At 40.6% G+C, this 115,343-nt stretch carries 102 protein-coding genes and 1 tRNA gene (1 of these 103 running past the window's edge); 38 read left to right on the top strand and 65 right to left on the bottom strand.

Annotated elements, in window-relative coordinates; genetic code table 11:
* Positions 1-683: 683 nt before the first annotated feature.
* A complete protein-coding gene (sds, locus tag IQ274_RS08215; RefSeq protein ID WP_163927907.1) occupies positions 684-1,655 on the top strand; it encodes a solanesyl diphosphate synthase in 972 nt (323 codons plus the stop codon).
* A gap of 291 nt (positions 1,656-1,946) precedes the next feature.
* On the opposite strand, the gene IQ274_RS08210 is transcribed toward sds, so the two are convergent.
* On the bottom strand, positions 1,947-2,420 hold the full coding sequence (locus IQ274_RS08210; RefSeq protein WP_194141937.1) for a hypothetical protein: 474 nt from the start codon (positions 2,418-2,420) through the stop codon (positions 1,947-1,949).
* A gap of 204 nt (positions 2,421-2,624) precedes the next feature.
* Here IQ274_RS08210 and hetZ point away from each other — a divergent pair, with 204 nt between their 5' ends.
* From hetZ to IQ274_RS08195, 3 genes are all read left to right on the top strand, one after another.
* Positions 2,625-3,830, top strand: coding sequence for a heterocyst differentiation protein HetZ (hetZ, locus tag IQ274_RS08205; protein ID WP_012408510.1), 1,206 nt, complete (start codon positions 2,625-2,627; stop codon positions 3,828-3,830).
* A complete protein-coding gene (locus tag IQ274_RS08200) occupies positions 3,823-4,800 on the top strand; it encodes a PatU (protein WP_194141936.1) in 978 nt (325 codons plus the stop codon). The genes hetZ and IQ274_RS08200 overlap by 8 nt, the downstream gene beginning before the upstream one ends.
* A 539-nt stretch (positions 4,801-5,339) precedes the next feature.
* Entirely contained in the window at positions 5,340-7,670 is a 2,331-nt protein-coding gene (locus tag IQ274_RS08195; protein WP_228058092.1) for a DUF3488 and transglutaminase-like domain-containing protein, read from the top strand.
* A 156-nt stretch (positions 7,671-7,826) separates the two neighbouring features.
* Here IQ274_RS08195 and IQ274_RS08190 read toward each other — a convergent pair whose 3' ends face one another.
* Together IQ274_RS08190 and IQ274_RS08185 are read right to left on the bottom strand one after the other, a co-directional pair.
* Positions 7,827-8,303, bottom strand: coding sequence for a hypothetical protein (locus IQ274_RS08190; RefSeq protein ID WP_163927901.1), 477 nt, complete (start codon positions 8,301-8,303; stop codon positions 7,827-7,829).
* An 85-nt stretch (positions 8,304-8,388) separates the two neighbouring features.
* Positions 8,389-9,663 (bottom strand): proton extrusion protein PcxA, encoded by a 1,275-nt coding sequence (locus tag IQ274_RS08185; protein WP_194141935.1) that lies wholly within the window; start codon positions 9,661-9,663, stop codon positions 8,389-8,391.
* Between the two features lie 799 nt (positions 9,664-10,462).
* Here IQ274_RS08185 and IQ274_RS08180 point away from each other — a divergent pair.
* Positions 10,463-15,886 carry an ATP-binding sensor histidine kinase gene (locus IQ274_RS08180; RefSeq protein ID WP_194141934.1) on the top strand — a complete coding sequence of 1,808 codons (5,424 nt, stop codon included), beginning with the start codon at positions 10,463-10,465 and terminating at the stop codon, positions 15,884-15,886.
* Between the two features lie 215 nt (positions 15,887-16,101).
* Here the strand turns inward: IQ274_RS08180 and IQ274_RS08175 are convergent, their stop codons facing one another.
* On the bottom strand, positions 16,102-17,775 hold the full coding sequence (locus IQ274_RS08175; RefSeq protein ID WP_194141933.1) for an alpha-amylase family glycosyl hydrolase: 1,674 nt from the start codon (positions 17,773-17,775) through the stop codon (positions 16,102-16,104).
* Between the two features lie 256 nt (positions 17,776-18,031).
* Here IQ274_RS08175 and IQ274_RS08170 point away from each other — a divergent pair, with 256 nt between their 5' ends.
* Positions 18,032-18,883 (top strand): SDR family oxidoreductase, encoded by an 852-nt coding sequence (locus IQ274_RS08170; protein WP_194141932.1) that lies wholly within the window; start codon positions 18,032-18,034, stop codon positions 18,881-18,883.
* A gap of 164 nt (positions 18,884-19,047) precedes the next feature.
* On the opposite strand, the gene IQ274_RS08165 is transcribed toward IQ274_RS08170, so the two are convergent.
* The 6 genes from IQ274_RS08165 to IQ274_RS08140 form a co-directional block, all read right to left on the bottom strand.
* Positions 19,048-19,770, bottom strand: a complete 723-nt coding sequence (locus tag IQ274_RS08165) for a carbonic anhydrase (protein ID WP_194141931.1) — start codon at positions 19,768-19,770, stop codon at positions 19,048-19,050.
* 913 nt (positions 19,771-20,683) lie between these two features.
* A complete protein-coding gene (locus IQ274_RS08160; RefSeq protein ID WP_175586565.1) occupies positions 20,684-21,382 on the bottom strand; it encodes a DUF305 domain-containing protein in 699 nt (232 codons plus the stop codon).
* 109 nt (positions 21,383-21,491) lie between these two features.
* Positions 21,492-23,714, bottom strand: coding sequence for a dynamin family protein (locus IQ274_RS08155; RefSeq protein ID WP_194141930.1), 2,223 nt, complete (start codon positions 23,712-23,714; stop codon positions 21,492-21,494).
* 555 nt (positions 23,715-24,269) lie between these two features.
* A complete protein-coding gene (locus IQ274_RS08150) occupies positions 24,270-26,351 on the bottom strand; it encodes a dynamin family protein (RefSeq protein WP_194141929.1) in 2,082 nt (693 codons plus the stop codon).
* 16 nt (positions 26,352-26,367) lie between these two features.
* Positions 26,368-26,694, bottom strand: a complete 327-nt coding sequence (locus tag IQ274_RS08145) for a DUF3040 domain-containing protein (RefSeq protein ID WP_163927883.1) — start codon at positions 26,692-26,694, stop codon at positions 26,368-26,370.
* 292 nt (positions 26,695-26,986) lie between these two features.
* On the bottom strand, positions 26,987-27,379 hold the full coding sequence (locus IQ274_RS08140) for a hypothetical protein (protein WP_194141928.1): 393 nt from the start codon (positions 27,377-27,379) through the stop codon (positions 26,987-26,989).
* A 539-nt stretch (positions 27,380-27,918) separates the two neighbouring features.
* On the opposite strand from IQ274_RS08140, the gene IQ274_RS08135 reads away from it, so the two are divergent.
* Entirely contained in the window at positions 27,919-28,107 is a 189-nt protein-coding gene (locus IQ274_RS08135; RefSeq protein WP_194141927.1) for a hypothetical protein, read from the top strand.
* On the opposite strand, the gene IQ274_RS08130 is transcribed toward IQ274_RS08135, so the two are convergent.
* Positions 28,076-29,380 carry an RNA-guided endonuclease InsQ/TnpB family protein gene (locus tag IQ274_RS08130; protein WP_194141926.1) on the bottom strand — a complete coding sequence of 435 codons (1,305 nt, stop codon included), beginning with the start codon at positions 29,378-29,380 and terminating at the stop codon, positions 28,076-28,078. The genes IQ274_RS08135 and IQ274_RS08130 overlap by 32 nt on opposite strands.
* Positions 29,381-29,415: 35 nt before the next feature.
* On the opposite strand from IQ274_RS08130, the gene IQ274_RS08125 reads away from it, so the two are divergent.
* The 6 genes from IQ274_RS08125 (at position 29,416) to IQ274_RS08100 (ending at position 31,344) form a co-directional block, all read left to right on the top strand.
* The gene (locus IQ274_RS08125) at positions 29,416-29,556 is read left to right on the top strand and encodes a ribbon-helix-helix protein, CopG family (protein ID WP_194141925.1); all 141 of its coding nucleotides are present in this window, start codon (positions 29,416-29,418) and stop codon (positions 29,554-29,556) included.
* Positions 29,557-29,694: 138 nt separating this feature from the next.
* A complete protein-coding gene (locus IQ274_RS08120; RefSeq protein ID WP_194141924.1) occupies positions 29,695-29,871 on the top strand; it encodes a hypothetical protein in 177 nt (58 codons plus the stop codon).
* 165 nt (positions 29,872-30,036) lie between these two features.
* Positions 30,037-30,309: a hypothetical protein gene (locus IQ274_RS08115; RefSeq protein ID WP_194141923.1), complete on the top strand. Its 273-nt coding sequence runs from the start codon at positions 30,037-30,039 to the stop codon at positions 30,307-30,309.
* A complete protein-coding gene (locus IQ274_RS08110) occupies positions 30,306-30,704 on the top strand; it encodes a type II toxin-antitoxin system VapC family toxin (protein ID WP_194141922.1) in 399 nt (132 codons plus the stop codon). Before IQ274_RS08115 ends, IQ274_RS08110 begins: the two co-directional genes overlap by 4 nt.
* A 120-nt stretch (positions 30,705-30,824) precedes the next feature.
* A complete protein-coding gene (locus IQ274_RS08105) occupies positions 30,825-31,073 on the top strand; it encodes a DUF433 domain-containing protein (protein ID WP_194141921.1) in 249 nt (82 codons plus the stop codon).
* Complete coding sequence (locus IQ274_RS08100; RefSeq protein WP_194141920.1) at positions 31,054-31,344, top strand: hypothetical protein; 291 nt, start codon at positions 31,054-31,056, stop codon at positions 31,342-31,344. Before IQ274_RS08105 ends, IQ274_RS08100 begins: the two co-directional genes overlap by 20 nt.
* 40 nt (positions 31,345-31,384) lie before the next feature.
* On the opposite strand, the gene IQ274_RS08095 is transcribed toward IQ274_RS08100, so the two are convergent.
* Entirely contained in the window at positions 31,385-31,579 is a 195-nt protein-coding gene (locus tag IQ274_RS08095; RefSeq protein WP_194141919.1) for a DUF433 domain-containing protein, read from the bottom strand.
* 250 nt (positions 31,580-31,829) lie between these two features.
* Between IQ274_RS08095 and IQ274_RS08090 the strand changes: the two genes are divergently transcribed.
* The 3 genes from IQ274_RS08090 to IQ274_RS08080 all read left to right on the top strand — a co-directional run bounded on the left by IQ274_RS08090 (position 31,830) and on the right by IQ274_RS08080 (position 34,295).
* On the top strand, positions 31,830-32,804 hold the full coding sequence (locus IQ274_RS08090; RefSeq protein ID WP_194141918.1) for a cysteine synthase A: 975 nt from the start codon (positions 31,830-31,832) through the stop codon (positions 32,802-32,804).
* 149 nt (positions 32,805-32,953) lie between these two features.
* Positions 32,954-33,280 carry a (2Fe-2S) ferredoxin domain-containing protein gene (locus IQ274_RS08085; RefSeq protein ID WP_194141917.1) on the top strand — a complete coding sequence of 109 codons (327 nt, stop codon included), beginning with the start codon at positions 32,954-32,956 and terminating at the stop codon, positions 33,278-33,280.
* A 55-nt stretch (positions 33,281-33,335) separates the two neighbouring features.
* Complete coding sequence (locus IQ274_RS08080) at positions 33,336-34,295, top strand: DUF5331 domain-containing protein (RefSeq protein ID WP_194141916.1); 960 nt, start codon at positions 33,336-33,338, stop codon at positions 34,293-34,295.
* A gap of 5 nt (positions 34,296-34,300) precedes the next feature.
* Here IQ274_RS08080 and IQ274_RS08075 read toward each other — a convergent pair whose 3' ends face one another.
* Both IQ274_RS08075 and IQ274_RS08070 read right to left on the bottom strand, forming a co-directional pair.
* Entirely contained in the window at positions 34,301-35,296 is a 996-nt protein-coding gene (locus IQ274_RS08075; RefSeq protein ID WP_163927866.1) for a YgfZ/GcvT domain-containing protein, read from the bottom strand.
* Positions 35,297-35,639: 343 nt separating this feature from the next.
* A complete protein-coding gene (locus IQ274_RS08070) occupies positions 35,640-37,160 on the bottom strand; it encodes a PLP-dependent aminotransferase family protein (RefSeq protein ID WP_228058091.1) in 1,521 nt (506 codons plus the stop codon).
* A 216-nt stretch (positions 37,161-37,376) separates the two neighbouring features.
* Here IQ274_RS08070 and IQ274_RS08065 point away from each other — a divergent pair, with 216 nt between their 5' ends.
* Complete coding sequence (locus tag IQ274_RS08065) at positions 37,377-37,592, top strand: hypothetical protein (RefSeq protein ID WP_163927862.1); 216 nt, start codon at positions 37,377-37,379, stop codon at positions 37,590-37,592.
* Positions 37,593-37,689: 97 nt separating this feature from the next.
* Here the strand turns inward: IQ274_RS08065 and IQ274_RS08060 are convergent, their stop codons facing one another.
* Positions 37,690-39,255: a hydantoinase B/oxoprolinase family protein gene (locus tag IQ274_RS08060; protein WP_194141914.1), complete on the bottom strand. Its 1,566-nt coding sequence runs from the start codon at positions 39,253-39,255 to the stop codon at positions 37,690-37,692.
* A gap of 16 nt (positions 39,256-39,271) precedes the next feature.
* Between IQ274_RS08060 and IQ274_RS08055 the strand changes: the two genes are divergently transcribed.
* Positions 39,272-39,793, top strand: coding sequence for a GNAT family N-acetyltransferase (locus tag IQ274_RS08055; protein ID WP_228058090.1), 522 nt, complete (start codon positions 39,272-39,274; stop codon positions 39,791-39,793).
* Positions 39,794-39,798: 5 nt separating this feature from the next.
* Here the strand turns inward: IQ274_RS08055 and IQ274_RS08050 are convergent, their stop codons facing one another.
* The 4 genes from IQ274_RS08050 to IQ274_RS08035 all read right to left on the bottom strand — a co-directional run bounded on the left by IQ274_RS08050 (position 39,799) and on the right by IQ274_RS08035 (position 48,460).
* Positions 39,799-41,889, bottom strand: coding sequence for a hydantoinase/oxoprolinase family protein (locus tag IQ274_RS08050; RefSeq protein WP_194141913.1), 2,091 nt, complete (start codon positions 41,887-41,889; stop codon positions 39,799-39,801).
* Positions 41,890-41,984: 95 nt separating this feature from the next.
* Positions 41,985-43,829 (bottom strand): ABC transporter substrate-binding protein, encoded by a 1,845-nt coding sequence (locus IQ274_RS08045; protein ID WP_194141912.1) that lies wholly within the window; start codon positions 43,827-43,829, stop codon positions 41,985-41,987.
* 92 nt (positions 43,830-43,921) lie between these two features.
* Positions 43,922-46,735 (bottom strand): ATP-binding protein, encoded by a 2,814-nt coding sequence (locus IQ274_RS08040; RefSeq protein ID WP_194141911.1) that lies wholly within the window; start codon positions 46,733-46,735, stop codon positions 43,922-43,924.
* Between the two features lie 156 nt (positions 46,736-46,891).
* Positions 46,892-48,460 carry a GMC oxidoreductase gene (locus IQ274_RS08035; protein WP_194141910.1) on the bottom strand — a complete coding sequence of 523 codons (1,569 nt, stop codon included), beginning with the start codon at positions 48,458-48,460 and terminating at the stop codon, positions 46,892-46,894.
* A gap of 325 nt (positions 48,461-48,785) precedes the next feature.
* Between IQ274_RS08035 and tmk the strand changes: the two genes are divergently transcribed.
* From tmk to IQ274_RS08020, 3 genes are all read left to right on the top strand, one after another.
* A complete protein-coding gene (gene tmk, locus IQ274_RS08030) occupies positions 48,786-49,421 on the top strand; it encodes a dTMP kinase (protein WP_163927848.1) in 636 nt (211 codons plus the stop codon).
* Between the two features lie 261 nt (positions 49,422-49,682).
* Positions 49,683-50,189 carry a hypothetical protein gene (locus tag IQ274_RS08025; protein ID WP_194141909.1) on the top strand — a complete coding sequence of 169 codons (507 nt, stop codon included), beginning with the start codon at positions 49,683-49,685 and terminating at the stop codon, positions 50,187-50,189.
* 5 nt (positions 50,190-50,194) lie between these two features.
* Positions 50,195-50,485, top strand: a complete 291-nt coding sequence (locus IQ274_RS08020) for a hypothetical protein (RefSeq protein ID WP_163927844.1) — start codon at positions 50,195-50,197, stop codon at positions 50,483-50,485.
* 184 nt (positions 50,486-50,669) lie between these two features.
* Here IQ274_RS08020 and IQ274_RS08015 read toward each other — a convergent pair whose 3' ends face one another.
* Positions 50,670-51,326, bottom strand: coding sequence for a DUF3386 domain-containing protein (locus IQ274_RS08015; RefSeq protein ID WP_194141908.1), 657 nt, complete (start codon positions 51,324-51,326; stop codon positions 50,670-50,672).
* A gap of 107 nt (positions 51,327-51,433) precedes the next feature.
* Here IQ274_RS08015 and IQ274_RS08010 point away from each other — a divergent pair, with 107 nt between their 5' ends.
* The 3 genes from IQ274_RS08010 (at position 51,434) to IQ274_RS08000 (ending at position 53,815) form a co-directional block, all read left to right on the top strand.
* Complete coding sequence (locus IQ274_RS08010; RefSeq protein WP_114085737.1) at positions 51,434-52,108, top strand: LuxR C-terminal-related transcriptional regulator; 675 nt, start codon at positions 51,434-51,436, stop codon at positions 52,106-52,108.
* Positions 52,109-52,660: 552 nt separating this feature from the next.
* Positions 52,661-53,026, top strand: coding sequence for a hypothetical protein (locus tag IQ274_RS08005; protein WP_194141907.1), 366 nt, complete (start codon positions 52,661-52,663; stop codon positions 53,024-53,026).
* A 96-nt stretch (positions 53,027-53,122) separates the two neighbouring features.
* Positions 53,123-53,815 carry a response regulator transcription factor gene (locus tag IQ274_RS08000; RefSeq protein ID WP_194141906.1) on the top strand — a complete coding sequence of 231 codons (693 nt, stop codon included), beginning with the start codon at positions 53,123-53,125 and terminating at the stop codon, positions 53,813-53,815.
* Between the two features lie 389 nt (positions 53,816-54,204).
* On the opposite strand, the gene IQ274_RS07995 is transcribed toward IQ274_RS08000, so the two are convergent.
* From IQ274_RS07995 to IQ274_RS07925, 15 genes are all read right to left on the bottom strand, one after another.
* The gene (locus tag IQ274_RS07995) at positions 54,205-54,789 is read right to left on the bottom strand and encodes a DUF3455 domain-containing protein (RefSeq protein ID WP_194141905.1); all 585 of its coding nucleotides are present in this window, start codon (positions 54,787-54,789) and stop codon (positions 54,205-54,207) included.
* Positions 54,790-54,815: 26 nt separating this feature from the next.
* Positions 54,816-57,743, bottom strand: a complete 2,928-nt coding sequence (locus IQ274_RS07990; RefSeq protein ID WP_194141904.1) for an NHLP bacteriocin export ABC transporter permease/ATPase subunit — start codon at positions 57,741-57,743, stop codon at positions 54,816-54,818.
* Positions 57,744-57,945: 202 nt separating this feature from the next.
* Positions 57,946-60,189, bottom strand: coding sequence for an NHLP family bacteriocin export ABC transporter peptidase/permease/ATPase subunit (locus IQ274_RS07985; protein WP_194141903.1), 2,244 nt, complete (start codon positions 60,187-60,189; stop codon positions 57,946-57,948).
* 2 nt (positions 60,190-60,191) lie between these two features.
* Positions 60,192-61,634 (bottom strand): NHLP bacteriocin system secretion protein, encoded by a 1,443-nt coding sequence (locus IQ274_RS07980; RefSeq protein WP_194141902.1) that lies wholly within the window; start codon positions 61,632-61,634, stop codon positions 60,192-60,194.
* Between the two features lie 190 nt (positions 61,635-61,824).
* Positions 61,825-62,922, bottom strand: a complete 1,098-nt coding sequence (locus IQ274_RS07975; RefSeq protein ID WP_194141901.1) for a cyclic nucleotide-binding domain-containing protein — start codon at positions 62,920-62,922, stop codon at positions 61,825-61,827.
* A gap of 187 nt (positions 62,923-63,109) precedes the next feature.
* Positions 63,110-63,343: a hypothetical protein gene (locus IQ274_RS07970; protein WP_163927827.1), complete on the bottom strand. Its 234-nt coding sequence runs from the start codon at positions 63,341-63,343 to the stop codon at positions 63,110-63,112.
* A 137-nt stretch (positions 63,344-63,480) separates the two neighbouring features.
* On the bottom strand, positions 63,481-63,852 hold the full coding sequence (locus IQ274_RS07965; protein ID WP_163927825.1) for a CTB family bacteriocin: 372 nt from the start codon (positions 63,850-63,852) through the stop codon (positions 63,481-63,483).
* A 50-nt stretch (positions 63,853-63,902) separates the two neighbouring features.
* Positions 63,903-64,142 carry a hypothetical protein gene (locus IQ274_RS07960; protein ID WP_163927823.1) on the bottom strand — a complete coding sequence of 80 codons (240 nt, stop codon included), beginning with the start codon at positions 64,140-64,142 and terminating at the stop codon, positions 63,903-63,905.
* A gap of 29 nt (positions 64,143-64,171) precedes the next feature.
* Complete coding sequence (locus tag IQ274_RS07955; protein WP_163927821.1) at positions 64,172-64,432, bottom strand: CTB family bacteriocin; 261 nt, start codon at positions 64,430-64,432, stop codon at positions 64,172-64,174.
* 64 nt (positions 64,433-64,496) lie between these two features.
* Positions 64,497-64,739: a CTB family bacteriocin gene (locus IQ274_RS07950; RefSeq protein ID WP_194141900.1), complete on the bottom strand. Its 243-nt coding sequence runs from the start codon at positions 64,737-64,739 to the stop codon at positions 64,497-64,499.
* A gap of 98 nt (positions 64,740-64,837) precedes the next feature.
* On the bottom strand, positions 64,838-65,077 hold the full coding sequence (locus IQ274_RS07945; protein ID WP_194141899.1) for a CTB family bacteriocin: 240 nt from the start codon (positions 65,075-65,077) through the stop codon (positions 64,838-64,840).
* Positions 65,078-65,129: 52 nt separating this feature from the next.
* Complete coding sequence (locus IQ274_RS07940) at positions 65,130-65,369, bottom strand: CTB family bacteriocin (protein WP_194141898.1); 240 nt, start codon at positions 65,367-65,369, stop codon at positions 65,130-65,132.
* A gap of 87 nt (positions 65,370-65,456) precedes the next feature.
* Positions 65,457-65,696: a CTB family bacteriocin gene (locus IQ274_RS07935; RefSeq protein ID WP_179072227.1), complete on the bottom strand. Its 240-nt coding sequence runs from the start codon at positions 65,694-65,696 to the stop codon at positions 65,457-65,459.
* Between the two features lie 94 nt (positions 65,697-65,790).
* The gene (locus tag IQ274_RS07930; RefSeq protein ID WP_194141897.1) at positions 65,791-66,030 is read right to left on the bottom strand and encodes a CTB family bacteriocin; all 240 of its coding nucleotides are present in this window, start codon (positions 66,028-66,030) and stop codon (positions 65,791-65,793) included.
* Positions 66,031-66,124: 94 nt separating this feature from the next.
* A complete protein-coding gene (locus tag IQ274_RS07925; RefSeq protein WP_194141897.1) occupies positions 66,125-66,364 on the bottom strand; it encodes a CTB family bacteriocin in 240 nt (79 codons plus the stop codon).
* 436 nt (positions 66,365-66,800) lie between these two features.
* Here IQ274_RS07925 and IQ274_RS07920 point away from each other — a divergent pair, with 436 nt between their 5' ends.
* A complete protein-coding gene (locus tag IQ274_RS07920; RefSeq protein WP_194141896.1) occupies positions 66,801-67,862 on the top strand; it encodes a c-type heme family protein in 1,062 nt (353 codons plus the stop codon).
* A 43-nt stretch (positions 67,863-67,905) separates the two neighbouring features.
* A complete protein-coding gene (locus IQ274_RS07915) occupies positions 67,906-68,700 on the top strand; it encodes a MinD/ParA family ATP-binding protein (RefSeq protein ID WP_194141895.1) in 795 nt (264 codons plus the stop codon).
* 188 nt (positions 68,701-68,888) lie between these two features.
* Here the strand turns inward: IQ274_RS07915 and IQ274_RS07910 are convergent, their stop codons facing one another.
* From IQ274_RS07910 to IQ274_RS07900, 3 genes are all read right to left on the bottom strand, one after another.
* Entirely contained in the window at positions 68,889-70,886 is a 1,998-nt protein-coding gene (locus IQ274_RS07910) for a chloride channel protein (protein WP_228058089.1), read from the bottom strand.
* A 183-nt stretch (positions 70,887-71,069) separates the two neighbouring features.
* Positions 71,070-71,654 carry a Uma2 family endonuclease gene (locus tag IQ274_RS07905; protein WP_194141894.1) on the bottom strand — a complete coding sequence of 195 codons (585 nt, stop codon included), beginning with the start codon at positions 71,652-71,654 and terminating at the stop codon, positions 71,070-71,072.
* A gap of 116 nt (positions 71,655-71,770) precedes the next feature.
* Complete coding sequence (locus IQ274_RS07900; RefSeq protein ID WP_100900226.1) at positions 71,771-72,409, bottom strand: peroxiredoxin; 639 nt, start codon at positions 72,407-72,409, stop codon at positions 71,771-71,773.
* 433 nt (positions 72,410-72,842) lie between these two features.
* Here IQ274_RS07900 and IQ274_RS07895 point away from each other — a divergent pair, with 433 nt between their 5' ends.
* Positions 72,843-73,556: a hypothetical protein gene (locus IQ274_RS07895; protein WP_194141893.1), complete on the top strand. Its 714-nt coding sequence runs from the start codon at positions 72,843-72,845 to the stop codon at positions 73,554-73,556.
* Here IQ274_RS07895 and hpsP read toward each other — a convergent pair.
* The 7 genes from hpsP to glmM form a co-directional block, all read right to left on the bottom strand.
* Complete coding sequence (gene hpsP, locus IQ274_RS07890; protein WP_194141968.1) at positions 73,553-74,722, bottom strand: hormogonium polysaccharide biosynthesis glycosyltransferase HpsP; 1,170 nt, start codon at positions 74,720-74,722, stop codon at positions 73,553-73,555. The genes IQ274_RS07895 and hpsP overlap by 4 nt on opposite strands.
* A gap of 56 nt (positions 74,723-74,778) precedes the next feature.
* A complete protein-coding gene (gene hpsO / locus IQ274_RS07885) occupies positions 74,779-75,954 on the bottom strand; it encodes a hormogonium polysaccharide biosynthesis glycosyltransferase HpsO (protein ID WP_194141892.1) in 1,176 nt (391 codons plus the stop codon).
* 51 nt (positions 75,955-76,005) lie between these two features.
* Positions 76,006-76,986, bottom strand: coding sequence for a hormogonium polysaccharide biosynthesis glycosyltransferase HpsN (gene hpsN, locus IQ274_RS07880; RefSeq protein WP_163933155.1), 981 nt, complete (start codon positions 76,984-76,986; stop codon positions 76,006-76,008).
* Between the two features lie 136 nt (positions 76,987-77,122).
* Positions 77,123-78,283 carry a glycosyltransferase family 4 protein gene (locus IQ274_RS07875; protein ID WP_163933158.1) on the bottom strand — a complete coding sequence of 387 codons (1,161 nt, stop codon included), beginning with the start codon at positions 78,281-78,283 and terminating at the stop codon, positions 77,123-77,125.
* Positions 78,284-78,294: 11 nt separating this feature from the next.
* A complete protein-coding gene (hpsL, locus tag IQ274_RS07870) occupies positions 78,295-79,950 on the bottom strand; it encodes a hormogonium polysaccharide biosynthesis protein HpsL (RefSeq protein WP_194141891.1) in 1,656 nt (551 codons plus the stop codon).
* A 36-nt stretch (positions 79,951-79,986) separates the two neighbouring features.
* On the bottom strand, positions 79,987-80,754 hold the full coding sequence (locus tag IQ274_RS07865; protein ID WP_194141890.1) for a glycosyltransferase family A protein: 768 nt from the start codon (positions 80,752-80,754) through the stop codon (positions 79,987-79,989).
* A gap of 327 nt (positions 80,755-81,081) precedes the next feature.
* Complete coding sequence (gene glmM, locus IQ274_RS07860) at positions 81,082-82,554, bottom strand: phosphoglucosamine mutase (RefSeq protein ID WP_194141889.1); 1,473 nt, start codon at positions 82,552-82,554, stop codon at positions 81,082-81,084.
* 572 nt (positions 82,555-83,126) lie between these two features.
* Here glmM and IQ274_RS07855 point away from each other — a divergent pair.
* The 3 genes from IQ274_RS07855 to IQ274_RS07845 all read left to right on the top strand — a co-directional run bounded on the left by IQ274_RS07855 (position 83,127) and on the right by IQ274_RS07845 (position 86,482).
* Complete coding sequence (locus tag IQ274_RS07855) at positions 83,127-83,843, top strand: heme oxygenase (biliverdin-producing) (protein ID WP_194141888.1); 717 nt, start codon at positions 83,127-83,129, stop codon at positions 83,841-83,843.
* On the top strand, positions 83,812-83,970 hold the full coding sequence (locus IQ274_RS07850) for a hypothetical protein (RefSeq protein ID WP_163933173.1): 159 nt from the start codon (positions 83,812-83,814) through the stop codon (positions 83,968-83,970). The genes IQ274_RS07855 and IQ274_RS07850 overlap by 32 nt, the downstream gene beginning before the upstream one ends.
* A 1,327-nt stretch (positions 83,971-85,297) precedes the next feature.
* Positions 85,298-86,482: an acyl-CoA dehydrogenase family protein gene (locus tag IQ274_RS07845; protein WP_194141887.1), complete on the top strand. Its 1,185-nt coding sequence runs from the start codon at positions 85,298-85,300 to the stop codon at positions 86,480-86,482.
* A gap of 66 nt (positions 86,483-86,548) precedes the next feature.
* Here IQ274_RS07845 and IQ274_RS07840 read toward each other — a convergent pair whose 3' ends face one another.
* Positions 86,549-87,784: a tetratricopeptide repeat protein gene (locus IQ274_RS07840; RefSeq protein WP_194141886.1), complete on the bottom strand. Its 1,236-nt coding sequence runs from the start codon at positions 87,782-87,784 to the stop codon at positions 86,549-86,551.
* 107 nt (positions 87,785-87,891) lie between these two features.
* Between IQ274_RS07840 and cobW the strand changes: the two genes are divergently transcribed.
* A complete protein-coding gene (gene cobW / locus IQ274_RS07835; protein WP_194141885.1) occupies positions 87,892-88,932 on the top strand; it encodes a cobalamin biosynthesis protein CobW in 1,041 nt (346 codons plus the stop codon).
* 96 nt (positions 88,933-89,028) lie between these two features.
* Positions 89,029-89,499, top strand: a complete 471-nt coding sequence (locus IQ274_RS07830; protein WP_194141884.1) for an ABA4-like family protein — start codon at positions 89,029-89,031, stop codon at positions 89,497-89,499.
* Between the two features lie 48 nt (positions 89,500-89,547).
* On the opposite strand, the gene IQ274_RS07825 is transcribed toward IQ274_RS07830, so the two are convergent.
* The 3 genes from IQ274_RS07825 to IQ274_RS07815 all read right to left on the bottom strand — a co-directional run bounded on the left by IQ274_RS07825 (position 89,548) and on the right by IQ274_RS07815 (position 90,729).
* Positions 89,548-89,763, bottom strand: coding sequence for an acetyltransferase (locus IQ274_RS07825; RefSeq protein ID WP_163933187.1), 216 nt, complete (start codon positions 89,761-89,763; stop codon positions 89,548-89,550).
* Between the two features lie 280 nt (positions 89,764-90,043).
* Positions 90,044-90,352 carry a DUF3181 family protein gene (locus IQ274_RS07820; RefSeq protein WP_194141883.1) on the bottom strand — a complete coding sequence of 103 codons (309 nt, stop codon included), beginning with the start codon at positions 90,350-90,352 and terminating at the stop codon, positions 90,044-90,046.
* A 119-nt stretch (positions 90,353-90,471) separates the two neighbouring features.
* Positions 90,472-90,729: a 2TM domain-containing protein gene (locus IQ274_RS07815; RefSeq protein ID WP_114082016.1), complete on the bottom strand. Its 258-nt coding sequence runs from the start codon at positions 90,727-90,729 to the stop codon at positions 90,472-90,474.
* 399 nt (positions 90,730-91,128) lie between these two features.
* Here IQ274_RS07815 and IQ274_RS07810 point away from each other — a divergent pair, with 399 nt between their 5' ends.
* The gene (locus IQ274_RS07810; RefSeq protein WP_114082018.1) at positions 91,129-91,326 is read left to right on the top strand and encodes a DUF2795 domain-containing protein; all 198 of its coding nucleotides are present in this window, start codon (positions 91,129-91,131) and stop codon (positions 91,324-91,326) included.
* On the opposite strand, the gene moaC is transcribed toward IQ274_RS07810, so the two are convergent.
* Entirely contained in the window at positions 91,307-91,837 is a 531-nt protein-coding gene (gene moaC / locus IQ274_RS07805) for a cyclic pyranopterin monophosphate synthase MoaC (protein ID WP_163939148.1), read from the bottom strand. The genes IQ274_RS07810 and moaC overlap by 20 nt on opposite strands.
* 33 nt (positions 91,838-91,870) lie before the next feature.
* On the opposite strand from moaC, the gene IQ274_RS07800 reads away from it, so the two are divergent.
* Positions 91,871-91,944 (top strand) — tRNA-Arg (locus IQ274_RS07800).
* 31 nt (positions 91,945-91,975) lie between these two features.
* On the opposite strand, the gene IQ274_RS07795 is transcribed toward IQ274_RS07800, so the two are convergent.
* The 3 genes from IQ274_RS07795 to IQ274_RS07785 all read right to left on the bottom strand — a co-directional run bounded on the left by IQ274_RS07795 (position 91,976) and on the right by IQ274_RS07785 (position 95,088).
* Positions 91,976-93,250, bottom strand: a complete 1,275-nt coding sequence (locus IQ274_RS07795) for an MFS transporter (protein WP_194141882.1) — start codon at positions 93,248-93,250, stop codon at positions 91,976-91,978.
* 105 nt (positions 93,251-93,355) lie between these two features.
* Positions 93,356-94,369: a glycosyltransferase family 2 protein gene (locus IQ274_RS07790; protein ID WP_194141881.1), complete on the bottom strand. Its 1,014-nt coding sequence runs from the start codon at positions 94,367-94,369 to the stop codon at positions 93,356-93,358.
* 14 nt (positions 94,370-94,383) lie between these two features.
* Complete coding sequence (locus IQ274_RS07785; protein WP_194141880.1) at positions 94,384-95,088, bottom strand: C40 family peptidase; 705 nt, start codon at positions 95,086-95,088, stop codon at positions 94,384-94,386.
* A gap of 9 nt (positions 95,089-95,097) precedes the next feature.
* On the opposite strand from IQ274_RS07785, the gene IQ274_RS07780 reads away from it, so the two are divergent.
* The gene (locus IQ274_RS07780; protein WP_194141879.1) at positions 95,098-96,030 is read left to right on the top strand and encodes a serine hydrolase; all 933 of its coding nucleotides are present in this window, start codon (positions 95,098-95,100) and stop codon (positions 96,028-96,030) included.
* Positions 96,031-96,251: 221 nt separating this feature from the next.
* On the opposite strand, the gene IQ274_RS07775 is transcribed toward IQ274_RS07780, so the two are convergent.
* The 10 genes from IQ274_RS07775 to IQ274_RS07730 all read right to left on the bottom strand — a co-directional run bounded on the left by IQ274_RS07775 (position 96,252) and on the right by IQ274_RS07730 (position 106,669).
* Positions 96,252-97,892: a purple acid phosphatase family protein gene (locus tag IQ274_RS07775; RefSeq protein WP_228058088.1), complete on the bottom strand. Its 1,641-nt coding sequence runs from the start codon at positions 97,890-97,892 to the stop codon at positions 96,252-96,254.
* 206 nt (positions 97,893-98,098) lie between these two features.
* Complete coding sequence (locus tag IQ274_RS07770; RefSeq protein ID WP_194141967.1) at positions 98,099-99,358, bottom strand: glycoside hydrolase family 10 protein; 1,260 nt, start codon at positions 99,356-99,358, stop codon at positions 98,099-98,101.
* A gap of 106 nt (positions 99,359-99,464) precedes the next feature.
* Complete coding sequence (locus IQ274_RS07765) at positions 99,465-100,607, bottom strand: hypothetical protein (RefSeq protein ID WP_194141877.1); 1,143 nt, start codon at positions 100,605-100,607, stop codon at positions 99,465-99,467.
* A 654-nt stretch (positions 100,608-101,261) separates the two neighbouring features.
* Complete coding sequence (locus tag IQ274_RS07760) at positions 101,262-101,765, bottom strand: hypothetical protein (protein ID WP_194141876.1); 504 nt, start codon at positions 101,763-101,765, stop codon at positions 101,262-101,264.
* A 624-nt stretch (positions 101,766-102,389) separates the two neighbouring features.
* The gene (locus IQ274_RS07755; protein WP_228058087.1) at positions 102,390-103,184 is read right to left on the bottom strand and encodes a tetratricopeptide repeat protein; all 795 of its coding nucleotides are present in this window, start codon (positions 103,182-103,184) and stop codon (positions 102,390-102,392) included.
* A gap of 63 nt (positions 103,185-103,247) precedes the next feature.
* Entirely contained in the window at positions 103,248-103,478 is a 231-nt protein-coding gene (locus IQ274_RS07750) for a toll/interleukin-1 receptor domain-containing protein (RefSeq protein WP_194141875.1), read from the bottom strand.
* 31 nt (positions 103,479-103,509) lie between these two features.
* Positions 103,510-104,253 carry a toll/interleukin-1 receptor domain-containing protein gene (locus tag IQ274_RS07745; protein ID WP_194141874.1) on the bottom strand — a complete coding sequence of 248 codons (744 nt, stop codon included), beginning with the start codon at positions 104,251-104,253 and terminating at the stop codon, positions 103,510-103,512.
* 263 nt (positions 104,254-104,516) lie between these two features.
* Entirely contained in the window at positions 104,517-105,419 is a 903-nt protein-coding gene (locus tag IQ274_RS07740; RefSeq protein ID WP_194141873.1) for an ROK family protein, read from the bottom strand.
* Positions 105,420-105,487: 68 nt separating this feature from the next.
* A complete protein-coding gene (locus IQ274_RS07735; protein ID WP_194141872.1) occupies positions 105,488-105,697 on the bottom strand; it encodes a hypothetical protein in 210 nt (69 codons plus the stop codon).
* A gap of 75 nt (positions 105,698-105,772) precedes the next feature.
* Entirely contained in the window at positions 105,773-106,669 is an 897-nt protein-coding gene (locus IQ274_RS07730) for an ABC transporter permease (RefSeq protein ID WP_194141965.1), read from the bottom strand.
* 130 nt (positions 106,670-106,799) lie between these two features.
* Here IQ274_RS07730 and IQ274_RS07725 point away from each other — a divergent pair, with 130 nt between their 5' ends.
* Positions 106,800-107,201, top strand: a complete 402-nt coding sequence (locus IQ274_RS07725) for a four helix bundle protein (RefSeq protein WP_163929957.1) — start codon at positions 106,800-106,802, stop codon at positions 107,199-107,201.
* Positions 107,202-107,304: 103 nt separating this feature from the next.
* Here IQ274_RS07725 and trxB read toward each other — a convergent pair whose 3' ends face one another.
* A complete protein-coding gene (gene trxB, locus IQ274_RS07720; protein WP_228058086.1) occupies positions 107,305-108,693 on the bottom strand; it encodes a thioredoxin-disulfide reductase in 1,389 nt (462 codons plus the stop codon).
* A 330-nt stretch (positions 108,694-109,023) separates the two neighbouring features.
* Between trxB and IQ274_RS07715 the strand changes: the two genes are divergently transcribed.
* Together IQ274_RS07715 and IQ274_RS07710 are read left to right on the top strand one after the other, a co-directional pair.
* Positions 109,024-109,581 (top strand): type IV pilin-like G/H family protein, encoded by a 558-nt coding sequence (locus IQ274_RS07715; protein ID WP_163929961.1) that lies wholly within the window; start codon positions 109,024-109,026, stop codon positions 109,579-109,581.
* Between the two features lie 191 nt (positions 109,582-109,772).
* A complete protein-coding gene (locus IQ274_RS07710; RefSeq protein ID WP_163929963.1) occupies positions 109,773-111,992 on the top strand; it encodes a tetratricopeptide repeat protein in 2,220 nt (739 codons plus the stop codon).
* A 290-nt stretch (positions 111,993-112,282) separates the two neighbouring features.
* Here the strand turns inward: IQ274_RS07710 and IQ274_RS07705 are convergent, their stop codons facing one another.
* Positions 112,283-115,343, bottom strand: partial view of a glycosyltransferase gene (locus IQ274_RS07705; protein ID WP_194141871.1) — the 3' portion only. 1,022 nt of this gene lie beyond the right edge of the window; the window shows 3,061 of its 4,083 coding nt (coding positions 1,023-4,083); its start codon lies beyond the right edge, outside the window; it ends in the stop codon at positions 112,283-112,285.

Below are 115,343 nucleotides of genomic sequence, written 5' to 3'. Positions count from 1 at the left end.
AAAAGAGCAATGCTTGCGCTCAACGTGCGCTGAAGACGTGTAGCGGCTTCCCATAGGGATATAGCATAGCTCCAAACCAGGAGTTTTGCATATCGTAGGAAAAATTAAAGGGATTATTCCCTTAATCTAGGCTACGACTAATTATTTTAGACTCACATCACCGAGCCAGTAAAATCACTTAGTAAGTGAACTACCTTGGGGTGTGAACATCTTAAAAATTTAAAATTCCTATATTTTAGCGTAACACAACGACCCTGAATTTGAAGCCCATTCCACTGCTAAATTTCAAATTTTTTGAATAGCTACACTTCAGTTCTGAAGAAATTTAGTTTTATCTATTGGCAACTCAATTTAAATTATATCCATTTTGTCAATAAGTAATATTGCTTAAACTTTGCTTTGATCTGTGGCGGTAAACTTGTACTTGCAAACTACTTAATAGAATTACAACTGGTGTTTGTCTTCGTGTACTGAAAAGTCATGTTTTCAGTTAGTTTAAAATATGATTCTTTCGAAAATTAAGCATAATTACTTATTGACAAAATTACTGGCAACCTTAGTTATCACCGATAGACTCATGAAAATGGGATTGTCTTATGAAAACTTTGCGCTGGCACAGGGTTATCTTAAAATGAGTGTAGGATATGTAAACTTTCGTAACCTAAGTCAGAGTCCGCCCATCCATGACCCCAGCCACCTCCCTGTTTACCCCTGTGGAAGCAGACCTGCGACTACTAGCAGATAACCTAAAACAGCTAGTTGGAAATCGCCACCCCATTTTGTTTGCAGCAGCCGAACATTTATTCGGAGCTGGGGGAAAGCGTATCAGACCAGCAATTGTCCTGCTAATATCGCGGGCAACAATGTTAGAGCAAGATATTACACCGCGTCATCGCCGCCTAGCTGAGATTACAGAAATGATTCACACAGCAAGCTTGGTACATGACGATGTGGTAGATGAATCAGACGTGCGGCGAGGCGTTCCTACCGTTCATAGTTTGTTCGGTAATCGCATTGCCATATTAGCAGGAGATTTTCTTTTTGCCCAATCGTCCTGGTATTTAGCAAACTTGGACAATTTGGAGGTTGTTAAACTCCTCTCAGAAGTCATTATGGATCTGGCTACTGGGGAGATCCAGCAGGGACTAAATCGTTTTGATGCTGGTATCTCTATTGAAACTTACCTCCAGAAGAGTTATTACAAAACAGCTTCGTTAATCGCCAACAGTTCTAAAGCTGCTGGGTTACTTAGTGAAGTCTCGCGGGAAACTGTTGAGCATCTGTATAGCTACGGTCGTCATTTTGGTATAGCATTTCAAATCGTTGACGACATTCTAGATTTCACCAGTACGACAGATACCTTGGGTAAACCAGTGGGGTCTGATCTCAAAAGTGGTAATCTGACTGCGCCCGTTTTATTTGCTTTAGCGGAAAAATCATCCTTGGAAGTGCTAATTGACCGAGAGTTTGCTCAAGATGGAGATTTAGAGCAAGCACTAGCACTAATTCAAGATAGTCAAGGCATACACCAGGCGCGGGAGTTAGCTGCTCACCATGCTAAGTTAGCAATTGAACATCTTGCAGTTCTCCCACCCTCAGAATCTCACCAGGCATTAATTAACATAGCTGAGTACACACTGAGTCGCCTCTATTAACTCAGTTATTTAGTTATTAGGTACAAAATGGGGTTTTAGATGCCAAGTTAAACCTACCAGATGTTCTAAGGTGGGGAAATTTGGCTCAGTTGTCAGTTCAATTTTGAAAAATGTTCACTGATAACTGTTTGTTCAGCAATTTTAGATTAAGCCGATGCCTGGTTCTTTAAAGAACTAAAAGGGTAGTAATTGGCATTAATTTCTTTTCATCAAAAACTTTTTCAAATAAATTTGAGCTTTAAAATTTGGGATGTGGGATTGTATCTAAAAAATCCCACATCCCAAATTTTTCTATGCAATATCAGGGGGTACCTGTTTAGGCGATCGCTGCTGCCGCAACCTTTGTTGCATGAGTTTTTCTAGATCAGTTCGCCGAATTTCAACGGTATGAGTGGTCTTACCCGGCGTTTCCAAAAAAAGGATACTATCTACGGGTTCCAATGCCACCAATTGGAACAAAATATGGGTGACAGGAACAATTTTAGCTAGCATTTGAGGGTCAAGCCCAGCAGGGGAAATTAGAGAGACATCCTGTATGGTAGGGAAAGCGTAAATAACGCGCTTTTCCAATCCTGGATTAGCACGATTGCTCAAGGTAGTTAAAACCCAGCTTGACTCCGAATTTTGGAGAATATAGTACTGGGAGTGACGTAATTTTTGAGCGATCGCTCTAAGGGCAGGAGCAATTGCTGCAATCAGATTTGGTGTTATACCATCGCGGGGTGCATTGTCAATCAGCAATTGAATTTGTGCTTCTAAATCCATAATGACTTGTATACGGCTCCTGGGTAATGGCAATAACATCTATCAAAGTGTGAACAATCCCATCCAAGTTGGGAATAATAAAATCAGCCATATCCTGAATGTAGGATTGGTCTGCGTTTAGCTTATACGTAAAACCAAAAAAGCCAATACCCACAGTCGTACAGGTTGTATTTAAATACTTAAGGTCTTTTGAAAACTGAGACTATGAATTCAGCCGCAACCGCAACAATTCCATCTGCAAATATTCTGGGAGAAAATTCTAAAGGCGTGGAGGTGATCTTTCAACTCCTATCCAAGGAGTTTCAACAATCGACCAAAGCTTCGGAACAGAATTGCCATGATGTAGCAACACGTATTACCACCGAAGTATATCGGATTTGCCATGAGAGCAAACGTATTCAAGCTTCTGGAACTGTAGAAAGCTCGGCGATGACCCTGGCTCGGCATCGACTACAACAGTGTCTCAGGTACTATCAGTTGGGTTCAAATCGGGGCAGAGTAGAATTACACAGTACTCTGAGTGCAATTATTTATCGATACATTAATCCGCCTCAGAAGCAATTGAGTTATCAAGGGCGACTGACTATAATCGAAGATTTTTTACAAAGTTTTTATCTGGAAGCATTAAACGCTTTCCGCCGAGAAAATCAACTTGGTGCTACTTATCGCCCTCAGACGCTTCTAGAATTGTCTGAGTACATGGCATTTACCGAGCGCTACGGCAAACGACGCATTCCCTTACCAGGCCGTCAGCAGCAGCTAATTATCCTGCGGGCACAAACTTTTTCTCAACAGCAGCCCCCAGAAACCAGCGTAGATATAGAACAAGCCGCAGAAGGTAGCAATAACGAAGGCGATGGTTCTTGGGAAGAACCCGCAGTGCATCAATTGCGCTCCACAATGGCAACGCAAGCCGAACCCGAACCTGAAGAAGATACCTTGCGTTCGGTTGTGGTTACAGAATTAATGAATTATCTCGAACAACGACAACAATCTGACTGTGCTGATTACTTTTCCCTCCGCCTCCAGGATCTCTCAGCACAAGAGATAGAATCGATTTTAGGTTTAACCCCTCGTCAGAGAGATTACTTACAGCAGCGCTTCAAGTATCATTTAATTCGGTTTGCTTTATTACACCGTTGGGAATTAGTTCACGAGTGGCTGGAAGCTTCTTTGCACACCAATTTGGGCTTAACTCCCCAGCAATGGCAAGTATACACAGCACAGCTGGACAATAAGCAAAGGTCTTTATTAGAGTTGAAGCAGCAAGGACAAGCCGATGAAAAAATCGCCAAAACTTTAGGGCTGTCAATGGCACAACTTCAAAAACGGTGGTTTAAGATTCTTGAGCAAGCTTGGGAAATTCGTAACTCATTAGTGTCCGGATCAGGTGCATCTACTCATGAATAGTGACTCAGAATCCTCACAATACCAGTATCTCGGTTGGTTATTGACAGATGATGTCAAAAATAACGAGCAATCGGTAGAATCTGAGGAAAATGACGGGGTAAAAAAACTCATCAATGAAGCCACTGCTTCAAAAAGCAGTGAGCCAAAATTGGGAGGAACGCCCCAGACCCTTCAATTGGGAGAAATTCCTACTGTGCAAGATCGTTTTCAAGCCGTCATTAAACATCGGTTACAAATCCAAGCTCAAGACCACCCACCTTTGTTTCCCTGGGAAACACAATTAATCGACTATCCCGATTTTGTTGATGAGCCGTCAATGACGCTCGTTCCTACCTGGGGATGGATGGTACAACAGTCGAAACTGAAACTGCCTTGCCCCTTGCCGGAGAGAGTTTTCCAGCAATTGCTAGAACAGTGTCAGGCATTGGTGACATCTTCAGTTCCTCTAGGGGCAAAATTAGTTCAAGTGGTGGAGAACTTTTTTCCCAACGAGTCTCAAGCATTAAATGATATAGCTGGATTGGTGCTAAGAAGTACCTATCGCTCTGTCGGTACTCTAGAGACAATGCCCAATATTCAGAGCGATTACTCAGATTTACAGCCGCGTCAACAGATGGCTTTGTCGTTGCTGGCAGCTAAACAACTGCTGGAAAATTTGACTCTACCACTTTCAGCAACCAGTCCAGTGGTAGAAAGACAATGGCTAACCACTGTCGGTAATTTGAACATCAGAGTAGAGTATCAGTCTGAAGGTAAACTTACGAAGTTACTTGTTCAAGCTGAGTTACCTGTTAAAGGAACTTTGATACTTCGTGGAAGTGGCACTTTAGCAATGGCAACATCTTCGACTTCGGGATACTTAAGTGTAGAGTTAGGTTGTGAGCAACTTAACCCAACTTATACTCTGGAAGTTGAGTTTCCCGAAATAGACCAACAGCCGCTTTTGTTTGTCATTAATCCCACTGTGTAATCTTAATTACCACGGCTAGTACGTAATGCCGCATATCTTAAGGTAACTATTCCCTAGCTGTTGCCTTGGGGGTTTTTCAGTCTCTAGATACTACTAGCAACAGGGTGCTTACTTATACTTAGGCGTGGTTACATTTAACCAGTGGTGTAGACTCACCCTCCATCCCATAAATTGAATGTTCGTTAATACTCGTCAGTCCATTCGGTTACTAGCAAAGCCTGGGGAACGAGTTAATTTGTTGTGCTGATTTCGCCTCTATTTTACCAAGCAACCAATTTTTCACAACGAATTTATTCGATTGTGCTTTTTTATATGAAACTATGTTCACTCTTGGCACAATGAAACCCTACGACAGGAGAAGGGAAGCAAAGGTTGAAAACTCTGTTTTCAACCTTTTTATTTTGTAAAAATAGGCGCTAAACCTTGATAGATGAATGAAGGCAGGATAATAAAACTTCTTCTAGCGGGAATACTTTAAAGTAGGGCGAATAGTTTCGTCCTTAACATTGTTTGCGTGGCATCTATAACTTAGACTCGAAATGCTCAACTTATCCAGGATGAATCGGTTTTGGCGTGTCCCTGTGGTTAATTTCTGGCGGCAAAATTTGCAGCGATCGCCTTTGACAGAAGTGGAAGATTCAAGTTCCTTGCGGATGCTGGTGCTAGCATTGGTTATTTTGGGAATTGGGGCGACAGATATCGCCGCCGAGACTTCATTCAGTTTTTGGGCGTTACCCCTAAGTGTATTGGGTGCAGCTTGGAGTTACTATCGTCGCCGTGATGCCAATGTTGCAGTTCAGTTTTGCATCGCTATCGGAATGTTAGTAGCCCTAGGTGCTTTCTTTGGGCGGTTAGTGGGAGAGTTGAATGATACGCGGTTGGGTTTGGCGGAGTTATTGATTCAACTCCAGGTGTTACATAGCTTTGATACACCCCGCCGGAAAAATTTGGGCTATTCGATTGTTATAGGACTGATTTTATTAGGTGTGGCGGCAACGCTAAGTCAGACTTTAGCATTTGCACCTGTGTTGCTGTTATTTTTAGCGATCGCTCTGCCAACTTTAGTGCTAGATTATCGCTCACGCTTGGGTTTGCAGCCATTAAAAACTCAAAAGGAAAAATTCAACCCAAAGAATTCTTCAACTCTTAATTTTAAATTTTTAACTCTGACTTTTTTACTAATTGTCTGTCTGGGACTGGCAATTTTTGCTGTTTTACCAAGATTTCCCGGTTATCAATTACGGAATTTTCCTGTAAGTTCTACTATTCAAGTAAAAAGTAATTTCACAGGTCGTAGTATCATTAATCCCGGTTATGTCCGCCAAGGTAAAGGTGATAATCAAGGCAGTGGTAGCGGTGGTACAGGACAAAATAAAACTGGTCAACCAGGTAAGGTAGATAATAATTTTTATTACGGTTTTAATAGCCAAATTAATCAAAATCTGCGCGGTGAGATGAAACCTAAAGTTGTGATGCGGGTGCGATCGCAAGCTGAGGGTTTTTGGCGAGTATTAGGATTTGACCGCTATACGGGTAAAGGATGGGAAGTTTCGCGTAATGAAGATGTTACGACCATCAAGCGATCGCCTTGGTCTTACCAAATTTTCCTGAATCCACCTCTGACTACTGCTAAAACCCAAGAAATAGTACAAACTTATACAGTAGTAGCAGACTTGCCTAACCTAATTCCGGCGATGGCTTATCCCAAAGAGATTTACTTTCCAACACCAATGGTTGCGGTTGATAAAGAAGATGGATTGCGATCGCCTGTGGAATTATCAGAAGGACTCACCTACACAGTAATTTCGGAAGTACCATACCGCGATCGCACTAAATTAGGTCAAGCTTCTACTAATTATCCGCGACAGATTAAGAAGTATTATCTGCAAATTCCTCCCGAAATTGCTGAAAAAGTCCGACAGCGCACCGAAGAAATCCTTGCTAACTACAGTCAAGAAGGTGTCACAAAGTCTTCTAAAAGCCTAGATTCAGCCTATGAAAAGGCTCTCTACTTAGCTCAATATTTAAAACAACGTTACTCTCTTCCCCAAAATCCCTTAGATTTGCCTTATTTGGGAGAAAAAGATGATTTAGTAGAAGCTTTTTTATTCAAATATAAAGGCGGTTATCCAGACCATTTCTCCACAGTTCTCACGGTGATGCTACGTTCCATTGGTATCCCAGCGCGGTTAGTGGCAGGGTTTAATTCAGGAGAATTTAATCCATTTACAGGGCTATATGTTGTCCGTAATACAGACGCTTATGCGATGACAGAAGTATATTTTCCCAAATATGGCTGGTTTGCCTTTGACCCGATTCCCAATCATCCCCTCATACCTCCATCAATAGAAGATACTCAGACTTTTAGTGTATTGCGCCAGTTATGGCACTGGGTTGCCGGATGGCTACCTTCTCCAGTAACAGGTTTACTGAATAATGTATTTGAGACAATATTTAGGTGGGTAATTAGAGCGATCGCTTGGTTTTTAGCTTTATTTTCTCAAGGTTGGTTTGGTATATTAACTGGCTTAATTTTGGCAACTACAGCGGCTTTTTTTGGTTGGCTGGGTTGGGGTCAGTGGCGAGAGTGGCGCAACCGCCGATGGTTAAAGAAATTGCCAGCAATGGAAAGCCTTTATCAACAAATGCTGCAATGGACAACCCAAAAAGGTTTAGGTAAACATCCAGCACAAACACCTTTAGAGTATGCCAGAGGATCATACCAGCATCATCCCCCAGCAACTGCTGAGGTAATAGATGAGATTAGCCAAGCTTACGTTGGCTGGCGTTATGGTGGTCATCCGCCTAACTTGAAGCGACTGCGGCAAAGGTGGCAAGGGATCAAAAAGGCTGGTAAGGCTAATAAGTAACTTCAGTTGTGGGTTATCAACTTACGTGTGTTTGCTAACCCTCAATTCATACGATGTTTTGTGTAAGGCCTATAGAAGAAACTCTAAATGCAATAAATCCTAAAATACCAAATATAGCTGTAGCTACACCTGTCTTTCAACCTGCCTCCTTAAGAATTATTTCCGTCGTTTCGGCATAGGACGCATTGCTTCCCGACCCAACATAAACATCCCTGCAACACCCAAACTAACAAACCAAACATATTGATACCAGTATTGCCGAATCTGCTCACCAGTGCTGAGTTCTGGATGCAAGGTGTTCAAGTACAGTAGTAGCACTAATATCATCAGTGCCCCAAAACCAACAAAGCTTAAGCCAACACGAATTCGTACAGGTCGCAGTTCAAAATCACTAATAGTGTCTAGGTCAATTTCTGCCAATTCCTTAAAGGAGTCATCTGCCAAAGATGAGGTTGCTTGGACTTTATTGCTCAGTTTTGGTGGCAAAATCGGCGACAGTATTGCTACAGTTGGGCGGCGTAGTAAAGCCTCGGTATCTCGCAGCAATTGCAATGGCTTACGGTTAGTAGTTTGTTGAGCAAACTCTATATTGTCTGTGGAAGTTGGGGCATTGGCTTTACTTTCAAAATCCATAGTACGCTTCAGAAAAACTAGGATATACATAGCCTAGCGAATCATTAGAAAAATGCATCAAAATAATATAATTATGAATTATAAATTACTCATCCATCTCTTTTAATGTTGCTAATGCCGACGGAGATAAGCGACTTAGATAGCGGAATATCCAGTACTTAAAGATAGTGTTTAAAATTACAGGGAATGTCGCAATAAATAAAAATATTGCATTTCTACTGGCTGGCAAACCTAAATGTTCTGCAAATCCTTCCAGAAGAACCTCCCACCCATCTGGAGAGTGGAATCCTACGAATATATCTGTAAATAGAATAATTATAAAAGCCTTAGCACTATCGCTCAATCCATAAACTATAGTATCTATGAAAGACTTGACAATCACAATTTCTCTTTTGCTAGAAACGATAATTATACTAAAAGAAACCAATGATATCAAATCAGCAAAAACATTACTAACAGCACTATTAGTTTTTAGATTAAATTCCCTAGCTATCTCAATTGCTTTATCCTTTATTTTTTCTTGAATTACCTCAGAAGAAAGGGCTGGTGCATTATTTAATAAAGATTCAAATTTCAAGTTCTTTTGAAAATTATATAATTCATGGAGAGCTTCTTTTTCCATGTCAGAATTGATGAAAATTTGAGATGTGTTTTCGCTCCTAGTACTTTCTAATATAGGAATTACTAAAAATTGTTTAGATAAAATCTGAGTCAAAAGTGGAACAATAATTAAAGTGAGTATAAATCTTAGACCAATTCTTGTTCTATTTTTAGAAATTCGGTAATTTCTGACAAATTCTTCTTCTCCCTGTGGTGAAAAATCTCCTTTAATTTTATTAATAGTTCTGCCAATAGACCCAGGCAAAGCTCTAGCTTTTTGATTTGGAGACAGACGTTTAATATTAGATAATTCTGGTTGCTTATTGATTTGACTCTGATTAACTTTTAGTGGTTCATAATTTGACAATAACTCACTGTTACTAATCAGCTCATCTTTGATAGCATATTTCTCTACAACTTCATCAATCACCTTCAGGTTTTCTAATAAAACAGAATTAGAGATATTGACAATTCCCCGACTAAGTTGGAATTCTGCCAGCCTGAACTTGATAATAGTTAGGTTTTTATCAAGGTAGACTTGCCAATAAGACATCGCGGTTTCAGTATATTTTCCTGATTCTGGAGATATTTTTTTACCTTCAAAATGTTCTATTTCGATGTTTTTAATTCTCTGAGCGGCTTGTTGAGCTTCTAAGAGTGCCCTTTCTGGTGTATCGAAAAACCAATTGTTAAGCGATCGCAAATACTTTTGCAAATTTTGGCGAAGCAATTCTGCTGTTTTGGTAAATGGATTTTTCATTATATATATAAATATTTATACCATGTGTATTATAGTTATATAAATATGAAAATTAAGTAATACCTAGTTTAAAATATTATTAACTATTAAGGCAGGTAAGCTGTTAAGCATTTAATTTGCCCATTGAGATCGCAGGGGGGCAGGGAGCAAGGGAGAGGGTTTGCAGCTTTTATTACCATGAAAATGATGCAATTTAAATGACGATTAGCTTATTAATAGACTCAGTATTCAACTTTATGGGAAGCAAGCCTTAGAGGATGTTTTAAAAGTCCTTTCGTCGGTAGCAAAACGTTATCGATCCCCCCAACCTTGCGCCACCTTGTGCCAGTCGAGGAATTGCTCGCTTTGAGTTGGGAGACAAGAAGCGGATTAATCCTAACTTGGCTCCCGCTTACACTGGTCGAGGGGTTGCCCGTTATACATTGGGAGATAAATAGGGTGCGATCGCGGATTTACAGAAAGCTGTTGATCTCAATTTAGAACCTGACTTCTCACGGCATCTGGAAAACTTCACTTCTATTTCTCTTTCCTAAAATGAAAAGTGTTTCACTGTGACTTCCATTACCGCTCTGTCAATTCGCCTTGATGCTGCGGTACAAGAATTATAGGTAAATGCTAAATTGATTAATCTTTAGAATTTTCAACAGTTTTATCGACTTTTAAAACACGCCCTAATTAAAACATCCGAGAGATTTCTTTATTATTCCTTGAAGTAAATGTCATTAATTCTACCAATGCAGTCAGAGTTTAAATGATTGATATTAGAGGAGCCATAAAAATCTCAAAGGATGAGCCCAGTATGTTTAGCAGCCAAGTCAATATTCCCGGTTATCAAGTTAGCAAAGAACTTTATAACGGCTCTAGAACCCTAGTTTATCAGGGATATCGGGAAACTGACCAACAACCAGTAGTGATTAAACTGCTAAAAAATCTTTATCCTACATTTAGCGAACTCGTACAATTTCGTAACCAGTACACCATTACCAAAAATCTCAACTATCCAGAAATCATCCAAACCTATACTTTGGAACCATACCAGAATGTTTATATATTGGTGATGGAAGACTTTGGGGGAATTTCCCTTAAGGATTATTTCGCCAATAATCATAATGTTGCATCTCTAAATGAATTTTTACAAATCGCAATATCTTTGTGTGATGCCTTAGATATACTTTCCCGTCATCGAATTATTCATAAAGATATAAAACCCGCCAATATATTAATTAACCCTGAAACTAAGCAAATAAAGCTAATTGACTTTAGTATTGCCTCTTTATTACCACGGGAAACCCAAACGCTCATCAGCCCTAATGTATTAGAAGGTACGCTGGCTTATATTTCCCCAGAACAAACAGGCAGGATGAATCGGGGAATTGACTACCGGGCTGACTTTTATTCTTTAGGTATTACTTTTTATGAATTACTTACAAGAAAGTTACCCTTTGAATCAAACGATGTGATGGAGTTAGTGCATTGTCATATTGCGAAACAACCTCCGCTTTTAGGAAATAGCGAAGAAATTCCCCAAGTTCTTTGTGACATCGTGACCAAATTAATGGCAAAAAATGCCGAAGACCGTTATCAAAGCGCATTAGGGCTGAAATTCGATTTAGAAATTTGTTTACATCAGCTAAACGAAATTGGCAGAATTGAGAGTTTTCCAATTGCTCAAAGAGATGTGTGCGATCGCTTCATTATTCCTGACAAACTCTATGGAAGAGAAACTGAAGTAGAAACCCTACTCCAAGCATTTGAGCGCATCAGCATGGGTGCAACTGAAATGATGCTAGTAGCGGGTTTTTCTGGGATTGGTAAAACTGCGGTTGTTAATGAAGTTCATAAACCGATTGTTCGTCAACGCGGTTATTTTATTAAAGGTAAATACGACCAATTTAATCGCAACATTCCCTTCAGTGCTTTTGTGCAGGCTTTCCGAGATTTAATGGCACAGTTGTTAACAGAAAGCGATCTTCAAATTCAGCAATGGAAAACTAAGATTTTAGAAGCGGTTGGTGAGAACGGACAGGTAATTATTGAAGTTATCCCCGAATTATCAAGAATTATTGGTCAACAACCACCTACTACAGAATTATCAGGAACTGCGGCCCAAAATCGATTTAATTTATTATTCCAGAAATTCACCAAAGTCTTTACGAGTGATGCACATCCATTAGTGATGTTTTTAGATGATTTGCAATGGGCTGATTCAGCATCACTGATGTTAATGCAGTTATTAATGGCTGATACAAAGCATTTTTTATTAATTGGTGCCTATCGTGATAACGAAGTCAACCCAGCACACCAGTTAATGTTGACTTTGAATGATATCCAAAAAACAGCAGCCACGATTAATACGATTACTTTAGCACCACTGAGTCAAGGGCAGGTAAATCAATTAGTTGCTGACACTCTTCAATGCTCAGAAAATTTGGCATGGGCTCTTTCTCGCTTAGTAGCTCAAAAAACTCAAGGTAATCCATTTTTTGCTACACAGTTTCTTAAAGCATTACATCAAGATGGAGTAATTGAATTTAACTTAGAGTTGGGATGTTGGCAATGTGATATCACGCAAATAAATCAGCGATCGCTCACAAATGATATCGTTGAATTCATGGCATTGCAATTACAAAAGTTGCCAGAATCAACTCAAGGTATTTTAAAATTAGCTGCCTGTATCGGCAATCAGTTTGATTTAGAAACATTAGCGATTGTTTCTAAACAATCAAAAATAGAAACGGCTGTTTGTTTGTGGAATGCCTTACAGGAAGGCTTGATTTTACCTCAAAGTGAGGTTTACAAGTTTTTTGTAGGCTCAGAAAATCAAGCTGTTACTCAAGAAAATTCCGAAATTATTGGATATAAATTTCTCCACGATCGCATCCAACAAGCAGCTTATTCTTTAATTCCGTCAGATCAAAAACAAAAAACACATTTGATGATTGGTCAATTGTTATTGCAAGGGTTATCCGAGCAGGAGCAACAAGAACGGATTTTTGACCTAGTAAACCAACTGAATTTGGGACAAGGTGCGATCGCTGAAGATGATTCTCTTTCGAGCATTGCTACCCATGAGCAGAAAAAACAACTGGCTCGCTTAAACCTGCAAGCAGGACAAAAGGCAAAACTGTCGGCTGCTTATCAAGCATCTCAGAGCTATTGTACTACTGGGATTGATTTATTACCCGTAACCGCTTGGCAGACTGACTATGAATTAATGTACAGCTTGCATCGTGAGGGTTCAGAAGCAACTTATCTGTGCAGTAATTTTGACCAAGCCGAAGCCCTTTATGGGGAAGCACTGAGCCATGCTCAAACACCCCTGGACAAAGCAGTGATTTATCGCGTGCAGATGACTCAATATCAGCTTCAAGGACGCAATGCGGAAGCGATCGCGATGCAAGGCCAAAGTTTACAACTACTTGACTGGGAAATGCCTACAGAACAAGAGTTGATTCAAGCAAGTCTGGACAAAGAAATTGCCATAGTTAATAAATTTTTAGAGCAGCAGACTGTTGAATCCATTCTCAATCTTCCCAAAATGTCAGATGCCAGTATTGCAGAAATGTTGCGAATTTTACAAATTCTCTTCTATGCTGCATGGCTTAATGGTCAATCGACTTTAGGATTGCTGGTACTCGCCAAGATGACCACTTTATCTTTGCAGTATGGTAACAGCGATATGTCTCCCTTTAGCTATGCCGGCTATGCCTTAATTGCCAATGCCATCCTCAAGGACTTGGGAACAGCTTATCAGTTTGGAGAAATGGCGGTGCAGCTTTGCGAACAGTTTGATAATGCAGATGTCCGGGGAATGACTAATTTTCTCTTTGCTGCGGATATCCATAGCTGGAGTCATCCAATTAGAGAAGCTGATACATACTATGACAACGCCTACAAGTATGGTATGGAAGCAGGGAACTGGCTGACCGTTGGCTTTATGATCATGCAAAGTGGTTCCGATCGCCTCACTTATGGTAAAAATTTAGATGAACTATATGCGATCGCTCAAGCCCATGCAGATTTTCTCCGTCGTATCAAAAGTTTAGAGAACCTAGATGCTTTAATCGTCGGAGTTATTCAACCAATTCGCAATCTTCTTGGTTTAACAAAAAACCCCTTCAGCTTTGATGACGATAGTTTCAGTGAAGCTGAGTATTTACAAAAATATAGCAATACCCCTTATCATCTGGCTTGGTTATATTCTGTCAAAATCCGTCATGCTTATTTATTTGACCACAAAGCCGCATACCCAGATTTAATTCCCCAACTGAGCATAATTGAAAACACCATTTCCAGTCATGCCAAAGTCCCTTCTAGCGTGTTTTATGTAGCATTAATGCATCTGTCTCTAGCTGAAATTGCTAGCGACGAGCAAGAGCGTCAGTTCCATTGGCAAGCGCTAATTCCCCTAGAGGAACGCTTAAACAGTTGGGCAAAAGCCTGTCCAGAAAATATTCTCCACAAGTGTCTGCTAATACTTGCAGAAAAAGCACGCTTAAAGGGACAAAAAGCAGAAGCACTCGATTTTTACGAACAAGCCATTGCTCAAGCTCAACGTCAAGGTTATGGCTATGAAGAAGCCCTCGCCAACGAACTTGCAGCTAAATTTTTCCTTAATTGGGGCAAAGAAAAAGCTGCCTCAGATTATATACATGAAGCCTACTATTGCTATAGTCGTTGGGGTGCAAAAGCCAAAATCTCGAACTTAGAAAAACGCTATCCTCAACTTCTCAAACCCATCTTAGAACAGCAACGATTTACCCTCAACCCCCTAGAAACTATTAGCTTGCGTGGGACTTCCTCATCTAGTTGCACAAATAGTACTGGCAGTACTGCTATTTCTGATGATCTGGATTTTACCTCTGTCCTCAAAGCAGCTATTGCTATTTCCAGTTCTCTGGAATTAGAGCAACTTATTGCCAGCCTCACTCGCATTATCATAGAAAACTCTGGCGCGAAAAAAGCTGTACTGCTGCTTCCCAAAGAAGACACTTGGCAAGTTCGAGCAATTACTTTTATTGAGCATAAAGAAATGCAAACTATACTTGAACCTCAATCACTAGATAATTGTCGAGATATTCCTTTAAATATTATCTATTATGTCAAAAATACCCACCAAACAGTTGTGATTGACAATTGTAAAACAAATATCCCTGGTTTAATTGGAGAATATGTACTGCAACATCAACCCAAAAGTATATTTTGTACTCCGATTATTAATCAAGGGCATTTAGTGGGAATTCTCTACCTAGAAAATAAACTGACTCAAGGAGTATTTTCTAGCGCTCGTCTCAGAGTCATTCACTTATTGTCTTCTCAAGCAGCAATATCCCTAGAAAATGCTCGACTTTATCAACAAGCAGGAATTGCATTACAAGATTTGCAACAAGCACAACTGCAAATTGTCCAAAGTGAAAAAATGTCTGCGCTAGGTAATTTAGTTGCTGGAGTAGGACATGAAATGAATAATCCATTAGGCTTTATTTTTGCTACTCTTCAACAAGCTAAACCTACTCTGAATGATATTGTTAAACACTTAAAGCTATATCAAAACACCTTGACCAACAAGAGTGATGAAATCAAAGACCATGCCGAAGAGATTGACTTAGATTATGTCTTGGAAGACTTACCCAAAATGATAGATGCAATGGCGGTAGCTTGCGACAGGTTGACAAATATTAGTACTAGTCTCCGTACTTTTTCCCGTGCTGACAAAGATTATAAAGTGCCATTTAATATACATGAAGGAATTAATAGTACAATATTAATCCTCAAACATCGCTTAAAAGCAAATGAAGAACATCCCGCCATTGAAGTAATTACTAACTATGGAGACTTACCCTTAGTTAATTGTTTTCCCGGCCAATTAAATCAGGTATTTATGAATATTATAGCTAATGCAATTGATGCGTTTGAAGAAGCAAATCTTGGACAGACCTTTGCTGAGATTCAAGCTAATTTTAACCGGATTACAATTACAACATTAAAGGTAGATAAATATGTAAAAATATCAATTGCTGATAATGGTAAAGGGATTAATGAAGTAGTCAAACAAAAGATTTTCGATCATTTATTTACTACCAAAGAGGTAGGTAAAGGAACAGGTTTAGGATTAGCGATCGCTAAGTCTATTGTGGTAGAAAAACATAACGGGAGTTTGGATGTGAATTCTACACCAGGTAAAGGAACTGAATTTGTTATCACCTTACCGATTCTCGCTTGATTTAACCTGAATATGACGGAAGAAAAAGTCTGAAAACTCTACTACATGCAATTTAGGTATTTCAGCCATGTTTAGCAGCCAGCGATCGCTCAATGGCAAAGTTTCTCTTATCTACCCTATCTATGGCAATACTTGCCGGGTTTTGGGGGAAAGGGAAAAAACGAGCCTTCCACTCCTTTTCCCTTTAACCGAGCAGTATTGCCACCTATGATTGCTCATGTTTGCAAAATAAATATCTTAGCTGTATAGCTTGGCAAGTCAGTGACTAAACCATCTTCTCCAGATTTCACTTCCCGATTACTAACCCAATCCCACCAATTTTCAGTAGTTGGAAAATTGGAAATTTTATATTGATTTAGACTCCGATTGGAGAAATTTACCACAACGACGACATGAGAATTTTGCTCATCCCAACGGCTGTAAGCCAGCACTTTATCATCTGCATTCTCGTAGAAAAACTTAACATTGTCACTTTGCAAAGCTGGAGTTTGCTGGCGTAGAGCAATCAGCTTTTGATAATACTCAAATAAATCATAATTTTGGTCGTCTAACAACAAAGACCAAGTAATCTTCTGCGGCTTAGTCACATCTTCACTTTTTTGCTGGTATTCGCCAAACTCTTCTCCCATCCACAGCATTGGTACACCCATCGCCGTCATTAACAAAACAGCTGCTAACTTGGCTCGTTCGAATGCCGCAGCGTCAAAGATGCCACAATTGCCTAATTCTCGTAATAGACGTTCGCGATCGTGGGTTGCCAAATAATTTATCACATTGGTAGCGATCGCATAACCCTGCTGTTTGGGGTCTAAAATCTGCTTGAGTTGTTCTAATTCAAATGATTTTCCACAAATATATGGAACTAAAAAGTAGCGAAAGCTCTCATGCCAACAAGCATCTAATGGCCCATCCGGCTTGACTACAGTCTTTGTATCGGGAATGTGTTCAGCAATGTTGTAAAACTGCTTAGGTGCAGCATAGCTTTTTGCTTGCTTAGTCAGCCAGTTGAGAAATTCAAAGTTAGCCAATTGCCGCACTGCATCAAAGCGAATTCCATCAATGTGATACTCCTGAATCCAAAACTTTATCACATCGCCGATGTATTCCCATGCAGGCTGAATATTTAAGTTTTTGTCGTAATTATCATAGTTAAATTCCGGCCCCCAGTAATTATCTGGGTCTTCAGGATAATGTTTGTGTTCGTAGTACCAGTAATTGCGGTCAATTAGTATTAAGGGGCATTCTTCATCTGTGTGGTTATAAATTCCATCCATAAAGACGCGAATACCTCTACCATGACACTCGTCAATCAATCGCTTTAAATCTTCTGTTGAACCATAACTAGATTCTGTAGCAAAGAAGTGACGAACTTTATAGCCCCAGTTATAATCACCAGGGTACTCATTAACTGGCATTAATTCAATTGCATTAATTCCCAATTCGCAAAGGTAATCTAACTTAGCAATTATCCCTAGATATTTGCCTCGCTCGTGAGAATCAACTTCATCACCAGTAAAATCAGCAACGTGCATTTCATATATGACTAATTCCCGGTTATCAGGTAACGGCATTTCATCGTTTTGCCAAAGGTAAGTATCAACAACGCGTTGCCCATCTTGAATACGGACTATGCCGTATTTTTCGGTTTCATTAACTTCTGTTGCTTTAGGATCAATGACATCGATCCATTCATCAGGTGCAAAATTTAGACTTTTGGTTTGAATGCAAAATTTATATTGATAAACGCCATCTTCCAGTTGGATTTTAGTGCGAAAATAACCATCTTCACTTTTTGACATTGGAATTTCTTTCCAATCCAAAAAAGACCCAATTAAAGCAGCTCCTTTGTTGCGAGGAGCAAACAATGTAAATTCAATTAAATTTGCCATTTTCACACTTTTAGCTCTTTCTCTAGGTACAGTAAATAAAAATATTATCTAATAAAAAATAATTTGTGGCTTCTTTCTTAAGTGTGAATAAAACACGGGAGTCAGAGCTGCTATTTGCATTCCTGACTCCCCACCCTCTACAATAATTATTATTAGCAAGTACTCATTCAATACTTTTCGGATAAGCATAAACGGCTTTCTTTCAAAAAATATTAATTATAGCGGTGTTCTTAATAAGTAACAGTAATAGCTGATTATGCTGAAAATTTTAGTGACAGGTGCAACTGGAAACGTCGGACAAGAAGTTCTTCGCTTACTGCAATCCCACGATTGTAATGTCTGTGCCGCAGTTAGAAATTCAAACAGCGCTAAACACCTCTTAGGCAACAATATCCAAACCATCCCCTTCGACTTTACCAATCCTGACACCTTTGATTGTGCTTTTTTTCAAGTCAGTAAACTTTTTTTAGTGCGTCCGCCTGCCCTTGCTAATATTCGTCTTCAAATTGCCCCAGCCCTAAATGCTGCAAAACTTGCAGGCGTTGAGCATATCGTATTTCTTTCAATACTCGGAGCCGAACGCAACCCTTTTGTGCCACACTCCCAAATTGAACGCTATATAAACCAATTGGGTATTAAAGCCACCTTTTTACGGTGCAGCTTTTTTATGCAAAATCTTAATACCACACACAGAGAAGACATCAAAGTTCGTGGTGAATTGCTTCTTCCGGCTGGTAACGGGAAAACAAGTTTCATTGATGTGCGGGATATTGCTGCCGTTGCAGTTCGTACTTTACTCGAAGATGGGCATCAGGGAAAAGCATATCCGCTTACGGGTGCAGAAGCCTTAAGCTATTATGAAGTAGCAGATATTTTCACATCGATTTTAGGTAAACCGATACGCTATAATCCTTCTCTGCTAAAGTTTATTCGACAAATGCGCTCATCGGGGTTGTCAATAGACTTTATTTTAGTAATGGTATTAATCTACACTACAGCTCGGTTAGGATTGGCAGGCAACATCACATCTGATACTGAGCAATTGCTCAATCGTTCACCTCTGACCATACGGCAGTATATCGAAGACTATCGACAGTTTTGGTTATAGGTTTATTCTGCTCCTCGTCAGCAGTTATAATTTCATTATTTCTAAAATTTAACCTCCAATTTTCCACTTTTGGCACGGTAATGCCTACGCATAAAAATATTTGATAAATAATTTTTTATAACATTATTAAGCTCAGAATAGTACGCCTAAAAGGTATTATGTATTCAAGTAATTATATTGACTTTACCAGTGTCAATATCGTAACAAGCACCAACAATTTTTAGTTTACCCTCACTGAGCAATTTAGCTAAAATTGTTGAGCTTTCCTGCAATTTTTCAGTCTGATATTGAATGTTGGCAATAACTGCATTTTGCATATTATCACCCGTTCTTAACTTTACCCTTTCAATAGATGGTTTGATGCCCTCAATAATCAAACCAATTCTTCCAGGAAGTGGTTCGTTTTTGATTGCTTCTGCCACTGCACCGCATCTTTTATGACCTAAAACCACAATCAACTGCGAGCCCAATACTGTTGTAGAGTATTCTAGACTACCTATAACTGTGTCACTGACCACATTACCAGCAACTCGCACGACAAATAAATCTCCAAGTCCTTGATCGAAAACGATTTCCGCAGGGACTCTGGAATCTGCACAGCCCAATATGGCGGCAAAAGGATATTGAGCTTTAGCGACTAATCGCAGGTGTTCTAATGATTGATCGGGATATTGGCGTTTTTGATTGATAAATCTTTGATTCCCATCTAGTAAGCGTTTGATAGCTTCATTAGGACTCACTGGATTAGAGCTAACTGGGTGAATATCAGCAATAGCAGTTTGCTCTCTATTCCAAAAGCTATCACCAAAAGCAGTAGCCGCAATACCTACCACGCTGGCAAATTTTAAGAAGTCACGTCGCCCTACAAATCCATTAATTCGACTCATTAATCTAGCTGATAACAACAAAGCTGTTCTCAGGAAGATATCACTTCAAGCAAGATGCAAGAGTACCATCGTACACCATTTAAGAGTCATTTAATCTTCATGTGCGATCGCTACGGCTACTTCATCTATCTAGCTTTTACAAACACAAGAGTTGTATTAGACATCTCCAGAAATTAAATATGCCTTATCTATAACCTTTGTAGAAGCATAGCAATGCTACGTTTCTATATTTTTTATCAGATATTTGTTGACACTAATGCATAATTGTGAAACTCCTGAGATTGTAGTTTTAATGGATGAAAAAGAAAGTAGGTTGCTAGTCATTTGAACATTAGACTTATCCAGAAATGGGAAATGCTTGCAGTGAGAGAGTTTGAGGGAGAATTGTTAGAAGGCGATCGCTGGACGAGCAAAAACGAAAGAATGAGGGTTCAAGGGGTTAAATCATACTAAATTAGTAGTTTATAAAGAAATTAATTCATGCTCAGAGAGATTTTGTTGAAGATAAAGAAGTTTTTCGCTATCTCCTGCTAATTCTTCGCCCTTCCCGACGCGGGAAGGGGAAAAATTCAAAGTCTCTCTCCTAAAAGGCTACGGTGTACACACAAGTCTTATAAAGTTGTCTAACAGTGTTTCGATCCCCCCTAACCCCCCTTAAAAAGGGGGGAAATTTCTTCAAGTCCCCCTTTTTAAGGGGGATTTAGGGGGATCAGATGATTTGTGTGTACACCGTAGCCTAAAAGGAGAGAGTTTTTCCAGATACCGTGAAAAGTCAGATTGTATACATCGCTCCTGAAATAACCAAACACTTACCTGAAATTCCCAACCGCAAATACATATTGGTTACTTGCAGATTTACACAGATACTTATAGAATTTCCGCAAAAACCATATTACGAATTACGAATTACGAACTACTTGTTGTACCAAGCTTTTCGCCACTGTTGCATTTCTTTAATTTCTATCTCTTGGGCTTTAACAATTTCTTGGGCTAATTTCTTGATTTCAGGGCGCTTAGACTTACTTAAGGCATCTTGCGCCATTATTACAGCCCCTTCGTGGTGAGGAATCATCGCATTGATAAAGCGCAAATCAAACTCAGCATCGGCTGCACCTAAATCTTGACTCATCATCATAGTTTTCATTTGGTCAGATGACATTTCCATCATGTGGCCCATTTGACTATTGTAAGCCATTGGTTTATCTCCCGCCTTGGGATACCAAGCTTGTCGCCACTGCTTCATCTGAGTGATTTCTTGGTTTTGCGATTTGATGATATTGTCTGCTAGCTTTTTGATTTCAGGACGTTTTGATTTCACCTGCGCTTCTTTAGCCATTTCCACCGCCCCTTGATGGTGGGGTATCATAGCGTCGATAAATCGTAAATCAAAATTAGCATCGGCTGGACCTAAATCCATTCCCATGCTGTGATTCATCATGCCACCACCGTGATTCATCATCTGCTTGTCATTAGCATTGGTGGTAGTTGCCTTTGTTGCTTGGCTTTGGTTCTGAGAAGCAGTACTAGTACAACCTGTCATTAACGCACTGGCTGAAGCGATCGCAGTAAAAGTTAACGCCAAAAGGCCATTCCTCAAAGATAGCAGTTGCATAAGTCTCACCTCATAGTTTCCTAATTCTATATTTACTTATTTAGCTTGGCAGCCAGAAATGAAATTAGGATGAAATCTAACTTATTAAATAAGTCCAGTATCTTGTTGTTTATTTATCACTCAAAATTGTGTAAGCATCATTAACTAAGTGCATTTTTTCTTGTGCTTGTTTGAGCAGTTGTGGCTGATTCACAAACAAATCTGGATGCCATTTTTTTACTAAAGTTCGATAAGCCTGCTTTACCTCAGCCTGAGAAGCATTTGTTTGCAATCCTAAAATGTCGTAGGCGCGAGTAATCTTATCTTTTTCCGTTTGGGTTTTGGGTTGGTTGGGTGCTTTATTGCTTTGAGTTGAATTTTGCTGTTTGCTAGTTTGAGAACCAGGCGATTGCATCTCTGCTTTCATCCGCGCTATTTCCTCATTGAGTTCCCAATCACGAAATTTCGCCTCCACTTCTTCTGGACGCGGAGACGGAGAAGCTTTTGGCGATGGTGGTGGAGAAACAAATTCTACCCTTGTGCCACTATTTTTAGCAGTCTTTTCCTGTTGTTGCTTAATAACAGGATCTTTCTCAGGGGAAAGTTTAACTCTTTCTGGCTGTGGTGAATATTTTCTATTGGTAGTTGTGTATTTTGGTATTTCTTTATAAGGTTGATGATTTGATAGTATTTTGACTTTCTCTAACTCTAGTAGCAACCGATTAAAACCATTTTGTAATTGCTGCAAATTTTCACGTTTATTCGTAATTTCTCCTGGTTCTTGGCTGAATTGAAAGCAAATTACTTTTTCAGATTGCCGTTCATATTCAGCCAAAATGGATAAACCTTGGCTGCTAAAACTAGAAAAATAATCTTCAATTGCAGTTATACAAAGTTTAGCAACTTCCTGATGATAAGATTCTTTTGCTAATTGTTCGTCTTGTTTTTGGATATTCTTGTTTAATAAATAAGAAATACTTCCAACAACAGCAGCGCCAACTGGGCCACCTAACAACCAACCAATACCACCACCAACAGCGATGGAACCAGGTTCACTCAAATCATCATTATTGTTTGGCTTTGGGGGTAGTATTACTTGTGGTTCGCTAGGAAAGGGAATTATTAAATCTTGTGGTCGTTCTTCTTGGAAAAACTCGTAAGCTTGATAAAGCCATTTCACAGCAGCTAATTGTAATTGATTCAGGTCTTTTTTAAGAATATTTGTTTGCCAATCTTTAAACTTATTTTCCGCCAATGCAACTGCCGCATCAGCTTGATACTTTGTGAGTAGCTTGGGTAATTCTAGCCAATCGCGTAATTCTTCGATGCTGGTAGCGAAACCTTTATAAATTAAGTTAGCTGCTTTTTGTTTAATTTCAATTTTACTATTTTGTTTATCATCAAAAGATTTTATTTCAATAGAAATTGGGTCAATTTTAGCTTTTAATGATAGTTGGATTTGAGAAGCGATCGCTTGCACTCTTGGCAAACGCACGCTACCACGATCTGGTTGCAAAATCTCTACAATATTTTGCAACGCTGTTTCAAAAGCCGCTAACCCGCTACTATTGGCAGCCGCAACATCGCCTTTTAATCTAGCTCTTAAAGCAGGTAAAGCATCAACGCGATATAAATTACTAAAACCTGGAGGTAATTCGGCTCGAAAGCTTTCTGCGACAAACAGCAAGCGATTTTGGACTTGTTTTTGCTCGTCGGGTTCGAGTAAGTTCAGAAAATTAGCAACAAATATAACTGTTTTAATACCGCGATCTAATAGCCAATCTCGCAAATTTTCTCGTTCACCTAAAGTCATTAACTTACGTGCATCTAATAATTGAATAACTAAATCTGCACCTAAAAGTTGTTCTCTGACTAAATTATCTTGTTCATCTCTATCATTAGTTCCCGGTAAATCAAGAAATTCTACTCCCGTTTCCAAGAAGAGATGCGGGCAAAAAACTTCCACAGATGCTACATCTTTCCGCATCTGCCTATTGCCATCAAGAACTGCAAATTGCTGTAAAATTTCTGTACCACTGCGATAGATTTCTGTGCCATCTAGCAACATGATGCGAGTTCGCACATCGGAGCCATACTTGACAGTAATCGATGCGCCTGTAGTGGGGATTAAATCAATTGGTAAGGTGCGATTCCCTAGCATGGCATTCAGTAAGGTAGACTTGCCATGATTAAAAGGGCCAAATACCGCAATGCGAAAACTAGGATTAACTAGATGATTGCAAATGGTAATTATATCTTGATGCAATTGTGATTTGCGTTCTAAATTAAGTAAACCAGATGCAGATTTGAGAGAATCTGCTAAATCCTTATAACCTTCATACTGTTGTTGCATAGTTCTCGTTTTCAGCTTCTGGCTAGTCATCCATATCGTTGAGGCTAACATCTCACATTATTATGTTTATGCTAGGCATAATTAAACATATAATAAAATTTTAGTTCGTAGTGAGCAATTTATCGTTTATAGGCTAATACGGTTCAGTTAAGGCTAAAACTCTTTATCAAGGTGAAATTTTTAACGAACCGCAGAGGCACAGAGGGAACAGAGAGAAGAAAAAAATGCTTAACTGAACCGTATTGGTTTATAGGCAAACTTATTAAGACTAAACTTATGACACCATTATTTTTTGTTAGGTTGTGCCAAAGTTTCTTTCTTTCTTTTTTTCTTTATTTCTTTATTTCTTTCTTTCTTTGTGTCCTTTGCAGCCTTTGCAGTTCGTTCCTAATTGCCAAAGTCAATTATTTTAACGAACCGCAAAGGACGCAAAGAACGCGAAGAAAAGAAACATTTAAATGAATCGTATTGACTTATAGTTATGGGAGGCATAGTTCAGAGCCTCCCTATAAACATTTCTAGCTTCTATCTAAGAATGAGAGTAATAAACTATTATTAGCTATAGTAAGCTAATAAATTGCTATACGCTGCCTCTATTTTTTGCAACTGAGCTATTACATCTTCCTGTAAGTTTTTTAAACGATTGAACTCACTCTCACGATTGATTTCGCGGGTTTGTTTCTGTTTGACTAAATTATCTAATTCAGATTTGCGAGAGACAATATCATCGTTGATCCGCTTACTCACTTCTCTTTCGTAAGAATCAAAACACTCTTTTACAGCACTGTATACAACCTGAGATTGCTCGTGTGCTACTTGAGGTAGATGTTTAACTAATTCTTTCTTCGCCGTTTTAACTAACTCCCTACGTGCTTGATCTGCTTGCAAAAAGCCTACTCCTAAGCCTAGCAATGCAAACCCGATTGGGCCAAGCAAAATACCCGTCACTGCTGTAATTATCCCGCCAATACCAATTACAGTGAAGTAGTTTAACAAGATATTTTTCCAATCAAATCCGGCCCCAGCTAGTGCGAAACCAGCAAGATTTCCTTTAGACAGTGATAACAATCCCATTGCCCATTTTGCCCAGCCGGGAGAGTTATCTTCTTCAGCAGCAGTAGTAGTATGTACCTTTACGTCTTTTCCGGTGAGCTTTTCCGTAATTTGGTCTGTGATTTGATTGTAAGATGCACCATATTGTGATGCACTGCGAGAAAGTTCTTTAAAAGCTGTGTTAATATCTTTTTCAGCAGTTAATGTCCAAGCCGCAGATTTGTCGGTAATATATTGCTCAAAGGCTTTTTGCAGTGCAGTGTTAAATGCTTCTCGTTTCCCACTACTGAGAAAATCAAACAGATTTAATTCTGGCTGATAGCGTAAGAAGTCGTTTTCAAAGGTATTACCTAAGTTTAAAACGTAACTGCGGAAAGATTCAGAAATCGTTCTTGCTTGAGTGTCTCTGGTATTGATAATTTCTTTTTGGAATTCATCTCGGATACCTGTAAGTTTGTTAAACTCAGGTTCTACTGAATCAATCCGTTTTTTTAATTCATTTACATCTTGGTCAAGTAATGGTATGCGTCTAGCAACTGCTTCGCGGGTATGATTGCAAGCTTGTCTAGCTAAGGTTCTGACCTGACGGAGTTCTGCGATCGCACGTTCTCTGGTAAGAAAAGTATTAAGCGCTTCCATAAACTTCGGAAAGCCAGTCCCATCTAAATCAGCTTGAGGGTTCTTCAACCGTCGTCTGAGCGCTTGAATTGACGAAAGCTCAAACACTCGTTCGTCATAAATATTCTGACCTTCTACAGTACAATATTCTGCTAAATTCGCGTTAAATACTTGCCGCAATCTATTCTCCGATGCTTGTAATTCTTCAACATCATCAGGATCAATCAATGATTCCCGCACCTGATCCCAAGCGTTAACTAAAAAGAAAACTGTCAATCCCCGACCTTTGATATAATTTTCTAGGTAGCGACGCTCACCCAAGGTACAAGGTTGAGAAGCTCTCATCACAAACAAAATTGCATGGCAGTTATTTACATAACCCAAAGATAATTCGTTTCGCGCTTCTGTATCATTCAATCCTGGGCTATCGACAATTTCAATTCCCTTTTCTAGTAGCGTTAAGGGATACTCAACTACTGCATAATCGACATCAGGAAAGGCTTGTTTTTTCTCCTGCTCTAGTTTTTTAGCTTCAGCCGGGTCAATGGTATATTTATATTTAAAGTTCTGAAAATCTAGCTGTTGTGGACTTTTTCCATCATTAAAATGAATGGTGACTTTTTTTTCTGGCCCATAACGTAAAACTGTTAACACTGCTGTACAAGGGTTAACATCGCTTGGTAATAAGTTTTCACCAATTAAGGCGTTAAGAAAAGTACTTTTTCCCCGCTTCATATCGCCTAATACTAAAAGACGAAATACACCTTGACGAAGGTTTTTACTAGCTACTGTAATATCTTCAATATCTCGTTCTAAACTGAGCTTTCCTGATGAAGAATCTCCAGCTAACTCAGCTTGATTAATTGTTTCAGCCAGTTTACTCAAACATACAGACATCTCCGATCGCACTTGAGCAACCCGCTCTAAATCTTGGATAAATCTGTCAGTTGCTACCTGATTTATCATAAAAATTACACCTTTATTAAAGATTGGTTTTTTTAGATTCCAAAAATAATTTGTAAGATATCCATCCCAACGCCCCAACAATAATAAACCCAGCCAATACTGAGGCTATTCTGACTGCAACTAGCGCTACCACACCAAGAGCAAAAAGCTTTCCACCCAGAATCACTTTTTTCATCCAAGGTTTCTGGGTATTTTCTGGCTGATGCTTTACAGTTTGATGAAAAGCCGCATCGGTAGTATGGATGTTAGTTTCCATTTCCCGGAGTCGCAATTCAACTTCTCGTTCCCGTAATAAACGTTCCCGGTGTTCAAGTTCTTTTTGGCGATCGCTCTCAGATGTCATCAATATCCGCTCCGTCTAAGACCAAGAAAAGATGTCAGCATTTACTCACTAATAATGCTGTATCGTAACTCACCTAAATATTTAAAAACCCCAGTAAAATTACTATTTAAATTTTCATTACCTATTAAATTTATAGAGTTAGTTACCACAAAATGCACCTGCTTTCCAGAATCAAGGCGAAGTGCCTAACTACTAAGGTGCGATCGCATGATCGTATTAGACATCTCCAGAAATTAAATATGCGTTACCCAGAACCCATGTATAGACGTAGCATTGCTACGTCTATACATGGTTACGCCGTCTGTTTAGAAGTTGCTTTTAAGTCTGCGGTCGATTTTAACCGGGTGATGGTGGCTTTACGAATGCGATCGCTCTTGCGTACCCCGCCTGTCATCTCGTATTCCCGGCTATCTTTGCCATACTTCGACACCACACCACTAACTAAGCGTTCTGAGGTTTCGCAAATGCTCTTTTCAAGGGTTTCTATTTTTGCCTTTGCCGAATCAAGGGCAGTTAGCATCATATTATACTGGTCGATCTGGCTGCGGAGTTGTCCGGTTAACTGGATTAAATTGTTTAAACTGATAGAATCACCAAAGTCAAGGCTGGAATCAATCGATTTAAATCCGATTACTCGCTTTTCGGTTTTTTCTAGCACGGAAGAGCTTTTTTGTTTGCGTGGCATCAATTTATGCTTTTTACTAAACTTTATCTTTCTAGAGTGTCTCAATGGGACAATGTAGCGGTTCAGTAAAGCTTGCAAAAAGAGGTGTTTTTTTAAATAAGATTGGATTGCTAGCTCAGTAATTGCACGATGCTAGACAAGAAATCTTTGAGAATAGACTTGTGTTCTGACAGAATAGACTTGTGTTTTGACAGAAGGGACTTGTGTTCTAACAGAATGGACTTGTGTTCTGACAGAATGAACTTGTTTTCTGACAGAATGAATTTGTTTTCTGACAGAATAGACTTGTGTTCTGACAGAATGGACTTGTGTTTTGACAGAATGGACTTGTGTTCTGAACAAATATAACAATCAATACAGCCACATCCTTAACAACACCACAGATTTGCCCCCATCTATCCTGATTTTATAGTTGAACTGCGATCGCATCAATGCAGTATTTTCGCCAGTGACGCGATTAGTACCAGCTTATCGCCGATAATTTCGGGAAAAAGGTGATAATACGGTGAAGGTTACTCTGGAAACTCCTGCTGTCAGCCATGCCCCTAAACTTCACCTTCGCCCTCAGTCAACAGCAAACTTTTGAACTGCGCTGTGATTATGGCTCACGTCGCCTGGATAAAACGGAGTTGGCAGCGCTGATTGATTTGTGTGAGCAAAATTACTATGCTCAACAAAGAGATCATCTACCTTATCTCACCCAGTTGGGACGGCAACTTTATCAGTGACAACTCTCGCCGCTACACCGCTTGCGGTGTAGCGGGAGCATCTCAAATTCACATAAGAGACTTTCTGCTTCATAGGCTGACTACTGTCTAAGCCTCCACAGACAGGAATCGGTAGTCCAACCGACCCACGCTTTAAAAGATTCAATGCGCTGTTCCAGTCGCGGTCAATGACCAATCCACAAGAACAAGTATGAACACGGATTGCAAGGGTTTTTTCTACCCTCTCACCACAACTCGAACAATTAATACTTGTCCCTCTGGGGTCAACTCTTACTGTATGTTTGCCGCGTCTTACCGCTACTGCTTCCATAATTTGGAGGAATGCCGACCATGCAACATCTAGTATTGATTTAGCTAATAGTGTTCTTGCTAAACCTCTAATGTTCAAGTTTTCAAAAACAATTAAGTCATAGGATTTGACCAACCAATGAGCAACTTGATAATGAAACTCTTTTCTTTGTCTTGCAACGTGCAAATGATTCCTTGCAACCTTTTTGGCTTGTTTCTTGTAGTTCTTAGACCCATTAATTTTACGTGCAAGCTTGCGCTGCTGACGGGCTAATACAGACTGTGCCTTACGGTAATACTGCGGCACTTCAATACTTTGTCCATCAGCAGTAGTTAAAAACTTCTCTAACCCAACGTCTATGCCAGTAGCAGTTTTTATCTCATCAATCGGCAGCAATTCAGGTACAGTTTTATCCTCAAGAGAAAAACTGCAATACCACCCATCAGCTTTACTTAAAATTGTTGCTTGCTTAATCTCAAATTCTTCTGGAATTGGTCGATGCAAGATAACTTCAATCTCACCAATCTTGGACAGATTGAGAGTATTACCTACCAGATGTGCGCCAGCCTTGGGTGAATTAACACGAGGGAAAGTAAATGAACTTATATCGCCACGCTTTTTAAAACGTGGTTTACCTCCTGTTTTACCTTTCTTGTCAGGTATTAGCCACCGCTTCCACGCCTTGTCCAACCGCATTAAATTTTGTTGTTGGCAATCGGCATAAATGTTTTTGTAGTCAGGAAATAGCTCTTTGGTTCGCTTAAGGTCACTCGCTTGTGTATAGTAATCAGGTTTGTCTGGTATCCTCCCAATTGGCTCATAAACTAAGCTGCATCGGTCAATCTCCGACCTTGTACACCTTAGCCAGTCCAATCTTTCCCCTAGCGCGTAGTTCCAATGACGACGCAGCAACTCGCCCCAAGTCTCAAGAATGACAACTTGTTCGGAAGTAGGGTTGAGTTTGAACTGATAAGTTAGTAGCATATTAAGTATTGTACAGCATTATTCCGTACTTTTGTATGACTACTCGCATAGATATCAGACTTCCAGAACAAGAGCTAGAAATATTAAAAACCTACTGCCAAGAACAAGATAGAACCCAAACTGAGGTAATCCGTGAATTCATTCGTAGTCTTAGAAAGAAAATCAAAAACCAATGATTTGGCTTTTCCTTGGGTATCGAACCCAAGGAAAATCCCTCCTATCCCCCATCACCGCCAAGACGCTCGCAGACTCGCTAACGCTTCGCTATCGGAGTACCGATGTGGCGGGAGTACCCCGGAGGTTTAGATGGCTAGATGGGCGATGAACTAGAAGCTTTGCTAGGAACAACGGCGATTTTATTTTGCAAGCACCAAGGTGGAGGTTATCCCCAATTAGAAGAACTCCAAGAACGTAGTTTCAAGATGATATTAGGTGCGGCGGGTGTCCAAGGAATAGAGACGCAAGAAGCTTTTGATACTTGGCTTGTCTAGCAACGGCTAAACGATCCAGAATATTTCCTCCCGCGACTCAATCAACGTCTAGAGGAGATTGTCGGCGAAGGGTGGTTGTTTGACCGTAGTCAATTTGAGGTGGAGGAATAAGGAGAAATGCGATCGCGTTACTCTTAAATTAATTGACGACAATATAATCAGTTTATGCAATCCCTAAATATCACACTGCCAGATGCGATCGCTAATGCTCTCAGTGCTTACATCGGCGATCAAGAAGTTTCCTTACCTGCTAACGCTATTGTAGAAAATGCCCTCGAAGAATTCCTCAGCCAACGTGGTTATTTACCTCCACAAAAGCAAGGTTTACGCCTTACTCCTGCACCCAAGGGAAGCGGATTTAAAGATACGTCAGTAAATCACGATAAAATTCTAGCTGAACAAACGTTTTTGCAGTCATTGCCACCAAACACACCTTGAGAGCCGTAATTGCTGACACTGGGCCTTTATATGCTGCTGTAGATATAGACGACCAATATCATGAGCGCTCCCAAGCCGAACTACAACGTATAAATACAGAAAATTTAATAATCCTAGTTCCCTTTCCTGTTTACCTGGAAACATATAATCTTTTGCTATATCGTCTCGGAACTGAACAAGCGATTAGCTTTGCTAAACAATGTATAGGAGCAGTTCATTTCGTCAATCCTTCACAGGAACAATATATGGCAGCAGTTGAAAAAGCTGCAAGTTTTCCAGATCAACGGATTACCGTCTGCGATGCTGTCACTGCCGTTTTGTCAGAAGAAATGAAGCTACCAGTGTGGACGTATGACTTTCATTTTGATCTGATGCTGGCTCAGGTATGGCGGTAAACAACTATGATTATTGTTGGATTGCTCAGAGACAAAATGCGATCGCGTTAATCTTAAATTAGTTGCTGGCAATATAACCAGCTTAATGAAATCCTTAAATATCACACTGCCAGATGCGATATGGAACCTCAACTAATACAGAGTTCTCCTGAAATTCTTTCTGGTACACCCGTTTTCTATGGAACTCGCGTACCAGTACAAACATTGATTGATTATCTCAAAGCAGGCGAGAGTGCTTCGCATACGCTTCGCGATCGCCTTGATGACTTTCTAGAAGATTTTTCCACTGTGAGCCGCGCACAGGCAACAGCGTTTCTCAAGCTAGCCCTGAAAAAGGTATTATCTTCTTATGAAAGTGCTGCTTTATGAATGCCTGCCTAAGAAATTAAAGCGAGAAATCACAGGTCATGAGGTTGTGACTGTACCAGAGCAAGGATGGGCAAGTAAAAAGAATGGTGAGTTACTGGGATTAGCGAAGACGAAGTTTGATGTATTCATCACCATTGACCAAAATTTAACTGCCCAACAAAATTTGAATAATATTGACCTAGCTATTATCGTTCTCGCATCTCCCAGCAATCGTTTAGAAGTTCTGAAACCTCTGATGCCTAAAGTTCAAGAAGCTTTAGCAACGATTTAAGCAGGTGATGTGGTTACTATTACACTGTAAATTCCAAAAATTACTCTGCTGTAAAAACAAATACCGCCCTTAATACTTCTAAGGTAAGAGTCGAATAGTTTTCTAGCACTTGTTGTTCTGTCCATCCCGCAGCAAACAAACCCAATAAGAACTCTACAGGTAAACGAGTTCCTTTGACAGTCGGTTTACCCAGCAGAATTTTAGGATCTGAATGAATGTACTGTTGCCAGTCCATAGTTTTTACTCCGACTAAGCTACAGCTATTGTTGCACAGTATGATTTTTGTCGGCTTGCTCAGTGGATAAATGCGATCGCGTTAATCTTAAATTAATTGCTGACAATATAATCAGTTTATGCAATCCCTAAATATCACACTGCCAGATGCGATCGCTTAGGTAACTATGATTATTATTAGATTGCCGAGTGGGGAAATGCGATCGCTATAAGCCAAAATTTTTATAGATACTCACACAGGTATAGTCAAAATGGATATTAAAAATGGCTTCGTCGGCGCTGTTGGCAACACACCCCTGATTCGCTTAAACAGCTTCAGTGAAGAAACAGGGTGTGAAATCCTTGCAAAAGCTGAATTTCTCAATCCTGGCGGTTCCGTCAAAGACCGCGCCGCACTTTACATCATCGAAGATGCAGAAAAAAAAGGTTTACTCAAACCTGGTGGTACTGTTGTAGAAGGAACTGCTGGTAATACTGGCATTGGATTGGCGCATATTTGCAACGCCAAAGGCTACAAATGCCTAATTATTATTCCCGATACCCAATCACAAGAAAAAATAGACGCACTAATCGCATTAGGCGCAGAAGTCCGTCGTGTTCCTGCCGTACCCTATAAAGACCCAAATAACTACGTCAAGCTATCTGGCAGAGTCGCCACTGAGTTGGAAAATGCTATTTGGGCGAATCAGTTTGATAACCTAGCCAATCGCCACGCCCACTACGAAACCACAGGGCCGGAAATTTGGAAACAGACAGATGGTAAAATAGATGCATGGACAGCTTCAACTGGTACTGGCGGTACTTATGCTGGTGTGGCGTTGTACTTAAAAGAACAAAATCCAGCAGTTAAATGCGTTGTTGCCGATCCACTGGGTAGCGCACTTTATAGCTATGTGAAAACCGGCGAAATCAATATAGAAGGAAATTCCATCACCGAAGGTATCGGAAATGGTCGTGTCACAGCCAATATGGAAGGCGCACCTGCTGATGATGCCATCCAAATTGATGACAAAGAAGCTTTACGAGTAGTTTACCAACTGCTGAGGAAAGATGGGCTGTTAATGGGCGGCTCAACGGGGATTAATGTTGGCGCAGCTGTTGCTCTAGCGAAGCAGTTGGGGCCAGGACATACCATTGTCACCATCTTGTGTGATAGTGGTTCCCGGTATCAGTCGCGGATATTCAACCCTGAATGGCTAGCCTCCAAAGGACTTTCAATAGATTAGTCATTAGTCATTAGTCATTGGTCATTAGTCATTGGTCATTAGTTATTGGTCATTAGCAAAGGACAACTGACAAAGGACAACTGACAAAGGACGAATGACAAATGACATAGACGCGCCAGCGGCTTCCCGTAGGGTAGGACAAAGGACAAATGACAACTCAACCATCAAACTTCCCGACAATAGACCAACCCTCTTCTTCTAAATGTGTGCGGGTTTGTCAAAATCGCACCTGCAAAAAGCAAGGTGCAGCCAAGGTTTTTGCAGCTTTTACAGCTTTGCCGATTCCTGATGTAACGATAACGGCTAGCAGCTGTTTGGGGCAATGTGGCAATGGGCCAATGGTGCTAGTATTACCCGATATGGTCTGGTATAGCGGCGTTAAACCCCATGAAGTATCTCTACTGATAGAAAATCATTTGCTAGGTGGTCAAAGAGTCAAACAGATGCTCTATTATCGGTTTCATCCCCAGAAATAAAGCTAAATTTTCAATATCAGGGTCTGTAATCTTGTTGACTGAAGCGAGGCATCCAATGAATATCCAACAGCTGCGTCAATCCTTAAAACAAAACTGGCTGATTTACTACGAGCAAAATATTACCTGGCTAGTCAAAATGCGAATTTGGGGCACTTACGATGGTCTGCGCCGTCCTTTGTCCGGTTTTATTTTGGCAACACTGTCTGTTTTAGAACCCCAGTTTGATGAAATACTTGCTTTTATGCTGGATCTGAATAACGATCCAGATAAAATAGTTGCCGCTTTAGGTCTTAACTTCAATCCTGATGAAGAGTTACGTTTAATAAAATCAGAGCATTCTATGGCTATATGCCAAGCTGAAATCGAGTCGCCAGACGAGAAGCATTCTGAGGATAAACATCTGTCATCGGTTGTAACTGCTAGCAAAATTGTGCCTAGTTCTCTTGCCAAGACTTTAGACTCCAACTTGTCACGCGCCGATCGCCTTGCGCCATTATTTACGGCTACCACAGAGGTAGATCGCACCCGTAAACCTGAGTTAGTAGTTGCATTTGCTACTAAAATTGCTCCAGATACTCCGGTGAAAACGCCATCATCGGATTTCTTGAACGAATATCAATCAGTACGTAGCGACTTTGCAGCTTCTCGTCAGACATCGCCCCTTGAACGTTTTCCTTCAGGAACATCGCTGACAATGATTGCTGAAGCCAACAGCAAAGCCAAAACTATGCCATCTGTGGCGTTAGCTAGCGAGGTTAAAAGCAACGCGCCATCTGTCCGAATCCCTGTAGGGGCATTGCTGGCAATTACCACTGAGATTAACAGTAATGGTAAACCAGTGCGATCGCTAGCAATTACTACTGAGGTTAAAAGTAACGGCAAACAAGCGAATATTCAACCACAAAATGTTAAAAGCAAAGTGAATTTACCAACCACTAATGCCCGTAGTTTAGCTTCTTGGGTAGATGAATTTTGTTACGGCGCTAGAAATAAAGAAGAAGATATTTTGACTTGAATTACTTATGGGTACTCGTGAGAAACAAAGGGGATTTCTATGACTTCACCCTCAGTTTCTCCCACTTTAACTTTTAAGCCTACGCCACCAGCTTTGGTGCGAATATAACCTAGTCCAAAATAACCATCAGCCGTTTCTGTGTAACTGGTAAGTTTGCCGACCTTTTCATCTCCCACTGCGATCGCACTTCCAACTGACGCAGGGGCACTGAGGCGGATACCCAAAAGGTGTTGTTTTACACCTTTATATGTATTTAACCGAGCAATGGTTTCTTGCCCAATATAGCAACCTTTAGTAAAAGAAATTGTTTGCCACAAACCAACTTCCAGAGGATTGTAATCATCTGTGAGTTCAGCATCTGGGGCGGGGCGGCCTTGTAAGATTCGCAAAGCATCCCAGGCGCGATCGCTCATCTCTACCGCCCCAGCTTCTAACAATTTGTTCCATACCGTTACTTTGTCAGTATAAGGGAAAGTTAAGGTGTATCCGGGAGCCGCTAACCCACTACCCACAGCAATCCGTACTCCCTCAGCCGGAGCGATCGTGTATACTTGGTGATTACCGTAAGGTTGCCCAATGAGTTCGCCAATACCCAATTTTTCTAAAACAGCGTCGCTTCCTGGGCCAATGAGGCTAAAGGTGTTGGTGTATTCTGTGATATCAGATAATTCCACCTTGTCGGCATAGAAAATATATTTATCCAGCCATTCCATGAGATATTGGCGGCGGTTAGGTGAAACTAGCAGGATTACCGCATCTTCTCTAACGTAGGCGGTTGCTAAATCAATTGTTCTGGCTGTAGAAGTGACGAAAACCGTATCACAACCTTGTCCTGGCTTGAGTATTTGGAAATTGTTAGTACTTTGGTTGTGTAAGAAATTGAGGCGATCGTCGCCAGATACTTTGATCCGTCCCCAGGCGGTGCGATCGCATATTGCAACCCCAACTCTGGCGGCTTGGATTGCTGCTGCGTCTTTATCGTCAATTGTAGATGTTGGCATGGTGATGATAAGTTGCCCTGTTTTAATGTTGTCGCACTGGAAATCTTAACAAATAAGCGTTTCCGGCTTCAATGGCGAAGGGATGAAAGGAATTATGCTGATAGCGATCGCTTAAATTACGGAAAGTACGTCTTCAGGCATTTATTCATCTGTTGCCGAAGTTAATTGATGCTGCTCCAATACAGTTCGGATAAGCATTTTTTACTTTCCTTGTGGTCTGGGTAAAGGTTAAGGGTTAAAGAGGAAAGGATGTATTCAAAACATGAGTCCCTTTCCCCTTTCCCCTTTAACCGAACCGTATTGAATGCTGCTCCAGAATAGACAAGAATTATCCATGCGTAACCTATGAACTGTAAACCAGAGGTTGATAATTAGATATACGGTGTTTGACAACAAGCTGTTCTGTACCTACGCATCCTCTAGAAATATACTTTTTCAGCAACTTACCCACAATCGAAATACCTTGCTCAATTTCCTCTGGCGAGAGACAAAAAGTTAGACGCATCGCCGGATAACCTTGCTTATCGGGGAAAAATGCCGAACCGCACGCCAGGTAGACATTTTCTGCAAAAGCTTCGTTACGAATTGTCCCAATCGGAATATCATCTGGTAACTGTACCCAGAGAAATAATCCTCCCGTGGGAACTGTCCACCGGATCTCTTCAGGGAAATAACGCTCCAAAGCTTGCAGCATGATATTACGACTTTGCAGATTATCTGTGCGAAGTCGGCTGAGGTGACGACGGTAATGTCCTGAAGCAAGATATTCGCTAACTATTGTTTGCGAAATACTGGATGTGTGCAAGTCATGGAGCAACTTCCGCTCAATCATGGCTTGATAATGCTTACCTGTAACGACCATATAGCCTACTCGTAAACCAGGCATTAAAGTTTTAGAAAAAGTGCTTAAATAAGTGACCAAATTATTTTTATCTAAAGCTTTAATAGGTGCTGGCACAGCATCAAAATTTATTCCTTCATAAGCATTATCTTCCAAAATATGGCACTCATATTTTTCTGCTAATGCTAGTAATTGTTGACGATGATTTTGTGTTGTCGTCAATCCTGTTGGATTGTGAAAAGTACTAATCGTATAAATTAATTTCGGGCGGTGGCTATGTAGATATTGCTCTAATAAATCTAAATTCATTCCCTCCGCAGTCATGGGAATACCAATAATCTTGGCTCCTAAGTTTTCTAAAATAGAAATTGCACCATAATAAGTGGGAGCTTCCACAATCACCCAATCACCAGATTGTACATAATAATTCATCGCTAATGACAACCCTTGCTGAGAGCCATTAGTAATAATTAAATCTTCTGGAAAAACCTCTAATCCTTGATGTACTAACATCTGAGCAATTTGTTTGCACAGAGTTAGTTGTCCTTGAGGCATCTCATGGGGAAAGAAAATCTCAGCATCGTCTTGTCTTAATGCTCGTCTGGCAATGAGGTTAATATCTTTTGGTGGACGAGGATAACCGTAGCCAAAATTAATTATTCCTGGCTGTGTTTGTGCTTGCACCAGTGGAGTGTACATATCATAAAAAGAACACTTTCCTGGTTTTGTAATTATGACATTTTGGGCTGGAGCAAATTTAGATTCTAGGTTAGTGCTTTTAAGAGGAATGCTACTGACAAAATATCCTGAACCTTGACGAGCAGAAACAATCCCATCTGCTTCTAAAACGTTATATGCTTCAATAACCGTGAGTTTATTAACTTGTAAACTTTCTGCCAGAGAGCGAATAGAAGGGAGGCGATCGCCACTTTTGAGTGCGCCAGATTTAATCAGATGACTGATGCGATTGTGTATCTGTAAATAAATCGGTTTAGATGATTGCCGTTCTAATAAAATGTTCATTTTGGCGCACTCGTCAATGACTAAATAATCATCAATACTGGCAATATAAACTATTTTTACCAACTTTACCTAGTACAGTTGAGGTTTTTTTTACTATACCAGTTGTAATGCGCCTTAACTGTACTAGATCAAATTGTCCAAAACTGTACCTTCTCAGTTGAAAAGTATTACGTGAAAGTAAAAGTAATAGTTCACTGTTTATTAGGTGCTTTCACTATGAATAAATTTAATGTTTTGTTAAATTTACAAAAATATTGGCAACATTTTGTCATTTGGATGGCTAGTGGATCTGACCTCCAAGTGTGGCACGAATCAGACTGGCGTGGTCATATTTCTTCTTGGCACGCCTACGATCCGATGACAGGACGCTCTGCCTGTTTTGGTTCTGAAGAAGAAATGCGAATTTGGATTGATAAATGTTATTACAGATAAAATCTTTTGCCAATCAATCTTATACTTTGCGTCCTTTGCGTCCTTTGCGTCCTTTGCGGTTCGTTCTCTTATCCCTCAAAATTAATGGGACAGACTACTAGGAGACTTTACCAAAACCGCCTCCTCCAGGAGTTTCTATCACAAAAACATCCCCAGGTTTCATCTCTACTGTTGCTGTGCTGTCTAAATTTTCTTCAATTCCATTTTGACGTTGTATCCAGTTGCGTCCAACAATTCCGGCTTGTCCACCATTTAATCCAAAAGGAGGAATAACTCGATGTCCAGAAAGAATATTAGCTGTCATGGGTTCTAAAAAACGGATGCGGCGGACAACTCCATTACCACCTGAATATTTTCCTTTACCACCGCTATCAGGACGGAGGCTAAAGCTTTCTAAAAGAACAGGATAGCGGGTTTCTAAAACTTCTGGATCGGTCAAACGGGAGTTCGTCATGTGAGAATGAACACCATCAGTTCCATCAAAATCAATTCCTGCTCCAGAGCCGCCGCAAATGGTTTCATAATATTGATATTGCTCATTACCAAAAGTAAAATTATTCATCGTTCCTTGAGAAGCAGCCATCACACCCAAAGCGCCATATAAAGCATCAACAATTGTTTGAGAAGTTTCTACATTACCCGCTACCACTGCTGCTGGATAGGTTGGATTCAGCATACAGCCGACTGGGATAATAATTTCTAGAGGGTTAAGACACCCAGCATTCAAAGGAATATTATCATCAACCAAAGTCCGAAAGACATACAATACTGCTGCTTGAGTTACAGCTTTCGGAGCATTGAAATTACTATTTAGTTGCTTAGAAGTTCCAGTAAAATCAATAGTAGCACTACGGCTTTCTTGATGAATTGTCACTTTTACTTGAATTCTTGCCCCATTATCCATCTCATAACTAAATGAGCCATCTTTGAGAAGGTTGATAGCCTTTCTGACTGACTCCTCAGCATTAGCTTGTACAAACTTCATATAAGCTTGAACAGTTTCAATTCCATATTGTAAAACCATTTTATAAAGTTCTTGTCCTCCTCGTTCATTTGCAGCAATTTGTGCCTTAAAATCAGCAATATTTTGGTCAGGGTTACGAGCAGGATAAATATGATTTGAAATATGCTGTCTTACTGCGGCTTCTCGGAAACTGCCATCTTCAACCAACAGAAAATTATCAAAAAGAATTCCTTCTTCTTCTACTGTGGTGCTGTGAGGAGGCATTGAACCGGGGGTAATTCCACCGATATCTGCTTGATGCCCACGAGAAGCAACAAAAAATAGGGGAGTGGCGAATGAAGTATTTTCACAATTCTCTAGAAAAACAGGGGTAATTGCAGTGACATCAGGAAGGTGGGTTCCGCCGTTATAAGGGTTATTAGATAGATAGACATTTCCTGGTTTTAGGGTGTCACCTTTATCGTTAATTAAACTGCGAACACTTTCACTCATAGAACCTAAATGTACGGGAATATGGGGAGCATTTGCCACTAACAATCCCGATGAGTCAAAAATAGCGCAGGAGAAATCTAGCCTTTCTTTGATATTCACAGATGTTGCTGTATTTTGGAGAACAATTCCCATTTGTTCGGCGATAAATTGATAGAGATTTTTGAATATTTCTAAGCGGACGGGATCTGGTTGCGTTGTTGTGTACATGTTTTATTCCTATTTTTTGCTAAAATTATCTACTAAAGTGATTAAAAGTAGTTCAATGAAGATTCGGTCTGCTACACCTGATGACATATTACTAATTTTTTCCTTTATCCAAAAAAAGTCTGAATTTGATAGAAACATTGGTGCTTATTCTGGTGTACTTCAAGTTACTGAGGAGAAAATACGAAAAACAATTTTTGGAACAGTACCTTTCTCTTACGTTTTATTTGCAGAAACCTCAAAGTGTGTGGTTGGGTTTGCTTTATATGGATTCAGATACTCATCTTTTGTAGGTCAACCGAGTATCTGGCTTGATGATTTGTATGTGGACAAAGGTATGAGAAGTCAGGGAGCAGGAACCGCGTTAATGAGTTATTTAGCTCAAGTTGCAAAGGACAATGACTGCACCCATCTTGCCTGGAATGCTGATGTTCGCAACAATCGCGGACTTAGTTTTTATGATAGGCTAGGTGCAAAAGTTACGGAGCAGAAAAGTAATCGCTGTTTTTTAACCTGGACACCACAAATACTTGCTGTATAAGCAGTTTATAGGCGCTGTAAAATTAGATGATTATATTCAGTTAATATTGCTTGCCAATGAGGTTCCACTACAATTGTGCTAATTTTTTCTACGATAATCGCAGGCCCATTAATACTATCTTCTGGTTGTAAATCTTCTCGTCGGTAAACAGGCGTATCATGCCATTTATCAGCAGTAAACATCCTTACTATCTCAACTGCTTCGGGGGCTTCAAATAGAGAACGTGTACGAGTAATTAAGGGTTCTTCAGGAGTATCCATTTTCTGAATTACTTCTACTGAGGTTGATTCAACAATTAAAGTTTTCTCTAATTGAATGAAACCATAACGTGATTTATGTTCATTCTCAAATTCTTGCCGCATCAATAGCACATCATCGGCAAAGTTAACGGTTAAATTAGAGTTAGTTCCTTCATATTTTAAGTTAACTTTTTGGACTATTTCTGTTTGAACATTACCTTCATTTATTTCATTGTTAGCTTGAGTTTCTAAATATTGCATTAACTGGTGTAATTTAGGAATTAATGCTTGAGTTAAAGGCTGTTCTACTCCCCCTTCTCTAATCGCCCGGACATCAGCTAATCCCATTCCATAAGCAGAAAGAACACCAGCATAAGGGTGAAGAAATATCTTTTGCATTCCCAAAGTATCGGCAATTAAACAAGCAACTTGCCCGCCTGCGCCGCCAAAACAACAAAGCACATATTGGGTGACATCATAACCTCGTTGTAGACTGATTTTTTTAATTGCGTTTGCCATATTTTCTACTGCGATCGCAATAAATCCAGCCGCTACCTGTTCGGGAGTACAATGATTTAATGTAGCGGCTTGAATATCTTGGGCTAATTGGGTAAATTGCTGAATGACAGTATCTTTATCTAAAGGTAAATTGCCATCAATTCCAAAAACCGAAGGAAAATATTGCGGGTGAATTTTGCCTAACATCACATTGGCATCAGTAACCGCTAATGGCCCGCCGCGTCGGTAACAAGCAGGGCCAGGATTTGAGCCAGCAGATTTAGGGCCAACACGATAACTAGAACCATCAAAAGAGAGAATTGAACCGCCTCCAGCCGCAATGGTATTAATTGCTAATACAGGAACTCGCATCCGCGCCCCAGCAATTTCTGAATCTAGTTGTCGTTCATACTCTCCTTTAAAGTGGGCGACATCTGTACTTGTCCCTCCCATATCAAAGGTGATAACTAACTCAAAACCTGCTCTTTTACTAGTTTGTACTGCACCGACAATACCGCCAGCCGGGCCACTCAAAATACTATCTTTGCCTTGAAATTGTTCGGCTGCAACTAAACCGCCGTCAGATTTCATAAACATCAATTTTACTCCAGGTAACTGACTCGCTATTTGGTTGACATAGCGACGTAGAATAGGAGTTAAATAAGCATCAACTACTGTTGTATCTCCTCGGCTGACTAATTTCATTAACGGACTAACTTGATGAGATACAGATATTTGTGTAAAGCCGATTTTTTGTGCGATTTGGGCTATTTGTTGTTCGTGTTCAGGATAGCGATCGCTGTGCATAAAAACAATAGCACAACTCTGAATTCCTGTGTTGTAAACTACTTGTAATTCGTTTTTGGCTTGTTCAATATTTATCGAGATTAATTCATTTCCATGAGCATCATAACGTTCGTTAATCTCAATCACCTGCTCATAAAGCATGGTTGGTAAAACGATATGACGAGCAAAGATGTTAGGACGGTTTTGGTAGGCAATACGCAGTGCATCTTTAAACCCTTTGGTAATGAGAAGAACAACTCTGTCTCCTTTCCGTTCTAAAAGTGCATTTGTTGCTACTGTTGTCCCCATTTTTATCACTTCTATCGCTTCAGTAGGAATGGGTTCGTTGCCAGAAATACCCATAATATCCCGTATACCTTGGATGGCTGCATCTTGATATTGTTCGGGATTTTCTGAAAGAAGTTTATAAACTATAATCCATTGGCCTTTAGGTAGGGAAACAATTAAAAAACGTTCAGGATACCTTGATAGTCTGTCTATAATTGCCTGATTATTAGTAACGGCAACAATATCTGTGAATGTACCACCGCGATCGGCAAAAACCTTTAACATAATTATGTTTACTCAACGCTATACAGGAAGCATAACAATAGGTTATAAAGTCTTTCTACTTCAGGTGTGGAATATTTTTCTACAGATGTAGAATCTTAGATTGTCCACTGCCATTTATGCTGTTTTTTATTCCATTTTACAGCTACTATTTCTGCTGGAGGATTGATGCGATCGCCATTTTTTTCAAATTGGATAATTCCTGTAACTCCTTTCACTTGTTTTTTGTCTTCTTTGAAATATTTGTTCATCTGTATCAATAAAGATTGGCTATCTATAATATGAAATTGCTCTAACATTCTCAGAATGATTAATACTGAATCGAAAGCTGTTGCACTACGCCATGTTAAGTTTTCTTCTCCCCATAATTGAGTGCCTAATTGACAAAATTTTTGCCCTAGTTGATTTTTGCTATTGCACCCATTTGTCTCACTTTGCCAATGCCAAGGAACACAAGCTATTGTTTGACACTCATTTTGATTCACCAAATTATACTGACTTTGCTCATGAATCCAATGAAGAACATTTTCATGGTAAAAAGTTGCTGAACCAGCTATTAAACAGTTATTGATTTTTAATCTACTAATCAATCCAGCATTATCAAGAGAATTAGGTTCAATTCCTCCATCAGGGATTATGATAATAATATCAACATCATTCTGTTTAATATCTTCTAGATAAGCTTGAATCTGATAATAGTTTTCGCTGATATAACTGCATTCTTTTAAGAAAGTAAGTTGTTCACTATATTGCTCTAGAGATTTCTTAATAGTATTTCTGTATGAAGTGCTATAGCTACTATTTTTGTTATAGATAATAGCTACTTTTTGATGAGTTTTACCAGACAATATTTCTGTCAAATAATGGGCTAATTGTGTGGCATTTATGCTATCTTGAGTAGTCAGTCTAAAAAAGGATAAACTTTCACCTCCAGATAAATGAGAAAGTTCATTAGAGGTACTACTAGAATTTACTAAAATTAGTCCATTTTGAGAATATAACTGTAGTGCCTTTTTAGTCATTTCACTTGAATAGTGACCAATGATAGAAATTAAGTTTAATTGTGGCGCTAAATTTGCTAAATTCTCTGCTGTTTGGCTATATGGCGCATATAAATTATTAGGATCATTGACAATTAAAATCCTCAAAGCTATCCGATTATCTGTATTATTTAGAGTAAAAATTTTTTCGGGTTTTATTTCATCTAAATCTATATCCTTTTCTAGCGAAATTCTCTCAAAGCTTTGAAGATTTACTTGGAGTTGAATTTGAGCGATTCCTCGTAAAATTTCAGCCGCAACATGACCTTGATTATGATAAAATGGCACAACTACAGCCAAATTATAAATATTAATTTTTTTCTCTTGTAAAAAAGATTGCTTGTATTCGATTAAACAGTTATTGATATAAATCAGGACTTCTGGATTACCTTGATCATAAACTTCTTTTTCTTTTTTCCAAGCCCAAATGAGGCACTTTAATGCTTGATAATAAAGTCCTTGTTGATAAAATTTATTACCTTGAATCTGTAACTCAACAATATCTTGATTTGGGGGAGAAAGAAAAATTTGTCTGCCAAAACTACCTTGAAAGTTATCATTGTTTAATTGAGGAGCAGTCTGCAATTTATATCCGTTATTGGGATGAAGTAATAAATTAAGAAGCTTAACCCACTTACCAGCTATCTGCTCTTGGTCAATTTGCATTAGTTCTGCTATTCTGGGATAAATATTATTACTCAGTCTGTCTCTAATTTGTTGGTCAGATAAATTGAAGATTTTAGCTATATCTTGTCGAGAATGTCCCAATAGAGATTGACAAATGATTTCCTTGTCAAGTTCACTGATTTGTCTTTTGTTTGAAGCTGTCTCTAATTTCTGAAAGAAAAGATCAATATTAATATTTAGCTGTTGTATAACCTGTTGACAGTTTGAACACACCATAATTATCTATCACCCTTTTTTCAAAATGATAGTCTAATTCCTAACTTAGATGATCCGATGGGTGTCGAACTAATTTCTATTTATGTTGACAATTAGGTAGCTTGCTGATTTAGCGGAATTACAACTACAAATTCTGTACCCTGTCCAGGAGTAGAAATACATTGTAATTGTCCCAGATGTTTTTGGGTGATAATCTGGTAACTAATAGATAAGCCTAATCCTGTGCCTTTGCCAACTGGTTTAGTGGTAAAGAATGGTTCAAATAAGTGTTTTTGGATGTTTTCTGGAATGCCTATACCATTATCCGCAATGCTAATAACTACCTGATTTTCACTATTAAGCTGAGTATGAATTTTAATTTTGGGAGTAGATATTGTTGCTTTCTTTACTTTCCACTCACCATTCTCCACAGCTTCTTCTAAAGCATCGATCGCATTTGCTAGAAGATTCATAAATACCTGATTCAGTTGTCCTGCATAACATTCTACTAATGGCAGATCGCCGTACTCTTTGATAATGTCAATTGTTAGAGAGTTAGATTTAGCCTTAAGTCGATGTTCTAGAATGAGCAATGTATTATCTATACCCTCATGGATATTTACAGCTTTCATCTCTGTTTCATCTAACCGAGAAAAGTTTCGCAGAGATAGGACAATTTCTGTGATTCTTTCGGCACCGACGGTCATAGAAGTTAACAACTTTGGCAAGTCTGCCATCAAGAAATCTAGGTCGATGGCTTCTGTTTCTTTTTGAATTTCCGTTACTGGATTAGGATAGTTTTGCTGATATAATTGCAGTAGTCTCAATAAATCTTGGATATATTGATTGGCATAGCTGACATTGCCATAAATAAAATTGATTGGGTTGTTGATTTCATGCGCTACACCTGCTACCAACTGCCCCAAACTGGACATTTTTTCGCTATGTATGAGTTGAGATGCTAACTGCTTTGCCTCTTGGCGCAATTGTGCTTCTGAGTATCGCAATATCTGCTCTGCTTGTTTGCGCTGGGTAATGTCGTGGAGAATGACGACATACTCCTGAAAATCCTGATGTGGCCTGTCTGAGATAGAAACTTCTAGGATTTTGTTTTTGGCATTGCGGAGTAAGGTTTGTTCGCTGCGTTTTGTCCACTCGTCTGGATAGTAGACTAATGCGGTTAGCCATTTGTTGAGGTGATTTCCCTCTAACTCAGATGGGTTGACACCAAAGAAAGATTCAGTGGCTGGATTCGCCTGCTGGATAATACCTTGATCGTCCACAACTAAAATACCATCTTGGGCAACAGTAAATAGGTGTTCGGCAGCTTCACGGGCTTCTGCGATCGCAACCACTTGCGGTAAACTTGTCCAACAAGCGATCGCTACTCCCACAAATGCCACCGTCATCAGCAGCACCACAAATAGGTTTTCACCCCCCGCACTTGTCACTTTATTAAGTTTTTCACCAAACAACCAGCCAACAGCCACTGCGCTGCATAGTAAAAAAATCAGGATGATCACCTGGAGAACTACCGAGTCCTTAATAATTACCTGAGAGCGTGTGCGATATCGCCGCATCCACCAACTGGGATGAAATGGAGGGAATTTCACCCGGCGAATAACTGCATCTATTCCCATAACGCCAATGGGAAATAATAGCCCAATTAGCAAGTTGAGCCAACCCCAGGCAAGTCCGCCCACCACTAGCACCACAACTTCTAACAGCAGAATCACCAGAGATATGCGAGGGAAAAAAACTTCCGAGCGATCGCGCCGCAGCCAAAGCCCCAAATGCAATAACATAAAGGAGACAAACCAGCCAACATTACCAACGGCTACGATTCGCGCGACATCTCCCCAAATCAAATAAATCAGGCACAACACCAGTGTTAATGTTAGTGCTGGCGCAAACACACCCCGACGTGAAACAACGGAAAATACAGGTGAGATGTGTTTGTCTAAAGCCAACTGATACAAAATCCGAGGGCAATTAGAAACAACCGTTGCCGAACCTAAAAGACAAGCAGCTACTAGCAAAAAGGAAACACTTATAGCTGCTGATTTTCCCCAGAAAGGTTGGGAAGCCGCCACAAGATTCATAAAAGCATTGTCTTTGAGGCTTGGATCGGTTGCTAACCGCATCATTACCCAAGATCCCCCCAAAAAGATCGGTGGCATCATCCAAGCCGCAACATCTAGAAAACGTAGCGTCTGGGTGGGTTGGCGGCTATCGGCGACAAAAGAAGAAGCCGTTTCACAACTGTAGGTGGCATAAGTGACGAAAAAGAACCACTTTGCCCAATCGACAAAACCCAGAGATGACCAATTGCTAGGAAAAAACCCAGGACTATCACCAGAGAAAGCTAACCAGCCAAGACCCTGTACACAGAAAGTGATTAGCAATCCAAAGGCTGGAATTACAAAAAATAAATGTAAAATACTTAGGGCGCGAGTTCCGCTAAACGCGACTATAAACGGCAACAGTGTAAAGCCAATATCTAAAAGTATTTCTGGACAGGCAATACCCAGCGCCTCCAAATTTACCTTAATTAAATCTTTGAGGACGATGGTATTAACTGACAGATAGGAAACCCAGTTGAGGAAGTATCCAATTGCTGCATAGCAAGCTATTCCTGGATAGTTTTGCAGCAACTTAGTAGCATAGTTAGGCGTTCCTCCAGCCACATTTATAAAATGCATACCCAAGCGTTTTACCTGGTAGTTGAGCAGCATTCCGAAAATCACCGCAGGTATCCAGACAAAAATAGCTTGGGGACCGAGAGCAGCATGAATTGCTGGAACCAATGCTGTCCAGGAAATATGAGCTGTTAAACCGAAGCCCCAACTTTCAACAGCACTTAAGCTTCTAGTCAAGCCAGGGTAAGAAGATTGGCCCAAAGTGGGATGAGCAGGATGGGACATCATTGGCTGTGTTGGGTGGGATACTGTAATTAAACTTATTAGCTAGAGTTCCCATCTTCTAAATGTTGTGAACAGAGACTTTTTGCTCGAAATCATAACATATTCACAACACCAGCATTTCTTTACACCATAATTTAGTCTTCCAGGTGTAGCTTATCTTTACTCCCACTCCATGCTTTCAGGAAGCTTCTTATTGAGAAAGCGATCCATGCACCGCTCCGCTAAAGCCGCGATGGTTAGCGATGGGTTAGTACAGGCAGTCGAACCAGGAATCAGAGAACCATCTACAACAAACAAATTAGAATAGCCGTGGACTTTACCATAAGTGTTGCATACAGCACCCATAGTTGCACCACCAAGGGGATGCGCTGTCGCACTAAAGTCAAGTGGTGCGCCAAAAGTTGTACCATTCGCTTGATTTAGCCGTTGGTAAGTATACTGATTAGCCTGGGTAATTTTCTGATTATTGGCTGAGTCTTTCGGCCAGAATAGATTAGCTGATTGCGTAGAAGTATTGTAAGTCAGATAGCCCTCTGGCTTGGCGATCGCTAGGCTAATAGGAGCTAAGACACCTTGGGGAACTATGGGAAAAGGAAGCTGCTCAATGACTAATGGCGCGATGGGATTGTCCAAGTCTTCAATTACTACCGATGCTGGCCCGCCTAGTGTGGCATTAGTTTGACCAGAGGTAACGATCGCACTCACCGCATCACCGTTAGTTCCCCACAATTTTCCGACTTGATTGTTCAGGCGACCCAATGTCCCATTATGCTTGGCACGTAAAAGCAATTCGGTGGTGCCAATGGAACCGGCTGCTAAAAACAGATAACGACAAATAAAAGATTTTTTAGACAGTACAACTCCCCGCTCATCGATTTGATTGCAGGTAACACGGTAACGCCCAGCATGGTATTCCTCGATCGTGTTGACTACGTGTAGGGGTCGAATTTCCACCTTTTTAGTAGCTTCTGCCCTGCTCAGATAATTTCGATCTAAGCTATTTTTCGCACCACTGTTAAGACCATAGTAAACTTGACCTGCGATCGCAGAAGGAACCTTCTTACCCGCAATTTCTTGGCGAACGATATCCCAATCAACAGCTACATCAAGTTTGCGGGCTTTTAAACCAGCTTTGGCTGCTTGCTCTAATAAAATACGGCTTGCTAAATAGTAGTCAGTTTTTAGAATATCATCCGGTATGGGAGATGGTTTGAGGACGGAACGCACCCTTGGATAGTAAACTTTATCCAGTTCCTCATATTTGATACTGCGTGGAAAGACTTGATAAAAAAGTTCTTTAGTTGGCTGATAACTGACAGCATTGTAAACTAGCGAACCGCCTCCCACCCCTGCTCCACGATAGGCAATGATGCCATCGCCTACCTTAACATCAAGAACACCAGTGTATACATCAATTGAAACCTCGTTGAATATAACTGTTTTCGGACTTAACCAAGTAGACCGACCATCTGGATTCTGATATGTGGAGAAAGTATTACCTGCGGCGGTGATTGGCCATCGTCGTCCCCGCTCCAATACTATGGTTTTAATTCCAGCTTCCCCAAGGCGCAATGCTGCAACTGCTCCACCAAAACCACTACCAATCACTAGCGCTTCTACACATTCTTCACCACGATAGGTTGCAGAAGCAATCTTAGACACGCCTATGCTTGCAGTTGCTGCCAGTGTTGCTCGAATAAATTGACGACGTTTAATTACGCCTGACATACTTGATTTCCTGTACGAATTAATTATGCACCGACACTTTGACATACCAGTTGAAATAACTAGCTGTAATTGATGTCTTTAAGGAATTACAGAAGTAACTTAAAAATCTCGACCACCTGGTTATGGCAACTTCTGTTACATTCGTTGCACAATCCCAAAAATATCAGTATCAAAAATAGTTGATCTGCCAAATTGCCAAAAACTTCTTTTTGTGTATTTAGAGACTGGTGAATTGCTGGGTAGTTGTCTCACCCGCCTGTAACACTTCACGCTATTCTTGATCAAACGTCAGCGAATAAGTTTATTGCAGCGAACTTTAAAAAGCATGGGTGGCAAATTAATTGTATTTGAAGGGGTGGAAGGCTGCGGCAAAACCAGCCAAATGCAGCTTTGTTCTCAGTGGTTGGAAAGTTTGGGTGTTTCTGTGGTGGTAACTCGTGAACCAGGGGGAACAGAGTTAGGCTTACATCTTCGCCGCTTACTACTAGAGAAGGCAGAGGATAAACCAGTTGCAGAAGTGACAGAACTTTTATTGTATGCTGCTGACCGATCGCAACACGTGGAACAAGAACTTAAACCAAATCTCGCAGCAGGGAAATATATTTTATGCGATCGCTACACTGACTCTACCATTGCCTACCAAGGATATGGTCGCGGTTTGAATATGAGTTTAATCAATCAGCTTAACTATATTGCCACTGCTGGCCTAGAGAGTGACTTAACTATTTGGCTAGATATCGATGTCGAAGTTGGACTAGCCCGCAAACGGGGAGATGGAGCCGGATTAGACCGCATTGAACAAGAAACAATCGCTTTTCATCGACGCGTTCAGCAAGGATACGCAGAGTTAGCAGCATCTTATCCTTCAAGAATTGTGCGGGTAGATGGCAGCTTGAGTAAAGAAGCTGTGCAACAAGTAATTCAAGGAATTCTATGTGTACACTTGAAGGGGTTGCCATAGGTATCGTCTCAAATTTTGAAGTGTTTACTTAACTGTCTTAACTGTCCTTGCATCCTTGCTTTAAGCCTGAGAATATAAAAGACGTGGCATTTTCCGATTCCACACCTGAATTTAAGACCATTGCATTGCTCACAAAAGCGTTGGCGCAGACAGCCGCAGGCATCGTTATCTTTAGGGGTCTAACAAACCCACTACACTGAAACAAAGCTTAATTTGCCATTTTTTATATATTTCAATAAAACCTTGGGAGGAAGAGTTTGTATGAAATTTAAGTCTGTTTCCATAGGTATTGGTTTAAGCATTCTCAGTTTTTCAGTTAGTTCATTCCCACGGACTATATTCAATTCACCACGAGTCCTTGCCCAAGAAGTTAGTTCTTCATGTCCTTTGCCATCTGACATTGCCGTTACCTTCCTAAATTCTAAATGTGAAGAAGTCAAACTAGAGGAGCCTAAGACTTTTTATCGTTACTATAGTAGCAGCGAGAATAGATATGGTAGGTATTTAACAACTGATAAATACGAAACAAATGTAGAAGTAATTAGGAATTTAGCTCTCAATCAATCATGGGGCAATAAAGCGACTATGATTCAACCAGTTACTTTGCCGGCAGGAACGACAGTTTATCAAGGCATTGTTGCCCCTCAAACCCCCACTCAATGCTATCCTGGCGGTGGTCAACAGACTTTTATTAAAGATACAAGAGATCCAAACATTAAGTGGTCTGAGGGACAAAATATCATCGAAAAAGATTTTAGTTGTCCGTAAAAATCATGGAAAACAAGACAGAAGAATTCATCAAATTGCTCGATAAAGCTCTTGAGATTGCCGAACAGATTCGTAGAGATAAACAACCAGAATTTAAACATTCAGAGCGTTTAAACAATCTGATCGGTGCCCTAGAATCTATTAAAAGTAAGACGCTGCTTGGTAAACTTGAAGCATCAGGAGGAATCTCAACCCTTGGGCTGGCCCGTGAAGTGGCTGATTGGATTGAGCCGTTAGATTCGCCATTATTAAAAGCTGTAGGTACGATAGAGGAATATTACCAAAAAAACCTCTAAACACTACAGGTTTATTAAGTAAAGCGGATCGCCCTTTAGCCCAATGTTAACTCAGCTATCGATATTCTTCATATCAAGCTCTCTTTTTAAAACCTCATATTCATCAATCAGAATGTAAAAAAAAGCGATCGCATCCTTAAACTAAGAAGAAGCGATCGCTAATTTTTTAACTACAAAATAGAGATTAAGCAGCCACAGGTTCTAACAATTTGATGTCAGAGAAGATAAATTCCTGAATAGATGTTTCTCCTGCTGTCTCGGTACGAATCTCCCGACGATTTAGGATAAAATAATCACCAACTTTTTCATATTCATCGACAAATTCGCTTCTACCGCCCTTTTGTTCCCCAGTTTTGGGGTCATGGTAAACAGAGTCATAGCGGTGGGACAAGTAGCCTTCTCCGGTGTCGTGGCTGCTGAAGGTGTCAATTGTCACGAAAGTACCGTGGATGAGACGGTGAACATGACACACTTCATTATTGCGGACTTTGTATTTATCGCCCTCAGCCTTACCACCCATTAAAAGCTCAACCGCACCAGTTTCGTCAGTTTTGCCATAGCTAAAGGTATTGGCGCTGTGAGTGTCTTCAAAGCTGCGGCGGACGCGGTGAATTGCTATCTCCCATGCTTGACCATGAATTGCTTTCTGGGCTGGTTCGTCATCTACACCCAAAACTTCGGCTTTCAGATTGGCAGTAATGATAACCTTGCCTGTAAAAACTTTATCATCTTGCTTAAAGGTAATATTTGCGGTATAACCGGGAAAATTCTTGTCCCAAGTATAGCGGTTCTCATAAGCAGCCCGGAAAAGTTCCTGAGCAGAGAGTTGTGTAACTGTCATGTGCTTCTCCTAGTCGCTACTGTAAATTAGCGTTTTAGTTTCGTTGGTATTAGCATAGAAGTAATTGTTGAGGCTTGGATAGTCCCCAACTGGGTACACTTATGCTTATGGTTAATTCTCTCCACGCCATATTTCATGCGATCGCCAATGTCCGAAATGAGCAAGAATTAAGGCTAGCTCTCACGGATAAAATTGGTGAGCATTTTGGTGTGCAAAATTGGGGTATTTATCTCCTAGATGATCGGCCAACAGCCCAAATCGATGTTCAGGGCATTCCAGCAGTATGCTTAGAAAGCAATCCAGTCGGGCGCTACGTGGTTGAGCGTCACGCTCCCGCCCATGAGCAGTTATTATTATCACCAGGAGACTGGAAGCATTTTTGCTCGCGTTCCGATCACGAACACGTAATGACTGGGCCAATTGTTTGCGATGGTCGTCTTGTAGGAACACTTAACTTGGCTCGTGATAAGGGAAATCCTGCTTTTAATGGCAACGATCTGGCTGATCTGAGTGCATTATGCATCCATTTATCAGCAAAAATGGCGACTCTACGGACGACAAAACCACAAATATCCAATTCCCTTTTAGTAAGTCCTCTAACAGCGCGTGAGTTAGAAATTGCCGAGTTAGTAGCGCAGGGGTTAACAAACTCAGAAATTGGGGAAAAACTTTGGATTACGCAAAATTCTGTCAAACAAGCTTTGAAGAGGATGTTTCGTAAATTGAAGGTTTCGGCGCGTGCAGAAATGGTGGCAAAACTGCAAGATATCAAAGTTTCTTAGAGGATGTTTGAAAAGTCTTCTTGTCGGTATCAAATAGTTTTAGATCCCCTAAATCCCTCTTAAAAAGGGGGACTTTGATTCTGTTTCTCCCCTTTTAAGCTACGGTGTACACATAAGCAGGAAATAGTAGTCTGTCAAGGAATAATTGAGGAGTACATTCTCTCTCAGAACGGCGATTTATAGCGTCTCTACATGAGGGCTTTCTGGTTTATCCCAAGCGTATTGGGATAAAACTAAAACTTGATCTGACTTGTGTGTACACCGTAGCCTTTTTAAAAGGGGGTTAGGGCTAGGCTGTTGACTCTGTACCCTTTAGCCAACAAGACTTCATGCAGAAATTGTGTTTTTTATTTTGGCGTAAAGATGGCTGTTGCGGGCGCTTTCACACAAGCAAAAACCAGCACAAATAATTTTTCGGTAATTCCCCAAAAAATAGCCAAAGTCAACAGCCTAGGTTAGGGCTGACAGGTGTAGGTTTTTTACAAGAGTGTGAGTATTCATTCACAAAGTCAGAAAATAAAAGCAGACTCAAAGAGTGAAACAGAGGCTCAAATGCTAAAAAATGAGTACCTCAAACAGTGGACAAGAATAGTGTCAGAGAAAATGCTAAATCTGTCGATACCGCAAGTGGTAGGACTGGCAACATGGAGTTTTGGCATGGTGATGACGAAATCAAGTAGCTTGAGCAAAGTGTCAAAATTCATTGCTAAGTTGAACTCAGAAAAGGCAAATACAGTCCGTCAACGATTAAAAGAATGGTATCAGGAAGCAAAAGCCAAAAAAGGTGAGTTGCGTCGCGCGTTGGATGTGAGCAGTTGTTTTGCAGCGTTGCTGTCATGGGTGATAAGTTTGCTGCCTGCTGAGAGCAAACGCATTGCCCTAGCCCTGGATGCCCCATGCCCAATGCCCAATTGTTAAATGTTGTAACGTTTCTACAAGGGTTTCAGGTAATCCTTCATTAATTTTTGGAGATATCTATTGATCGTTCATCAAAACCAGAAAGAGATAATTACCATGAAAAATGATAAATCCTCTCCTATTCGCCTGTTAATCGTTGACGATCAGAGCCTCATTCGTCAGGGACTGAAAGCAATGCTAGAACAGGAACCTGATTTGGAAGTGGTCGGTGATGCTGAGAATGGTAAAGTTGCTCTAGAGCTTGTTGCAGAACTTCAGCCCGATGTGGTGCTAATGGATATTCGGATGCCTGAAATGGATGGACGAACTGCAACAAAACTGATTATGCAAAGCTTTCCTAATATCAAAGTTCTCGTCTTGAGTACATTTGATGATGATTCTTATCTAACAGGGGCAATGCGTGCAGGTGCAAAAGGATATTTACTTAAAGATATGCCTTCAAGTGAGCTAGCAGATGCAATTCGCTTTGGGCATTCTGGCTATACTCAATTTGGGCCGGGGTTATTTGATAAATTATTGGTTACGGAAGCAGCTTCAGCTAACCAAAATTCCGCTTCATCAAAGCCATCGGAAATTACCGCACGAGAACAAGAGGTTTTATGTTTGATTGGTGTTGGTGCAACGAACCGCGAAATTGCCCAACAACTTTATATTACCGAAGGAACGGTAAAAACTCATGTGACGAGTATCTTAAACCGCCTCAATCTCAAAAATCGATCGCAACTGGCAATCTATGCAAATTCTGTTCTCAATCAAGAAAAGAAACTAGCCGGGAAACTACCAGAATAAACCAGAGGGCGATAAAACAATTCTAGGAATAGCCCTTTCAAAGTGGGTAAAAATTTTGGTCAAAAAATTCCTCTTCAATCTCTTGACTCTGTGTTCTCTGCGCGGCAGTCGCTCATGGGGGAAACCCCCTTCTCTACGAGACGCTCCGCGAAGGCGCTAGCCTCTCCCTTTGGGAGAAGACCGCGCTGCCTTGTCTCTGTGGTTAAATAAATTATTTTTAAACCGCAGAGGCACAGAGAAGCCAGTGCGTTGGGCGGGTTCCCCGACTTGTAGCAACTGGCGCAGCGCAGAGAGAAAAAAGAGATTTTACGAGTCACCTTGAAAGGGCTAGTTCAAAATTCTTATATAAAACATCTCAACAAGTGGATTTTTATCTTTTTTATTAATATTTATTGCTTAATTTTATAAAAGAGGTAATCAGCCGTATAATTTACACTAATTTCTCGATTTTCGGATGATTTCTCACACCCTTGAACAGGGGCTTTTCCACCAACTGTATTGATCCGTTGAATCCAATTTACTTGGCGGAAGATACCATTTCCTTCATGAGATTGTGCCTCTAATAATAGCCAGGGAATGGCATCGTCTTGTGGTGCATTTACCTTAGATTTCAATTTCCCTAAAACTTTGCTACCGTCTTTGGCTTCCCAAGTCGGGCCTGCATAATGCTTGCCCAAATCTTGCCCTTGCTCATTCAACAACACGGCATCGGGAGCCTTAAGCGTCCACTCATACTGCTCAGGAGATTCTGATTTCGGTTTGCAGATATAGATTTGTGAACCCTTGGCAGATGCTTTTAGAAGAAGTTGCTCACCATTTGGGACTTTTATAGTATCAGGGATCGGAGCTACATCCGCTATGCGTTGGGCAGGCTCCATAGTTCCGGCAATCGAAACACCCCACCCATTCAACATCAGTAGCGAAACAACGAGGCTGCAATTTATCTGAATAATTTTACAAAAAGTAGGTGACATAGTATACATCTCCTTCACTTATGATTTTAAAGCTTTTGTCGCGCCATCAGTTGGGCAAACAATCCTGGTTGATTGGCGAGTTGATCAAAACTACCTTCTTGGACTACACGACCACTCTCGAATACATAGATGCGATCGGCGTTGCGAATGGTACTTAGACGGTGAGCGATCGCAATTCGTGTCACCTTCAAACGCTCTAAACTTTGACTGACGATCGCTTGAGTGCGGTTATCTAAGGCACTGGTGGCTTCATCAAATAACAAGATTTTGGGTTTTAATACTAGCGATCGGGCAATCAATAATCGCTGGCGTTGCCCTCCAGAAATATTAGTTCCTCCTTCACTAATTACCGTGTGCATTCCCATTGGCATCGATTCGACATCTTCAGCAAAGCCAGCCATCCGCGCCGCTTCCCACGCTTCATCCATCGAGATCATTGCTCCACTGGCGATATTCTCAAAGATCGATGCAGATGTCAATCGGCTATTTTGCATCACAACTCCTAGTTGCCGACGTACTGCATGAATATCTAACCCGGTTAAATCTTGTCCGTCGTAATAAATCGTGCCAGATTCCGGGACATCAAACCCCAGTAATAATCGGAACAGGGTTGATTTTCCACTCCCCGAAGCTCCGACAAAAGCGATAAATTCCCCAGCTTCCGCATGAATGCTAACATCATCCAATGTCAAAGGCCCGTCATCTCGATACCGGAAAATTACATGATCCACAACCAATCGTCCAGAAAGCCGACCTGGATCGGTTTTTTCCGAGTCAACTTCCGGTTTGGATTCCAGAATCGGCTGCGCTCGTTCCCACAAAGGAACCACTTGCAAAACATCTATAATTGTGCTGCTGAGACTGGTAGCTCCACCGATAAATGTGCCAAATGCCGCATTAAATGCTAAAAATACACCTGTAGATAAACCACCTTCTGGGGAATTGGCTTGCTGAAGTAAACTGCTGGCGAACCAGAAGAGGATTGCTGTAGTCAATACAGGCAAGATTTTATTAATCACAGCCAGAGCATCTTCAATGCCTTGGGTACTCAGCATCCATTTGATTTGCTGACTATACTGTTTTCCCCAAAAAGCAAAGGCGCGAGCTTCTGCTCCTGCAACTCGCAATTTGCTAACGCCGTTGATTAACTGCACCATCACCCCTGAGAGTTGTCCTTGTAACTCTAGTAAGGGACGAACCTTCCGCAGAGTGTAAATTCCCGAAACCAGAGTAATAGTAATGTTGACAAAAGCAACAAGAGTGGCAATTAACGCTAGCGAACCGTTGTAGTAAAAAAGCAGTCCTAAATTCAGAAACGCAAACAAACTGGTGAAAATACTTCTAAGAACAGTGCTACTAAGCTTTTGGCGGATTTGGCTAATGGCGCTGACCCGTGAGTTCAAGTCTCCAGTTGAGTACTGACGGAAGAATGATGCTTTTAGATTCAATAACCGATCCCAGACTGCTGCTTGGGTGGAAGCATCGGCAAAGGTTTCCACGCGCATGATTGCAAAGCCTTGGGCAAGTTGAAACAAGGTGCTACCAAATGCAGTTGCTAGCAGCGCTAAGGCAATTTGCACTAATAAACCGCGATTGGCATCAGGAATGGCACTGTCAATCAAGATGGCCATAGCTTGGGGGACAATCATTCCTAATAAACTCGTCGCCATACCCGCAGCCAAGACAATCAACAATTCCTTGTAGTGTCCTTGGAGAGCAAATTTCAGTAAATCGATGGTGGTGAGGACTTTATCAGGTAATGGGCGATAGAAAGTATATCCCGTTAGCGCCAGTTTAATCGCACTTTTAGCATTAACTGGAGTGCGCGATCGCTTAATTGGATCAAAAATTTCATAGCGGGTATCAGACACAGGTAACAGCGCCACAGGATTGTTATCTTCTAGCGTGTAAGCCAGCATTGCACCGCAATCCTTCTTCCACCATTGACCTTGTAAAGCGATCGTTCGAGTTCGTAAACGAGAAGCACGAGCGATCGCTTGTAGCGGATCTTGAACTCGTTTTAGGTCTTCAGACTTGGCTGGCGGTCGAATCGTCACACCCAAAGTCCGCCCCACAGCACCCGCAGCGATGAGCAAAGCTTGGTCAAAATCATTGGCTTCAATTTGAGCAGAAGCGCCAATTTGCGGAGATTGCAGCAACGAGGACAACTCGCCCAGCGTCTCCTTCATCACGCGATCGTTGAGGTGTTGTCGTTCTTGAAATCGGTTTAATTCTACCGCTTTTTCCTCCTGTTCCAGAAGAAAAAGGCTCTGAAGAAAGTAGACTTGAATTTGGAAAATCCCCCTCAACAGAGTATTCCCATCCTCAATCTCAGACGTAGTTAGAATTTCTAGCTCGGTTGTATCTTCAGCTTGAAACCACATATCTGCACTCAAGGGCAACAATCCTGATTGAGGCATAACTAACAGTTGCTCAAACCCCATCCAAACTGCGTAACCACGCTGAATTTGTACCCAGGATACCAGCTCTCGCTGTGGTTGGAAAATCTGACCATTGCTGAGTGAGAAATAGCGAACCCCTTCTTCTTGAAACGGCAGTCCAGGTGGAGTAATAGAAGACAGCGCCAATCCTAGTTGCTCAATCCATCCCTCTATTAAAGTTACGGCTTCGCCATTGCGATCGGCAATAAATTCCCGAAAATCTTTCCTTGAAACTTTCATAAGTTCCGTTTCTTCAATCGACACCGCCAGAAGTTGATAGGGTATCGGCTGAGAATCACTAATGATGCCAAACATTGCCTGTTTAGTTCGGGTGGTAAATAAATAGCGGCGACTTCCCTCAGCAATTCCCTCTTTCACCGGAATCGCAAACACCGCCAATGAACCCGATTTTACGATCCAAATCGTCTTCGGGTCATTGAGAATAATTGGCTCATTGCCTTTGAAGTGATAGTACTCTCCCGGCAGGGTAGCGCTGCGAATTTGATCTAACATATATATTCCTGCTCCATAAAATTAATATAAAATCTAATAATTTTTGGCATTTAACGTGTATACTTACCTCTTGCCTCATCCGAGATAGGCTAAAAATTTCAGACAAATATTAATCAACACCAACTCTCTAAAATGAAAACAACAGATTTAACTCTGAGCTTTCCGCAATTTTTAATTTTTAATTTTTAATTTTTAATTGCAATCACTCCTCCTGAGCCGCTTCCCCTTCACTGCGAATCAACTGCAAATACTTACCTTCAACTTTCTGCAATTCCTCATGGCTACCGCGTTGCACCACCTTGCCGCGATCGAAGACAATAATTTCGTCACAATCGCGAATTGTGCTTAACCGATGCGCCACAATTACACAAGTACAGCCACGCTCCCGGAGTCTCTGATCGATCATTTTTTCTGCCTCGGAATCGAGCGCACTGGTCGCTTCATCCATCACCAAAATTGCCGGATTATTCACTAAAGTGCGGGCAATTTCTAATCTTTGTCGCTGCCCACCACTCAAATTAGATGCCCCTTCTGCGAGGTCAGCGTTGTAGCCTCCAGGCATGGAAAGCACTACATCCTGAATAGCAGCATCTTTACAAGCACGAACCAAGTTACTAAAAGGCACAGTCGAATCCCAAAGCGTAAGATTGTCGCGCACAGTGCCCGCAAATAGCGAAATATCTTGCTCAACTAGGGCAATTGAATTAGTCAGAATCGATCGCGGAATATGTTTTCTGGGTTTACCATCAAATAAAATCTCTCCCGCCCACTGTTCGTATAATCCACACACCAGCTTGGCAACGGTTGACTTACCCGAACCACTACCACCCACTAAAGCAACTCGTTGACCAGGTTTAAGTGAAAGACTGAAATTTTCAATTAAGGGAGGTGCAGAGCGGTTATAGCCAAAGGTGATGTTACGAAGTTCAATATAACCCTGAAGCCGAACATTTGCAGCAGGTAGTTGAGTTGGCGATATACTAAAGTCTCGCTCTACAGCAGGGTCAATCGGATTGCGTAACACATCATCTAACCGACCTAAATTGCCTTCCATTTCCTGGAGTTCACCCGCTAAACTCACCAGATTATTTACAGGCTCTAGAAATCTTTGCATCAAGGCTTGAAAGGCAATGAGCATCCCAATGCTGAGTACGCCATCCATTACCCGTAGCCCTCCTACCGCCAGCAAAAGCATGGATGTAATGGAGGTGAGAAATGACGGCAACACACCCAGGTTTTGATTAGTCGTATCCATTTCTTGGCGGGCATTAATTGCTTTAGCGTAATAACCTGCCCACCGCGAAAAAAATTCTGACTCTAGCCCCGATGCTTTGAGCGTTTCCATACTTTGCAGTCCAGAAATCGCTACCCCACTGACCTTGCCTTGTTCTTGCATTAATCGCAAGTTGGCATCGACTCGCTGCCGTGAAACCCATCGCCACACGCTGACATTCACGATTACAAAGGCAATGCCGATCGCAGTGAGAACGACATCATATTGCAACATGACTGCGGCATAAAAGATAACGGTAAAGGCTGAGATTACTGTCGTCGCTAATCTTCCTGAAAGCAGATTCGCCAAGCTATCGTTGAGGCGGACACGGCTGCTAATTTCACCGGCAAATCGTTGATCGTAAAAACTCACTGGTAGCCGCAGAATATGCCACAAAAATCGGCTAGACATCCCCACAGCTAGCTTAATTTTCATGCGTCGCAGAAATTGCAACTGAAGCAATGTTAAAAAACCATTCAATATGGCTGTGAGGATCATCCCTAAAATTAATGGTCGCAACCAATCACTTCTGCCTTCAATCAAGACATTATCAACAAAGGCTTGGGAGAACGCAGGGATGGCTAATCCGGGAATCACTAACAGTAAGCCGGCGATCACACAATAAACCAACGCTCCCAGAGAACTCTGCAATCGATCCCATAAGGATAATGTCAGGCTCGGTTTCCGTCCTCCTGGCTGGAATTCTGCACTCGGTTCACCAACTAGCACTACCCCGGTAAAAGACCGATCGAATTCTGGGAGTGAAACTGTGCGGGGCCCGGTGGCAGGATCGTTAAGATAAACTTTGTCTTTGGCAAATCCTTCGACGATTAGAAAATGGTTGAAATTCCAAAAGACAATATAAGGACATTGCAGTTTGCGTAACCCAGCCAAATCGACCTTAAAGCCTTTCGCCTGCAATCCGTAGCTGCGAGCCGCATTGAGAATATTAGATGCTTTACTACCATCTCGGGAAACACCACAAGCTTGACGGAGTTCTGCAAGGGGGACAATGCGATTATAGTATCCTAAAATAATTCCCAGTGCGGCTGCACCGCATTCTACTGCCTCCATTTGTAAGAGGGTGGGAGTCCGACGACGGCGATCGGGACGGCTGATGAGTCGTTGAAATTTTTTAAATCTAAGCCCAATTTGTGATTGAATTTGCCGCATAATCAATACATTCCACTCCACGATCGCAGAATCGGAAACACAAAGGAAATCGGGGATTGTTCATCCACTTTCACGCGCACTGAGGTGGTGGTTCCCGGTGTAATTTGGCTATTTGGCCCTTTAGAGGATGACCACCGAAAACGGCTTTTAGTCGAAGGATCTGGCTCAAGTTCCGCAAAAACTTGAATTTGTGCGCCTTCTGTGGTTAACCCTTGTAAAACTTCAAGACCACCGACAACACTTGATGCGCTTTCCTTACTAACCGGAAATGCAGAAATACTTGTGACTTTCCCGATAATACCACCAAAGCGTTCTCGTTTAACGGTCGAAGGAGTGACTTGCAACTCCATACCTTTTTGAATCTTTTTGCCTTCGCTGACTGGGAAGAATGCCACCCCAACTAACTTATTCCCAGAGTCTCTAGCTTCGATTGTGCCAATGCGAGCGCCCTTTTCCAGGGTTTGTCCAGGAACAGCAGAAAGTTCGAGAATTCGTCCATTGAAATTACTAGTTACCTGGCTGTTTGCTTTGATTTCTAATTTTAATTCTGCGATCGCTCGCTGGGTGTCTTGAATTTCTTTTCTGCGATTAGTAGAAATAGCTAAATCTTGTTCTGCTTGCCCAGCAAACTTACTATCTAGTACTGCTAACTGTGCTTGCAGTTCTTTAGTTGAATTGATATTTGCTAAGAATTCTCGTTCTGCATCCGCTTCTTTAACATTAAGTTGTTTTAGTTGCGATTCGATTTCATTGATTTTGGTTTTACTATTGAGAAATTCTTGTTGCGCTTGAAGAACGGTATCACTCGAAACTGCTCCTTCTTCACGTAACTTTTGGCGAATGTCAAATCTTTCCTTGAACGTGGGCATCAAATCTCGCGTTGTCTGCAACTGTTCCTGTAAGTTCTGACGCTCTTGCCGAATCGACTCCAGACCTTTACTTCTGAGAATTGGTGTTAGTGATTGGGTTGTCTTGAGAGTTTGCAGGAGTGCTTGACGTTGTTGCCCAATTGCACCCTTATCTAAAACCGTTCGCTGAAGTTGCAGAGTATTGGCATTTTGGTCTTGTTCCTGAAGTTGAGCAAGCTTGACTCGTGCAAGTTTCAACTTATCTTGAAGTTCAGTTTGGTCGATTGTCGCTAGTACCTGTCCTTTCTTCACCTCATCGCCTGTACGAACAAAAAGCATGAGAATCTGCCCGGAACTAGGAGACTGGAATCCAACGACTTTGCTAGGAAAAACGACTACGCCTTGTCCAGCTACAGTAATGGGAATGCGACCAAAAACACTCCAAACAAGTCCAACAACAATTAGAGATCCCATCGCAGTTAACGGAATCCACTTCTTTGGTTGAACCACCTGCATGAGTTGATCGAGCCGCTCCGGTGAGGATAAACGATCAAGTGCTTCTTTGCGGAATAGATTGCTTTTGTTGGTCGTTACCATACTGACTCCATTCAAGTTGTAGAAATTTGTATATTAGGGAATTGGGAATTGGGAATGGGGAATTGGGAATTGGATACTTTAAAATTAAAAGCTAAAGACAACAGAGATAGAGATTAGAGATAGAGATAAAGAGTAAATTTTTCCTAATACCCAATCCCCAATCCCTAGTCACCAGTCCCCAGTCCCCAGTTCAATTCCCGCGAATCTGCTTCAACATCCAATCAAATCGAGTCCCCGCCAGTGTCACTTGAGCCAAAAAGCTAGAACTCAGTTCATCTTCATAAGTCAAGCGTTCATCTAAAGATTTACCTGAGCTATAGTTAATCCTGCCGTAACCCAGACTATTGATAATTCCTTGCTGTTTATCTGCTAACAAAATCGCTAAGACTCGATAAAATCGGGCAGCAAAACCCACATCGTGTAGCAATTTGGCAGAAAGTCGCCATCTGGGAATCGATAACACAGTCGCATCCTCAACCGCCCGAATTGTCATCGCAGGTGGACTGGCTTCGACAAAGGGCGTTTCGCCAACTATGTCACCCCGCGATAATTGAGCAAACTCCCGTTCGATATGATCTGTCTGTTCTAAAGTTGAAAAGGCGCGGGTGAGAGGATTGCTTGTATCTTCAGCAATGGAAGCCACCATCTTGCCATCTAATAAAATATAGAGAGCATCAACGGGCCTTCCAGCTTGAAACAACACCGTTCCTGCAGGAAGTCTCATGGCATTGCCTGCAACAATCATCCAACCAATATCGCTATCATTTAATTCTGCAAATGTAAATAATATTTCTCGAATTTGGGGCTGAAAAAGCACGACTGTGCTTTGGCCAATTTGGCCCATCATCTGCTCTAATCGGTGAGAAAGTAGAACTGCGATCGCTCGATAAAAATGGGCTGCAAACGTCACATCTTCTTGCAATTTTTGAATCAACTGCTGCTGAGGAATCATCAACACTAGGGACTTTCTAGCAGCTTTGACTGTAGTTGAAGATTGGTAGGAGGCTAAAAAGGGCATTTCTCCTACAACTTCACCATTTGCCAGCAGTGCAACCTCTCGTCCAGATAGTTCGCCACCTTCAAGGGCGGCAAATGCCCGACCAATGGGATTATCGTCAGCCTGAGCGACAGAAACGCTTAATGCGCCATCAAGCAAAATATAGAGGGCATCAACAGGTGTTCCTTGGCGGATGAGGATCGTACCAGCAGTAATTTCTTCTCTTTGACCCGTTGCCAAGATCCAGTCAATATCGCTATTTGTCAGTTCCTTAAGTAGAACTTCTGTCATAATTTAACTTCCTTGTGTTCTGCTAACGGGAGAGAAATGGAGAGGGGTAATTCGTAATTCGTAATTTAATTTATGGTTCAGATATAGAAAAGCCTTAACTTAGACTTTCCGCAATTTTGAATTTTGAATTGTTCAACTCCCCATTGCGCGATTAACTAGGTTGATGAGTTGCTACAGGTTTTTAGCATCAATCACCGCGACCTTCATTCGGCTCAACGCTTATTGGTTTATTGTCATTCCAATAAGGAAGCTTTATATTCTCAAGCTTGTTTGCGATCGCTTCAGACAGATTGTTATATTTCTCGTCCGTAGGATACTCACCTGGATAATGCTCACCTACGGCAATACCACCCGAAATATTTGCGAGTTCTTGAGGCGATAGCTCTTGTGATTCATTTTGCTTTTTGTTTTCCATTGCCATTTTTTCCTTGTCATTTCATTTATTAATAAATTGACCTAAGTTTATGAAAGTGAAATTATTAATCACACAAGAATAATTTCAGAAAGCAGTTGGACAAGTTTTGCTCAACTGCAATTGATTGATTTGAGAAACTCCGTTTATGTAGAACCTTCGATCGCAGATATATCTCCAAACAATTCACCAAGAACCTTTAGATCCTCTGTTGTCGCGTCGGTGATGGAGAGGTGGAACACAGAAGAGTCTGTTGTCTCTGCATGAAAAGCCGACCGTTTTGAGTGAAACCCTCGTCCTCGTGATATTTGTTGGCTAAATCCCCTTGTCGATCTGTGAAATCGTGTAGATGTAAACTGCAAATTAAAACCACCAGCTACATCGTCTAACTCTTCATCTGATAGTTCGATCGCTTCATCATTCGGAGTAATTTCGTCACCTGACATAGAAGCTCCTTGACCCCACGTGTTAAAGTTAAATAAGGCGGAGGGAGTTAACCGATTGGCTGCTAGGCTCATGGTTAACAACCCCTCCTGCTCCCGAAATTCGTCAAACTGAGAAATCCAGCTCAAGCTTCAGGGCTAGAAATACCCGCTTCCTTAAACTCTCTAAGGTCTTGCTCAGAGAAAACGCTCACTTGAAAGGTAACGCTCTTAATGCCGCCTTCTTTAGGAATTTCCACAAAACCAAACTGAGAATCTATGGCATTTGCGTTTGTTCCAAAGACATCGCTAGTTGCGCCACCGGCAATATAATCAAGTTCTTGATTGGATAGTTCCAGTATTTCATTAGGCTGCACATTTTCCATGATCGTTGTCCTTCTCCTTATGGTGTTGATTATGAGCCTAGAAATAAATTACTAGGAATTCCGCTAGGAAATTCTTCTCCAGTGAATTTGATTTCGTGCAAATCTTGTTTAGATATAGTAGTTTCCTGACTGTTGAAGGATGCAATGCCGCCATCAGCACCGATAATCACTGCACTACTTTGCTTATCCGAAAAGTTGAAGTTGTGAGCATCGACAAAGCTAAAAGCACCACCAGCAACGTTATCTAGTTCTTCAGAAGATAATTCTACGGGCTTAATGTTATCAGACATGATGTTTTGTCCTTAATTTATGATGTGTATTGTTTATCAAGCAGAACGCTTTATTAAGTTCTGGTTAGTAACTTTCAAGAGTGGGAGGAATGACACCAGTTGCTTTGATTTCGTGCAAACTTTGATGAGATACAGCAGTTTGCTGAGTGTTCAAAGAACTAATACCACCATTAGCGCCGATAACAGTTGCACCCGCTTGCTGATCAATTGCGTTGTAGTTGTCAGCATCGACATAGCTAAAAGCACCACCAGCTACGTTGTCCAATTCTTCAGCAGATAATTCTACGGGTTGAATGTTGTCAGACATGATGTTTTCTCCTTAATGTGTAATGTGTTTAATGTGTGTTCTATCTGTGTTCAATAAAGCAGATTGCTTTATTGAGTTCTGCCCTGTGTAATTAGTTACTATTTTTCAAGAGTGGTAGGAAAGAAGCCAGTTGCTTTGATTTCGTGCAAATCTTGTTCAGATACAGCAGTTTGTTGAGCGGTGAAAGATCCAATACCGCCATTAGCACCAAGAACGGTTCCACCAGTTTGCTTATCCAATGCATTGAGGTTGTGAGCATCGACATAGCTAAAAGCACCACCAGCTACGTTGTCCAATTCTTCAGCAGATAATTCTACGGGCTTAATGTTGTCAGACATGATGTTTTCTCCTTAATGTGTAATGTGTGTGTTATCTCAAATAAAACTGTTACTAACTAGCAAGAGTAGAAGGGAACAAGCCAGTTGCTTTGATTTCGTGCAAACTTTGATGAGATACAGCAGTTTGCTGAGTGTTCAAAGAACTAATACCGCCATTAGCGCCGAGAACAGTTGCACCCGCTTGCTGATCAATTGCGTTGTAGTTGTCAGCATCGACGAAGCTAAAAGCACCACCAGCTACGTTGTCCAATTCTTCAGTAGATAATTCTACGGGTTGAATGTTGTCAGACATGATGTTTTCTCCTTAATGTGTAATGTGTGTGTTATCTCAAGCAGAACGCTTTATTGAGTTCTGCTCTGTGTAATTACTGCTCTGTTACTAACTCTCAAGAGTGGAAGGAAAGAAACCAGTTGCTTTGATTTCGTGCAAACTTTGATGAGATACAGCAGTTTGCTGAGTGTTCAAAGAACTAATACCGCCATTAGCGCCGATAACAGTTGCACCAGCTTGCTGATCAATTGCGTTGTAGTTGTCAGCATCGACGAAGCTAAAAGCACCACCAGCTACGTTGTCCAATTCTTCAGAAGATAATTCTATGGGTTGAATGTTGTCAGACATGATGTTTTCTCCTTAATGTGTAATGTGTTTAATGTGTGTTCTATCAAGCAGAACGCTTTATTGAATTCTGCTCTGTGTAATTAGTGTTCTGTTACTAATTCTCGAGAGTGGAAGGAAACAAGCCAGTTGCTTTGATTTCGTGCAAACTTTGATGAGATACAGCAGTTTGCTGAGTGTTCAAAGAACTAATACCGCCATTAGCACCGATAACAGTTGCACCACCTTGCTGATCAATTGCGTTGTAGTTGTCAGCATCGACAAAGCTAAAAGCACCACCAGCTACGTTGTCCAATTCTTCAGAAGATAATTCTATGGGTTGAATGTTGTCAGACATGATGTTTTCTCCTTAATGTGTAATGTGTTTAATGTGTGTTCTATCAAGCAGAACGCTTTATTGAATTCTGCTCTGTGTAATTAGTGTTCTGTTACTAATTCTCGAGAGTGGAAGGAAACAAGCCAGTTGCTTTGATTTCGTGCAAACTTTGATGAGATACAGCAGTTTGCTGAGTGTTCAAAGAACTAATACCGCCATTAGCACCGATAACAGTTGCACCACCTTGCTGATCAATTGCGTTGTAGTTGTCAGCATCGACGAAGCTAAAAGCACCACCAGCTACGTTGTCCAATTCTTCAGAAGATAATTCTATGGGTTGAATGTTGTCAGACATGATGTTTTTTCCTTAATGTGTAATGTGTGTTGTATCAAGCAGAAAGAGTGATTTGCTGGTTAGTCGCTTACCGCTTCCCTCGCTTGATGTCTCTAGAATACGAAATCAACTTAGTTATGTACATCTGAAAAACGTCTAGGATTTTACCTAAGCGAAGTAAGTAGATGTGGTCTGACTTTCGCTATATGGTATTGGGCAATAGGTAAGACTTTCGTCATAGGCTAACCAAGCTAGTTACTACAAAAGTCATGGATTTGCTTGCAGATGTGGCATTTCACTGCAATATCGTAGTATGACTAAACGTAGAAGCATGAATGCAAAACTAGGATTGATCCTAATAAATGAGAGTATTTTACATCCATCACTAACTCAAACTAAATTAAGAAATTATAGTTATCAGTTTCTAGCAATGTTGTAAATAAAAACTCAAACAACAATGTTTAATAGATTCAAATTAGCAACTAAATTTACTTTACTTTTATTACTGGTGTTCATCGGTGCGATCGCGGTTAGTGGTTTTGCTTTATCTCATGCACTTGAGCAAAAAGCAGAAGCCGAAATCGCTTATCGTAGCCAAGTTATTGCAGAAACTATGAACTCAGTGAGGAACTATACACACACGCGTATCAATCCTATTCTGACACCTATGCTGGACACTCAAGCCACATTTATCCCTGAAGTTGTTCCCAGCTTTGCAGTAAGAGAAGTGTTTGATAATCTTCGGAAAAACGAAGAGTTTAAAGATTTTTTATACAAAGATGCCAACCTAAACCCGACTAACTTACGAGATAAAGCAGATGTATTTGAAACGGAACTTATCGAACGATTTCGCAAGGAACCAGGGTTGAAAAACATATCCGGTTTTCATCAATCTTATGACGAGAAAATGTTTTATAACGCTCGTCCATTTTCCATTAATAATCCAACGTGTCTACGCTGTCATAGCACTCCTGAAGTTGCTCCCAAAAGTCAGATTGCTAGTTATGGTTCAGAAAATGGCTTTGGGTGGAAACTCAATGAAATTTTAGGCACACAAATTATTTATATTCCTGCCAAGCAAGTCTTTGAGGATGCTCATCGTGCTTTTGTTTTATTCATTAGCTTATTTATTACGATCTTCGCCATCATGATTTTGCTCATTAATTATTTGTTAAAGCGAAATGTACTACAACCGCTTAAACCAATGGCACAACTTGCTCAGAAAATTAGTATGAATGAAATTAGTGTCGAAGAAGCACAAGAGTACGATCGTGAAAAGCTAACATCGATTGTGCAACGTCATGATGAGTTAGGACAATTAGGACGAGTTTTTCAACGCATGGTGCATGAAATTTCTGCCCGTGAACAACAATTCAGACAACAGTTGCATACACTGCGTATAGAAGTTGATGAAGCTAAACGTGCGCGTGAAGTTGCAGAAATTGCTGAATCAAAAACATTCCAAAAATTGCAGGAGGAGGCAAAAGAAATCAGAAATAAACGAAATACTCCAAATTAATAATTAATAATTACGAATTAAAAATTAGTATTGAGGATTTATTATGTCTGAAATTATTTCCATTCACTCATTCCGAGGCGGAACTGGTAAGTCAAATGTCACGAGTAATCTTGCTGCTCTAATCGCTCGTTCTGGAAAGCGAGTTGGGATAGTTGATACAGATATCCAATCTCCGGGAATCCACGTTCTATTTGGTCTTGAACAAGAGCGAATTCGCTACACATTGAACGATTATCTCTGGGGTCGTTGTCAAATTGAAGAAGCCGTTTATGACGTTAGCGCCATTCTCAAACAAAAACAAACATTTTTTGGTCGCCAGGGAAGTGTTCATCTAATTCCTTCCAGCATTAAGATGAGTGACATTTCTCGAATCTTGCGCGAGGGCTATGACGCACGTCGACTGAATGATGGTTTACATAATCTAGTTCGCCGTTTAAAACTTGACTATCTGTTGATCGATACTCATCCTGGCATTAACGAAGAAACGTTACTATCTATTATTCTTTCTGATGTCCTGGTGCTGATTCTCCGTCCAGATAAACAGGATTATCAAGGTACAGCAGTAGCGATAGATGTTGCTCGTAAGCTAGAAGTACCTAAAATGCTAATAGTGATCAACAAAGCTCTGCCATCTTTAGATTTCAAAGAGTTAGGGAAACGAGTGGAGAATACCTACAAAACCCCTGTGGCTGGAATACTCCCTGTTTGTGAAGAGATGTTTGAATTAGGGAGTGGTGGAATCTTCTGTTTGCAGTATCCAGATCATTCATGGACTCAAAAAATTAGTGCGATCGCCAAACAAATCACTGGTTCTGGAGTTAGATTGTTTGCTAGATAAGTGTTAGTTATCAAGGGTGGGTACTAGGGTGACAGATTTGAAAACTGGAAGAGTGCATTAACTGGAGCAGTATTATTGCTCAGAGCTACCCTAATTAACGTGCAACCTTTACTGTCTTTACTGTATACTCGCCGATGAAAGTCAAAACTAATGCGTAATTTCTTATGTGTAAGCTTGCACCTACGTAATTAAGTTTTGACCATAATAACTGTGCAATTACTCTTGCGAGAAATATTTTCTGCAATATTTCCTTGAATTACCTGTTGTAGTAGACTTTCACGGCTAGCTCCCAAAACAATAGCATCACTATTGTCTTGCTGGGCGCATTCAAGTACAGCCTCAGAAACAGAATTGGCTTGGACTGGAGTCGCCACCACTTTACCTTTAACTCGGCGTTGGAGAAAGTGAACAGATTTATCTAGTAATGTTGTGTCAGGTAGAGACTTAGTAGGCTGGAATATTTGACATAGATTGATTTGGGGGGATTTACTTAAGGAAGCAAGAGCAGGTAATAACCGAATTGCTTGGCTGGAGTTAGGACCACCTGCCATTGGCAGCAACCAACGGTCAAAAGCTCTTTTATCATCCAATTTAGCCAAGACAACATCACAACCTGCCTGTCGAATTATGGTATCTACCACTCGGCTGAAAACTCTACCAGGAGTTGATGTAGTACCTTTCCATCCCATTAATATCAAATCAATATGTCGATCTTTGACAGTCTCCAAAATTGCTCCAGCGACATTATGGGTAACTCGAATCTGGGTGTGAACGGGAATCCGCCACTTCTCTCCTAACAGTATTGCTTTCTGTAAAAGCTCAAGGCTTTTGGTAATTTGTACTGGTGTTTCAGATGGGATACGGTTAGATGGAACAATAATTACTTGTAGGCATTCTATTTCGTAATTGTTAGCTCTAGCGATCGCCCCAGCCATTTCCAATAAAGTCTCGGCTGTCTGTGGATGCGAAAGTGGTACTAGTAACCTTCCTTTGCCTGTAGCTGGAGCGCGAGTTTGGTAAATCACATAAGAAGGTGCTGATTTCGATTCTATCTGTTGGGTATTACCACTCAACCTCTCTGCTTCTACACGGATAATATCACTACGAGTAATAATTCCTACTAGCTTCCGACCTTCTGTAACAGGCAAGCAACTTAGGTGATAACGATTAAGTATATGCAGCACATAAGCCAGCGTCGCTGTGGGACTCGCTGTTACTGGCTCTGGTGTCATAATCTTGCTGATAGTTGTATTTCCACTTAACTGTTGCGAGGCAAGATTAACTAAATCTTTCTGAGTGATAATGCCAACAACTTTACCTTTTTCTAAAATTGGGAAGTTGCGATGGTGAGAGTCGGAAAATGCCTGCACTGCCTCATCAATACTCATCTGGCTAGATAGGGTTTCGACACGTCGCTGCATCACATCTGCGGCAGTTATTTGTGCTAAAATTCCCTCTGTGCCTGGCTCTTTTGTAATGTGAATCCCTTTCCACTCTAGTAGAAGGTCATAGAGCGATCGCGGGTCAATTTTTTCTGCTACTAAATAAGCAATCACAGATACAATCATTAACGGTAGCACCAGATTGAAATCTGTCGTCATCTCAAACACAATGACGACTGCTGTAATCGGCACTTTAGAGACGGCGCTAAAAAGTGCAGCCATCCCCACATGAGCGTAGGTTGTTGCAGCACTCATTCCCAGCAAACTCTGTTCGACAGCACCAACCAAATAGCCAAGGGCAGCACCCAAGACCAATGTGGGAACCAGCAAACCCCCTGGCGCTCCTGAGCCGTAGGTTAAAATAATTAGGGTAAATTGGACTAAAAGAGCGATCGCTGCAAATAGCCAATTACCACTACTACCTACAAGCAAAATTTCTCTCAGCCCAGCATTATTGCGAAAGGTGACAGGTAACAGAGCGATCGCAACACCAGTCACTAACCCCACAATTCCAATTCGCCAGGGTAAACTCAGGTTGAGGAAACGCCGATTAATTGCCAGACTTGCAAGAATACTTTTATTAAACAGAATGCCTATTAGCCCAGCCAGCACCCCTAAAATCAAGTAGAAAGGGATTTCCTGAGCGAAGAAAGTGGTATGTGAAAATCCTAAATCCAGATGATTCAGATCCAAGCTGTGACTACCATACAGTCTGGAGATGACTGAAGCGATGAAAGAAGCCAAAATCGCAGGGGGCAGGGGGCAGGGAGCAAGGGAGATGGTTTGTAGCTTTTATTACCTGAAAATGATGCAATTTAAATGACGATTAGCTTAGCACTTTTACTATTCAATTACCCTTAGATGTCACACCAATTTCCCAATTTAAATTGCTGTATCGTCGCCAGCCTAAATTTAAATAAAATTTTCTTACCAAACTTTACTCATATTCAAAAAAAACCCAGGCAATACCGACTCGCCGCTTACAGTGGCAGGATTATCTAAACATTCCTCTGACAATCCAGGACGATAAATATAGACTTTATGCTGCTTACGGTCAATCAACCAGCCTAACTGTATTCCTGGCTCATTCATATATTCTTCCATTTTTTCTTTCAAAGTCTGGAGGTTGTCGCTGGGAGATTTGAGTTCAACTACAAAATCTGGACAAATAGGTACAAACTTTTCTTGTTGTTTTGGAGACAGAGAATTCCACCGTTCTAGCTTAATCCAAGAAGCATCTGGCGATCTGTTTGCACCTGTTGATAGTTTAAATCCAGTACTAGAGTCAAAAGTTATACCTGTACTATCTTGTTCCGACCACACCCACAATTGTCCAAAGATGTTGCCTCCACGGTTGCCTGTTGTACCACCTATAGGCGGTATAATTGATATCTCTCCAAATTTATTTCGCTCAATGCGTAAGTCTCGATTCATCTGACAGAAATCAAAAAATTGTTCGTCTGTCATTTGCATTGATGACGGAATTTGCAAAACCAAAGGAGATGAAAACATCGGGATTTCCTCCAGGTTCGGATGCCTAGCCCACTGACTATATTCTCACCCAAATAAACAAAGACGCAAAGTTATATCTTTGCGTCTTTGCTTTTTATCCGAAATCATTCTCAGATTTACTTGTTAGGCTGAGGAGTCATCCGCAAATAGGGTTTGATTTCCTCGTAACCTTTGGGGAATTTCTCTTTGAGTACTTCTGGATCTTTGAGTGAGGGGACAATTACAACATCCTCTCCATCTTTCCAGTCAGCTGGTGTCGCCACGCTGTAATTATCAGTCAATTGCAGAGAATCAATTACCCGCAAAAGTTCATCAAAGTTGCGTCCGGTGCTGGGAGGATAGGTGAAACTTAGGCGGAGTTTTTTATTGGGGTCAATCACGAACACCGATCGCACTGTCACTGACGCATTAGCATTGGGGTGGATCATGTCGTAAAGCTCAGAAACTTTGCGATCTGCATCCGCCAAAATTGGGTAGTTAAGGGTGGTGCTTTGAGTTTCTTCAATGTCTCCCACCCAGCCTTTGTGAGATTCTACGTCATCAACGCTGAGTGCGATCGCTTTGACATTGCGCTTGTCAAATTCTGGTTTTAGCTTGGCAACTGTGCCAAGTTCTGTTGTACAAACAGGTGTAAAATCAGCAGGGTGAGAGAACAGCACAACCCAGCTGTCACCTGCCCATTGGTAAAAATCGATGTCGCCGTGTGTTGAGGCTTGCGTAAAGTTGGGTACTGTGTCACCTAGACGGAGAGCCATGTGAGATTCCCTGTAGTTAGAAAGGCATATATATTCTAGTATGTCATCATGACATAAAACCCCGATTTCCCAATCGGACTTTAGCAGTTTGAAACAAAATTTTAGGTTGTCAGCGCTCTCAGATCAGTGATTAAAAGGAGGTAAAAACTATTGACTAAAGTACACATATATGCTTTAGTTTATTATCTTTTCCCTATAGGTTTTTATTTACATAGAAGATTGCAAATATCAGGGTGATAGCTAACTATAAGCTATTGCACGTCTGGCTTATTGAGTTACAACATTTCCACATTATTGCAAAATTCCGATAATTTTTCTTCGCATCGATGCAATATTATGAGAAATTTATAAGCTATGACAAATTTAATTGTCACAAAACAAGTAATGAGAATAAAGATTAAAAATATATTTATTATTTTTTAATTTTGAATTAATGATGATAGTAATCCTTTTGGTTATTGGTGTTATCCTTAGCACAACTGCAAGTTTTGTTTTTGGACTTCCTTGGTTGATGCCGATTTTAGGTACTGCTGTTCCCTATCCCATTTTCTTGTTACAAATACGTCGTCAACAATATAAAAGTGCTTTTTGGTGGATGTTACTGTGGGGAGTGTTGCAGAGTATTGCTGTAATTGTAGCAACTGCGATCGCACCAGAAACAGCAGCAAAAGTCATCCTTCGTGGACAGTCATACACTACAGAGATGTTTCACTGGATTCGCACGGGAGAAGGTATGGAAGGTTCACTCAATTTATTTTTACCAAACCATTTATTGCACTACGGGATTTTTTGTATTCTCTGCGTTGCCACTATTAGTAGCGTGGCATTAATATTCGGTACTTGGATGCTGAACTACATGAATTTTTATGTTGCAGAATTAGTGAAAGTTAGTGCTAAACCTTGGTTAGCAGCTATTTTAGGCTGGTATCCGTGGTCAATTTTGCGGATAATCGGGTTTATCGCTACTGGGGTGGCTTTAGCTGCATTAGGATTAAATTTATTAACTCGCATCAGAGGCGAAGTTTCGAAGTCTCCCTTTCCGAAAACTTATATGTTAATTGGAATTGGTTTTGTAATTGCGGATATCGTTGTCAAAGCAATTCTCGCACCTATTTGGCAAAAATTGCTGTTGTCTGCGTTGGGTTAAATTGCCAGAATTTTTTGGTAGGCTTGGATTGTTTGCCTTGCGATCGCATCCCAGCTAAAATTTTCTAAGGCGTACTTTTGGGCATTTAATCCTCGGCGTTGGCGTTCTGCGGGATTTTCCAAAGCCTCTTGCAGTAACTCTAACAGTGCTTGGACATCTGTTGCGCCTACCCAACCCGACTCACTATCACGTATTTGTTGACAAATATGCACTTGGTCAGAAATGACTACGGGTACACCTGCAACCATCGCTTCAGCTACAGCAATCCCAAAATTTTCGTAGTAAGAAGGCAAGACAAATAAATCAGCAGCTTGTAGTAAACTGACTTTGAGTTCACCAGTGACAAAGCCTGTAATTGTAGCGTGCGATCGCAGTGGTGAATTTTGAATTTGGGATATTATCTTTTGTTCGTAATCTGGATCTTGAGGATTAGTACCAGCTAAGACAAAATGAAACTTATAACCAACCGCTAACAGCTTCTCTAGCGCCGGAATCAACAAATTTAACCCTTTTTTGGGGTCAATTCGTGACATAAACAGCACCAAAGGCACATCCTTTGGTATTTCTAGCTGATTACATACATTTTTAATAGACGATTGACGGGGAATCACACCCAAGGGAATCACCAAATCTGGTGTAGATACTCCAAATCTTTCTGATATTTTAGCTTCTTGCTCGCTAGTAAAATGAATAGCTGCCGCACCAGCTAAATTTTGGCGTTCTATAATTGCAACATAAAGCTGTTTTAATTGCTTTTTCTTCTGTAAATCAGCCGGATCGAGAGTACCCAAAGGGCGGAAAATATAAGGTAGTTTTTTCTGACGACACACAATAGCAGCAGCGCTAATTATTGGGGAGAATAGAGCATGGATATGTGCTATGTCAAACTCGTGAGCATGAAGTTTTAGCCAGTTTAATAAATCTAGAGAAAATTTGTAGCGGCGAAACGGCGCACAACGAAAGTAAATTATTTCATAACCATCTTGTTTAATTGGACGATTTAAAGGAACATCTAAAGGTGTTTGACCATTATCGCCATTACTATCAGTTGTGATAATTGTAACTTCTACTCCCTCTTTTACTAACGCTGGAGCTAGCCCTAGTACCATTTGACTCGGCCCACCGTAAATTAGAGAAATTGAGGGAACAATTTGTAATATTTTCATTTTTTTGTCATTTGTCATTTATCTTTTATCCTTTATTCTTCACTAATGACCAATGACTACTGACTAATGACCAACTCTTGATAAAACTCTAATTGCTGTTTAGCCAAAGCTTTATTGGTATATTGAATCATTGCTTTTTGATAACCCATTTCACCGAGAGTATGAGCAAAATTTGGTTTATCCATTAATTGAACTAAGCAATTAGCCAGAGCTTGAACATCACCTTCAGGAAATACTAAGCCAGCATCGCCAATAACATAGGGAATTTCCCCAGAATCAGAACCAATCACAGGAACTTGGCAAGCCATCGCTTCAATTAGCACATGACCAAATTGCTCTTTCCAACCAGTAGAAGTTAAGGTTTTAAACTTGTAAGTTGTTTCTGAAGGTAATACTAAAGTACTCATTAAATTGATATAACTTGCAACCTCATCATGAGGAACACTTTCGATTAAAATTAACCGTTCTTTAATATTGTTTTCTGCTGCGATTTTGAGTAATTCACTTTGCAACTCTCCTCGCCCCAGTAGTAGTAATTTCCAAGGTTTATTTTTCAATACAATTAAGGCTTGCAAAAGCGTTAATAAACCCTTTTCTTGGACAAATCGCCCTACAAAACCTACCACAAAATCCTCTTTTTCAATGCCCAACTTTGCTGCTAACTCTGGTTGAGCTTTGGGAGTAAATAAACTTTCATCTACGCCCAGTTGCGGCATGACTTTAATTGCTTCTTTATATCCCCTCTGTCGCAAAACTTCTGCTCCATCCTGATTGCCAGAAATAATGCCGTGGCTGTGGTTGAGGTTATATTTTTCTAATAAAGAAATTGGTAGTTTCAGTTGGTAAGGAAGATTCCACCAAGTAAAAAACACATTTTTTGCCTTGAGTCCTAATAGCTGATTTAAGGCAATCATCTGAGTATAAGCCAAAGCTCTAGAACCTTGTTCAACTTGGATGATTTGCGGGCGAAATTGTTTTAATAAAGATATCAAATCAGCGCCAAAAGTAAGAAGCCCCTGATGATTTTGACTAAAATTAGAAACTGGAACTATTCTAAATTTGCCTTCATCACGGTATTCAGTTTCAATAATTCTGTTTTGTACACCGCCTGGTTTCCAACGCTTTGGCACTACAACTGTCACTTCAATGTCAGGTTCTAGCTGAGATAAAGCGCGTAATTTCTCACAGTTGAGGTCTACGATATAAGTATGACTAGCAACTAAGATTTTCATTGATATTTATTAATTATTATTCACCAATTCCCAATTCCCAATTCCCAATAACTAAACTTGTTTATCCAATCGACTGTAAATTTGACCATCATTCCATAGTGATTGGATGACAGTACCCAAGGCTTTGAAAAAACCCAAAATGTAGAAAATACCGCGAGTGGCAATTTTGATGGGGGAACCACTTTTATGGCAAGGTGGTCGTCCCAGAACATGACAGTCAAATAAACGACCGTATAGGCGTAAAGCTTGAGTCGCAGTCAGGTTTTTCAGCCCTAGTAGGAAATGGTTGTGATAAAAGGTGAGTTGATATTTTAGCGATCGCATACTAATATCATGACAACCCCCTGTTTCTTCGCCTAAATGCACCAAATGGGCTTCTGGGTCGTACCAAATCTTATACCCCGTCTGTCTCACCCGCAAACAAAAATCTGACTCTTCGCGCACTGCACTACCGCGAAACCTCTCATCAAACCTCAATCCGTACTTAGTAAATATTTCGCGGCGAAATGACATATTACAACCCCTGGCTGTCAGTACTTGCTGAGGTTTGGTGGTATGTACTAAATCAATATGATACCAAGCAATTCCTGGGTCCATAGCTTCGGGAGGCAGATATTCAATCTGTAAATCTCCTCCAGAATCACCTAATTTCATTCTGTCAAACACCCGTCCGGCGACAGCCCCCACTTCTGGATTTTGCAAATAATTTTTCGCATGGGCTGCTAACAATTCTGGGGTTAGCTGAACATCATCATCAATAAATAATATTATTTCACCACAAGACCGTCGCACAGCATAATTTCGCGCTCCTGGTAAACTTGCCCAATCTAATCGCAACCATTTAATTTTACCTACATCTGCCATCTCTTCTAGGTAGGCTTGAATTTCTGGCTGGTGCGTTGGAGTTTGGTCTATTACTAAAACTTCAAAATTGGGATAATCCTGTTTCAGGACATCTACAATGCTATCTCGTAAAGCTTCCTCTCTACCATAAGTCGGGATAACTACAGAAATTAAAGGATAATTATCCATGATTTTTATTAAGTAATTTTTCTATTTTGATAATAACCTGATAAAAATTAATTTTCATTAACTTTACTAAGCTACTGTTGCCTTAATTTACAGTCAGTCAATAACCGAATAACTGATTAAGATTGCTTTTAATTTTTTATATTCCCACCGCCGCAGCCGCATAGAGATTATCAAATAACTCATTTTGCTTTTCGGAGTTATGTACAAGTTGCGCTTGAGCTAATGCTCCTGCACTTAAAAATTCGTAATGTTCTCGTTTATCACTTCTATCAAGAAATTGCATGATTTGTTGCAATGCTTGTTCTGCTAAATAGTCATAAGTGCTATCGACAATCTCCCAATATTCATCAGTTTTAGTTTTCTCTCCATGTAGCCAATTGCTCCAGTGCCTAATTTCATTAATTGGCAACTCTAAAATATAGCCATTTTCACCATTACGAACAAACTCTGGTAAGGCGCATACATTTGTCGTAATTGCAGGAGTTGCAACAGAAAAACCTTCGATGATACTAAAGCCATAAGTATCATGTAATGTCGCCATTAATTGAAAATGACTTTGCGATAATAACTCAATAACTTTGTCATTAGGAATATTTCTATGAAAGACAACGTTATTTAATTTAAGTAACTTTAAATCCTCTACATATTTACTGCGATCGGGGAAATCAGTTGGAACTCCTGAACCATGTTCCAGTCCCGATATTATATGTACAGTAATGGGCAAACCTAGTTTTTCAGCTTTTTGGGCTAGTCTTAAAGCAACAACTCCGCCTTTACGGGCAATGTGATTTCCAATAAATACAAGCTGGAGATTTTGCTGTTCCTGATAAAGTTTCGATTGCTTAACTTTTATTGGGAAGTTGGGATGAATAACATCCACTTTCTTACTTACTTTTTCTTCTATTTCCCAACCTTCTATCCGCTTGATTAATCTCAACTTGGCATAATCAGAAATTGCAATAATTTTTTGACAATTGTCTAGTGCTAATCGATTATTTAATAATTCATAAATTGCTGCTTCAACTTGATTATGAGGATTTCTATATAAAATACGATGATCCTCAAAAGTAAGAAACCAAGGTTTATTTGTATATAAAATTCTGTTGAAAGAATGAATTGCTTGGTATCTTTGCCATACAGGTTGCCAAGCCATAAAACTGGCTAAAGGATACCAAATTTTTTCTATAGGATATCTGCCTGCGGGGAAAGGCTTGGGGTAGATGAGTGTATGCCGAGAATTTCGAGGTAAGTTGGGAATGCTGAGGTGTTTTTGACCTCCTATGATAACTTTTGCCATTTTTATTTCATTTAAATTGTTTTTAGACGTTTTCTCTTGTTTTTTTGCTCAGGATCGGCATCTTCCTTATCTTGTTTCTCTAGTTCTGGCAGTTTAAAAAGAACTCCCGCAAAAAACCAATAATAGACAGCAACCGGGTCAACATCTAGAGGATAGTAGTAGGTGTTGTAGCTAATAAACAATATAAACACCCATAAAGCTGCTCCGTAACTGCGGAAATTACGGTTCTTTATGGAGCGATAGGTTTTAAAGCCCATAATTGTTAAACTTGTTACCAAACCCAAAAAAGCCAGTACTCCAATAATTCCAACTTCAAAAAGGACTTTGGGGTAGTAGGTTTCTACCAGTTTAGTTTTACCCATTGCGCGGGCAGAGTTAGTTGCTCGACCTAAGCCACTTCCTAACGGCCCATCTACATTTTTCCAATTCTCTTCAAATTGCTGGACGATAAAATCTTGAGGTGGTGAAGCGTCCCAGCGACTGGTAAAACTCTCGGTTCTCTCTTGGACGACGGTAGGGTTACTTACCATCACAATTCCTAAAACTATAGCCAGTCCTATACCTATGGGGATAAATTTTTTAAGGTTGCCAATTTGACCAGTCAGCAATAGCAAAATCCCGAAGCATATTGGTACTAAGGCTAAGGCAATTCTTTGTCCAGAAATTACAGCATTGATAAAGACTGTCACTAAAGAACCTAAACCGACTATCCGCCAAATAAAAGAGGGATCGGTGAAGCCGGTGGCAAAGGTAAAAAAGGTGCTGGAAATTAAGAACCACGCCCATTGCCAAGGGGCTACAAATGTTCCTGGCAGACGAATTACCCCTTCTTCGGGACTATATAAAAGCGCTCCACCAAAATAACACCGGGCTTCTAATGATGTGACAAATAGGGCATTTCCTTCAAGACCTCTAGTGCCTTGACATATACCAGTTAGTAGTAAGAGGTATTGGATACATCCCAACACACAACAAAACAGTATGAGAACAATTTGGAGGCGCGATAAAAAGAGAAAATCCCGCTTATCCCGAATTAGATAGTAAGCACAACCAATTAGAGGGACATAGCCTAAAAATACTTTTAGCCCCAAAATTCCCATACCTAAAGGTATTTCTTTCTCTACTTTTTCTAATAGTCCGACGCTAGGCGGGTTAAACTGCTGTCCACCATTGACAAATAATAGTGTTAGTACACTGCAAGCCAAAACGATATAAAGCGGAATTTTAATGCCTTGGGGAATAATTAAAGGTAATCCCTGCTTTCGACAAGTTTGCCAAAGTCCAATTAGCGCTGGAACATAAAAGGCATCTTTAGCTAATTGGAGTATGGGACTACTGCCTAAATAGTAGGTGATAGTACCCCCAATAGGTACGTAAATGATGAAGGCATATAGCGCTTGGCGTGGGTATTTGTAAGAAAGGGACATGATGATTATCCCTAAAACACCGGGGACTGCTGCTTTAATTCCACCTACGAAAAAAAGCACAACGCCAACGAATAAACCGCCAAAAATGGCGGTGGTGAGTAAACTAATGAGTTCTTTACGTGCTAGGGCTGCTTTGCGTTTTTGGGCTAACTGTTCTTTGAGACTAAGAGTAGAAGTTTCCTTAGAAGTCTGCTTTTTCGATTTTTTAGATGTCTTGGATTTTGACTTTATTTTCGGCATAGTAGCGCTGTAGCCTATCAGCATCAAAGTAATACATTATACTTGACAAATTTTTTGAGATTGCTGTAAGTTGTACAATCCAAATTCGTCCTTAACTGATTGATTTAATAATTTGCGATTAAAAATGTTAAATTTTAATCTTTTGGAATTATCAAAAAGGTTTTCTCCTGTGTCTAGGATATAAACTGCTCCTAGAAATGGTAATGATTTAATAGCTTTTCCTTTATTCTCTAAAATATCCCTAACTTTGCCGTGATCTATATAATATCTATAGTATCCGTAGCCACGATTATACTCTGCGCTTTCGGGCAAATAGTTCAGATCGTAGCGAATAATGTTACAACTACCGCACATTTTATAAAAATTCCTTCTTTTAATATATACATATTTACTACCTTCCTGATATTTATAACCTTTGTTAATAACCCATCCATCCGAATCAGGATGTTGTTGAATAAATTGGGCTAATTTTTTGCTGACACAATCATCAGCATCAATTGCCATAGTGTGAGTTGGAGAAAATTGTTGAGCATAAATCAATCCTTTCAGGATTTTACGCCCTTTATCTGTGTCTCCTTTCGCTACAGGGTTAGTCTCGTTGGGAGGAGAAAAATCAACTGTAACGTATGTAATATGAGAATGATTGAATTCTATTTTTGGCTTTTCGTGACAAACAACAATAACGTGAAAGTTAGGTGAGGTTTGATTGCAAACTGATTTAATGCATCTTTCAAATAATTGGGTAACACGTTCCCAGGAATTGGAAACTTTTGCACTTTTAAGTGGGATAACAAAAACAAGCATGATATTATTTTTAGATCAAGTATAGGAATCTGCTTTGAGTTTTCAAGTTAATTCGCTTAAGAGGCAATAGTAAAAGAAGCATTTTTGAGTATTGCTAAGTTTGTTCAAAAATCAAATATGAGTTTTATAGGAAAGAATCTCGAAGTAAATAATAACACGTTCAGACTGATGTGATGACGTGGTGAGTTTTATGATAATTAATTAATCGGACATTATATAACAATATAAATACAAATGTCACAGCTTCTACAGATAACCAAGGCTGGTTAATTTGTAGAAGCTGTGACGGAAAATTGGCGTTTGTTAAAAGCTGAGATAATAGCTAAGTTAGTCCATCAGATGTTGCTGGACTTTTGAAACTAATTCATTTGTCCAGTAGTTGGTAAGTTCGGCATTGGCGGCTTCTACCATGACTCTGATTACTGGTTCTGTACCAGAGGCGCGAACCAAGATTCTACCAGAATCACCCATTGCCGCTTCGGCAAGGGCGATCGCTTGTTGTACTGGTTCGCAATCTTGCCACCCCAAACGGCGATCGCGATCTACAACTCGCACGTTCCGCAATATTTGCGGATATGTCTGGAAGCTTTGATCTACTAATTCTGCTAGGGAAACACCCGCTTCTTTCACCAAAGCTGCTATATGCAAGGCTGTTAATAAGCCATCTCCAGTTACAGCATAATGACGGCAAAGAATATGACCTGATTGTTCGCCGCCTAACATTGCCCCAGTTCGCTGCATTTCGGCTTGTACGTATTGATCGCCGACTGCGGTACGAATTAATTTACCACCAATTTGTTGCCAAGCTTTTTCAAAGCCCAAGTTGGCCATGACTGTAGATACAATCAGGTTATCTGGTAGTTGTTGTTTTTTTTGTAAATGCCGTCCCCACAGGTAGAGAATATAATCGCCGTTCACTTGCCTGCCAGTATTGTCTACTGCTAAGACGCGATCGGCATCGCCATCGAAGGCAAAGCCGATATCGGCGTTGTGTTCTTGGACTGTGGCGGCAAGAATATCTAAATGAGTGGAACCGCAGTTAACATTAATGCGATCGCCATCTGCTTCGTTATGCAAGCAGATCACCTCTGCCCCCATTTCTGTAAATACTGATGGCGCTAACCCGACTGCTGCACCCCACGCCAAATCTAAAACAATCTTCATTCCCTGAAGATTGAGGGCACTGTTTAAAGGTTTTTTTAACGCCTCGCCATAATGTCCCACTAACTCAAAACGTGAGTAATGCCGTCCGCAATTACTAACTTTAGCAATGGGTGATATTTTCCCACGCAGCCCCGCTTCTATTTCTGCCTGTAATATTTGCGGTAACTTGCCACCATTTCCAGCAAAAACCTTAATTCCATTATCCTCTGGGGGATTGTGGCTAGCAGAAATCATTACTCCACCGATCGCATCACTGATGCTGGTGAGATAGGCAATGCAAGGAGTGGGACATAATCCCAAATACCAAACTTCTAATCCTGCTGCTGTTAACCCTGCACTCAAAGCCATTGCTAGCATATCGCTGGAGTTTCTAGAGTCCTGTCCGAGAATGACTGGCCCTATTTGAGTAGCATGGTTACGTAAAACAATCCCCGTCCAAAAACCAACTTGTAAAGCTAAGGGCGCACTCAGCAATTCTCCGACTCGCCCGCGAATCCCATCGGTACCAAATAAAGGATTTGCCGGTAGTGGGATTAAATTCAGTCCAAAACTGCTTTCGATCCCTTTGCCCAATCCTTCAGCTTCGGAAGGAGAATCTCCAGGAATGCCTGGTATCCGAGTTATAGATGAAACCATATATTTAAACACTCCACACAATCACACTGAAAAATAGCACTTAAGACTTTATTCAGCAATTTTGACATGCTTTTTCTCTTTAGAAATTCATTCTAAATTCAGCCATTTTTACGTAATTATACTGAATTACAGGCTTTAGAATTGTAAATATTTCATGAAGCCAGTATTGGTTTTTACATTATTAGTAAAGTCTCCACATTTTAGCTAATTATTCCTTTTATGCCATGCACTTTAGTCTTGATTTTTATCTATATTTAGTTCACATTTTGCAATGCTATTAACAAGAAATAGAATGTAAGGAATATTACCTAGATTTCATCATGAATATTTTTTAGGAAAACTAAGAATGAAAGCGAAAGTTAGCTTATAACAACAGAAAATCAAAACATCGGAATGTAAAGTTATATTACCGTAGTTTTATTGCTGTGTAAAAAACTACAAAATTATCACAGCTTAAAAAATTTTAATATAAATTCTCATCAAATAGTTTTAAGGTAACGTTTTAATGGCTTTTTTAGCCGTTAGTGAATTAAAACTCCGGCAGTTAACTTTTTAAAGTTGAGAAATTTAGCATGAGCAGCAATTTAGCAACCAAATTACGTGTAGGCACTAAGAAAGCCCACACAATGGCAGAAAATGTAGGTTTTGTCAAGTGCTTTTTAAAAGGAGTAGTCGAAAAAAACTCTTACCGGAAACTAGTTGCTAACTTCTACTTCGTCTACTCAGCGATGGAAGAAGAAATGGAAAAGCATCGCCAGCACCCAATTCTTTCTAAAATCAACTTTCCCCAGCTAAACCGCAAGTATACCTTAGAGCAAGACCTGAGTTATTACTTTGGTGCTAACTGGAGAGAGCAAATCAAACTATCTCCCGCAGGTGAAGCTTATGTAAAGCGCATCCGAGAAATCTCTGCCACAGAACCGGAACTGTTAATCGCTCATTCATATACTCGTTACTTGGGCGACTTATCTGGGGGACAAATTCTCAAAAACATTGCTGTAACGGCGATGAATTTGTCTGATGGGCAAGGAACAGCTTTTTATGAGTTTCCAGAAATTCCTGATGAGAAGGGATTTAAAGCGAAATATCGCCAAATTCTGGATGAATTACCCCTTGACGATGCGGCAACCGATCGCATTGTTGATGAAGCAAACGCCGCCTTTGGCACGAACATGAAGATGTTCCAAGAATTGGAAGGCAATTTGATTAAAGCGATCGGTGTAATGGTGTTCAACAGCATTACACGGCGACGGACACGTGGTAGTACTGAACTCGTTACTGCTGAGTAACGGTATTGACATTGCGGAGTATGGTGTGTGGAGTCTAAGTCCAGACAGCCTGATGCAAGATAATTTACAGGTATTTCTGGAACAAGAGCGATTAACGCTCAAATATTTAGGGGCAATAGCCCTGTGACTGTTTTCTATTTGTGAAAGCAAGCATGGGGAGATTGCCCCTCAATTGTGATTAAAGGAGTGAGGAGCCATTCCAATACTTTTCGGATAAACCCAACAATCTCTCTTTTGATCTGGGGAAAGGTTAAAGGGGAAGGGGTAAAGGGTTTGAATTTACCTTTACCCCTTCCCCTTTAACCCTTAACCGAAAAGTATTGGGAGTCATTCAATTTTAGATTTAGTTTTTAAGGTTTTCTTTCAATCCGCAATTGAAAATTAGGTAGTTTCTGGGCGCTCTTCATCCTAAACTGGATATTGCTGTGCGATCGCTATCTTCATCTTGTAGCGGTAAATCATATCTATCATACAGAACTTTTATATGTCGGCTAAATTGCTCCTCGACAAAATAGCTGCTAGAAAATTCACTTGCAAAAAAACTTGATGAAAGCGATAATCTAGATTTAGTAGATTGTAAACAAGCCTTAAAAAATAATCATCGATCTAGAAATCTACATCAAATAGTGAAATCCCATATTTTCCTTCCAACCTCCGATTTAAAGTTTTTAGTAACCAAGACCATTGAGGTTTGAGGGTGGGATCAATACGGTTCCCAAATACAGGATTAAAAAGTTGATTTACTTGAGTTGTTCTCACATCAATCACTTTATTTAGTAAATCTGCTGCCTTGATTGGAGATGAATTAAATCAATAGTTAGCAACTACTAAATCATGTAAATAAGCAACTACAATTTTAGGGTTTTCTTTAATGAACTGTGAGCGGCAAACAATTCCTCTGATTGATGTAATTTTTAAACTAAACTACTTGTTTGAGATAAATGCAGCTTTCTCCCTCAGTTTAAATCGCGAAGGACGTTAGAATAATTCGTAATTCGTAATTTAATTATTAACTACGAATTCCAAAATCTGCATTTTTATCTCAAGCAGAGGCACAGAGAAAAATAGTAAAAGTGCGAGCTAAATAAATGCAAATGGGAACATCTCTGCGTGAAAAAAAATTATTTTTCAATCAGCAACGCCAAAAATTTTAACGTTGCTGATATCATTTCTTTGTAAGACTGTGCCAAATTTTATTAGCGTCTTTCTTTGTGTCTACACAAGTAGATTAAAATATTTTTTTCTTTTTGAATCTCAACTAAATATTTTTTATATTGCACTAATAATCTATAGCTTTATCAAAATTAATTTGATTTAAACTTGTCTTTTTAGTTAAAATGTGCAATCATATTTCTATTAGTACGGTAGTTATATCAAAACACTGTAGATTAAAAATTTTCCAGCCAAACTTATAGTTGCTCCTCACAGAACGTTAGCAGGAGAAGTTGCAAGATATGCAATTAATCGAAACTGAAGAATCTCAAAATTATCTTGATTTAGCTAAGTCTTTAGCAAAAGAATTTGCCGAAACTGCTGTAGAGCGGGATGCTCAAGGGGGAACACCAAAACATGAACGCGATCGCTTGCGCCAAAGCAACTTACTGAAACTGATCGTACCCACAGAATACGATGGTTTAGGGCAAAGCTGGATTACTGTTCTGCAAATTACCCGCGAGTTTGCCAAAGTTGATAGCTCTATTGCTCACGTTTTTTCTTACCACCATCTAGGTGTCGTTATTCCTCATATCTTTGGTTCAGCACAACAAAAACAGCGATATTACTCAGAAACTATTCACAACAATTGGTTTTGGTGCAATGCCCTCAACCCTTTAGATAAAAGAACTACTCTGACACCAGAAAATGATTATTTCCGTCTCAACGGCATTAAAAGCTTTTGCTCTGGCTCTCAAGACTCGGATATATTGCCGATTACTGCCACTCATCAAGAAACTGGTGAATTGAATATTCTGGTAATTCCCACCCAACGGCAAGGCGTTACAGTTCATGATGATTGGGATAATATGGGGCAACGCCAAACAGACAGTGGTAGTGTTACTTTTGAAAATGTGTTGGTATACCCTGAAGAAATTATTGGTAGTAGAGACAAAGCCAATCAACCCTTCAATACTATTCGCGCCTGCTTAACTCAATTGAATCTTGCTAATATCTACCTGGGAATTGCACAGGGAGCATTTGAAGCGGCTAAAACATATACTTCCACTAATACCAAACCTTGGCTGACATCAGGTGTAGAGAGTGCAACCCAAGATCCTTACATCCTTCAGCACTATGGCAAAATCTGGGTTGATCTCCAAGCAGCCATGTATCTTACTGAGCAGGCGGGAGAATTACTACAAGCAGCTTGGGAGCGGGAATGGTCACTGACTGGCGAACAACGGGCAGAATGTGCGCTCTTAGTTGCTACTGCCAAAGTCTTCGCAACTAAAGTTGGTTTAGACATTACCAACCGAATATTTGAAGTTATGGGCGCACGCGCTACTAGTGCCAAATATGGCTTTGACCGTTATTGGCGTAATCTCCGCACATTCACTCTGCACGATCCTGTAGATTACAAAATCCAAGAGATCGGAAAGTGGGCATTAAATGATGAACTGCCAAAACCCAACTTTTATTCATAGTTACAGGGATTGTTTCATCAAGCTAAAGGCGCTTATGTTGCCCACTCCACAAGATTGGATAGTTTATTATGAAGCGATTAAGTTCTTGAGGGCATCTTGAGCATCAGTGTTTTCTGGATCTATTTGCAGCACTTCTCGAAAAACTGCTGCCGCCTCTTGTTTTGAGCCATCACCAGATTCACCATAAGAAATCTCTCTACCAAGTTTGATGTAAAGTTCTGCCATTTGGCGACGTGGTATTAAATTCGCCAACGGCTGATAAAATTCCATGACAGCAGGAAAGCCTTTTTGCTTGTAAAGTGGCAAGCTAATATTTGAGCAGGTGTCATAACTGCCTTCACCAATTCTTACCACCTTCTGGCAGTTTGCCAAGGCTTCATCTAGGTTTCCGTGTTGAGCTAGTGCTTCATTTAATTTACTGTAATAATAATCAGTGGGTTTTGTGGCAACGGCTTGGCGGTAAAGAGCGATCGCTTCTTGGTGTTTTTCTTGTGTCATCAGCACATCACCAAGTTCTACATACCTTGAAGCTTCAGGCTCGATTTTAATTAATTGGCGGTAGGCTGCGATCGCTTCATTTACAAAACCGCGCTTTAATGAGAGTTCAGCTAACTTTTCGTAATAAACTTCATTTTTTGGGTCATTTTTACTCGCTTGACGATAGATTGCGACTGCTTCTGAATATTCGAGAATATCACCCAAACTGTTGTATGCTTGATAGCTCTTTGGGTTAATTTTTAGGGCTTCTCGGTAAGCGGCGATCGCTTCTTCTCGTTTGCCTATTTTGAAGAGGGTATCGGCTAAATTGTTGTAATTATCGTCATCAGGCTCGATTTTAATGGCTTGACGATAAGCTACTACTGCTTCCTCTGGATTGCCCATTGCTATCAAATTCATCGCTAAAATGATGGAAGCTGTATCACTTTTAGCATCGAGTTTGACAGCTTGACGGAAAGCAGCGATCGCTTCTGCGGTTCGTCCCTTTTCAACCAGAAAATTACCTAATTTGAGGTAAATCGCTGCATCAGGAGTTAATTGCAACCCTTGACGATAAGCAGCAATCGTCTCTGCAATCTTTCCTTGGGAAGATAGAATGTCTGCTAGCTTGATGTAGGCATAGCTGTTTTTGGAATCGCGTTCAATCAAACTCCGCCAGATATTAGCAGCTTCTTGATAATTTTTCACTTCTTCGGCAGATGTCGCTTTTTGTTCCAACTCCTCTACCGTTTGCGCCACAGTGATTTGAGGAATCAAAACCAAACCTAAACTCAATAAAAACGGCAATATTTTCCAGCTAACCATAGACTTTCAGCTTAAAATAACTAAGTCAATCTTCGAACCAAGCTTAATCTCAGTATTTAAGTTTGTAACCCGTAAAACTTCTCATACTGAGGAAATCAGGCAAAAATATGGCAACGAAAATTCCTGTCACAGTAATTACAGGCTTCTTAGGTAGTGGAAAAACCAGCCTAATTCGCCACCTGCTACAAAACAACCAAGGCCGCCGCATTGCCGTTTTAGTCAATGAATTTGGCGAACTCGGTATTGATGGGGAATTATTAAAATCCTGTCAAATTTGCCCCGAAGATGGTGAGGGCGACACTAATATCTTTGAATTAACCAACGGCTGCTTATGTTGCACCGTGCAGGAAGAGTTTTACCCGACGATGCAAGAGTTAATCAAGCGGCGAGATAGCATCGACTGCATTTTGATTGAAACCTCTGGTTTAGCCTTACCAAAACCATTGGTGAAGGCTTTTCGCTGGCAAGAAATTCGCAACGCCGCCACCGTGGATGCGGTGATTACCGTGGTAGATTGCGCGGCGGTAGCAGCAGGGACATTTGCTAGCGATCCAGATGCGATCGCAGCCCAACGACAAGCAGATGATAGTCTAGAACATGAAACACCCTTGCAAGAACTGTTTGAAGACCAACTTGCTTGTGCAGACTTAGTGGTGTTGAATAAAATTGACTTGGTGGATGCTGAGACAAAAGCGAGGGTTGAGGAATTAATTAAGCAAGAGTTGCCCAGAGTGGTGAAGATTGTCGAGAGCGATCGTTCCCAACTAGACGCATCTATATTATTAGGATTCCAAGCCGCAGTTGAAGATAATTTAGATTCTCGTCCCAGTCACCACGATACCGAAGAAGACCACAACCACGATGAAGAAATTACTTCAACTAATTTAGTTTTGGATCGTACCTTTGATCCAGAAAAGCTGCAACAGCAGTTAGAGAAATTAGCACAACAACAAGAAATTTACCGGATAAAAGGCTTTGTTGCAGTGCCAAATAAATCTATGCGTTTGGTGATGCAAGGGGTAGGAACGCGATTTGATAAATTTTACGATCGCCCCTGGAAACCCGAAGAGGCTAGGCAAACCCGTTTAGTTTTTATCGGACGTGATTTGAAGTCTTCAGAAATCGAATCGCAACTTGTAGCTTTATAAGTATACCCAGATCCCCGACTTCTTAAAGAAGTCGGGGATCTATATCCAGTTAATTCAAAATAAATAATAGCTGAAAATTCTTCACTTTACAAAAATATGACGATCTCTCAACTTTTTAACGTCGCCAACCTTTTCGTTTTGCCATTTTGGGCGTTGATGATTTTATTGCCAAACTGGAAAGTTACACGGCAAATAATGTCATCATATTTGCCCTTTGTGTTGTTGGCTGGGGCATATTTGTATTTGTTTATCAGCAGTATTACGCCAGAAAATGCCCAAGCTTTATCAAATCCTCAATTAGCTGATATCGCTAAGTTTTTTACAGATGAAACGGCTGCTGCAACAGGTTGGATTCATTTTCTAGTCATGGATTTATTTGTCGGTCGTTGGATTTATTGGGAAGGGCAAAAAACAGGTATTTGGACAATTCACTCTCTTGCACTGTGTTTGTTTGCTGGCCCTCTGGGATTACTGTCTCACATCTTGACTTACTGGATTGTTAAGACATTTTTCCCGAAATTTCAGCAGAATGAAACGGTAAAGGCAGAAGAAAAAGCTGCGTTATAATTTGGCACTTATTAGGGTAGCATGGCTATGCCACCCTAATATTAATTATTAAGCATTGTCGTGCCGATAGTCGGCATCTAACCAACAGCGTGGTAGAACTTCACCCGAAGGAAAAACGAGATTTTCTTTTTTAAAAGTATCAAGTTGCTGTTCTTCTTGACCTTCTTGGTCTTTTGCGTGAACAACATCATTATTCGGGTCAATTAATTCCTGAATTTCAACAATCTTGACTAATTCGCCACTATCTTTAACTTGTAAAAGCATAGAAATTGCCTCAATGAGTTTGCATGAAAGTTCAAAGCGAGTCTCAATATAAACTCGCTCAAATCTAAACTGATTTTGAACGCGGATATTCCTTAATTATTAAAGGAAATTTTTATCAGAAATCCACACAGAAATTAAACGAGATTCATCTGTGTGTATCTCTAGAGTTAATTTTTATAAAATAGACACAGCAAACGTATACCTAATTCAGGAACTAAAATCGAATTAGGAAATGCTGATTAATAAAATTGTCAAACTAAGCTAATCTTGGTTCTAGCGATTAGAATTCGCGTTGATATTTTTCCAAAATATCAACTAAAGTAACCTGGCATTGCAGTGGCAGTAAATTGATTAAAGGAATTTCACTTCTACCGCCGCCAATTTTTACTGAAATGGATTCCAAGACTTTTAAAACTTGGTCTTCATTTACACTGTTGGAAGTAATTAAAGGATAGAGTCGTTCCGCAACAAGGGTATGCAGTTTGGCATTGGATAGATAAAGATGCCATTTGGCAATGTCTATGTAGACATTTTCGCCAATTTCAGCTGCTAGGGCTTCTAGTAATTCCGTGGTGTTAGTCTTAGCCATAAAAATAACCCTACATTAAGAAAAAGTGCGAAATCTCAGGCTTTTTTACATTATCACTCAATTAAAAGGCTGATTCCACTACCACAGGTTACAATCGCCCTAGCATTAGTAGTCCGTCTTCAGGTGGATTTGGGTGGAGTTTCGGTGTAGTTAGCGATCGCACTAATATAAATCAGATGCGCTAACACTATTCCTGTCCAACTTAAAGTTACCCAGGGCAGCCACTCCCAGGTAGTGCCTTTCAAAATGTGGAAAAACCACAAGCCAGAGTTAATCGTAGCAGCGATCGCTACATGGGTGGCAAAATTCATCCGGTCATCGATCTTACGATAATCAGCGTCTTTGCGATCGGGTTTGCGAGGCCAACGAGGAGGCATAAATATTTGTTACAGATTTAAATACACCCTATTTATTCTAAGGTTTTTGTGGCAGTGGTTGCTATTAGACCCTTACAACCGGAAGAAGCAGGGGGCAAGGGAGCAGGGGACAAGGGGACAAGAGGTGAGAACTTGAAACAAGTCTTTCCCCTTGTCCCCTTGTCCTCTTCCCAATTCTCCATTCCCCATTCTCCATTCCCCATTCCCCATTCCCCATTCCCCATTCCCCATTCCCCATTCCCCATTCTCCATTCTCCATTCCCAATGCCCTATACATAATTCATCAACCTAGTGGATGACCTTTTAAGTTATCTCAGTTAAAAATGATTCATCTGTTTGATAGAGGGAGCAAATATATCCACTTGTGAATATGGAAAGAACCTTTAGAGGTGGATAAAAATGGCTAAGGCAAACCCAGTTGAAATGCAAAAACACTTAAAAGGTGTTGACTACCCTGCTGGAAAGAAAGACTTGATTAAGCACGCTAAAAAGCAAGGGGCAGATAAGGAGATTATTTCTCTGTTAGAGAAACTGCCAGATGATGAAGAGTTTGATAGCCCAGCCGATCTCAACAAAACTATAGGTGAGATAATCTAGGTTCTTGCTCTGGCGGGGAATAATCTCCTGATTTCCCGCCACTCTTACTTATTAAACGAATCGATTCAATTTGAATCGACTTCTCTAAGGCTTTTGCCATATCGTATAAAGTCAGCGCAGCCACAGAAACAGCAGTTAAGGCTTCCATCTCTACACCAGTTTCAGCTTTTGTTTTGACTGTGGCTTGAATTTGATAACCAGGTAGTTGCGGGTCGGGTATAATTTCGACCGCTATTTTTTGCAAAGGCAACGGATGACATAGAGGAATTAAAGCGGCTGTTTGCTTGGCTGCCATAATCCCAGCCAATCTTGCAGTTGCTAACACATCACCTTTTGGGACATTTCCGGCTTGAATAGCAGCAAAGGTTGTTGGTAGCATTCGCACATTGGCAGCAGCTACTGCTTGGCGGATGGTGGGTGCTTTATCAGACACATCTACCATCTGTGCCTGTCCGTGTTGATCTAGATGAGTTAAGCTGGCAAAATTAGATAGAAAATTATCTTGCGTCATTTAGTTGAACGTGTTAATATAGATTGTCGGTGAGGGCGTGTAGCTCAGTGGACTAGAGCACGTGGCTACGGACCACGGTGTCGGGGGTTCGAATCCCTCCTCGCCCGTTTTATCAGGCTAAGAGTTAGGAGTGAGGAATTAAATTTCTTCACTCCTAACTTTTAAGTTTTTCAAGGCATAAGCATCTGGAGCTAGACCTAGTGCAAAGCGCAGGGAGTTGGATAGGTTTTTGCTCGACTGGGTGACGAAGATGATAAGTGCAACAGAAGTGATCGCAGCACCGTAGCCAAACATATCGCGGTAGCCGACTTGTTCTGCGATGATGCCCAAAAGAGGAGCAGCGATCGCAATTCCCAGGTCAAGTCCAGCTATGCATAGAGCAAAAATTTGCCCCCGTTCTTCTGGCAGTGAGCGGTCTGCCATCATCACGATCATCATCGAGATTAGTGTACCACCACCAGCACCTTCAGCGATCGCAGCCAATAAGAAAACCATCGGGCTGTAAGCCTGCCACAGCAGTATTAACGCTAAAACATAACAAAAAATACCAAAGGTAATAAACAAACCACGACCAAAGCGATCACTTGCCTTACCAGCAAATATCCTGATACTAAAACTAGAAATTGCCGAAGCTGTAAAAAACAGTCCGCCATTGAAGTCTACCTGACTGGATTTGAGGAACAACGAGACAAAGGTATGTACAGCACCAATAGACAAACCAACCAGCAACATAACTATAGTTGGAACTTTCACCTGTGGACTGCTCAAAATTTGCCAATAATTTCGTAGGCGTAGCCCGTCGTAGACATCCTCTGCCTCCGTTTGCTCTTGTGTCTGCACTGGCGGATTTATGACTTGTACAATTCCCAAGAGAGCGAAAAAACCCAATTCCGCAGATACCAGAAATAATATTCCGTAACCACTTGTAGCTTCTAAATACCCACCCAAGGCAGGGCCAATTGCTAAACCAAGGGGAGTTCCTAGTGTCATGTAACCAATGATTTCGCCACGAGTTTCTGCGGGAGCTAAATCTGCGATTAGGGCACTGTAGCCAGTTGTAAAAGCAGCAACGCTAATACCGTGAAAAATCCGCACCAGGATCAACAGCCCAATTGATTGAGTTGCCAAGTAACCAAAAGGTGCGATCGCAGCTACGATCGTACCAATCAACAAGACAATTTTTCGACCACGTTCATCGGCTAACCGTCCCAGCATCGGGCGAAATAGCAATAACCCAATGGCAAAACTGCCCATCACAATCCCAATTTCTTGCTTACTTGCGCCCACATCATCGATGTAAAGCGGTAAGGTTGGTAAGAGCGAAGACAAACTCGACCAGAATAATAAACCTGCTGTAAATAAAACCAGCAGGTTGCGCCGTAGTTCGGTGTCAAAAGTATTAAGTGCTTTCAAGGTAGATGCAATTTAATGAGTTGTTTGTCATTTGTCCTTTGTCCTTTGTTATTTGACCAATGACTAATGACCAATGACCAATGACTAATCATTATTATTGTTACGTTACTTAATATTTTTTGCCACCACTTCTCGCACGCGATAGATAGGCCGCCCTTGAGATTCATGATATGTACGCATGAGCAATTCTGCTAAAAGACCGAAGCAAAATAACTGCACCCCAGTTACCAGCAGAAGAACAGCTAAACTTAGCAAGGGGCGATTGCCAATCATCTCACCTAAAGCTAATTTGACAAAAGTCAAGTAAATTCCGATCGCTGTGCCTGAAACCATTGAAATTAAGCCCAATAGCCCAAAAACGTGCATCGGCCGGGTGAGGAATTTTTTCATAAATAGAATGGTTAACAAATCCATCAATACCCGGAATGTCCGCCAAATCCCATATTTACTGTGACCAAAACGACGGGCGTGATGACGCACGGGTACTTCAGTAATTCTAGCTCCTTCTATGTACGCCAAAGCGGGTAAAAATCGGTGTAGTTCACCGTAGAGGTTCATATCTGCCAACAGTTCTGCACGATAAGCTTTCAGCGAACAGCCATAATCATGAATATTCACGCTAGTGGTGCGACGAATTAGCCAGTTAGCAATTTTGGAAGGAAGTAACCGATTTACAGCACCATCTTGGCGTTTTTGCCGCCAACCACTTACCAAATCGTAACCCTCATCCAGCTTTGCTAATAACATAGGGATATCAGCTGGATCATTTTGGAGATCGGCATCTAAAGTAACGATCGCTTTCCCGACTGCATAATAAAATCCAGCAGCCATCGCCGCAGTTTGCCCGTAATTGCGACGCAAAATTACCGCCTTTAAATCAGTGCGGTTTTGCGCCTCTTTTTTCAGAAAATCCCCGGAACCATCTGTAGAACCATCATCCACACAGATGATTTCATAATTTACCTGACTAGAAGATAAAGTTGATGCGATCGCTTCTAGTAAAAGCGGCAAACTTTCCACCTCATCATGTATAGGCACCACCACCGAAACATCTGGGACAATAGCCGAAATCGCCCCATTCTCCTCACTCAACCCTTGATAAACCTTCCCACTCCTCATATACCCCTGCGTCCTCAGCGTCTCTGTGGTTCGTAACTCTTAAAAACTCTACCAGCACCTCGCAGCTGCTGATAATACGACAGACTAACAGCATCTCCCTGTTCCGAGAGAATATCAATCCCAATTCCATCCCGTCCCTGATCTTTCCCAGAACTATGGATGTAATAACCATCGGCCAAATAAAGTGCGACATGGGTTGCTTTTTGGTTAGTTCCAAAAAATACCAGATCCCCGGCTGCTAGTTCTGCAATCGTAATTGGTTGGGTGAATCCTTCCTGTTGATAGGCATCTCTAGGTAGCCAAATCCCTACTGAAGCAAACGCCGCCTGCATCAATCCAGAACAGTCATAATTTGGCCCAACCGTACCACCCCAAAGGTAATAATTTGATTGTTGCATCGCTTTTTGGGTAAAAGCGATGACCTCTGCGAGGAGTTTCTTAATTTCAGATTCAGAAAATGTTGCAGCCTGATAAGGTACAGTAGCAGGTTGTAATGAATCAAAATCTGAAAGAGATAACCATCCCGGATAGTCATCTTCACACAAATACACCTCAACCGCTAAATTTTGACGATTTGATGTTACCCACAAATGCCTCCCAGATGCAGATTGAGTTGCTAAACGTGTACATTCAGGAGAATCATATAAATTTAGGTCAGCTAAACACTGATACTCCCCTAATTTTGGATTTTGGATTTCGGATTTTAGATTAAAGGGCATTATTAGAGAATGATTTTTTTTAATAAAGACGAACAACTCGAAAATATTGGTAATGGCATTTTAGATGCAACTTGGGCAGCATTTCCGACTTTAGCCAGGAATCAAATTGCCTTGACTTGGGTTGTTTACGATCCACCAGTGCTAGTAAATACTGGTGGGGCGCTGACTCCCAACGCTTTTTGGGATCATCCAGTCCGTGGTTTTACTTATCGCGGTGTTGAACGGATTTATCCCGCCAGTGTAGTCAAGCTATTTTACCTGGTGGCGGTAAATGAATGGCTAGAAAAAGGCATGAGTCAAACTTCCAAGGAGTTGGAACGCGCCTTGCGGGATATGATTGTCGATTCTAGTAACGATGCTACCAGCTTGGTTGTGGATATTTTAAGTGGTACTACATCCGGGCCAGAATTACCAACCGGGCCCTTTGAAACCTGGAAATATCAGCGTAATATCGTTAACCGCTATTATCAATCTTTGGGTTGGGAAGAAATGGAGACGATTAACGTCTGTCAAAAAACCTGGGGTGATGGGCCTTATGGACGAGAACGGGCGTTTGCGGGAGAGTTACTAGAAAATCGCAATATGTTGACAACAAATGCGGTCGCTAGATTATTGCATAGTATTGTAGGTGGCGTGGCGGTTTCAAGTGCGCGATCGCAAGCAATGATGGCTTTACTGAAACGTCCTCTCAACGATTTACCCACTGACACCGAGGAAAATCAAGTAACAGGCTTCTTGGGTGGTGGAATTCCTAAAAATGCTCAAATTTGGTCAAAAGCAGGCTGGACAAGTCAAGTTCGCCATGATGCAGCGTATATTGAGTTACCAGAACAGCGCCCTTATCTCTTAGTGGTATTTACTGAAGGTAAAGTACAGGCTAAGAGTCAGGCTATTTTGCCCTTTGTTTCTGGGCTAGTTGCCGAAGCGATCGCTAGTCTATGATCTTCAGGTTAAACCCACCTCCGTGGGTTCCAATACGCTTGGTTAAGGGTTATCGGTGTAAATGATTGGTCTTTCAAGACGCGATAAATCGCGTCTCTACATCAGGGTTTTGTTGCTCATTATGAACTGTATAACCCTGGGTTCAACACCTCAATTTTTTCTTAGTCCGCGGAGGCGGACTTTGTTTGTGTAGCCGCGAATTCCATTCGCCCCGGCTATTTCTATTTCAACTGAAATTCATCAAACTTCACTACTTCCGAATCAGATTTGCGAGTGTCAAAGCGATAACTACTTATTGTCCCCGCCCCCGTATCAAAAATACTAAAAACCGTAATATTATTACTCGAAATATAAGGTATCGGCTTTCCATCTTCACCCAACAAAGGGGCAATTGTGGGCACTATTGGTTCCAAACCATTGGGATCGCCAAGCTTAACATAATCCTCTTGATATCCAATTGGCACTTCTCGCTTTCTGTCACCCCAAGCAGCGCCGTAAGTATTGCCCACATTAGATGTTTCTAAAAAGTGCATTCCACTGGAACTAACAAAGCGATTCCACAAATGAGAATGCCCATAGAATACCAATTGCACATTAGCCGCTTCTAATAAAGGCACAACATCGCGGATAATATAATCTGCATCTTTCGGGTATTCGTAACGCACGGTTTTAATATTATTACCATCCCGTTCAATTATTTGAACAGGTTCTGTATAAGCAGGAACAATATTATCACCCAGAGTATGGGGTGGATGATGGAACATCACAACTTTGTATTTTGCTTGTTTAAATTCAGGGCTGTTGAGTTCTGCTTCTAGCCAATCATACTGCTTGCTACCTTTAGCAATTGGCTCATAAATTAGCTGCCCATAACCCCAATTTTCAGGATTATCTAAATCCTTTTCAGCTTCCTGATATCTCCCTCTGCGCTTTCTATCTAAGTTGGGAGTTCGCCACATATTCGTAGCGTACAATACTACTAAACGCACATCCCCAAAACTGACTGCATAATACCTTTTTCCACCCTCTTTACTTTTTGGTAAAGAGAAAATCTCTTCGTAGGTATTAGTATTAAAAGAATTATCTATTAAAGATTTGTCTTGATAGATTTTTTGAGCAATGACGCGGGGAATCGTATCATCAAATTCATCATTTAAACTTCCCATCCTGCCAAATCGTCCCATCACCTCATGATTACCAATGCAAGTAAACATGGGTGCGTGTTGAATTATTTGTCCACCAGTGTAGGTTGTCTTAATGTCGTTGTGCGTCATTTCATAAGTAGCACGACCTTGTAAACCGGGAAACAACGCACCACCACTATTATCATCAAACCATTCTGAGGCGCGATCGCTAATATTAACTAAATCACCAGCAAACCACACCCCATCAACTCGTCCAACTGTTTCTACCACTTTTTGCAGATTTGCTGCTGTCATCGGCTTTAATTGATGATCTGAGGTAAGTAAAATTTTTAGTGGTGTATCTGGTTTGGGAGTAGCTGCAAGGGTAAAAACATCACTGTTAATACTCTCATCGTCTTCTCGCACACTCGTAACCCGATAGTTTAAGCGCACGCCAGGAGTTAACCCACCTACCTCAGCCTCATGTCGCCAAATGTCGCGCTGGACTGGTTTTTGATAAACTTCGCCGTCTTTGGTTTGGTTTCCAACTCTTGATTGCTGGTCTTCACGAGTGCGACTGAGTTTAGTAGTATTTGCCTTAGCAGTTTGTTTAAGATTTTCACCATAAGTTACTGTGTGGTTAACACCAGCAAACTCAGTAAACCAAACTACTTGCACTGAGGTTTCAGTTGGCAGTTGTAAAAATGGATCGGTGAGCAGTTGGGGTGCTGATGTCATAATTGTTTGCCCAAATGAACGCACGCTTACCAGAGTAAGGCATATCACAAGCGCAAGCATAGCCACTAAGGAAATTTTACGGCTGTGTAAGCGTCTGTTCATGAGCAAGCAACATCCCAAATTTTTGGCGACTGAACGCAAGCTTCGTTCATTTTGATAATAAGCCGTGGAGAAATGAAGTCATTAGTACCAATGACCAATGACTATTAACTAAACGGTTTCCAACCTGCTAGCAAATTTGGGTAATCTACAGGTGTGGGGAAAATTTTCTGGAAGCCAATTTGACGCTCTTGTGGCTTTTCTTTGCCCATATTCCAGAGGGATTCATAGAAAAAGAAAGAGACTCCAGCAAAATTGCGATCGCGGATTTTTTGCACTTGTGTCTGAATCTGTTGCATCGGCACAGATCGGTTTTTTAACCCAGCCAAAATGCCCACACTCACTGGAATATGCCTTTTTGCCGCTTTCACTTCTGGATATTCTAATTCGTTAACAAAAACATTCAAATCATCACGATATATCTGCAAAACTAAGTCTTCAATGATTCCCAACCGTTCCCACTTTTGCCAGTCGGCTAAAAAGAACTCGTAAGAAAAACGTTGAGGATTGGGTGCAATGGAAACTAGGCAATCTTTTTTAGTAGCTTTGATAGTTTTGAATACCCGTTTCATAAACTCGGTGATTTTGCTAGCTCTCCAACGCACCCATTCTGGATCTTTAAAATTTTTGGAGGGAGCTTTACCACGGTGTTCTTTTTTGTAAAGTGCCACTGTGTAAGCATCGTAACCTAATTCTGATGGTAGACCAAAATGGTCATCAAATTGAATGCCGTCAATATTGTAGTTTCTGACAATTTCAACGATTAAATCTTGGATAAATTGTTGTACTTCTGGGCGAAAGGGATTTAGCCAAACACGGTTATGCGTGCCTTCTTTGACAATCCGAGTCCGGTCGCTGCGGCTAGTAAGCCATTGGGGACGATTTTTAGCTAAGAGAGAGTCGGCTGGTGCCATGAAGCCAAATTCAAACCAGGGAATCACTGTTAGCCCTTTTTGATGTCCCACATCGACAATTTCTTTGAGGATATCTCGCCCTTGTAATCCCGGTGTGGGATCGAGCGATCGCCCAATTACTTTTTGGGCAACTTTACTGGGATACAATGTATATCCCCAATTCCAAACCGCCGGATAGATGGTGTTAAAATTGAGTTCATCAAGGCGTTGCAAAGATCCCTTAAGGCGATCGCGCTCAAATAACACATCACTATCAATATTCGTTAACCACACCCCCCTTAACTCGGATGCAGGCTTTGGCGGCAGATTAATTTGAGCGTTCAATGGGAACGATAGCATCACCGTAGCTACCACACTCAAGGTAACGATAACGGCAAATAACCCCGACTTTCTGCTTTGGCGAATATTCCACCAAGAATGAAACTCAACACACCACTTGAGAAACCTTTTCATCATTTGCTAGAGATATCATCAAATTATGAACAATCAGCATGAATAGCGATCGTTTCGATTGTAAGCGTTAAAACAATCGCTATTTCCCATTGCTGAGATTTATCATTTATTGGGCGCTGGCTACGAGTTGATTCCAGGCTTTGACTGCTGCTTGTAAATTCGTTGGCAGGTTATTTTGAGAAATATCGTTGTACTGAACTGTACCCTTTTGGCTAGTAAGAGTGTAGGTGATATAATCAGCAGCACCACTGGGGGCTGGGTAACTTAAATTTTGGAATCTACTAAATTTAGAGCGTTCCAAATATCTCTGAAATTGTTGCACCTGTTGCACAGAAACGCTGCGAACACTACGTTCTGAATCATTGGCATCACCAATCCGCACCCGAATCAATCGCCCATCTTTGAGTAAGACAGTCTGGTAGGTTCTGCCAGCAAAACCACCACTGGAAATTTGCCGAAATACTATATCTCGATCTAACGGTGGTGGTAACTCGCTGGCTGGAATTTGCACAGGGGCAAGTGTACCTTCGTTAGCTTTTTGATTCAGTCTGACTGCGGAACCTGTTTGATTAGTATGATAAACCAAGGTTTGGTCAACCGCACCAACAACTACTCGCCAGCCTGATACCAAAGCTTGGGTACAGAATTCATCAGTATTAGCTAATTCTAAACAGCTATTTCTCCAAGTTTGCGATTGAGCTTGAATGATGGTTAGTTGAGAAATTGGCTGTTGCAAACGTCTGGATGCAACTTGCAAAACAGCATTTTTTACAGACGCAGGTAATTTACCTGGCAGATTGTCTGAGGGAGTATTTGCCGAAGCTAAACGTAGCGATCGCCCATTGTTATTGGTATGATAAACCCAGTTTTTTTTGCCATTAGATACCACAATCCGCCAACCAGGAACTAATGCTTGGGTGCAGATTTCATCCGATTGGGGCAGTTCCAAGCAACCATTGCGCCAAGTCTGTTGACTATAATCAATAATTTGCAGTTGGCTAGTAAAAATTCCCTGTTTGCGGGCTAAATCTCGCAGTACCGCCTTAGCTACTGGACGTGGCAAGCGATTTGATTTAATATTATCTTTGATGACTTCATTGTTTGTTTCTAACGAGAAGTTAGCAGAAGCTCCCGTCGCATCTTTGATAAGCGTTAAACTGCTAGTTACAGACAAAATTCCAGTCAAAATCAAAGCAGTGAAAATTCGTCCTTGATTGATGTTAAGGTATTTTTTCAGCATGGTTTTCATCGTAATATAGCGATGTTACTCAATAGTTATAGAACTGGGAAATAGTATCCAACCACGTGTAGGCAATAAAATATATAATTCCAGTACTTCACCAGTTGGAATTAATTTAGTATATTTGTCCTGAAACAGATATAAATACAGACGCTGATGTACTAATTGTTTGTTCCTTATACAAATTCTGGATGAAAATTGCACTCAATCAAAACGCCATATATCCCAATACGCTTGGGTTAAGCGCTATTTGTACAAAATCGTAAGTTTTGAGACGCGATAAATCGCCGTCTCTACAAGTGTTTTGGTCTTATCTGAACTGTATTGCGCTATATCCTACGGCAATCTAGCAATAACTCAGAAGCGTTGCATTGGATAAAAAGTTTGTTGTGGATTCTCTTCCACGTCCCTATCTGGGAAAATAGCTTGTTTCGTTCCGATGTAGAGGATGAGAACGAGTAAAAGCTTATGAAGCTAGATTTTTAGGACTTATGTGTAAACTATATCCTCGCATCACAGAAAAATGGAAGCAAGGTTTTCCATATCCCATGAGAAGTTAGGTTAAATAAAAGTAATTTTATAAATAATTGAACAGAACCGTAGTTTAGATTTTGCTCGGCTCAACCTAGCATCTACAAATATTTTGAGTAATCTCAGCCAATATTAGGCGCTAATGGCTCGTTGTTCAGATCCAACGAACTGATTGTGAGATACATCAAATCTAATAGTACTTGCTGCCCAGTCTTTGAAATCTGGTGCTAACCAGACTAGCTTGCGTAGAATTTCATCATTAACCCACAACACCAAGGGAAACCGAAACTGTTTCCGAAACTCATTTCGCATGATGTTGGTACTGATGATTAGTTGGTTAATTTCTACTACGGATTCTAAACCCCATACCATCAAAGCTTCGGGTTGGGTAGCACCAATTACACTTGTAATAGCTGTATACAATGTGTCAGCCGCAGGTGAGAGCAAGATTTTGTGGATATCTGTTGATGAAAATTCTGTTAACAGATTCAGCACTTGCTGCTGTCTTTCAACACTGTTACAACAAGCTAATATCAGTGAGAACTCCCCATCAGAAACCATCATCGCTCTTGCAAGCCTCTTGGTGGATGCTGTGCTGTTAACTGTGTCTTTTTCTGAATTATTTAAGCTGAACATTAAAAAATCCTGCTTTTAATTTTAAAAATATCTGAGCAATATTCAGTTATTCTACCCTATGTATTTTTATGCAAAAGTGTTAAGCGGGTAATTTATGATAAGTTTTTCTCTAAAATAGACTATGATACTACGGATTGCCTAAAAAAAGAGGATATTCTGTATTATCCCACAATTATACTTAAGGAATAATGTAAAGGTAGTATTAAAATCACGTAAGCAAAAGATAACGCAAGTAAAAGGAAGTTAGGAAAAAATTAACAATTTAATTACACTGTATTTTTAGAGATTTTGGCATCTACCATTGGTTAAGTAATTAATTCTTATATTAAGTTAAAAAAATATTCAGTATTAGTTTAACAACAAATATTGACAACTGGGAAAAAGCTCAATTCATCCTTTTGATAGAACTGTGGCTCAAAGATTTCTCGTTATTCAGAGGATACGGAATTTTTAGCTTTATTAAGATTAGTTAAGAATACCTGAAATATAACAATTCATGAATTCAGACAAATGTGAAAGGGATAATATAACACGCTGAGTTTATTACGCATCATCAACAACAGGCGATGTCTACGACAAGCTACGCTAACGCACACCCTTGAGATGAATAAGACTGAGAATCTTCTACCCACCAAATAAACGCCCCCAAAAACCCTTCTTCTTATTTCTATAAATCTCTAAGTTGTTACGAAAAAGAGTGCTAGTAGGGTTAAGGCGAACAGCTATTTCCAGTTCGGCGATCCCTTCTTCCAACTTCCCTTGATCGGACAGCGCAATCCCCAGGTTATTGTGAGCGCTTGCAAGGTTAGGGTCAATTTGCAGAGCTTCTTGGTAGGCGGCGATCGCTTCTTCCAACTTCCCTTGATCGGACAGCGCAATCCCCAGGTTATTGTGAGCGATTGCATCGTTAGGGTCAATAAGCAAAGCTCTTTGGTAGGCGGCGATCGCTTTTTCCAACTTCCCTTGACCGTACAGCGCAATCCCCAGGTTATTGTGAGCGATTGCATCGTTAGGGTCAATAAGCAAAGCTCTTTGGTAGGCGGCGATCGCTTCTGACAACTTCCCTTGATCGGACAGCGCATTCCCCAGGCTATTGTGAGCGATTATAGAGTTCGGGTCAAGACGGAGGGCTGCTTTGTACTTGACGGCTGCTTCCTCGAACTTTTTAGCTTCGTGCAAACTATCCGCTTCGTTTATCAAGCTTGTAACTTGATATTGATGTTCTTCCAGTTCTTGTGTTGTCTGTTTTGGTGGTGAGGAATTCGAGTTAGCAACTGATCGCGCCGCCTCTCGAATTCCTTTAACAACCTCCAAGAATGCCTCATCTCGATCACTCCAGCCTTTTATCGGTTTGCGATTACTTGGCAGTGGGGACAATTGATTAATGGGAGGAGTTTCCCAATCCGTATAGCGTAGCAAGATTGGGATAACACGAGCCTTTTTAGTTGCATTCTGTTCTAAGGCTCTTGTAACTTCAATTGTTCAGTGATAATCAGAATTCATGAAATCAGGGCTAATTAGCAATAAGATCAGCCCAGCCTGGTTTAAATGCTGATCAATTTCGCCTTTGATTTCTTGCCCAGCGACGATTTTGCGATCGTTCCAACTTGTAATAATGTTTTCTCGACGCAAAGACGCTAAATGCTTCTCTAACTCTTGGCGTAGCGTCTCATCTTCCTGGTGGTAAGAAATAAAAACTTCAATAGATTTCATAAAGGATGTGGCAGGCTGGTTTAAAAGACAACTACAATATTTTTTGCTCGATTTCCTCAAGCTGTCGATCTAATCTATTTTGTTCTGTTTTGGTTTCCTGAATTTGCACTTCTAGCTTCAGCTTTGTAGATACATCCGTTTCAATGGCGTATGCTTTACCCAGCAGTCCCAATTTTTTGCTCACGAGGTCATACTGTTCTTGCACTGAATCCCGTTCTTGCTCCCATCGCCGACGCTGGCGCTCAGTTAATACACCACTTGTTCCAGAAGGGTTGGAAGTTGCAGGTGTAGTATTTTTAGCAGGAGTTGAGGAAGAAGTGTTTGATTTCGCCATTTCTTCAACTACTCTGCGAATCCCTTGAGCGACATTTAAAAAAGCCTCATCTTGATCTTGCCAGGTTGTGACAGGTTTAGCATTTTTAGGGAGTGCTTGCAGTTTACCAAAAGGTGCGCCATTCCAATCCGCCGGCTTCAAAATAATCGGAATTACACGAGCTTCCCGTGTTTCATGTCGCTCCATTGCCCGCTTCATTTCTTTGTCATAGCAGTAATCTGAAGCCAGAAAGTTAGCACTCACTAGCAGCAGAATGATATCTGCAATATCAAGATTATCATCTATCTCATTAGCCCATTCTCTACCAGCACTGATTTCGCGATCGTGCCAAGCTTCGATAACTCCCTGACGTTTCATCATGCTCAGATGAGTTGCCAACTCGTCACGCAAGGCTTCATCTTTGTGGGAGTAGGAAAAGAATACTTTAACTGTGTTAGACATATTATTGGTTCAATATCATCACATTACTGTACATGAATATATAGTTGAACTTTTCAACGATAAAAGCCCAAACAAAGAATTTTGAATAATACCCTGTAATTAAATTCACAGAACCCCGACTTCTCAAAAAAGTCGGGGTTCTTATCTCTCACGAATTATTAAGTAGGACTGATCAAAGCAAATGATTTTGCGATCGCTATTCACCAATTTTCAAAGCAAACAAAGCGATCGCCAAGCTATATGTATAACTGAGATTACACAATCTAAAATTTCGAATAGTGTTGCAATGCCAACCTTGCTGCACCCACGATCCCAGCAAAATTGCCTAACTCTGCTGGCAAAATCTGTAAACCATCTCGTGATAAAGGCTGCACTCGCTTCTCAATTTCTACCTTCACTGCTGGTAAGAAAAACTCAAAGCTGCCACTTATACCGCCACCAATGACGATCGCTTGCGGTGTGAGTACATAAATCAAACTCGTCAAGCCAATTCCTAAATTCCTACCATATTCTTGCCAAAAAGTCAATGCTGCGGCTTCTCCTTGTTGAGCAAGAACACCCAATTCAATGGGTTCCTTGAGAGTGCGGCGGCGAATAGCAGTAGCAGAGGCATATTGTTCTAGAGAGCCTTGATTACCACTATTACAAATTGGCCCATCAGGATTTAATGAAATTAAACCCAATTCCCCAGCAGCTCCCTGATGTCCAACAAATAGTTTGCCATCGAGGATAATCGCACCACCAACCCCAGTTCCTAAAGTTAGGAGAATCAGATTTTGAAATTGGCGACCGGCTCCCAGCCAAGCTTCTCCCAAAAGAGCGCAGTTGGCATCATTAGCGATCGCAGTAGGTTTGCCAGTTTTAGCTTCTAACCAGTCTGCTAAAGGGACATCGATCCATCCAGGTAAGTTAATGGCGATTTTAGCGATGCGTCCTGCTGCATCGGAAGGGCCAGGAGTCCCAACACCAATAGCAAAAGTTTCATTATTTGGATCAATTTGCGCGATCGCATCTACCAGCACCGCCAGCACGACCTCCGGCGTTGTCGGCTGGGGAGCCGCCATAGTCAAAGATTGCAGACAAGTTCCATCGGCTGTAAACCGCCCCAGCTTAATTGCTGTTCCCCCCACATCAATGCCAATTACTTGAATTTTGTCATTTGTCATTTGTCATTTGTCATTGGTAATTGGTGAACAGCTATTCCCTATTCCCTATTATTGGGTGCGAGTAGTTTTCATCCGCGATCTATTCGCGTAGCATCTTTACCTGGAAGAAGACGCGAAGCTTTCAACTCCGATTTCTGTAAATTAGCAAAAGTCGTGGTGCGGAAACTCGATTGCTCTTGCCAAGCTGTAACTGGCGCACCTCTTAAAATGCCAGCAAGGGCAATAGAAAGGAGAAACCCGCCAGTAGCGGCGGCAATTAATGTCAGATTATCTTTCACACAAATCTCTCCAGTTATCAATTACTAGTTATTAATGATTAGCCCGTTGACTGATAAGTGTCCACTGTTTACTAATTATTTTCGGATTCTATTTTCTCTCCGTAATCGGGGATTGACAAATTCGTTTAACCCTTCACCAAGTAGTGATAACCCTACCACCATGAATGTCATGGTTAAACCAGGGAAAAGTGTAGTCCACCAAATGCCAGTAGGTAGAGCTTCTAGGGCTTGTTTTAAATCATGTCCCCATTCTGGCACTTCTTCGGGAAGTCCTAGCCCCAAAAAGCCCAAACCGCCCAACACCAAAATTGCATCAGCAGCGTTGAGTGTAAAGAGGACGGGTACGCTTTGAATGACGTTGAAAAATAGATAACGAGAAAGCACAACCCAAGTGGAAGCACCCATTGCTTGAGCAGCTTCGATGAAAACTTCAGTTTTCACGCTAACAGTGTGGTTGCGAACAACGCGATAATATTGGGGGATGTAGGCAATGCTAATAGCGATCGCTGCATTTAATATCCCACGCCCCACCACAAACGCTAGTGTCACAGACAGCAGTAGCCCCGGTAAAGTGTAGATGCTATCCATCAAAAACAGCAACACTTTATCCAATTTACCGCCGAGATAACCACTCAGCATCCCCAGAGGTACACCGATAATCATACTCAGCGCTGTTGCCAAAATCACCACCTGCAAAGCAGCTTGAGCGCCGAACAATGTCCGGGAGAAGACATCATAACCCAGGCGACTAGTGCCAAACCAATGTTTAGCTGAGGGTGGCTCGTGAATTGGATTAGAGAGAAAATCTTTCGGGTTTTGCAGCCATCCCCAAGCCTGGAATAGGGGAGCGAAAAATGCCAGGAAGATAAAAAATAGGGTGATGGCTAACCCAACGAGCATGAGTTTTTGGGAAAGATTGGAACTTTTGCCAAACTGTAAAAATGTCGGTAGTCGCCGTTTTGTAATGGCCATAAAGCGATCGCCTGGATCAAAGCTTGATACGCTGACCATTTTACATATTAGGGAGTGGGTATTGGGAACTGGGGACTGGGTATTTGGTAAAAATGTCCCATAAAATTGAGGGACTTTAGCTTGGGATGATATGCAAGATAGAGGCTTTGAGTCTTTAGACTTCTACCAAGATAGCCTCAAGCTGCTAAAAGCGGCTTATCGACTAGCAGATAGTTTGCCTAATTGTGAGCGTTACAATTTAAGCGATCAATTACGAAGAGCAGTTTGCAGTGTTTTACTGAACATAGCTGAGGGCTATGGACGCTATCACTACTTAGATAGACTGCGTTTTATGTACATTGCTCGGGGTTCATTGACTGAAACCAAAAGCGCTTTCATTATTGCCGAGAGCTTGGGCTACTGCAATACAGAACAATTAAACTGGGTTAGTCAGCTTAAAGACCGGATTGAAAAAGGTCTTAACGGTTACTGTCGTTTTATTCGTTCTCAACAGCAGGGTAAGGAAGAGTACGGTACTCGACTGAGTGATTAGTGATTAGTGATTGGGGATTGGGGATTGGGTATTGGGTATTAGCAGTTAAAAGAATTATTTCCTAGTCGCTAGTCCCCAGTCCCTAGTCCCCAGTCCCCAGTCCCTAAAGATTACTCTCAATTAACTGGCGATATTCAGTTTTTTGTTTCACGCCTTTAACTTCCTTCACCAGTTCCTTGTTTTTGAACAATTGAACCGTTGGAGTTCCTGTTACACCAGCATTTTCAGCAATATCTCGGTCTTTGTCGATGTCAATTTCTACAAAGTGAATTTTGCTGTCAAATTCATCCACCACTTTATTTAAAATTGGCTTCAGGGTATGACAAGGGCCGCAACCAGGTGAGACGTACTTAACTAGGAGTAAGCGATCGCTTTCATGGAACAATTTCCGTAGAGCATAACCTCCCTCATGGCGCGTTTCATTCAAATTAAATCCAGCTTCTTCCTCGGCTTCAGTCTTTTTAGCTGGCTGATTTTCTAATTCATTGTCTGCTATTTCTGGCTGTTGATGGAATTCTTGAATCAAGTCACTGGATGACAACCAGCGTTCTGCTAACATCGCCGCCATACAGCCAGTACCCGCAGCTGTAATCGCTTGGCGAAACTCATGATCTTGCACGTCGCCGGCTGCAAAAACGCCTTCTACGCTAGTTTCTACAGAACCGGGTTTAGTGACAACGTAACCTACCTCATCCAATTCTAGTTGCCCCTTAAATAAAGAGGTATTAGGACTATGACCAACGGCGTAGAATAAACCCTTAGCGTGCAGTTGGCTTTCTTCACCAGTTTTAGTATTGCGGATTTTCACCCCTTCCATGTGACCATTACCGAAGATATCCACGGCTTCTGTGTTCCAATGCACCTGGATTTTTGGGTTGCTCAAAACACGGTCTTGCATGGCTTTAGAAGCCCGCATTTTATCGGTACGTACTAACATATTTACCTTAGAACCGTATTTGGTGAGGTAAATAGACTCTTCCGCCGCCGAGTCGCCAGCACCAATTACAGCCAATTCTGCGCCGTGAAAAATTGGTGTTGCACCATCGCAAATTGCACAAGCGGAAATACCTCGACTCCAAAATTCATGTTCGCTAGGTAAACCCAAACGCTTTGCTGTCGCACCCGTAGCAATGACGATGCTATTGGTTTTAATTTCCCTTTCTTGCGATCGCACTGTAAATGGACGCTGACTCAAGTCAACTGATATAACATCTTCAGTATATAGTTCCGCTCCCCAGCGCTCCGCCTGCGCCTTCATCTGATCCATCAGTTCCGGCCCGGTAATCCCTTTGGGAAACCCTGGAAAGTTCTCGACTTCCGTTGTTGTCATTAATTGCCCACCAGGTAAACCCCCGGCTTGGAAACCTTCAAAGACAACGGGTTTCAGGTTAGCACGTCCGGCATAGATGGCAGCTGTGTACCCTGCTGGCCCAGAACCGATAATTACTAAATTTTCTACTGTGGGGTTAGTCATGACCATATATAAACTCATAACGACTACGCTTAATATAGCATAACAAATTGTGATTGGCTATGCCAGATGGTAAGCAATCGCAAAATGCCTACAGTACTCATCCTTTTAACCGCTAGGGCTGTTGTTGGAGGTATTTCTTGATTCCAGTAATTCTGCTATTTCTTGAATGCTCATAACTTTTTCAATGCCAGGGGGTTAGTGATGTTTGCGTCATTTGGTATACAAGAATTCTGGATTGTGTAACCGAATCTCCCCAAACTTTTTTTCAGAAGGTGATAGGAAAGCGATCGCAGTTGGGTAAGTTATATCTAGAACACACAAGCACTTCCTACCCCAGGGAAAACACTTATGAAAACCGAACTAAAAGCAAAATTTCTTCAACACATCCTTGACAAAAAGAAGGGAGAAGAGGGTTTTACACTCATTGAATTACTAGTAGTAATTATTATCATCGGTATTTTGTCTGCGATCGCACTACCTTCTTTCTTGAACCAAGCTAACAAAGCCAAGCAGTCAGAAGCTAAAACTTATACAGGTTCTATGAACCGCGCGCAGCAAGCTTTTTACTTGGAACAAAATCAATTTGCAGCCCAAGCTGACTTTGGTAAATTAGGTCTTGGGATAGCAACACAAACCACGAATTACATATATAAAATTACTGGCGGTGGTAGTACTACCCCTAGCCTAGTAACCAACCAAGCAAAAACAGTAATTGATACTGCACCTCTCAAAAGTTATGTTGGTGGTGTAAGTGTAGCAACACAAGCTGCTACCAGCGAAGCTACTACCATAGCTATTTTGTGTGAAGCAGACAAAGCAAGAGTTAACTCGGGTGCAGATGTAGCAGATGCTACTGCTGGCGTAAGCGGACCTAGTTGCCCCGCCAACTTTACTCCTTTGAGATAAGTAGAAACATGATTTACTACGTGAGAATATAGTTCGATTAAGCCACTTCATCGCAAAACTAATTCTTTATGTAGTTTTCATTTAACTAAATTATGTATTTTTTAAAGTGGGTAGATTTTTCTATCCACTTTATTTCCATAATGTGAGTTATTCACAATATCTTACCCATACACTTTTCCCCAACAATCACAATGATTACTAATACATATAATTGGCAAAACCAGGCTGAAGAATACTTTATACAGGAAAATTATCTGCAATCGTCAAAATTATATGAGCAGGCAATTGCCATAGAACCAAATGCTGCCTCATATTATTGGCATTTAGGATTGATATTATTATTACAAGGTCAAGAGGCAGAAGCTCAAATGACTTGGATGCTGCCAATGACAGAGGCAGATGAGGAGCAGTTAGAAATTTGGACGATTGAACTGTTTGAATTTTTGCAAATAGAAGCGGAAAGACGCGAAAATCTGAGGCAATACTCCATAGCCTGGTTAATTCGTCAGCACATGCGGGAAATTAATCCTAGTGACATCAATAATTTGCTCGAGATTTTATTGCTTTGTCTCAAACTCGAAAAATTTGAAGATATTGAGGAGTTGCGTGAGTGGGGATTAATTAAAATTTTAAATGAAAAGCAAAGTGTAAATATCAATACCGAACTATTAACACAAGTTTTACAAGAAGTTTTAAGTACTATTCCTTTACATCCAATAAATTTAGATTTAGCAGAAGCTTGTTTACCTTACTTTTCTGATATTTATCAATGCTTCGATATACTGCTTACGGCTGCTCTGCAAATTGGTCATACTTTATTACAGCCTGTACTAGCATCATCTCTTCTAAAATTACATTTACGATTGGAGCCAGAAAATGTAGAAATTTTGCGGCACTTAGCGACTTTTTATCAAGATGCTCGTAATTATTCTCAGGGAATAGAGACAGCTAAGTTGTGTTATTCCTTATCTGAAGGATTGGCTGATAAAATTTTTGCACTCCATTTGCTGTTAAGGGGTCTAATGTCAGCAGGGGGATATTGGCAAGAGATATGTACAACTTGCCAAGAATTAGAAACTGTGTTTCAACAGTTTATTAAAGATCAACCAATTTCTTTAGAAAAAGGAAGAATATTACGTTTACTTACGCCATCTTTTGCAATACCTCACATTAAAGATACTCCTGCTGAATTCCGAGCTATTCATAATAAAGTAGCTGAAATTTTTAATAATGCTCTTCAATCTCTTGCCAAATCAGAAGGAAAAAACTACGAGCGCCAAATTATTAATTATTCCTCTTTAACTGGTTCTTCAAAAAAACTAAAAATTGGTTATGTATCTTACGCTTTAAGAAATCATTCTGTTGGTTGGTTAGCTCGCTGGCTATTTCAGCATCATAATCGAGATAAATTTGATATTCATACTTATTTTGTTAACTATAAATTAGTAAACGATTATCTCCAGGAATGGTATTTAAGTCAGGCAGGAAAAGCCCGTCAATTAGGTATGAATGGTCTAGAAATTGCTGACCAGATATATCAAGATGAAATTGATATTTTAATTGACCTTGATAGTATCACTCTAGATGTTACTAGTGAAGTGATGGCACTCAAGCCAGCGCCCATTCAAGTTACTTGGCTGGGGTGGGATGCATCAGGTATACCAGCAATTGATTATTTTATTGCAGATCCTTATGTACTACCAAGTGATGCACAAGATTACTATACAGAAAAAATCTGGCGATTACCTCAAACTTATATAGCAGTAGATGGTTTTGAAGTTGGTGTACCAACTCTCCGCCGCGATGATTTGGATATTCCTATGGATGCTGTTGTATATCTCAGCGCCCAAAGAGGATATAAACGTCATCCAGAAACGATAAAATGGCAAATGCAAATTCTCAAACAAGTACCTAATAGCTACTTTTTGATTAAAGGACTTGCTGAACAGGAAACAATTAAACGCTTCTTTTACCAAATTGCCGAAGAAGAAGGTGTAGATTGTTCTCGGTTACGATTTTTACCACAAGTTCATTCAGAGTCAGTTCATCGTGCTAATTTAGGCATTGCTGATATTGTATTAGATACATTTCCCTACAACGGAGCGACAACAACCTTAGAAACATTGTGGATGGGTATCCCTTTAGTGACGCGAGTCGGTGAACAGTTTGCGGCGCGTAATAGCTACACTATGATGATGAATGCAGGAATTACAGAAGGCATCGCCTGGACTGATGAAGAATATATTGAGTGGGGTGTGCGCTTGGGGAAAGATGAGGCTTTACGCCAGCAGGTGGCTTTGAAATTGAAAGCATCCCGGCAAACAGCACCGTTGTGGAATGGTAAACAGTTTACCCGTGAAATGGAAAAGGCTTACGAGCAGATGTGGCAGAAGTATATTGAGGAAAAATAAGCTAATAGTGAGCGCTCAAGCGCTCAAAATAAACTCCAAGAGGATGTTTTAAAAATTGTTTGTGATGTATCAAAGACTTGTAGATCCTCCTGACTCCCTTAAAAAGGGGGACTTTGATTCCGGTTCCCCCTTTTTTAAAGATAGGAGGGATCTTTATACAACTTGATACTTTTCAAACAATCTCTTATAGCAATTTCTAGATAAATGAATCACGTATTACCGTAACCTTAAGGCAGCTTATATTTATTCATGAGGAAGTTTATAGAATATGCAGTGGGTTAGACCATTTCTTAGAAAGCAGGCATCATCTCTAACTTCGATGCGATCAAGCTATCTACATCAGACGATGGAAGTGTTTCTGCTTTTGCTTGTGTGATCGCAGATTGATTATCTGTTGCTAAAGCAATTCGAGTATGAATTCTAGGCAAAAGAGTTTTCCATTGTGTATGGCTCATTTTCCCTAGCAGAGAAATTTCTGGCCCCTCAGTTATATCTACATCATCTTCCATAAGCAAATTCATGGTCAAAGACGATAAAAGCATATCTGCTTCTTCGTCAGAAATATTTTGAGTATCTATCAAGAGAGTTAAGCAGGTTTTATCTGGGTGAGTCGTGAGACTAGAAATCACACTTGCTAAATCTTGATATAGTAGGTCTTCTGACTGTAACCAGTCTGGGAAAATAATTAGGTTAATATCTCCTAAGCGGAAATTTTGACTCAGAGTATCTGCAAGATATTTACTAAATAGTTCTTGGAAGAGACTACCTATCTTAGCTGAGTAAGAGCGACTATCAAGAAAACTAGGATTAGCTTGCATTTTTTCCTTGATTTGACTGCTCTTTTGTTGACGCAATTTAGGGTTATTGCCAAGTGCGATCGCTAACTGTATATAAGAATCTTCACTATCGGCAACTAAATCAGGTATATCTAATGCTTGCACCATTGCAGCACCCATTGCAGAACGAAAACTAGTTCCCCGTCTAGCAATTACTGGTAAATTAACCTGTAATGGTTCTATCAAAGAAGTTGTTCCAGCAAATGGAAAAGAATCTAGATAAACATCGGCAATTTTGAAGTATTCTTTAACTTCTTGGCGGTTTGGCACCGGCTGAGGATCTAAGACTATCAATTGGTCTGCTGGTATTCCATACTTTGAAAATATTTTATTTAAGTAATTTACAAAAGCTTTCTTAGGATAACTGTTTGACCAATTTGGACCAAATGGTAGAAGTACTAAAACAGAGTTTGGAACTCCAGAAATTATTTTTGCCCAAGTATTAATTAGTTCCGGGATGATTTTAAAGAAGTTAGCACCAGAGATAAAAATAACTGTTTCTTTGGATATACCCAAACTTTCTCGATCGACTTTGACAGTTATATTTTCTTCTTCATTACCATAACTAAAGCAATGAGCAGACCCTTCAAGTTTCACCAACTTTTCTTGATATTGCTGTTCTGCCGTTGGCGATGGATCGGTTAGCGTACCAGAAATGTAATAATCTATATGCCGCATTCCTGTTGTTACCACAGATCCGCCACTTGTGATTTGTATTCTAGCTAACCGATGCATTGATAAGAAACAGATTTGATTCGTTACTGCTGTCACATTGGTAGCAATAAATAATATATCGAGATTATCAGCACGAATAATATTTACCTGTTCTACTAAATCTTGTGGCAGTAGTTTAAAAGAGTTGGCGCAGCTTTGGCAATATTGTTCTAGTTGATGACCAGTTTGGTTAAGAGAGTACAAGATTACTTCAAAATCTCTACTGATATACTCATAAACAGGAAGGTAAGCAAATGTTTCAGAACCAGGTAGAAAATGTGCAGCCAAGATACCCAAACGAATTTTTTTTCTGCTTATAGGTCTATCAGCAAACTCGTAATCTACCTCATAACCCTTAACTTTTAGTAAGAACTCTATGATTTCTGCACGTTTAACATAGATATCTTTAAGATTATGCTCATTAAAATATAGGGGAATAAAATTAGCAATGGACACAAAATTATTAAATATATCATCCCACAGATGAGAATCATAATTTTGCAATATCGATGTGTGTAAGTAATCAATCCACCCCTGCATATAGTAATAGTAATTATTTGCATCACCCGGTTCTTGAAAATGAACTGGGGAAGAAAATAGGAATTGTAAATAGTCTTTAAGTAACCAACTAGGTATGCGAGATAGGTCATGCTGTAATGGTAACTGGTCAGCACGGTGATACAGCATAGCTACTAGTAAATGCTGAATTGCTTTTGGTTGATTGAAACCTTGAGATATACTTTTAACGATATCATTAGTAAAAATCTGCTCTTCATCAGTCAGGCTTTCATATTTGATGCTACTATTCACTAACATCTTATGTGTTTTACCTAACAGACCCATATACATATCTGTTATCTGCTCATCTGAAGCATTCAGGCATTCTTGTGCTATTTGTTTTCGCAACTCCTGAAATTGTGCATTTTGTTCACTCAAACTCAAAACTGCGTATCTATAAAGAGCTTGTTGTCTCGTGGCTTCAGGATATCGTGTATCACTGTAAATTGTCTTAAAAAGTTTTTGGTAGTCTAATAAAATAGCATCTTTTAAAGCAACATTCCGACGAGTTTGTTGTTGCGGATGTATTCTAAAGTGAGATAAAACGTGATCAACAAAACCAACTTTATATTGACTCATAATTCTGAGCCACATTTCCAAATCTACAAGTTGACAAAACTCAGAATTAAATAATCCTACTTTTTCAAAAACATCTTTTCTAATAAGGACTGTGCTTGGCTCTCCAATTTTATTAATTGGATTGTCAAGTATATTAGGATCTAGCAAAAGTTGCTGTCCTGATTGAATTGCCTTTAATGCTGACCAAGCTTTGTGTACATCTTTAGCTTCATGATGCATTAAAAAGTTGGAATCATAAACGGTATGACCAGTATTAGTGAAGAGTCTTCGGGGCGAAAAAACTAAACCTATCTCTTCATCCTGTTCAGCCATATTAACCATTTCTTCAATAGCCGTTGGCTCTAGTAAATCATCTTGAAATAAAAACTTTATATATTTACCTTTAGCTTGAGAAATACAAAAATTCCAATTTTTAGCTAGTCCATATCTTTCATGTTTAACAGCTGTAAAAATAGCGGTGGTTTTCTCTAGAATTAGCTTGATGAGTTTTAGAGTTTGATCGCTAGAATCATCATCAGAAATAATAATCTCTATATAAGGATAAGTTTGAGATATTACGCTAGCAATAGCTTCTAATATAAAAGATTCTCCATTAAAAGTTGGAATACAAATACTAACTAAAGGTGATTCTTTCTTTTTAAGTAAAATACTTTTCTTTTGATTT

The sequence above is a fragment of the Nostoc sp. LEGE 12447 genome (assembly GCF_015206985.1).
In the GTDB taxonomy this organism is placed as follows: Bacteria; Cyanobacteriota; Cyanobacteriia; order Cyanobacteriales; family Nostocaceae; genus Nostoc.
Note: the sequence above shows the minus strand (reverse complement) of the source record. Positions and strands in the feature narration are given on the sequence as shown.

Coding starts and splice junctions, on each gene's coding strand:
- sds (WP_163927907.1), top strand. CDS start 684: ATGACCCCAGCCACCTCCCTGTTTACCCCTGTGGAAGCAGACCTGCGA.
- IQ274_RS08210 (WP_194141937.1), bottom strand. CDS start 2,420: ATGGATTTAGAAGCACAAATTCAATTGCTGATTGACAATGCACCCCGC.
- hetZ (WP_012408510.1), top strand. CDS start 2,625: ATGAATTCAGCCGCAACCGCAACAATTCCATCTGCAAATATTCTGGGA.
- IQ274_RS08200 (WP_194141936.1), top strand. CDS start 3,823: ATGAATAGTGACTCAGAATCCTCACAATACCAGTATCTCGGTTGGTTA.
- IQ274_RS08195 (WP_228058092.1), top strand. CDS start 5,340: ATGCTCAACTTATCCAGGATGAATCGGTTTTGGCGTGTCCCTGTGGTT.
- IQ274_RS08190 (WP_163927901.1), bottom strand. CDS start 8,303: ATGGATTTTGAAAGTAAAGCCAATGCCCCAACTTCCACAGACAATATA.
- IQ274_RS08185 (WP_194141935.1), bottom strand. CDS start 9,663: ATGAAAAATCCATTTACCAAAACAGCAGAATTGCTTCGCCAAAATTTG.
- IQ274_RS08180 (WP_194141934.1), top strand. CDS start 10,463: ATGTTTAGCAGCCAAGTCAATATTCCCGGTTATCAAGTTAGCAAAGAA.
- IQ274_RS08175 (WP_194141933.1), bottom strand. CDS start 17,775: ATGGCAAATTTAATTGAATTTACATTGTTTGCTCCTCGCAACAAAGGA.
- IQ274_RS08170 (WP_194141932.1), top strand. CDS start 18,032: ATGCTGAAAATTTTAGTGACAGGTGCAACTGGAAACGTCGGACAAGAA.
- IQ274_RS08165 (WP_194141931.1), bottom strand. CDS start 19,770: ATGAGTCGAATTAATGGATTTGTAGGGCGACGTGACTTCTTAAAATTT.
- IQ274_RS08160 (WP_175586565.1), bottom strand. CDS start 21,382: ATGCAACTGCTATCTTTGAGGAATGGCCTTTTGGCGTTAACTTTTACT.
- IQ274_RS08155 (WP_194141930.1), bottom strand. CDS start 23,714: ATGCAACAACAGTATGAAGGTTATAAGGATTTAGCAGATTCTCTCAAA.
- IQ274_RS08150 (WP_194141929.1), bottom strand. CDS start 26,351: ATGATAAATCAGGTAGCAACTGACAGATTTATCCAAGATTTAGAGCGG.
- IQ274_RS08145 (WP_163927883.1), bottom strand. CDS start 26,694: ATGACATCTGAGAGCGATCGCCAAAAAGAACTTGAACACCGGGAACGT.
- IQ274_RS08140 (WP_194141928.1), bottom strand. CDS start 27,379: ATGCCACGCAAACAAAAAAGCTCTTCCGTGCTAGAAAAAACCGAAAAG.
- IQ274_RS08135 (WP_194141927.1), top strand. CDS start 27,919: ATGCCCCTAAACTTCACCTTCGCCCTCAGTCAACAGCAAACTTTTGAA.
- IQ274_RS08130 (WP_194141926.1), bottom strand. CDS start 29,380: ATGCTACTAACTTATCAGTTCAAACTCAACCCTACTTCCGAACAAGTT.
- IQ274_RS08125 (WP_194141925.1), top strand. CDS start 29,416: ATGACTACTCGCATAGATATCAGACTTCCAGAACAAGAGCTAGAAATA.
- IQ274_RS08120 (WP_194141924.1), top strand. CDS start 29,695: ATGGGCGATGAACTAGAAGCTTTGCTAGGAACAACGGCGATTTTATTT.
- IQ274_RS08115 (WP_194141923.1), top strand. CDS start 30,037: ATGCAATCCCTAAATATCACACTGCCAGATGCGATCGCTAATGCTCTC.
- IQ274_RS08105 (WP_194141921.1), top strand. CDS start 30,825: ATGGAACCTCAACTAATACAGAGTTCTCCTGAAATTCTTTCTGGTACA.
- IQ274_RS08100 (WP_194141920.1), top strand. CDS start 31,054: ATGAAAGTGCTGCTTTATGAATGCCTGCCTAAGAAATTAAAGCGAGAA.
- IQ274_RS08095 (WP_194141919.1), bottom strand. CDS start 31,579: ATGGACTGGCAACAGTACATTCATTCAGATCCTAAAATTCTGCTGGGT.
- IQ274_RS08090 (WP_194141918.1), top strand. CDS start 31,830: ATGGATATTAAAAATGGCTTCGTCGGCGCTGTTGGCAACACACCCCTG.
- IQ274_RS08085 (WP_194141917.1), top strand. CDS start 32,954: ATGACAACTCAACCATCAAACTTCCCGACAATAGACCAACCCTCTTCT.
- IQ274_RS08080 (WP_194141916.1), top strand. CDS start 33,336: ATGAATATCCAACAGCTGCGTCAATCCTTAAAACAAAACTGGCTGATT.
- IQ274_RS08075 (WP_163927866.1), bottom strand. CDS start 35,296: ATGCCAACATCTACAATTGACGATAAAGACGCAGCAGCAATCCAAGCC.
- IQ274_RS08070 (WP_228058091.1), bottom strand. CDS start 37,160: ATGAACATTTTATTAGAACGGCAATCATCTAAACCGATTTATTTACAG.
- IQ274_RS08065 (WP_163927862.1), top strand. CDS start 37,377: ATGAATAAATTTAATGTTTTGTTAAATTTACAAAAATATTGGCAACAT.
- IQ274_RS08060 (WP_194141914.1), bottom strand. CDS start 39,255: ATGTACACAACAACGCAACCAGATCCCGTCCGCTTAGAAATATTCAAA.
- IQ274_RS08050 (WP_194141913.1), bottom strand. CDS start 41,889: ATGTTAAAGGTTTTTGCCGATCGCGGTGGTACATTCACAGATATTGTT.
- IQ274_RS08045 (WP_194141912.1), bottom strand. CDS start 43,829: ATGGTGTGTTCAAACTGTCAACAGGTTATACAACAGCTAAATATTAAT.
- IQ274_RS08040 (WP_194141911.1), bottom strand. CDS start 46,735: ATGATGTCCCATCCTGCTCATCCCACTTTGGGCCAATCTTCTTACCCT.
- IQ274_RS08035 (WP_194141910.1), bottom strand. CDS start 48,460: ATGTCAGGCGTAATTAAACGTCGTCAATTTATTCGAGCAACACTGGCA.
- tmk (WP_163927848.1), top strand. CDS start 48,786: ATGGGTGGCAAATTAATTGTATTTGAAGGGGTGGAAGGCTGCGGCAAA.
- IQ274_RS08025 (WP_194141909.1), top strand. CDS start 49,683: ATGAAATTTAAGTCTGTTTCCATAGGTATTGGTTTAAGCATTCTCAGT.
- IQ274_RS08020 (WP_163927844.1), top strand. CDS start 50,195: ATGGAAAACAAGACAGAAGAATTCATCAAATTGCTCGATAAAGCTCTT.
- IQ274_RS08015 (WP_194141908.1), bottom strand. CDS start 51,326: ATGACAGTTACACAACTCTCTGCTCAGGAACTTTTCCGGGCTGCTTAT.
- IQ274_RS08010 (WP_114085737.1), top strand. CDS start 51,434: ATGGTTAATTCTCTCCACGCCATATTTCATGCGATCGCCAATGTCCGA.
- IQ274_RS08005 (WP_194141907.1), top strand. CDS start 52,661: ATGCTAAAAAATGAGTACCTCAAACAGTGGACAAGAATAGTGTCAGAG.
- IQ274_RS08000 (WP_194141906.1), top strand. CDS start 53,123: ATGAAAAATGATAAATCCTCTCCTATTCGCCTGTTAATCGTTGACGAT.
- IQ274_RS07995 (WP_194141905.1), bottom strand. CDS start 54,789: ATGTCACCTACTTTTTGTAAAATTATTCAGATAAATTGCAGCCTCGTT.
- IQ274_RS07990 (WP_194141904.1), bottom strand. CDS start 57,743: ATGTTAGATCAAATTCGCAGCGCTACCCTGCCGGGAGAGTACTATCAC.
- IQ274_RS07985 (WP_194141903.1), bottom strand. CDS start 60,189: ATGCGGCAAATTCAATCACAAATTGGGCTTAGATTTAAAAAATTTCAA.
- IQ274_RS07980 (WP_194141902.1), bottom strand. CDS start 61,634: ATGGTAACGACCAACAAAAGCAATCTATTCCGCAAAGAAGCACTTGAT.
- IQ274_RS07975 (WP_194141901.1), bottom strand. CDS start 62,922: ATGACAGAAGTTCTACTTAAGGAACTGACAAATAGCGATATTGACTGG.
- IQ274_RS07970 (WP_163927827.1), bottom strand. CDS start 63,343: ATGGCAATGGAAAACAAAAAGCAAAATGAATCACAAGAGCTATCGCCT.
- IQ274_RS07965 (WP_163927825.1), bottom strand. CDS start 63,852: ATGAGCCTAGCAGCCAATCGGTTAACTCCCTCCGCCTTATTTAACTTT.
- IQ274_RS07960 (WP_163927823.1), bottom strand. CDS start 64,142: ATGGAAAATGTGCAGCCTAATGAAATACTGGAACTATCCAATCAAGAA.
- IQ274_RS07955 (WP_163927821.1), bottom strand. CDS start 64,432: ATGTCTGATAACATTAAGCCCGTAGAATTATCTTCTGAAGAACTAGAT.
- IQ274_RS07950 (WP_194141900.1), bottom strand. CDS start 64,739: ATGTCTGACAACATTCAACCCGTAGAATTATCTGCTGAAGAATTGGAC.
- IQ274_RS07945 (WP_194141899.1), bottom strand. CDS start 65,077: ATGTCTGACAACATTAAGCCCGTAGAATTATCTGCTGAAGAATTGGAC.
- IQ274_RS07940 (WP_194141898.1), bottom strand. CDS start 65,369: ATGTCTGACAACATTCAACCCGTAGAATTATCTACTGAAGAATTGGAC.
- IQ274_RS07935 (WP_179072227.1), bottom strand. CDS start 65,696: ATGTCTGACAACATTCAACCCATAGAATTATCTTCTGAAGAATTGGAC.
- IQ274_RS07930 (WP_194141897.1), bottom strand. CDS start 66,030: ATGTCTGACAACATTCAACCCATAGAATTATCTTCTGAAGAATTGGAC.
- IQ274_RS07925 (WP_194141897.1), bottom strand. CDS start 66,364: ATGTCTGACAACATTCAACCCATAGAATTATCTTCTGAAGAATTGGAC.
- IQ274_RS07920 (WP_194141896.1), top strand. CDS start 66,801: ATGTTTAATAGATTCAAATTAGCAACTAAATTTACTTTACTTTTATTA.
- IQ274_RS07915 (WP_194141895.1), top strand. CDS start 67,906: ATGTCTGAAATTATTTCCATTCACTCATTCCGAGGCGGAACTGGTAAG.
- IQ274_RS07905 (WP_194141894.1), bottom strand. CDS start 71,654: ATGTTTTCATCTCCTTTGGTTTTGCAAATTCCGTCATCAATGCAAATG.
- IQ274_RS07900 (WP_100900226.1), bottom strand. CDS start 72,409: ATGGCTCTCCGTCTAGGTGACACAGTACCCAACTTTACGCAAGCCTCA.
- IQ274_RS07895 (WP_194141893.1), top strand. CDS start 72,843: ATGATGATAGTAATCCTTTTGGTTATTGGTGTTATCCTTAGCACAACT.
- hpsP (WP_194141968.1), bottom strand. CDS start 74,722: ATGAAAATATTACAAATTGTTCCCTCAATTTCTCTAATTTACGGTGGG.
- hpsO (WP_194141892.1), bottom strand. CDS start 75,954: ATGAAAATCTTAGTTGCTAGTCATACTTATATCGTAGACCTCAACTGT.
- hpsN (WP_163933155.1), bottom strand. CDS start 76,986: ATGGATAATTATCCTTTAATTTCTGTAGTTATCCCGACTTATGGTAGA.
- IQ274_RS07875 (WP_163933158.1), bottom strand. CDS start 78,283: ATGGCAAAAGTTATCATAGGAGGTCAAAAACACCTCAGCATTCCCAAC.
- hpsL (WP_194141891.1), bottom strand. CDS start 79,950: ATGCCGAAAATAAAGTCAAAATCCAAGACATCTAAAAAATCGAAAAAG.
- IQ274_RS07865 (WP_194141890.1), bottom strand. CDS start 80,754: ATGCTTGTTTTTGTTATCCCACTTAAAAGTGCAAAAGTTTCCAATTCC.
- glmM (WP_194141889.1), bottom strand. CDS start 82,554: ATGGTTTCATCTATAACTCGGATACCAGGCATTCCTGGAGATTCTCCT.
- IQ274_RS07855 (WP_194141888.1), top strand. CDS start 83,127: ATGAGCAGCAATTTAGCAACCAAATTACGTGTAGGCACTAAGAAAGCC.
- IQ274_RS07845 (WP_194141887.1), top strand. CDS start 85,298: ATGCAATTAATCGAAACTGAAGAATCTCAAAATTATCTTGATTTAGCT.
- IQ274_RS07840 (WP_194141886.1), bottom strand. CDS start 87,784: ATGGTTAGCTGGAAAATATTGCCGTTTTTATTGAGTTTAGGTTTGGTT.
- cobW (WP_194141885.1), top strand. CDS start 87,892: ATGGCAACGAAAATTCCTGTCACAGTAATTACAGGCTTCTTAGGTAGT.
- IQ274_RS07830 (WP_194141884.1), top strand. CDS start 89,029: ATGACGATCTCTCAACTTTTTAACGTCGCCAACCTTTTCGTTTTGCCA.
- IQ274_RS07825 (WP_163933187.1), bottom strand. CDS start 89,763: ATGCTTTTACAAGTTAAAGATAGTGGCGAATTAGTCAAGATTGTTGAA.
- IQ274_RS07820 (WP_194141883.1), bottom strand. CDS start 90,352: ATGGCTAAGACTAACACCACGGAATTACTAGAAGCCCTAGCAGCTGAA.
- IQ274_RS07815 (WP_114082016.1), bottom strand. CDS start 90,729: ATGCCTCCTCGTTGGCCTCGCAAACCCGATCGCAAAGACGCTGATTAT.
- IQ274_RS07810 (WP_114082018.1), top strand. CDS start 91,129: ATGGCTAAGGCAAACCCAGTTGAAATGCAAAAACACTTAAAAGGTGTT.
- moaC (WP_163939148.1), bottom strand. CDS start 91,837: ATGACGCAAGATAATTTTCTATCTAATTTTGCCAGCTTAACTCATCTA.
- IQ274_RS07790 (WP_194141881.1), bottom strand. CDS start 94,369: ATGAGGAGTGGGAAGGTTTATCAAGGGTTGAGTGAGGAGAATGGGGCG.
- IQ274_RS07785 (WP_194141880.1), bottom strand. CDS start 95,088: ATGCCCTTTAATCTAAAATCCGAAATCCAAAATCCAAAATTAGGGGAG.
- IQ274_RS07780 (WP_194141879.1), top strand. CDS start 95,098: ATGATTTTTTTTAATAAAGACGAACAACTCGAAAATATTGGTAATGGC.
- IQ274_RS07775 (WP_228058088.1), bottom strand. CDS start 97,892: ATGACATCAGCACCCCAACTGCTCACCGATCCATTTTTACAACTGCCA.
- IQ274_RS07770 (WP_194141967.1), bottom strand. CDS start 99,358: ATGAAAAGGTTTCTCAAGTGGTGTGTTGAGTTTCATTCTTGGTGGAAT.
- IQ274_RS07765 (WP_194141877.1), bottom strand. CDS start 100,607: ATGAAAACCATGCTGAAAAAATACCTTAACATCAATCAAGGACGAATT.
- IQ274_RS07760 (WP_194141876.1), bottom strand. CDS start 101,765: ATGTTCAGCTTAAATAATTCAGAAAAAGACACAGTTAACAGCACAGCA.
- IQ274_RS07750 (WP_194141875.1), bottom strand. CDS start 103,478: ATGAAATCTATTGAAGTTTTTATTTCTTACCACCAGGAAGATGAGACG.
- IQ274_RS07745 (WP_194141874.1), bottom strand. CDS start 104,253: ATGTCTAACACAGTTAAAGTATTCTTTTCCTACTCCCACAAAGATGAA.
- IQ274_RS07740 (WP_194141873.1), bottom strand. CDS start 105,419: ATGACAAATGACAAAATTCAAGTAATTGGCATTGATGTGGGGGGAACA.
- IQ274_RS07730 (WP_194141965.1), bottom strand. CDS start 106,669: ATGGCCATTACAAAACGGCGACTACCGACATTTTTACAGTTTGGCAAA.
- IQ274_RS07725 (WP_163929957.1), top strand. CDS start 106,800: ATGCAAGATAGAGGCTTTGAGTCTTTAGACTTCTACCAAGATAGCCTC.
- trxB (WP_228058086.1), bottom strand. CDS start 108,693: ATGAGTTTATATATGGTCATGACTAACCCCACAGTAGAAAATTTAGTA.
- IQ274_RS07715 (WP_163929961.1), top strand. CDS start 109,024: ATGAAAACCGAACTAAAAGCAAAATTTCTTCAACACATCCTTGACAAA.
- IQ274_RS07710 (WP_163929963.1), top strand. CDS start 109,773: ATGATTACTAATACATATAATTGGCAAAACCAGGCTGAAGAATACTTT.